We start from the raw sequence: 112139 nt of genomic DNA, 5'->3' as shown, positions 1-112139 counted from the left end.
TAGCCGCGCGCCTGCGTCTCGCGGAGGCGCGTCCGCAGCCGCGCCGGCGCGTGCGCCGCCCCCCAGCGTCCGGCGAGATCGCCCTGCCGCTCGAGATAGGCGTCCACATCCTGGGGCGGCAGGAAGGACAGGATGGCCAGTCCCGCCGAGGCGACCCCGAGCGGGAACCGCACCCCCTCGGACAGCACATGCGACCGGATGGGGAAGCTCCCGTCCTCCCGCAGCAGGCAGACGGTCTCGTCCCCGCGCCGCACCGAGAGGAACGCGCTCTCCTCCGTCCGGACGGCGAGCGAGCGCACGACGTCGCGCGCCACGCTCGTGACGTCGAAGCGCGACGCCGCGACCGACCCCATGAGGTAGAGCTCCGGGCCGGGCAGCCAGCGTCCGGTCGCGTCGTCGCGGTCCACGAGCCCCTCGGCGCGGAGAGCCGACAGCAGGCGGTGCGTCGTCGGGCGGGTGAGGCCGGAGTCGGCGGCGAGATCGCCGACCGGCGCTCCGGAGGTCCCGGCGGCGGTCACGAGGCGCAAAAGGCGGGCGGCCCGGGCGATGGCCTGTGCACCGGGCACCGTCTGTTCCGGGGGAGCGCCGGGCGCCGTCCGCGACGAGGGAGACCTGGATGCCATGTCCACGATGTGGACGCTAAAGGAGGCGGCATCCATATGACAAGCCCCGACGCGACGCGGACCCGGGGGCGCGCACAGGATGAGGGGACGCCGTACAGAGGAGTTCGCGTGATCGACAAGACCTGGGCCTCGGCCGCCGACGCCGTCGCCGACATCCCCGACGGGGCCTCGCTCGCCGTCGGTGGCTTCGGCCTCTCGGGCAACCCCATCGCGCTCATCACGGCGCTGCTCGCGCAGGGGACGCGCGACCTGTCCGTGGTGTCGAACAACTGCGGCGTGGACGACTGGGGCCTGGGCATCCTGCTCGGCGCGGGCAGGATCCGCAAGATGACGTCGTCGTACGTCGGGGAGAACAAGGAGTTCGAGCGGCAGTTCCTCGCCGGCGAGCTCGAGCTGGAGCTCACGCCGCAGGGCACCCTCGCCGAGAAGCTCCGGGCCGGCGGATCCGGCATCGCCGCGTTCTACACGCAGACCGGCGTCGGCACCCAGGTCGCCGAGGGCGGCCTGCCGCAGCGCTACGACGGCGCCGGGGGAGTGGCCGTCGCCTCTCCGCCGAAGGACGTCCGCGTCTTCGAGGTCGGGGGCGAGCAACGCGAGTTCGTGCTCGAGGAGGCCATCACCACCGACTTCGCGCTCGTGCACGCGTGGAAGGGCGACCGGCACGGCAACCTCGTCTTCCGCAAGGCCGCCCGCAGCTTCAACCCGCTCGCCGCGATGGCCGGGCGCGTCTGCATCGCCCAGGTCGAGGAGCTGGTGGAGCCGGGGGAGATCGACCCCGACGACGTGCACCTGCCCGGCGTCTTCGTCCACCGCGTGGTCGCGGTGGGCGCCTGCATCGAGAAGCGCATCGAGAAGCGCACCGTCCGGACGGAGTCCTGAGCCATGGCCCTCACCCGCATCGAGATGGCCGCCCGCGCGGCTCGCGAGCTGCCCGACGGCGCCTACGTCAACCTCGGCATCGGCCTGCCCACGCTCGTGCCGAACCACATGCCGCCGGGGGTCGGCGTCGTCCTGCAGTCCGAGAACGGCATCCTCGGCGTCGGCCCGTACCCGACCGAGGACGCGGTCGACCCCGACCTCATCAACGCCGGCAAGGAGACCGTGACCACGCTGCCCGGGGCGGCGTTCTTCGACTCGGCGCTGAGCTTCGGGATGATCCGCGGCGGCAAGATCGACGCGGCCGTCCTCGGAGCGATGCAGGTGTCGGCGTCCGGGGACCTCGCGAACTGGATGATCCCCGGGAAGATGGTCAAGGGGCCCGGCGGCGCGATGGACCTCGTCCACGGGGCGGCGCGGGTGATCGTGCTGATGGAGCACGTCGCCCGCGACGGCAGCCCCAAGATCGTGGGCGCCTGCTCGCTGCCGCTGACCGGACGCGGGGTCGTGGACCGCATCATCACCGACCTCGCCGTCATCGACGTGACGGAGGATGGACTCGTGCTCGTCGAGGTCGCCCCCGGGGTGACGGTCGACGAGGTGCGGGATGCCACCGAGCCCCCGCTCACCGTGAGACTCACCGAGGAGGTCACCCGATGAACCCGGAAGACGTCGTGATCGTCGCCGCCGCCCGCACCCCGCAGGGTCGTCTGAAGGGGCAGCTCGCCCCGCTGACGGCCGTTCAGCTCGGGGCCGCCGCGATCCGCGGGGCCCTCGAGCGCGGCGGTGTCCCGGCCGAGGTCGTCGACGCCGTGCTCGTCGGTCAGGTCCTGCAGGCCGGCACCGGGCAGAACGCCGCGCGCCAGGCCGCGATCGCGGCGGGAATCGGGTGGGACGTGCACGCGGCGACGGTCAACAAGGTGTGCCTGTCCGGCCTCACCGCGGTCATCGACGCCGCCCGCATGCTGCGCCTCGGCGACGCGACGGTCGTCGTCGCCGCGGGCATGGAGTCGATGACCCGCGCCCCCCACCTCCTGATGAACTCCCGCGAGGGGTACGCGTACGGCTCGGTCGAGGTGCTGGACCACATGGCCTTCGACGGCCTCACCGACGCCTCCGACCGCGAGAGCATGGGCGCCTCGACGGAGCGCGCCAACGGGCGGTACGGGGTCACGCGCGAGGCCCAGGATGCCGTGTCCGCCCGCTCCCACCAGCGTGCGGCGGCCGCGCAGCGAGACGGGGCCTTCGATGCGGAGATCGTCCCGGTCGAGATCCCCCAGCGGAAGGGCGACCCGGTCGTCGTCGCGGCCGACGAGGGCATCCGCGCCGACACCACGGTCGACACGCTCGCCAGGCTGCGGCCGGCCTTCGCGGAGGGCGGTTCGATCACGGCCGGCAACGCGTCCCAGATCTCCGACGGCGCCTCCGCCGTGGTCGTGACGACGCGCGCGGTGGCCGAGCAGCACGGCTGGGACGTCCTCGCCGTCGTCGGCGCGGCCGGGCAGGTCGCCGGTCCGGACAACTCCCTGCACGACCAGCCCGCCCGCGCGATCGCCCGAGCCCTGCAGAAGCAGGGGCTCGCGGCATCCGACCTCGATCTCGTCGAGATCAACGAGGCCTTCGGCGCCGTCGTGGCCCGCTCGCAGGCCGAGCTGGAACTGTCCGACGACGTCGTCAACCCTCACGGCGGGGGCATCGCGATCGGCCATCCCATCGGCGCGTCCGGGAACCGCCTGGTCGTCCACGCCGTGCACGAGCTCGTCCGGCGGGGGAGCGGCACCGCGGCGGTCGCCCTGTGCGGGGGCGGCGGTCAGGGCGATGCGCTGATCCTCACGCGTTAAGACCCGCCTCCCCGCAGACGGAGAAGGGATGCCACCGCCCGAGGCCGTGGCATCCCTTCTGTCTGTCGGGGGCGCTCAGCGCGCCAAACGCTTCTTGAGCAGCTTCTGCTGCTTCTTGGCGACGGGGGAGTCGCCGGAGATGACCTTGCCGCGGCGGGCGCGACGCGTGTCCACGACGGCGCCGACAGCGAGAGCGAGGGTGATGCCCCAGCTCAGCCAGGCCAGGGCGGTGCGCCACGTGAAGGGCTCGTCGTTCCGCAGCGCGCGGAGCAGTGTGATGCCACCGGTGATGGCGCTGAGGAGACCCGTTCCGAAGATGTACTGACGCATGGTCACAACCTATCGAGCGGCGCCGCCGGGTCGCTGCAGCCTTGACAGTGACGGGGCCGTAGCGCATCCCGGCCATCCCCGGGGCCCGCGCGGACCCGCTGTTAGCCTGAGGAGACCGCTACCGAGGAGGACCTGTGACCCGGGCCGAGTTCGTCGTCGTCGCCAACCGTCTGCCCGTCGATCGCACCGACGGCGAGGGGTGGCGGCGGTCCCCCGGAGGGCTCGTGACGGCCCTGGAGCCCGTCATGCGCCGCCTCGACGGGGCGTGGGTGGGATGGGGCGGCAAGCCCGACCTGGAGCTCGAGCCGTTCGACTTCGAGGACACCCACCTCGTGCCGGTGACGCTGTCCGCCGCCGACGTCGAGAACTATTACGAGGGCTTCTCGAACGACACGATCTGGCCGCTGTATCACGACGTCATCGCCGCGCCGACGTACCGTCGAGCCTGGTGGGACGCCTATGTCCGCGTGAACCGCCGCTTCGCCGAAGCGGCCGCCGCCGTCGCATCCGAGAACGCCATCGTCTGGGTGCAGGACTACCAGCTGCAGCTGGTCCCGAAGATGCTGCGCGAGATCCGTCCCGACGTCACCATCGGCTACTTCCACCACATCCCGTTCCCGGCCTACGGCCTCTACGCGCAGCTGCCGTGGCGCAAGCAGGTGCTCGAGGGACTGCTGGGCGCGGACGTCATCGGGTTCCAGCGCGTCGCCGACGCCGGCAACTTCGCCCGTGCGGTGCGCCGCCAGCTCCGCTACGAGACCAAGGCGAGCGGCATCCTGGTCCCCGAGGAGGGCGGGACGCGGACGGCGCTCGCCCGCGCCTTCCCCATCTCGATCGACGCCGACTCCTACATCGAGCTGGCGCAGCGGCCCGAGATCCAGCAGCGCGCCCGCGAGATCCGCGAGGGCCTCGGAAACCCCCGCAAGATCCTCCTCGGCGTCGACCGGCTCGACTACACCAAGGGCATCGGCCACCGCCTTAAGGCGTGGGGGGAGCTGCTGGAGGACGGCCGCGCCTCGGTCGAGGACGCCACCCTCGTCCAGGTCGCGAGCCCCAGCCGCGAGCGGGTCGACGCGTACATGCAGCTGCGCGACGAGATCGAGATGACGGTCGGCCGCATCAACGGCGACTACGACACCACGACGCACACCGCGATCCGGTACCTGCATCAGTCGTACCCGCGCGAGGAGATGGTGGCGCTGTTCCTCGCCGCCGACGTCATGCTCGTCACCGCCCTCCGCGACGGCATGAACCTCGTCGCCAAGGAGTACGTCGCCAGTCGCGTGGACAACCGAGGCGTGCTGGTGCTCAGCGAGTTCGCCGGCGCCGCGGACGAGATGGGGAGTTCACTGCTCATCAACCCGCACGACATCGACGGGCTGAAGGATGCCATCGTGCGCGCCATCGAGATGCCCTCCGCCGAGCAGGGTCGCCGCATGCGGGCCCTGCGGAAGCGCGTCCGCGAGCACGATGTGGAGGACTGGTCCCAGGAGTTCCTCGACGCGCTGACGGCCTTCCACCAGCGCAGCTCGAGCGCCGACGCGGCGGTCGCGGCGGGGGATGCCGCCGACGAGGCGTCCGCGCGGTCCGCCGCCGCCGCCGAGGCCGACCGTGCCGCGGAGGCCGATCGTGCCTCCGAGGACGGCGCGGAGGACGACCGGTGACGGCCGCCGACGCCGCCGTCGAGGCCGTCTCGACCACGGCGGAGCTGCTGGTCGCGCTCGACTTCGACGGCACGCTGTCGCCGCTGGTCGACGACCCCATGACCGCGCGCATGACCCCCGGCGCCCGCGAGGTCGTCGATCGCCTCGCGGCTCTCCCGCGGACGGTGGTCGCGCTCGTCTCGGGACGCTCCCTCGGGCATCTCCGCGAGATCGCCGAGCACGACGACGCCTCCCCGCTGTGGCTGGCGGCGTCGCACGGCGTGCAGTTCTGGGTCCCGGGGCGCGGACCGGAGGAGACCGCGGACGACGCCGCCGACCTCGCGCTGCGCGACCGCCTCCGTGGAGAGCTCGAGACCGGCACGGAGGACCTCACGGGGGTCTGGATCGAGCCGAAGGAGTTCGGGTTCGGCATCCATACCCGGACCGCGGATGCCGCCGACGAACGCGCCGCACGGGAGCTCGCCGACCGCCTGGTCGCAGAGCACGCGCCTCGCTGGCGCCGTCGTACGGGACACAGCATCCTGGAGTTCTCGTTCCGTCACGAGGGCAAGGACAGCGCGATCCGTACGTTGCGCGAGCGCACCGGCGCCACGGCCGTGCTGTTCGCGGGCGACGACGTCACCGACGAGGACGCGCTGCGGAGCCTCGAGCCGGGCGACCTCGGCGTCCGGGTCGGCGGGGGAGAGACGGCGGCCTCGCTGAGCGTGCCCGACATCGACGCCTTCGTCGACCTGCTGGGCGCCGTCGCGCGTCAGCGCGCCGCTCACGCGCAATAGACTTCGAGAATGCCCGCACCGCAGAATCCGAACACCGGCGAGTTCGACATCAAGCCCCGCAGTCGCGTCGTCACCGATGGCATCGAGGCCACCACCTCCCGCGGAATGCTCCGCGCCGTCGGCATGGGCGACGAGGACTGGGACAAGCCCCAGATCGGCATCGCGTCGAGCTGGAACGAGATCACCCCCTGCAACCTCAGCCTCGACCGTCTCGCGCAGGGCGCCAAGGAGGGCGTCCACTCGGGCGGCGGCTACCCGCTGCAGTTCGGCACCATCTCCGTCTCCGACGGCATCTCGATGGGCCACGAGGGCATGCACTTCTCGCTCGTCTCCCGCGAGGTCATCGCCGACAGCGTCGAGACCGTCATGATGGCCGAGCGCCTCGACGGCTCCGTGCTCCTCGCCGGCTGCGACAAGTCGATCCCGGGCATGCTCATGGCATCCGCCCGTCTCGACCTGTCGAGCGTGTTCCTCTACGCCGGATCGATCGCTCCGGGCTGGGTCAAGCTCTCGGACGGCACCGAGAAGGACGTCACGATCATCGACTCGTTCGAGGCCGTGGGCGCGTGCCTCGCCGGCAAGATGAGCGAGGCCGACCTCAAGCGCATCGAGTGCGCCATCGCGCCCGGTGAGGGCGCGTGCGGCGGCATGTACACCGCGAACACGATGGCGTCCGTCGCCGAGGCCCTCGGGCTCAGCCTGCCGGGCTCGGCCGCGCCGCCGTCCGCCGACCGCCGTCGCGACTACTTCGCCCACCGGTCGGGCGAGGCCGTGGTCAACCTCCTGCGCCAGGGCATCACCACGCGCGACATCTTGACGAAGGAGGCGTTCGAGAACGCCATCGCCCTCGCCATGGCGCTCGGCGGCTCGACCAACGTCGTCCTCCACCTGCTCGCGATCGCGAACGAGGCCGAGGTCGAGCTGGACCTCCACGACTTCAACCGCATCGGCGACCGCACGCCCCACGTCGCCGACATGAAGCCGTTCGGCCAGTACGTGATGAACGACGTCGACCGGCACGGCGGCATCCCGGTCATCATGAAGGCCATGCTCGACGAGGGACTGCTGCACGGCGACGCGCTGACCGTCACCGGCAAGACCCTCGCCGAGAACCTCGCCGACCTGAACCCCGACCCGGTCGACGGCAAGGTCATCCACTCGTTCGACAACCCCATCCACGAGACCGGCGGCATCACGATCCTCCACGGGTCGATGGCTCCCGAGGGCGCCGTCGTGAAGTCGGCCGGCTTCGACGGCAACGTCTTCGAGGGTCCCGCGCGCGTCTTCGAGCGCGAGCGCGGCGCGATGGACGCGCTGGAGGCGGGCGAGATCGCCGCCGGCGACGTCGTGGTGATCCGCTACGAAGGTCCCAAGGGCGGCCCCGGCATGCGCGAGATGCTCGCCATCACGGCGGCCATCAAGGGCGCGGGCCTCGGAAAAGATGTACTACTCTTGACGGACGGTCGATTCTCAGGCGGCACAACCGGGCTGTGCATCGGCCACATAGCTCCCGAAGCGGTGGACGCTGGTCCCATCGCCTTCGTGCGCGATGGTGATCTGATACGGGTCGATATCGCTGCTCGCACGCTCGACCTGATCGTCGACGAGGCCGAGCTCGCCTCCCGCCGTGACGGCTGGGAGCCCCTTCCTCCGCGCTATACCCGTGGCGTTCTGGCCAAGTACTCCAAGCTCGTGCGCTCCGCTGCCGAGGGCGCTGTCACGGGCTGACGGCCGCTCCGACTCACCTTCTCCCGGTTCCGAGGTATCACCATGTCCGCCGAATTCGCACCGGCCGTTCCCCGGCCTCCCGCCCGCACCGCTCCTGCGCCCGTGCTCACGGGTGCGCAGGCGGTCGTCCGCTCGCTCGACCTGCTCGGCGTCACCGACGTGTTCGGTCTGCCGGGCGGCGCGATCATGCCGGTCTACGACCCGCTCATGGACGACGAGCACGTCCGCCACATCCTCGTCCGCCACGAGCAGGGCGCCGGTCACGCGGCCGAGGGCTACGCCGCCGCCTCCGGGCGCACCGGTGTCGCGATCGCGACGTCCGGTCCGGGCGCGACGAACCTCGTCACCGCGATCGCCGACGCCTACATGGACTCGGTGCCGCTCGTGTGCATCACCGGCCAGGTGTTCTCGACCCTGATGGGGACGGACGCCTTCCAGGAGGCGGACATCGTCGGCATCACCATGCCGATCACGAAGCACTCGTTCCTGGTCAAGACCGCCGAGGACATCCCCGGCGCGATCGCCGCGGCGTTCGAGATCGCCTCCACCGGTCGTCCCGGCCCCGTGCTCGTGGACATCACCAAGGACGCGCAGCAGGCCGAGGCGCCGTTCGTGTGGCCGCCGAAGATCGACCTGCCCGGCTACCGTCCGGTGACCAAGGCGCACGGCAAGCAGATCCAGGCGGCCGCGCAGCTGCTCGCCACCGCGAAGAAGCCCGTCCTGTACGTCGGCGGCGGGGCCATCCGCTCGAACGCCTCCGCGGAGCTGAAGGTGCTCGCCGAGGCGACCGGTGCGCCGGTCGTGACGACGCTCATGGCCCGCGGCGCGTTCCCCGACTCGCATGAGCAGCACCTGGGCATGCCCGGCATGCACGGCACGGTGCCGGCGGTCCTCGCGCTGCAGGAGAGCGACCTGATCGTCTCGCTCGGCGCCCGCTTCGACGACCGCGTCACGGGCAAGGCGTCGCTGTTCGCTCCGCACGCGCAGGTGGTGCACGTCGACATCGACCCGGCGGAGATTTCCAAGATCCGCACGGCCGACGTCCCGATCGTGGGCGACCTCCGCGAGGTCCTCGTGGACCTGGATGCCGCCTTCCGCACGGCCGCGGCCGAGAACGAGGTCGACTACAGCGAGTGGTGGACCTACCTGAACGGCCTCCGCGAGGAGTTCCCGCTCGGGTACACCCCGACGACGGACGGCCTGCTGTCGCCGCAGCACGTCATTCAGCGCATCGGCGAGCTGACCGGACCGGAGGGCGTCTACGCCGCTGGCGTCGGGCAGCACCAGATGTGGGCCGCGCAGTTCATCAAGTACGAGCGTCCCAACTCGTGGCTCAACTCCGGCGGCGCCGGCACGATGGGATACGCGGTCCCCGCGGCCATGGGGGCGAAGGTCGCTCAGCCCGACCGCGTGGTGTGGGCGATCGACGGCGACGGCTGCTTCCAGATGACCAATCAGGAGCTCGCCACCTGCGTCATCAACGACATCCCGATCAAGGTGGCCGTCATCAACAACTCGTCGCTGGGCATGGTGCGGCAGTGGCAGACCCTGTTCTTCGACGGTCGCCACTCGAACACCGACCTCAACACGGGCCACGGCACCCGTCGCATCCCGGACTTCGTCAAGCTAGGCGAGGCGTACGGCTGCCTCGCCATCCGCGTGGAGCGCGAGGACGAGATCGATGCGGCCATCCAGCTCGCCCTCGACACGAACGACCGCCCCGTCGTCATCGACTTCGTCGTGAGCGCGGATGCCATGGTGTGGCCGATGGTGCCGCAGGGCGTCAGCAACAGCTACGTGCAGTACGCCCGCGACCACTCGCCGTCGTTCGACGGGCAGGAGGACTGACATGTCGAGGCACGTGCTGAGCCTCCTCGTCGAGGACAAGCCGGGTCTGCTGACCCGTGTCGCCGGGCTGTTCGCCCGCCGCGGCTTCAACATCGAGTCGCTCGCCGTCGGCGTGACCGAGGTGCCGGGGCTGTCCCGCATCACGGTCGTCGTGGACGTCGAGGGCCTGCCGCTCGAACAGGTGACCAAGCAGCTGAACAAGCTCATCAACGTCATCAAGATCGTCGAGCTCGATGCGTCGACGTCGGTGCAGCGCGAGCACGTGCTCGTGAAGGTCCGCGCCGACAACGCCACCCGATCGAACGTGCTCGAGGTCGTGAACCTCTTCCGCGCGTCCGTCGTCGACTACACCCCCGACGCCATCGTGATCGAGATCACCGGCGACTCCGGCAAGGTCGGCGCCTTCCTCAAGGCCATCGAGCCGTTCGGCGTGAAGGAGCTCGCCCAGTCGGGCCTCCTCGCCGTCGGCCGCGGCGGCAAGAGCATCACCGAGCGCGTCCTGCGCGGCTGAGCTTCCCCACTTCCCCTCACCAGCGGCCCCGGGACGGGGCCAGAACACAAGGAGAAACATCCTCATGGCAGAGATCTTCTACGACGACGACGCCGACCTCTCGATCATCCAGGGCAAGAAGGTCGCCATCGTCGGCTACGGCTCGCAGGGGCACGCGCACGCGCAGAACCTCCGCGACTCGGGCGTCGAGGTCGCCATCGCGCTGAAGGACGGCTCGAAGTCGGCCGCGAAGGCGCAGGAGGACGGTTTCGAGGTCAAGAGCGTCGCCGACGCCGCCGAGTGGGCCGACCTCATCATGATCCTCGCGCCGGACCAGCACCAGCGATCGATCTTCGCCGAGTCCATCAAGGACAAGCTCACCGCGGGCAAGACCCTCGCCTTCGCGCACGGCTTCAACATCCGCTTCGGCTACATCGACGCGCCCGAGGGCGTCGACGTCATCCTCGTCGCCCCGAAGGCCCCCGGCCACACCGTGCGCCGCGAGTACGTCGCCGGTCGCGGCATCCCCGACATCATCGCCGTCGAGCGCGACGCGTCGGGCTCGGCCTGGGACACCGCCCTCTCGTACGCCAAGGCCATCGGCGGCACGCGCGCCGGCGTCATCAAGACGACCTTCACCGAGGAGACCGAGACCGACCTGTTCGGCGAGCAGGCCGTCCTGTGCGGTGGCATGAGCCACCTCGTCCAGTACGGCTTCGAGACGCTCACCGAGGCCGGCTACCAGCCGCAGATCGCCTACTTCGAGGTGCTGCACGAGCTCAAGCTCATCGTCGACCTCATGTGGGAGGGCGGCATCGCCAAGCAGCGCTGGTCGATCTCCGACACCGCCGAGTACGGCGACTACGTCTCCGGCCCCCGTGTCATCTCGCCCGATGTGAAGAAGAACATGCAGGCCGTCCTCGCGGACATCCAGTCCGGCGCATTCGCGAAGCGCTTCATCGACGACCAGGACAACGGCGCCACCGAGTTCCTCGAGCTCCGCGAGAAGGAGCAGGGTCACCCCATCGAGGCCACCGGCAAGGAGCTCCGCGGCCTGTTCGCCTGGAAGCAGCAGGACAGCGACTACACGGAGGGCAGCGCTGCGCGCTGACCTCCGCCGCAGGCTGCGTCATCCATAGCGATCGCCCAGGCGATCGCGGTGGGCAGCGCCGCGCGCTGACCGCCGCCGGAGGCTGCGTCATCCATAGCGATCGCCCAGGCGATCGCGGTGGGCAGCGCCGCGCGCTGACCCCCGCCCGAACGCCCCGGCGCCGTCACGGCCCGGGGCGTTCGGCGTTCCCGCCGGGGGACCCCGCGGTCCGGGGCCGTCCACGGGGCTTCGCGCAAGACCCGCGCCGATCCCGGCCGAACCGCCCGCGCGCCATTACCGTGGACGGGTGAGCACACCGCGCGATGACGACGCCCTGTCGTGGGACGGCGACGACGACCCGACCCTCGACGTCCGCGGCGAGCAGACGCCGCCGCGCACGCGCCCTCCGGTCGCGGAGGAGCCCGAGCCGCTGGTGCCCTCCCCGGCGTCGACGCGATCCGTTGACGCGGCGCCGGCCCCGGTGGCATCCGATGTCCCGACCGCCCCGCAGGCCCCGGATGCCGCGGATGCCGAGCCCCGCGAGGACGACGACGCGCGTCCGTCCGGGGCGATGGGCAACGGCGGTCTCGTCGGGATCGGCATGGTCGCCGCGACGTTCCTGCTGTTCGCGGTCGGCTGGCTCGTGGCCGGGCTGCGGCTGCTCGACGCCGGGCTGCCGGTCGACGACGTCGCGCTGGTCGCCCTGACCATCGGCGCCGCGCTCGCCCCGCCGGTCTGGTTCGTCGCCACGCTGGCCCTCACGCGCCGGAAGGCGACGTGGCTGCGTTTCGTCATCCTCATCGTCGGCCTCGTGCTGCTGGTGCCGTGGCCGTACCTGTCGACGGGAGCCCTCGTATGAGCGCCGACACCTCCGCCCGGGGCGCCTCGGGCCGCCGGCTGCCCCGCTGGGTCGTCGTCGCCGTCGCGACGCTCTTCGGGCTGTTCTACGCCTACATCGTGTGGAGCGCCGTGGCGCTGCTCGTCGGGCAGGCATCCGGCTCGTTCGGGCTGACGGGGCTCGGCTGGTTCGTCTACATCCTGCCGATCGTCTTCCCGCTGGCCGCATTCGGCGTCGCGTTCGCCCTGGGATGGAAGCGGCGCGTGGGGGAGTTCGCCCTCGTCCTGCTGGCGGGGCTGACGCTCTCGGCGGCGTTCTGGCTCGCGATCGTCGGCTACGGCGCCACCTCGTACTCGCTTTACGGCGCCTGAGGACGCGCGGGGGGGGGACCGGGACCGGCATCCCGCGTCACACGGTCCGGGCATCCGGCGGGGCCGCGCTAGGCTGGCACCGGCCCACCGGGTCGTGCGTCCGGCCCCGGGCCGGTTCGCCGCGAGGTGCGCCGATTCCCCGTGCACCGTTTCGAAGGACGCATCCGTGACGAAGCCCGTCGTGCTCATCGCCGAAGAACTCTCGCCCGCCACGATCGACGCGCTCGGCCCCGACTTCGACGTGCGCAACGTCGACGGGACCGACCGCCCCGCGCTGCTGTCGGCTCTGGCCGACGCGCACGCGGTGCTCGTGCGCTCGGCCACGCAGATCGATGCCGAGGCCCTCGCCGCGGCGCCGTCGCTCAAGGTCGTCGCCCGCGCCGGCGTCGGTCTCGACAACGTCGACATCAAGGCCGCGACGGCCGCGGGAGTCATGGTCGTGAACGCGCCGACCTCGAACATCATCTCCGCCGCCGAGCTCACCGTCGGCCACGTGCTGAGCCTCGCGCGCCGCATCCCCGCCGCGCACGCTTCCCTCGCCGAGGGGCTGTGGAAGCGCAGCTCGTTCACCGGCACCGAGCTCTTCGAGAAGACGATCGGCATCATCGGCCTCGGTCGCATCGGCGCGCTCATCGCCGCGCGCCTGCAGGCGTTCGACATGCGCGTCATCGCCTACGACCCCTACGTCACCGCGACCCGTGCGCAGCAGCTCGGCGTCCAGCTCGTCTCGCTCGACGAGCTGCTCGACCAGAGCGACTTCGTCACGATCCACATGCCCAAGACCCCCGAGACCACGGGGATGATCGGCACGGCGCAGCTGCGCCGCATGAAGAAGACCGCCTACGTCATCAACGTCGCGCGCGGCGGCCTGATCGACGAGGAGGCGCTGCACGAGGCGCTCACCACCGGCGAGATCGCCGGCGCGGGCCTCGACGTCTTCTCCACCGAGCCGCCCGCGCAGGACGGCCCGGCCCGCAAGCTCCTCGACCTGCCGAACGTCGTCGTGACCCCGCACCTCGGCGCCAGCACCGAGGAGGCGCAGGAGAAGGCCGGCGTCTCGGTGGCCCGCTCGGTCAAGCTCGCCCTCGAGGGCGACCTGGTGCCGGATGCCGTGAACGTCGCCGGCGGCGCGATCGACCCGTTCGTGCGGCCGGGCATCGCCCTCGTCGAGATGCTGGGTCAGTTCTTCAGCGGCCTCGCCGACAGCGCGCTGACGAGCCTGGACATCGAGGTGCGCGGCGAGCTGGCCGCCTACGACGTCAGCGTGTACCGTCTCGCCGCCCTGAAGGGCATCTTCAGCCGCATCGTCAGCGAGACCGTGTCGTACGTCAACGCGCCGCTGTTCGCCGAGCAGCGCGGTGTCGAGGCGCGCCTGATCGTCGAGGCCGAGAGCCCGCTCTACCGCAACATCACGATCCTCCGCGGCACGCTCGCCGACGGGTCGACCCTCACCGTCGCGGGCACCCTCGCCGGCACCCGCATGGTCCCCAAGGTCGTCGAGATCAACGGCTACGACATCGAGGTGCCGATCGAGCAGCACCACATCGTCATGCGCTACGCGGACCGTCCCGGCATCGTGGCGATCTACGGTCAGGAGCTCGGCGAGGCGGGCATCAACATCGCGGGTCTGCAGGTCGCCCGACCGGATGCCACGGGCCGCGCGCTCTCGGTCCTCACGGTGGACTCGCCGGTGCCCGACGAGATCCTGTCGTCGATGCGTCAGGCGACCAACGCCGACCTGTTCCGTCAGATCGAGATCGTCGAGAGCTGACCCGCTCCGACGAATCGACGGGCCGTACTCCTCCGGGGGTGCGGCCCGCGGTGTTCCCGCCGTCGCCGTCGGGCCGAGGCGGGACAGCCGGTCCGAGCCGAGCGGGTCAGGTCGTCGCGGCGACCACGGCGGCGATGAGGGCGTCGAGGTCCTTGCCTGCGAGCGCGGGGCCGGCGACGGCGTTCAGGTCCAGCACGGCGTTGAAGTAGAGGCCGTCGCTGACCAGCAGCACCATCTGCAGCGCGGTCTCGTCGCGGGTGTGCGGCCGCAGACTGTCCTCCCAGAGCTCGCGCACCCGGCGGAGCGAGGCGGATGCCGCGTCGTCGCCGTTCTGCGCGAGGCGGGACACGGCCAGGATCGTGCGGTCCAACGGCGACCCGGTGTTCTGCGACGACCGCAGGTGGGCGGCGATCACGCCCTCGGTCGACCGCTCGATCTCGTCCACGTCGTCTTTGGCGAGGGTCTCGAGCCGCGCGATGAGGGCCTCTTCGAGCGCGCTCTTCGAGGCGTAGTGGTACAGCAGCCCGCCCTTGGACACACCGGCCGCTTTCGCCGTGGCATCCATCGTCGCCGCCCTCTCGCCGTCGTCGACGAGGATGCGGGTGAACGCGTCGAGGACGGCGTCGCGGGCGTGAGGCGGTCTGCTCATGGCCTCTCGATCGTACTGGCGGCAAGGGCTGCCGGTTTGATACTATACCGGCTGGACGGTTAAGAAACGGAACGGAACCATGCTCACCTCGTCGTTGCCCACGCAAGAGATCGACGCCCCCCGTGCCGGCTGGCGCGGGTGGTTCGCGCTGGCGGTGCTCATGCTGCCCGTGCTGCTGGTCTCGGTCGACAACACGGTGCTGAGCTTCGCCCTGCCCGAGATCGCCCTGGACCTGCAGCCCTCCAGCATCGAGCAGCTGTGGATCATCGACGTGTACCCGCTCGTGCTCGCGGGCCTGCTCGTCACGATGGGGACGCTCGGCGACCGCTTCGGCCGCCGGCGCATGCTGCTGATCGGCGCCACGGGCTTCGCCGCGGTGTCGGCGCTGGCCGCGTTCGCCCCGACCCCCGCGCTGCTCATCGCCGGCCGCGCGCTGATGGGCGTGTTCGGCGCCATGCTCATGCCGTCGACGCTGTCGCTGCTGCGGAGCATCTTCCGCGATCGCGACCAGCGGCGGATCGCGATCGCCGTGTGGGCCTCGGCCTTCTCGGCGGGCGCCGCGCTCGGACCGATCGTGGGCGGGTTCCTGCTCGAGCACTTCTCGTGGGGCTCGGTCTTCCTCATGGCGGTCCCCGTGCTGGTGCCCCTGCTGGTGCTCGCCCCGTTCTTCGTCCCCGAGAGCCGCGACCCGCATCCCGGCAGGTTCGACGCGGCGAGCGTCGTGCTGTCGCTCGCGACGATGGTCCCGATCGTCTACGGCATCAAGAAGCTCGCCGTCGAGGGTCCGACCTCGCTCGCCCTCGCGCTCTTCGCCGCCGGTGCCGTGTTCGGCTGGCTGTTCGTCCGGCGTCAGCGGAGCCTCACCACCCCGATGCTCGACATGTCGCTGTTCCGCCGCGGCACGTTCTCGGGCGCGATCCTCGTGAACCTGCTGAGCGTCATCGGGCTCGTCGGCTTCCTCTACTTCGTCGCCCAGCACCTCCAGCTGGTCGTCGGTCTGAGCCCCATGGTCGCGGGCTTCGCGCTGCTGCCCGGACTCGCGCTGATGATCGCGTCGGGCCTGCTCGTCGTGCCGGTCGCGAAGCGCTTCGCGCCCCGCGTGGTGGTGCCCGCCGCCCTGGCCTTCTCGGTGGTCGCGTACATCCTGGTCGCGCTCTCCACCGCGGATCTCGTCCAGCTGATCATCGCGTTCGCGCTCCTCGGCATCGGCATCGGTGCCGCCGAGACCGTCTCGAACGAGCTCATCCTGTCGAGCGCCCCTCCGGCGAAGGCGGGAGCCGCGAGCGCGGTGTCCGAGACCGCCTACGAGCTGGGCGCCGTCCTCGGCACGGCCGTGCTCGGCGGCATCCTGGCGGCGTTCTACCGTGCACAGCTGGTGCTGCCCGCGGGCCTGCCCGAACCGATCGCGGACGCCGCGCGGCAGACGCTCGCGGGAGCGGTGGCCGTCTCGCACACGATCGAGGACGCGACGCTGGCCGAGGCCCTCCGCGCCGCGGCTGCCCACGCCTTTGACTCCGGCGTCGTCGTCACGGCGCTCATCGGCGCCGCGCTCATCGTCGTGGCCGGGGTCATCGCTGCCACTACCCTGGGAGGAACCCGCGGCGCGTCGACGAAGTGATGCGCCCTGAGCGTTGAGGAGAGCGATGTCGCGCGTCGTGAAGCTGGCCGTCATCCCCGGTGACGGCATCGGTCCCGAGGTCGTCGCCGAGGCCGTCAAGGTGCTCGACGCGGTCACCGCCGAGGCGGACGTGACGTTCGAGAAGACGCCCTTCTCGCTCGGCGCCGGCCGTTATCTCGACACCGGCGACACCCTCACCGACGACGACCTCGCCGCGATCGCCTCCCACGACGCGATCCTGCTCGGTGCCGTCGGGGGAGTGCCCGGCGACCCGCGGCTGAAGGACGCGAACATCGAGCGCGGGCTCCTGCTGAAGCTCCGCTTCGAGCTCGACCACTACGTCAACCTGCGGCCGTCGAAGCTGTACCCCGGTGCGGCCGGACCGCTGGCGGACCCGGGCGAGATCGACTTCGTCGTCGTCCGCGAGGGGACCGAGGGTCCCTACGTCGGCAACGGCGGCGCGATCCGACGCGGCACCCCGCACGAGGTGGCCAACGAGACCTCCGTCAACACCGCCTACGGCGTCGAGCGCGTCGTCCGCTACGCCTTCGCCCTCGCCGAGCGCCGTCGCCACAAGCTCACGCTCGTGCACAAGACGAACGTGCTCGTGCACGCGGGCGGCATGTGGAAGCGGATCGTGGATGCCGTGGCATCCGAGTTCCCGGGGGTCGCCGTAGACTACCTGCACGTCGATGCGGCCACCATCTTCCTGGTCACGAACCCGGGCCGCTTCGACGTGATCGTCACCGACAACCTCTTCGGCGACATCCTCACCGACCTGGCCGGCGCCGTCACCGGAGGCATCGGCCTCGCCGCTTCGGGCAACATCAACCCCGACGGCGCGTTCCCCTCGATGTTCGAGCCCGTCCACGGATCGGCGCCCGACATCGCGGGCACCCAGAAGGCCGACCCCACGGCCGCGATCCTCTCCGTCGCCCTGCTGCTCGACCACCTCGGGCTCCGCGACGAGGCCGCCCGCGTCACCCGCGCGGTCGAGGACGACATCGCCGGCCGCGACGGCGGCCGCACCACCGCCCAGATCGGCGACGCCATCGCCGATCGCGTCCGGGCGTAACCTGGACCGATCGGCCCGCACCGCCACCGCGCACGAGACTCTTTGGATCACGATGACCACGATCGACACCGACCCCGACACCGGACTCGACCCCCTCGAGTTCGCCGTCACCCGCAACCTCGCCGCGAAGAGCGCCGCGCAGCGTGATGAGATCCTGGCCAGCCCCGGCTTCGGTCAGAGCTTCACCGACCACATGGTCGACATCTGCTGGTCCGTCCGCGGCGGCTGGCACCGCCCGCGCGTCTCGCCCTACGGCCCCATCTCGCTCGATCCCGCCGCGGCGGTCCTGCACTACGGGCAGGAGATCTTCGAGGGCATCAAGGCGTATCGCCACGCGGACGGCTCGGTGCACACCTTCCGTCCGGACCAGAACGGCCGTCGCCTGCAGCGTTCCGCGCGCCGCCTCGCGCTGCCCGAGCTGCCGGTGCCGTACTTCCTGCAGTCGCTGCGCGAGCTCATCGCCGTCGACGGGGCGTGGGTTCCCTCCGGCGAGGATCAGAGCCTGTACCTCCGTCCCTTCATGTTCGCGAAGGAGGCGTTCCTCGGCGTGCGTCCCGCGCACAAGGTGGCCTACTACCTCATCGCCAGCCCCGCCGGCGCCTACTTCAAGGGCGGGGTGAAGCCGGTGTCGATCTGGCTCAGCGAGGACTACTCCCGCGCCGGCAAGGGCGGAACCGGGGCGGCGAAGACCGGCGGCAACTACGCCGCGAGCCTGCTGCCGCAGTCCGAGGCGTACGAGAACGAGTGCGACCAGGTCGTCTTCCTCGACCAGGACCGCAACGTCGAGGAGCTGGGCGGCATGAACGTCGTTTTCGTCTACAAGGACGGCACGATCGTCACGCCGCAGTCCGACTCGATCCTCGAGGGCATCACGCGCGACTCGCTCCTGCAGCTGGCCCGCGACCGCGGACACCACGTCGTCGGGCGGAACGTCTCGCTCACCGAGTGGCGCGAGGGGGTGGCATCCGGTGACATCGTCGAGGTGTTCGCGTGCGGCACCGCCGCCGTCGTCACCCCGATCGGCGTGCTCAAGGGCCGCGACTTCATCGACGAGCAGCCCACCGGCACCCTCGCGCTCGAGCTGCGTCAGCAGCTGACCGACATCCAGTACGGCCGCGCCGAGGACACGCACGGCTGGCTGTACCGTCTGGACGCCTGACCCGCGATCGACACGAAGGGGTCCTCGCCGCGGCGGGGGCCCCTTCGCCGTTCCCCGGCCCCGGCGGCATACTGTGATCGGGTTCCCGCTCGAGGTGGGCGTTCTCCGAGGTGCGGTGTCGCGGATTCGGCTGCGGGCCGCGGATTCGGCTGCGGGCCGCGGATTCGGACGTGAGCCGCGATTCCGTCCGAATCCGCCGCCGGTCTCCGATTCCGCGGCTGGCCGGCGGGATGGATGCCGCTGACGTGGCTCGAATGCACGCGAGAGTGGCCGCGCGGCGTACATCTGCGCCACGTCACCGCCGGAGGGGGATGGCTAGGCTGGACGGGTGAAGATCGCTCGGTTCAGCTACCAGGACGCCATCCGCTACGGCATCGTCGACGACAACGAACTCGTCGTGCTCGACGCCGACCCGATGTTCGCCGGGTTCGACACCACCGGGGAGCGCGTGCCCCTCGCCGACGTGGCGCTGCTCGCTCCGGTCATCCCGCGCTCGAAGGTCGTGTGCATCGGCAAGAACTACCGCGACCACGCCGCCGAGATGGGCGGGGAGGCGCCGGCCGAGCCGCTCATGTTCCTGAAGCCCAACACCTCGGTCGTCGGCCCGAACGACGTCATCGTCCGCCCGACGAGCCTGAGCTCGCGCACCGACTACGAGGGCGAGCTCGCCGTCGTGATCGGGCGGATCGCGAAGAACGTCCCGGCGGAGCGGGCGGGTGACTACATCTTCGGCTACACCGTGGCCAACGACGTCACGGCGCGCGACCTGCAGCGCTCCGACGGCCAGTGGTCCCGCGCGAAGGGCTTCGACACCTTCTGCCCCGTCGGCCCGGTCATCGAGACGGACCTGGACCTGGACGCCGCCGCCATCACCACGCGAGTCAACGGCGAGGTGCGTCAGCAGGGCCCCGTGTCGGACATGATCCACGACATCGGCGCTCTCGTCGCGTACGCCTCCGCGGTGTTCACGCTCCTCCCGGGCGACCTCATCCTCACCGGCACCCCCGCGGGCGTCGGCCCCTTCGTCGCCGGCGACATCGTCGAGGTCGAGATCAGCGGCATCGGAGTCCTGCGCAACAGCGTGCGCGATGCCTGACGCAGCGCTGTCCGTCGAGGGGGAGGTCGACGTCGTCGCCGCCCAACGGCGGACCGTGCGGACCCTCGCGGCGGGGCAGGTGCTCACGGGCGTCGCCTTCGGCTCGACGCTGTCGCTCGGCGCGCTCCTCGCGAAGGACCTGTCCGGCCAGGACGCCCTGTCGGGGTTCGCGACCGCCGCCGTGACCCTCGGCGCCGCCCTCACGGCGATCCCGCTCGCTCGTCTCGCCGGCGTCCGGGGGCGGCGGTTCGCCCTCACGACCGGGAACGTCGCGGCGCTCGTCGGCATCACCCTGGTCGTCACGGCCGCGGCGGTCCGCTCGTTCCCGCTGCTGCTGGTCGGCATCGCCCTCATCGGCGCGGGCAACGCGGGCACGCTGCAGTCGCGTTTCGCCGCGACCGACCTGGCCGAGCCGGGCCGCCGTGGCCGCGATCTCTCCGTGGTCGTCTGGTCGACGACGGTCGGCGGCGTCGTCGGTCCGCTCCTGCTGGCGCCGGGCGAGCTCGTCGGGGCGGGCGTCGGGATGCCACCGCTCACGGGCGCGTACCTGTTCTCGTTCGCGGCGCAGGCCCTGGCGTTCGCGCTCTACGCCCTCACCCTCCGGCCGGACCCGCTGCTGCTCGCGCAGCGGCTCGCGCTCCGTCCGGCCGCCGGCAGCGCGCCCGTCGCGGAGATCGACCGGCCGCTCCTCGCCCGGTACGCGATCTTCGCGGTCGCGGCATCCCATGTGACGATGGCGGCGGTGATGGCCATGACCCCCGTCCACCTCTCGCACGTCGTCGCGCCCGACGCGCTCACTCTCGCCGTCGGCGTGACCATCGCCGTCCACGTGTTCGGCATGTACGGTCTCTCGCCCGTCTTCGGCATCCTGGCGGACCGCATCGGGCGCATCGCGGTCGTGCTCCTGGGACAGGTGCTGCTCGCCGCGTCGCTCGGCACCGCCGCCGCCTTCGCGGACTCGCAGGTCGGCGTGCTTGTCGCCCTCCTGTTGCTCGGTCTCGGCTGGAGCGCCGCGACCGTGGCGGGGTCGGCGCTCCTCACCGAGGCCACCCCGCTCGCGGGGCGCCCGCGCCGCCAGGGTCGCAGCGACACCCTCATGACCGCCTCGGCCGCCGCCGGCTCCGTGCTTGCGGGAGTGATCCTCGGAGCGGTCGGTTACGACGGTCTCGCGTTGTGGGCGCTCGTCCCCGTCGCGGCGGTGTGCGGTGGAGCGCTGCTCGTCCGGGTGTCGTCCCGAGCGGACGAAGGGCGGGGCGCGGCGGTCGCTCCGTGATCAGATCGCGTAGACCAGGCCGTCGAACGGCGACAGGTCGGACGCCCCGCGAACCCCGAGGGCGTGCAGCGCGCGGTCGACGTCGAGCTCGTCGTTGAAGACGTGGAACGCCACGCGCGCACGGCCCGCGCGGCCCGAGGCCGTGATGCCGTGGGCGGTGAGCTGCGCGAGCGCCTCACCGGTGGCATCCGGCCAGGTGACGATCGCCGAGGGACGCTCCGGGTGGGCCAGTCCGAGGCCGTCGCGGAAGCGCGCCGCCAAGGCGGTGACGTGGGCGTAGGTCGCGGTGATGTCGGTGTCGGCGAAGAGCGCGAGGGCCGGGGCGGCGCCGACGAACGCCTGCCACGCGGGCGACACGTCGAAGCGCCGCGCGTCCGGGGCGAGGGGACCGCCCGTCCCGTAGCAGGAGGACCACGGGTCGTCGCCGGCGTACCAGCCCGCCTGGACCGGGCGGATGCCGCGGGCGAACTCGGGCGAGATCGTGAGGAAGGCCACACCGCGCGGGCAGCACAGCCACTTGTAGGCGTGGCAGACGGTCGCGTCGAACATCGTCGCGTCGACCGGGAGCCATCCGGCGGCCTGCGTGAGGTCGCACAGCGTGCGGGCGCCGGCGCGGGCGGCCGCGGCCGCGATGTCGGCGGCATCCGCCACCTCGCCGGTCGCGGACTGCACGAGGGAGAAGGCGACGAGGAAGGTGTCGGGGGAGACGGCGCGGGCGAGCTCGGCCAGGGGAGCGGTGCGGAGGCGGATGCCGCGACCCGCGTGCGCGAAGGGGGCCACGAGCGAGGAGAAGTCGCCCTCGGCGCACAGGACCTCGGCCCCGTCCGGCACGGAGGACGCGATCAGCGACACGAGCACCGACGTCTGCGACCCGATCGCGACGTCGCCCACGGGGGCGCTCACGAGCCGTGCGTACGCGCTGCGCGCCTCCTCGACGGCCTGCGACGCGCCGACGACGTCGGGACGACCGGATGCCGCGGACTCGAGGTCCGCGCGCACGGCGGCCACCGTGGCGCGCGGGGGCAGGCCGAGGGTGCAGGCCGCGAGGTAGTCGCGGCCGCCGGCGAAGTGCGTGGCGAGGCTGCTCATGCCTCCAGGATCGCGAGCGCTTTGTCATTGCACCAGAGCAGGTGTTGCATGAGAACCATCACGTCTGCTTATGTGTCGGCATGGCCGAGATCGACGACTCCCTGGATGCCCATGCGCTGCGCGTGGTGAAGGCGATCGCCGACAGCGGCTCGATCACCGCCGCCGCCCGCGCCCTCGGGTACAGCCAGCCCGCGGTGAGCCAGCAGCTGCGCCGCCTCGAGCGGCGGGCCGGGACGCCGATCGTCGAACGCGTGGGGCGCGGCGTGCGTCTCACCGAGGCGGGGGCCATCCTCGCCCGGCACGCCGCGGCGGTGACGACGGCCCTGGACGCCGCGGCGGCTGACCTCGCCGAGCTGCGGGGCCTCCGCGCCGGTCGCGTGCGCATCGCGGCGTTCCTGTCGGCGTCGTCCACCGTGGTCCCGCGGGTCATCGCGGCCGTGACCGCCCGCCGCCCCGGTGTCTCGATCAGTTTCGTCGAGGCCGAGCCGCCGGAGGCCATCGCCGCGGTGCGGGAGAACCGCGCCGACATCGCCCTCACGTACAGCTACCCCGGGGACCGTCGCGAACACCTGGAGTCCACGGCATCCGGCCTCTCCGTCCGCCGGATCGGCGACGACGACACCGTCGTGGTGGTGCCCACGGACCACCCCGCCGCGGCGCACGACCCCATCGACCTCTCGCAGCTCGCGGGGGAGCGGTGGATCGCCGGATGCCCGCAGTGCCGCGGCCACCTCCTCGAGGCCTGCGGCCGGGCGGGGTTCACCCCCGACATCGCGTTCGAGACGGACAACTTCATCGCCGTCGAGAACCTCGTCGCGCAGGGGGTCGGGATGGCGATCCTGCCGCGGATGGCCGTGGCATCCCTCCCGATGCTCTCGGGCATCGCAGCACCGCGCCTGCCGTCTGCCGAGGCCCGGACGCTCCACGTGGTCACCGCTCGCGGCGCCGAGCAGGTGCCCGCCGTCGGAGCGGCCCTCGACGTCATGGCGGAGGTGCTCGCCGACCACCTGCGTCTCTCGGGGAGCAGCACCGCCCGCCGGTAGGATCGAGGCGATGTCTTCCACGCCCGATCCCCGCACCACGACCGCCACCGGCGCCGACGTCCGCGTCCGCTTCTGCCCCTCTCCCACGGGGCTGCCGCACGTCGGACTCATCCGCACCGTCCTGTTCAACTGGGCCTACGCCCGGCACAACGGCGGCAAGCTCGTCTTCCGCATCGAGGACACCGATGCCGCCCGCGACAGCGAGGAGAGCTACCAGCAGCTGCTCGAAGCGCTCCGCTGGATGAACATCGACTGGGACGAGGGGGTCGAGGTCGGCGGTCCGCACGCGCCCTACCGCCAGTCGCAGCGCCACGACATCTATCGCGGCGTGCTCGACAAGCTCGTCGCCAGCGGTGCCGTGTACGAGAGCTACTCGACCGCCGAGGAGATCGACGCGCGCAACGAGGCGAACGGTCGCGCCAAGCAACTCGGCTACGACAACTTCGACCGCCACCTCACCGACGAGCAGAAGGCCGCCTTCCGGGCCGAGGGTCGCGAGCCCGCGTGGCGTCTGCGCGTGCCCGACGAAGACCTCACCTTCGTCGACCTCATCCGCGGCGAGGTGACGTTCCCGGCCGGGTCGTTCCCCGACTTCGTGATCGTGCGGGCCGGCGGCATCCCGCTGTACACCTTCGTGAACCCCGTCGACGATGCGCTCATGGGGATCACCCACGTGATCCGCGGTGAAGACCTCATGCCCTCCACCGCGCGTCAGCTCGCGCTGTACCGGGCGCTCATCGACGCGGGCGTCACCTCGTTCGTGCCGCGCTTCGGACACATGCCGCTCGTCCTCGGCGAGACCGGCAACAAGAAGCTCTCCAAGCGCGACCCGCAGGCCGACCTCTTCCTGCAGCGCGAGAAGGGCTTCGTCCACGAGGGCCTGCTGAACTATCTCGCCCTTCTCGGCTGGTCGCTCTCGCACGACCGCGACGTCTTCTCGCTCGAAGAGCTCATCGCCGCCTTCGACATCGCCGACGTCAATCCCAACCCCGCGCGCTTCGACCAGAAGAAGGCGGAGGCCATCAACGGCGACCACATCCGGATGCTGGATGCCGCCGACTTCGCCGCCCGCATCGTGCCCTACCTCGCGGGGGCCGGTCTGATCGCCGAGCAGCCCACGGAGGAGCACCGCGCCATCATCGCCGCGGCCGCGCCGCTGGTGCAGGAACGCGTCCAGCTGCTGGGCGAGGCGCCCGGGATGCTCGGCTTCCTGTTCGTCTCGGACGTCGAGTACGCCGAGGACGCGCTGAAGGGCCTGCCCGCGAACGCCGCCGAGGTGCTGACGGCGTCGGCCCACGCGCTCGAGGGCGTGTCCGACTTCACCGCCGCGGCCGTGCAGGACGCCCTCTCCCGGGCGCTCGTCGAGGAGCTGGGGCTGAAGCCGCGCGTCGCCTACGGCCCGCCGCGCGTCGCCCTCACCGGACGTCGGGTGTCGCCGCCGCTCTTCGAGTCGATGGAGCTGCTCGGCAAGGACGAGACGCTCCGCCGCTTGCACGCCCTGGTGGCGCACCTGGGCTGAGCCCTCCGGCGGCCGGGCGTTGCCGCCGCCGAGCGTTCCTCGCAGAACGACGCGAACCTCGCAGCATCCTTCGCGTATTCTGCGAGGTTCGCGCGTTTCTACGTGCTTCGTCATGCGCGGGCGGCGGGAGCGTGCGCGTCTGCGGGACTGGTGGTGCGGCCGCGGGTGCGGCGGGCGCGTTTGCAGGACCGGTGGGACGCGTGCAGACGCGTGGGGCGCGTGTGCCTCTCGCACCGGGGTCGGTCCTGCAGACCGGGCCGCGGTGCCTGCTGGGCGGTCGCGACGCGCGCGGGCGGGCGCCGGTTTGGTGCTGGCGTCCGTCTCGCGTAAGCTTGATCCTCGGCACGAGTTACGGCTCAGCGCCTTGGGGTATGGTGTAATTGGCAACACGGCGGTTTCTGGTTCCGTTGTTCTTGGTTCGAGTCCAGGTACCCCAGCAGAGAGAAAAGCCCGGTGATCGCGAAGATCCCGGGCTTTCTGCGTTGATGGGCGCGGGAGTCGGCGGCATCCGGAGTCGGCTCGTTCCAAGACGGGCGGAGCACAATGGCGTCATGGGACTCTTCGCCTCACGCCCCGAGGAACCGACCGAGTGGGCCGGTCTGCCCGGCGAGCCGCTGCAGCCGCGGTCCGTGGCCGATCTGCTCCCCGACGAGGGGGATCGGGATGCCACCGCCCCCGACGCTCTCGGGCTGCTCGGCGGTGCGACGGTCTCGGTCGGCATCCCCGTGACGATCGACGACGTCGAGCCGGGGGACGAACCGGACGAAGATCCCGGCGAGTAGCAGGACGGATGCCGCCGACCGACGCCGCGTCTCCCGGGGGAGCGCGCGTGCGGCGGGTAGCATCCGGATCGCGGGGCACCCGACGCCCGCCGGAAGAAGGTCACCGTGAAGCGCTCGCCCGCCGCCGCTGCCGTCCTCCTGGCGGCATCCCTTCTGCTGACCGCGTGCACCGCACCCGCCGAGAACGGTGGTCCGATCGTGCAGGGCGGGGCGCCCAACGCGGAGCCCTCGAATTCCGCGGGCGTGATGACCCCCACGATCGTGGCCCCCGACGAGCTGGATGGGACGACCGTCACCGCCGTCGTCGGTGCCGCCGTGGTGCTGACCGTCCCCGAGGGGTCGGAGGGCGAGTGGGCGGGCAGCGAGGACGACCCGACCATCGCGGAGTTCTCCGCGGGCGGGATGTCCGAGGGCGGCAGCTTCCAGCCCAGCTTCATCGCCCGCGGGACGGGGACGACCGGTGCGACGCTCGTCGGACCCGATGGCGGGATCGTGCACTTCACGATCGAGGTCACCGCGCCCTGACCCCGCCGGGCCGTCAGCATCGTCCGCCGGTACGCCCACCGCCGCCGTCCGCCGCCGTCGTGCGGAGTTCGGCGGCGACACGCCGGCCCCGGCGGGTCGGGCCGCGGCGTGGCGGCCGAGACTCCGCACGACGGTTCCGGGGTGGATGCCGCACGCGGCGGCATCCACCCCTCTCACTCGACCGCGGTGTCCGGCGGGTCTGCTGCCGTCGTGCGGAGTCCTGCGGTGACACGCCGGTCTCGGCGGGCGGGGCCGCGGCGTGTCGGGCGAAACTCCGCAGGACGGTTTCGGGGAGGGATGCCGCACCCGGCGACATACCCCCTCACTCGACCGTGGTGGCCGCCTCGCGCGCCTCGCTCCGGCGACGCCCGGCGCGGGCGATGAGGAACAGCACCGAGCCGACCGCGATGTACCCGGCCGCGCCGAGCCACACGACGCCGGTCTGCTGCGCGAGCAGGACGAGGCTGGCGATGATGGCGAGCACGGGCACGGCGCGCCAGACGCGGAAGTGCGGGTGGCCCACCTTGTCCTTCTTGAGGACGAGCACGCTGACGTTCGCCGTGAGGAAGACCAGCAGCAGCAACAGCACCGTGGTGGCGGCGAGCGTGGCGACGTCGCCGACGAACGACAGGGCCATGGTGACCCCCGACACGGCGAGGATCGCCACCCACGGCGTGCGTCGGCCGGGCAGCACCTTCCCGAACGCGCGGGGGAGGAGGCCCGACTCCGCGAGACCGTACGCCACGCGGCTCGCCATGACGAGGAACAGCAGCGCGCCGTTCGCGATGGCGACGAGGGCGATGGCGCCGAACAGCCACGGGGGGAGCGCGACCCCGCTGGCGTCGACGACGTCGAGCAGCGGTCCGGAGGAGGCGGCGAGCTCGGCCGGCGGCAGGACGATGACCGCGCCGATCGCGATGAGCAGGTAGATGACCGCCGCCGTCGCGAGGGCGCCGAAGAGCGCGCGGGGGTAGGTCCGCGAGGGGTTCTTGACCTCCTCGGCCATGTTGGCCGCGGCCTCGAAACCGAGGAACGAGAAGAACGCGATCACTGAGGCGGCGAACGCGCCTTCCAGCGGCGGCACGTCCGCGGCGAACTCGACCAGGCGCGACGGGTCGCCGCCGCCGCCGCCGAACACGATCGCGGCGACGACGATGACGATGACCAGACCCGACACCTCGATGACCGAGGCCACGAGGTTGGCGCCGAGCGACTCGCGCACGCCGCGCAGGTTGATCAGGGTCAGGACGGCGATGAACACCAGCGCGGTGGGGATCGGCGGCAGATCAACGAGAGCCGCCAGGTAGTCGCCCGCGAAGGCGTTGGCGAGGGATGCCGCGCTCGTGATGCCCGCGGCCATCATGAGGAAGCCCACGAGGAACGACAGGTACGGGATGCCGAACGCCCGCTCGACGTACCGGGCCGCGCCGCCGGCGTGGGGGTACTTGGTGATGAGCTCGGCGTAGGTCCCGGCGGTCAGGAGCGCCACGACGAGAGCGATGAGGAGCGGGAGCCAGATGACCCCGCCGACGTCGGTCGCCATGCTCCCGACGAGGGTGTAGATCCCGGCTCCGAGCGTGTCGCCCACGATGAAGGCGAACAGCAGGGGACCGGTGACGACGCGTTTGAGCTTGTGGGTCCCGGGGGGAGGGGCCGCGGTGATGTCCGAGGGCATCCGGACATCACACCCTGTGGATGCCGCCGGCGCAAGCCGCTGGCGGCAACTCAGAGCTCCAGGTGCCCCTCGAAGACGATGGTCGAGCGGCCGTCGTCGCCGGGCCACACCCGCGCCCGCACGCCGTAGACGTCGGCGATGAGCTCGGGGGTGAGGACCTCGCCCGGCGCCCCCGCCGCGACGACCCGCCCGGCCTGCAGCACCAGCAGACTGTCGCAGAACGTCGCCGCCAGGTTGAGGTCATGGAGGGCGATGACGCTCGTGAGCGGCAGCGCGGCGACGAGCGACAGGATCTCCAGCTGATGCCGGATGTCGAGGTGGTTCGTCGGCTCGTCCAGCAGCAGCTCTCGCGGATCCTGCGCGAGCGCACGGGCGATCTGCGCGCGCTGGCGTTCCCCGCCGGAGAGCGTATGCCACGAGCGGTCCGCCTTGTCCCGCAGCCCGACCCGGGCGAGGGCGTCGTCCACCGCGGCGTCGTCGCCGGCGCTCGACCCGCCCCAGAGGGGGCGGTGGGGTGTGCGGCCGAGGCGGACCACGTCCCGGACGACGATGTCGTCCTCGGTGTCGGCGTGCTGGGTGACGACCGCGACGGCCCGGGCGATCTCGCGGCGGCGCAGGGTCGGCAGCGCCACGCCGTCGAGCAGGACCTCGCCGGAGTCCGGGCGGGCGGCGCCCTGCAGCAGGCGGAGGAGCGAGGACTTGCCGGACCCGTTGGGCCCGAGCAGCCCGACCGTGGATCCGGGCTCCGGGTGCAGGGACACCCCGTCGACGACGAGCGCGCCGCCGCGGGTCCAGGAGACCTCCCGCGTCTCGAGGGTCATGCCCGTCCCCTCCGGCGCAGCAGCAGCGCGACGAACACGGGCACGCCGACGAGCGCCGTCCCCACCCCGACCGGCAGGGGCGTGGGGGCGAAGACCGTCCGGGTGACGGCATCCACCCACACCATGAAGACCGCCCCGACGACCGCCGCGAGCGGGAGGACCCGCACGTGCCGCTGGCCCACGAGCAGCCGGACCGCGTGCGGGACGACGAGGCCGACGAAGCCGACAGCGCCGACCACGCTCACGAGCACGGCGGTCATCACGGCGGTGACGACGAGCAGGGCGAGCCGCGTGCGGGCGACCGGGATGCCGAGGGAGGACGCGACGTCGTCGCCGAAGGCGAAGGCATCCAGGGTCCGAGCCGCGAGGAGGCAGACGATGCCGCCCCCGACGACGACGGCGGCGGCGAGGGCCGCGTCGTCCCAGCGCACGCCCTCCAGGGATCCGAGCAGCCAGAACATGACGCCGCGCGTCTCGTCGGAGTCGGCGAACGCGAAGACGACGAGGGACGTGAGCGCGGAGAAGAACTGCGTTCCGGCGACGCCGGCCAGGATGACCCCGGACGTGCCCCCGGAGGTCAACCGGGAGAGGAGCAGCACCACCGCGAAGGCGACGAGGGCGCCGATGAGGGCGCCGCCGGACAGGCCGACGGCCCCGCCGCCGATCCCCATGACGCCGATGACCACGGCGCCGGTGGAGGCTCCCGACGAGACGCCCAGGAGGAACGGCTCGGCGAGCGGGTTGCGCAGCAGCGACTGCATGACGACGCCGCAGAGGGCGAGGCCCGCGCCGGCGCAGGCCGCGACGAGGGCCCGGGGGAGGCGCTCCTGCCAGACGATCGCGTCCTTGGCGACCCGGACGGGGATGTCGGCGAGACCGAGGTGGTTCAGCAGCACGTCCCGCACGTTGACGAGCGAGACGTCGGCGGGGCCGAGCGTCAGGGCGACGCCCACCGAGACCACGAGCACCAGCGCCGCGAGGGCCGTCAGGCCGACCCCGGCGACCGCGGACGCGCGCCCGGGGCTCCGCGCGACGGTGACTGTCGCGCTCAGAGCGCGCCCGCGTTCTCGTCGGCCCAGGCGCGGATCTTCTCGAGCGCGTCGACGAAACGGATCGACGGGTTCAGCTCGGCGCCGTGCAGCGCGATGTACCGGTGCTCCTTCACGGCGCTGAGGGTGCTCGTCAGCGGGTCGCTCTCGAGGAACGCGATCTTGTCGTCGAGACGGTCGCCCGGGAAGCGGTCGCGCTGCAGGTCCCCCAGCACGAGGATGTCGGGGTCCTTCTCGACGACGGTCTCCCAGCCGGTCGCGACCCAGTCGTCGCTCTCGTCCGCGAACACGTTCGTCATCCCGGACAGGGATGCCAGCAGGCCGGCGTTCGAGCGGGAGCTGGCCATGTAGGGGGTCTTGGTGTCGGCGAACCAGAACGCCACGGTCGCGCCGTCGAGGTCGACGCCGTCCAGCGCGGTCGCGGCCCGCTGCTGCAGGTCCCCGACCAGCGCCTCGCCGCGGTCGCCGACGTCGAACACCTCCGCCAGTTCGCGGATCTCGTCGTAGAGCACGTCGATCGTGAGCGGTGTGGTCCGCGTGCCGCCGGCGTTCATCATCACGTCGCCCTCGCAGTCGGTCGGCGACAGGTAGGACGGGATGCCGGTCTCGGCGAAGCGGTCGCGGGTGGCCACGCCGCCCTGCGCGAAGTGCCGGCCGAAGGAGGCCGTCACGAAATCGGGGTCGGCGCCGAGGACGACCTCGTACGTGGGGGCGTTGTCGGCCAGACGCGGGACGTCGGCGTTCGCGGCGGCGAGGGCGTCCAGGACGGGGTCGGTCCAGGACGCCGTTCCCACGACACGGTCCTGCAGTCCGAGCGCGAGCAGGATCTCGGTGGAGTCCTGGTCGAGCGAGACCACCCGCTGCGGTGGGGCGTCGATCGTGACCGACCGGCCGCAGTTCTCGAGCGTCAGCGGATACACCGTGGAGCCGGCGCCGGCCGCGGCCGTGCTCTCGGGGACGGCTTCGGACGCTCCGCACCCCGTCGCGGTGACGGCGACGGTGAGGAGCAGGGGCAGGGTCAGGGCGCGGACGCGGGGCATCGAGTTCTCCGGTGGTGGGGTGGAACGGTCGTGGGGGACTCGTGAAGTGAGGCTAGCCTTACCTGCCCGTCCTGCGCGAATCGGCCGACCTCGTCGCCTCTGCCGGGCGACGTGGTGCACCGTTCTGGCTTTTCTGTTGCTTCGTGTGGGATCGCGTTGTATTGTGTGGGAGTCTTCGAAGGAGAACCGATGTACGCAATGGAGCGCCAAGAGCTCATCGAGCGCCAGCTCCGCGACCAGGGTCGCGTGAGCGTCGTCGATCTCGCCCGGCGCTTCGACGTCACCACGGAGACCGTCCGTCGCGACCTCGATCGCCTGGAGAGCGCCGGCGCCCTGCGTCGCGTGCACGGCGGCGCCGTGGACATCTCCCGGGGCAGCACCGCCGAGGCATCCCTTCCGGAGCGCCGCCTCCGCCACGGAGACGCCAAGCGCGCCATCGGCGCGGCGGCCGCCTCGCTGCTGGGGCCCGACTTCCGCGGCTCGGTCTTCATCGACGCCGGCACCACCGCTGCGGCCGTCGCCGCCGAGCTGCCGGCCGCTCTCGGCGACAGCGCCGGACGCGTCGAGGTCGTCACGCATTCGATCGAGACCGCCCACCTCCTCGGCGGCGACGACCGCGTGTCGCTGACCATCGTGGGCGGGCGCGTGCGCGGTGTGACCGCGGCGGCGGTCGGGGCGCACACCGTGCGCGTCATCGGCGAGATGCGGCCCGACATCGCCTTCGTCGGTACCAACGGCATCAGCGCCGGGTTCGGGCTCAGCACGCCCGACCCGGACGAGGCCGCCGTCAAGACCGCCATCATCCGCTCGGCCCGACGCATCGTCGTCGTCGCCGACGCCGCCAAGTTCGGAGAGGAACTGCTCGTGCGCTTCGCCCGCCTCGACGAGATCGACGCCCTCGTGACCGACGTCCAGCCGCCGCTCGACCTGATGCGCGCCCTCGGCGACGCCGACGCGGAGGTGCGGGTCGCATGATCGTCACCCTCACGGCGAACCCGTCGGCCGATCGCGCCGTCCGGCTGACCGCCCCCCTCGCCCCGGGCGACGTGCAGCGGGCGCAGTCCTCACGCGAGGACGCGGGCGGGAAGGGCGTCAACGTCTCTCGTGCGGTCGCTGCCGCCGGTGCCCCGACGCGCGCCGTCGTCCCGGTCAACGCGCACGACCCCTACCGTCTGCTGCTCGAGGACACCGGCGTCGACCTGTCCGTGGTGCCGGTCGCCGGCCGCGCGCGGGCGAACCTGACGATCACGGATCCGATCGGCGAGACCACGAAGATCAACCTCCCGGGTGCCGAGCTGTCCGCGGACGAGGCGTCCGCGCTGACCGCCGCGGTCGTCGCCGCCAGCGCCGGTGCGACCTGGCTGGTGCTGGCGGGGTCGCTGCCTCCGGGTCTCCCGGTCACCTTCTACGCCGACCTCATCACGGCCGTGCGGTCGCGCTGGGGTGCGGACGCACCGCGCATCGCGGTCGATGCGTCGGGGCCGGCGCTCGTGGCCGCCGTCGCGACCGCGCACCCGGACCTCATCAAGCCCAACGAACACGAGCTCGCCGAGCTGGTGGGGGAGGACACGTCGATCGACGACGACGTGCCCGCCGCCGCGGCCGTGCGTGCCGCCGCCCTCGTGCCGGACCGGGTGGCATCCGCCCTGGTCACCCTGGGCGCCGACGGCGCCCTGCTGTTCACGGCGGACGGCGCCTGGCGCGGACGCGCCCCCAAGATCCAGGTCGCGAGCACCGTGGGGGCGGGCGACAGCTCGCTCGCCGGCTACCTCCTCGCCGACCTCGACGGGGCCGCGGCCCCGGACCGTCTCGCGCGGAGCATCGCCTACGGTGCCGCCGCCGCGACCCTGCCGGGGACGCAGGCTCCGACCCCCGCCGATCTGCCCGCCGGGCTGATCGACGTCACCGCTTTCGCCACTCCCACCGCAACACCCTGACCACGGAGGTCATTGACAATGTCCGACATCATCACACCGGAGCTCGTCACTCTCGACGTGCCCCTGGGGACCGACAAGCAGTCGGTCATCCGTGCCCTGGCCGAGCGCGTCGTCGCGCAGGGTCGCGCACGCAGCGCCCAGGAGCTCTTCGACGACGCGTGGGCGCGCGAGCAGAAGGACGAGACCGGCCTGCCCGGCGGCATCGGCATCCCGCACGCGCGCAGCGCGTCGGTGACCGAGCCGACCCTCGCCTTCGCCCGCCTGACCCCGGGCGTCGACTTCGGCGCACCCGACGGTCCCGCCGACATCGTGTTCCTCATCGCCGCGCCGGAGGGTGCGGACGAGGCCCACCTGTCGGTCCTGTCGCAGCTCGCCCGGAGCCTCATGCGCCCGGACTTCACCGACGGCCTGCGCGCCGCCGGGTCGCCCGCCGACGCCGTGCGCATCATCCGCGAGGCCGTCACCCCGGCCGACACCGCGGCCCCGACGGCTGCGGCCGCCGCTGCCCCGGCCGCGACGCGCGCCGAGGCCCGCACGACCACGCGCACGAAGAAGATCGTCGCCGTCACCGCGTGCGCCACGGGCATCGCCCACACCTTCATGGCCGCCGACGCCCTCACCAACGCCGGCGCCGAGACCGACGGCGTGGAGCTCATCGTCGAGCCGCAGGGCTCGAGCGGCTACAAGGCGCTCCCGCAGAACGTGATCGACGAGGCCGACGCGGTCATCTTCGCCGTCGACGTCGACGTCCGCGACCCCCAGCGGTTCGCCGGCAAGCCCGTCGTCCGTACGGGCGTCAAGCGGGGCATCGAGCAGCCGAAGCAGCTCATCGCCGAGGCCGTCGCCGCCTCCGACAACCCGAACGCGGCTCGCGTGCAGGGCGCGGCCGGCGGCGCCGGTGCGGCCGACGCCCCCGTCGCGCAGCAGTCGGTCGGCCGTCGCATCCAGCGGTGGCTGCTGACCGGTGTCAGCTACATGATCCCGTTCGTCGCCGGTGGCGGTCTGCTGATCGCGTTGGGCTTCCTGCTCGGCGGCTACCAGGTCACCACGAACGCGTCGAACATCATCATCCAGAACTCGCTCTGGGACCTTCCGACGCAGGACATCACGTCCCCGCTCGGCCCGATCGGCCAGTACCTCGGCTCGGTCGCGTTCATGATCGGTGCGACGTCGATGGGCTTCATCGTCGCCGTCCTCGCGGGCTTCATCGCCTACGCGATCGCCGACCGCCCCGGCATCGCCCCCGGATTCGTCGCGGGTGCCGTCGCGGTGCTCATGAACGCCGGCTTCATCGGCGGCATCATCGGCGGTCTGCTCGCCGGTTTCATCGCCTGGTGGCTCGGCCGCTTCGACGCGCCCCGCTGGCTGCGCGGCCTCATGCCGGTCGTCATCGTGCCGTTCCTCGGGTCGATCTTCGCCTCGGGGCTGATGATCCTCTTCCTCGGCCGTCCGATCGCCTCGCTCATGGCGGCGCTGACCGAGGGTCTCACCTCGCTCGCCGGCAGCGGCGCGGGTGCCATCCTGCTCGGCGTCATCCTGGGCCTGATGATGTGCTTCGACCTCGGCGGACCGGTCAACAAGGTCGCCTACGTCTTCGCCACCACGGGCCTGGCCGCCGCGTCGCAGACGAACACCGCGCCCTACCTGATCATGGCCGCCGTCATGGCCGCGGGCATGGTCCCGCCGCTGGCGATGGCCCTGGCATCCACCGTCCTGGCCCGCCCGAAGTTCACCCCGGTCGAGCGTGAGAACGGTGCGGCCGCCTGGCTGCTCGGCGCTTCGTTCATCTCCGAGGGCGCCATCCCGTTCGCCGCGGCCGACCCGCTGCGCGTCATCCCCGCGTCGATGGTCGGCGGTGCGATCACCGGTGGTCTGACCATGGCGATCGGCGTCCAGTCGTTCGCCCCGCACGGCGGCATCTTCGTGTTCTTCGCGATCCAGCCGTTCTGGGGTTTTGCCCTGGCGATCGTCGCGGGTACCGTCGTGACGGCTCTGCTCGTCGTCGCTCTCAAGCGCATCGGCGGCCGCAAGGAGACCCCCGTCGCAGAGGACGCCCCCCGGGCGACCGTGGCGGCGTAACACCCCGATCCGGAAGGAACACCCATGGCAGAACGTCAGGCCACCATCGCGAGCAGCTCCGGCCTCCACGCCCGTCCCGCGAAGCTCTTCGTGCAGGCGGTGCAGGAGAAGAAGATCCCCGTGACCATCGCGGCCGAGGGCGGTGCCGACCTCAACGCCGGCAGCATCCTGTCGCTCATGGGCCTCGGCGCCGGTCAGGGCACGGTCGTGACCCTGAAGGCCGAGGGCGAGGGTGCCGAGCAGGCGCTCGACGAGCTCGTCGCCCTGCTCGAGACGGACCTCGACGCGCAGTAAGCGACACCGAAGAACACCGGATGCCACGGTCCTCAGGGCCGTGGCATCCGGTGTTCCGTCGTTCGGGGCGGGGGTGTGCGTCCCTGCCGCGGATCAGACGTCGGTGGTCTCCCCCGGGGGCAGGTCGACGTAGGAGCCGCCGTTCTGCTCGACGGCCCACGTGAGACGGGACGCGCCCATCTGCTTGCCGGCGACCGACAGGGTCATGTCGTGCGTCGCGAAGACCCGGTCGGGCTTGACGGCCAGGACGAAGTCCATCGCGTCGCCGATCTTCAGCCACGGGGCGCCGACGGGGGCGGCGAGCAGGCGCACGTGCGTGCGCTTGGGGACCGTGTACGAGTCGCCCGGGTAGTAGAGGCCGTCGTTGACGAGGACGCCGACGTTGTCGACGACGGGGATCGATTCGTGGATGACGGCGTGCTGACCACCGAAGAACTCGAGGTGGAACGGGCCGAGGTCGAGGGAGTCGCCGGGCGCCACCGCCGTCACGTCGAAGCCGGCGGCGGCCTTCACCACACCCTCCGGTCCGTAGATCGGCGTCTCCGGGTGGGCGCGCTGGAGGCGGGTCAGGTGCTCGGGCGTCCAGTGGTCGGGGTGCTCGTGGGTGATGACGATGCCCACCAGCCCGACGAGGTCCTCGAGCGGGGAGGTGAAGCTCCCGGGGTCGATGACGAGGGTGTGACCGGATTCGACGACGACGAGGGCGGCGTGCTCGTGCTTGGTGACTCGCATGCGTCGAGTCAACTCGGCGCCCCAGACTGCTGCAAGCGCTGGCGGGACCGTGTCGGTTGTGGCAGTGGCATCCCCTCGTTCACCCGCCGGATGTCCCGTGAGGTCTTCCCGTGGCGGCGTGCGCGCGCTACCGTGGGCGGGACACGCCCGGGGAGCGGGTCTGCCCGGCTCGATTTGGCGTGCGTGCCGATCCTGTTGCATACTTGATGAGTTGCGACGCGGCCCCATCGTATAGCGGCCTAGTACGCCGCCCTCTCACGGCGGTAACGCGGGTTCGAATCCCGCTGGGGTCACCAACACGAGAAGAGCTCCGACCGGAAGGTCGGGGCTCTTCTTGGTTTCCGGGGCGGGCGCCCTGCCTGCGTCCGGCCCGTCCTCCGTCCGCGATCTCGGCGGGGGAGAAGGCGCGCAGGCGAGCGCGCGGGTCAGGCGGCGGGCGGCGGCGGGGCGGCGGGGGAGAAGCCGCGGCGCGCGGGTCAGGCGGCGGGGCGGCGGCGGCGGATCACGCGACGCACGCCCCACACCACGGCCGCGACCACGCCGCCGACGATCAGCCACGGCAGGAGGAATCCGAGCCCGATGACGATCCCGTTCAGGGTCGCCACGAGGCCGTTCCAGCCCGCGACGAGGCCGTCGCCGAACCCGGCGGGGTCTGCGGCCACGGCCTCCGGGGCGGTCTGCACCTGCACCGACAGCGAGGACAGGGCGATCTGGCTCTCGAGCAGCTCCAGCTGCTGACGGTCGGCGTCCAGCTGCGCCTGCCGGTCGGCGAGGGCGCTCTCCGCCGTGATGAGGTCGGCGACCGACGCGGCCTGGGCGACGAGCTCTGTGAGGCGGGCGACGGATGCCTCGGCGGCGGCGACCCGCGCGCGGAGGTCGACCGCCTGGTCGGTCACGTCGCTGCGGGTCACGGTCTCGTCCGTGACGGTGCCGAGCCCGTCGAGGTCGGCCATCACCGTGGACAGGCTCTCCGCCGGGACGCGGACCGTGATGCCGCCGGAGGAGGCGTCCGTGATCTCCGGCTGTGCCTGGTCGATCGGCCGCACGACACCGCCCGCGCCGACCTGCGACGACTCGACGTAGCCGCCGACGGAGGTCGCGGCATCCGCGATCGCCTCGATCGCCGCGGAAACCTCGTCGACCTCGAGCGTCGCCGACGCGCTGGCCACGATCTCACGGCCGGCGGAGGCGGACCCGGCCGCTCCGCCGGAGACGTCGACGAGCCCCGAGCCCGGGTCGACGGGGACGAGGCCCGGGTCCACGCCGCTCTCGGCACCGGGCAGAACCGCGCTGTCGGCCGAGGAGGATCCGGCGCCCTCCATCCGGGTGCCGAGTCCGGGTGCGATGACCGCGGCCACGACGATCACGGCCGCGGCCGCGCCCACGGCGCCGAGCACCCGCGTCCGTCGGGTCTTCCGCGAACGCCGGTCGTCCGCGATGCGGGCGAAGACCCGGCGTTCGAGGGCATCGACGCGCTCGTCGGCGAACGGGGGGAGGGTCGGGGTGGTCATGGCGTCTCCGTCTCGAGCGCTGCGGCGCGCACCCGGGACCGGATGCGGGAGAGGCGGTTGCGGATCGTTCCGTGCGTGACCCCGAGCTCGGCCGCGGCGGCTTCGTAGCCGTAGCCCTCGGCCGCGCACAGCCGGAAGATCTCGCGGTCGAGCTCGCCGAGGCCCGCGACGGTGTCGAGGATCGCGCGCACGGTCGCCGCGTCGACCACCTGCTGCTCGACGTCCACCGTCGACGGCAGTGCATCGTCGAGCGCGTCGTGCTCGCCGTGCCTCCGGCGACTGCGCAGCCGGTTCGCCGCCTGCAGCCGGCAGATGGTGGCGAGCCACGGCAGCAGGGAGGTGCCCTCTAGCCGCAGGTGCGGGATCTTGCGCCACGCCACCACGAAGGTCTCCTGTGCGACGTCTTCCGCGTCGGCGGCGTCGCCGACGAGCCCGTACGCCGTCCAGTACACGGCTCGTGCGTACGCCCGGTAGAGCCTCCGGAACGCGGGCTCCGACCCGCCTCCGGCCTGCGCGACGAGCGTGCGATCGTCGATGACGTCGTCTGTCATGGCATCCCGTCTCCTCGCCCTCTCACGGAAAGGTGTCCGCTCCGCTCGGATCGTCTCACGCGATCCGACGCGCCGCGCGGCGAGATCGCACGATCCGTGCGAGAGCGTCCCGAGCGGGCGCGCCGGAACGGGCGATCTGGCGCCGAACGTGCGATCTCGGCGGGCCGCGGAGACCGCCCGCCGGGTCGCGGGGCCGGACGCCGCGCCGAGCGGCGGATAAGATCGAGCGTTTCCCCCGACGAAAGGCCCTCATGGAGCTGCAGCTCGACCCCGTGTTCCAGACGGTGACTCTCGTCGTCCTGGTCCTGATCCTCGTCGCGGATCTGCTCATCATCCTCAAGCGTCCGCACATCCCCTCGGCGCGCGAGTCCACGCTGTGGGTCGTCTTCTACGTGACCCTGGCGCTCCTGTTCGCGGGCGTGCTGTGGATCGTCGCCGGGGGAGAGATCGCGGGGCAATTCGTCGCCGGCTGGCTCACGGAGTACAGCCTCTCGGTGGACAACCTCTTCGTCTTCGTCCTGATCATGGGCCAGTTCGCCGTCCCGCGCCGTTATCAGCAGGAGGTGCTGATGGTCGGCATCATCATCGCGCTGGTGCTGCGCGGCGCCTTCATCCTCGTCGGCGCGACGGTCATCGAGAACTTCAGCCCGATCTTCTACCTCTTCGGTGCGTTCCTCGTCTACACGGCGATCCGCCAGGCGTTCCCCGGCGACGACGACGACGAGCAGAAGGAGAACCTCATCGTCCGCATGCTCCGCCGCGTCCTGCCGATGAGCGACGCGTACGACGGCAAGAAGGTCGTCACGCGGGTGAACGGCAAGAAGGTCTTCACCCCGATGATCATCGTGTTCGTCGCGATCGGCGTCACCGACCTGCTGTTCGCCATCGACTCGATCCCGGCGATCTTCGGCATCACGCAGAACCCGTTCATCGTGTTCACCGCGAACCTCTTCGCCCTGATGGGCCTGCGCCAGCTGTACTTCCTGCTCGGCGACCTGCTGGACCGCCTGCGCTTCCTGCACTACGGCATCGCCTTCATCCTCGCGTTCATCGGCGTGAAGCTGGTGCTGCACGCCATGCACGTCAACGAGCTGCCGTTCATCAACGGCGGCGAGCCGATCGAGTGGGCGCCGGAGATCTCCACGTGGGTGTCGTTGGCCGTCATCATCCTGTCGATGGCGGTGGCCACGATCGCGAGCCTCGTGGTCTCGTCGCGCGAGGCGCGCGCGGCCGGACCCGTGGATGCCGCGGCCCAGGTCGCCGATGAGAAGGGGACGCCCCGCAGCGTGGAGCACCCGGGCGCCGACTGACGCCGAGGCGGTCCCACGAGGTGCAGGGGAGCGGCCTGATTCCTGCACGAAGTGGGACATCCCTCCCGCCGGACGCTGCACAGGCGAAGGCGTGTCCCACGATGTGCAGGGGAGCGGCCTGATTCCTGCACGAAGTGGGACATCATGCCGGACGACGACGCAGCCGCCGCGGGGAGCGCCCTAGAACGCCTGCAGGTTCGCGCGCAGCCCGCCGTCGACGTACTCCTCGCGCAGGATGCCGCGTCGCCGCAGGATCGGCACGAGGTCGTCGAGCACGCGGTGCACGGTGACGGGGTGCAGGTCGCCCCAGAGCAGCACGCCGTCGTTGCCCCACTCGCCGAGCTCCTCGATGCGGTCGGCGAAATCGTCCGCGGTGCCGACGAACCCGCTGCCGTCGTGCAGGCGGCCGAGACGCGCGTGCGCGGCCAGCAGGGTCCGCAGCGGAGCGTCGTCGTCGTGCTTCCCGACGAGGCGCGCGATGCTGCCCTGCGACACGTGCTCGCCGAAGATGCCGCGGTCGAGCGGGTGGTCCAGGTCCAGCGCCGTGAGGTCGGTCTCCAGGTCGCTGGACTGCTTGCGCGCGATAGCCCGCAGCGCCTCGTCGTCGGGGTGCGCGGATGCGGCGACGAGCCGGTCCGCCTCCTCCGGCGACGACACGAGCACGGGCTGCACGGCGAAGAGGATCTTGACGTCGGCGGGCCGGCGACCGGCGGCCTCGGCGGCGGCGTGGATGCGTCCGCGGTAGGCGCGGATGCTCTGCTCGTCGAGGGGGGCGAGGGCGAGCTGCACGTCGGAGTTGTGCCCGGCGAAGGCGAGGCCGCGTCCCGAGCCGCCGGGGGAGACGATGGCGGGCTCGCCGTCGGTGAACGGCACGGCGTTGAGCGGGCCGTCGAAGGAGAAGTACTCGCCGCGGTGGCGGGTGGCATCCATCCGGGTCCCGTCGGCGTACACGCCCGTCTGCTCGTCCTGGACGAGGGCGCCCGGCTGCCAAGAGCGCCAGAGGTCCCGGATGCCGCCCAGCCACTCCTCCGCACGGTCGTAGGCCGCGTCGTGACCGAGCTGCGGCGCGGCGGAGAAGTGGCGCGCGCTGCCGGTGTCGGTGACGACGTTGAGGCCGAGGCGGTGACCGCTGAGGTGCTGCAGCGTCGCGAACTGGCGCGCGGCCGTGTACGGGAGGGAGGCGGCCGGGTTGACCGTCGGGACCACCCCGAGGTGCCGTGTCGCGGCGAACAGGTACGGCGCGAGGAGGAGCGGGTCGTGCTTGGGTCCGCCGAACGCGTGGCGGACCCGCAGGTCGATCGTGTCCGCGCTGCCGAGGGACGGGGCGTCCTCGATGATCAGGAGGTCGAAGCCGGCCTGTTCGAGCGTGCGGGCGGAGTCCTGGTAGAGGTCGGGCGACGTCCACCGGTGGTTCCAGCGGAGGTACGGGTGCCCCCACCCGTGCGGGCCGAAGCCGCGGGCGAGGAACCAGCCGAAGTGCTGCAGCCGGGTCACAGGACCACCGTCTCGCGCTCCGTCGCCGGGATGCTCTCCAGCGCCTGCGAGAGGTCGGCGAGCAGGTCGTCGATGTCCTCGATGCCGATGGACAGGCGCACGGTGCCGGGGAGCACCCCCGCCCGCTCGCGCTCGGCGACGGTGCGGGCCGCGTGCGAGGTGCTCTGCGGGTGCAGCACGAGCGAGCGGACGTCGCCGAGGTGGGTCATGTGGGTGATCAGCCGGACCGACTCGACGAGGTGGCGCGCCGCCTCGAGCCCGCCGCGGAGGGTGACCGTGAACACCGACCCCGTCCCGCGGGGGAGGTAGTGCCGGCCGCGGTGATGGTGGGGGTGGCTCTCGAGTCCGACGTGGTCGACCCGCTCCACCTCGGGACGGGCCTCCAGCCAGCGTGCGACCGCGAGGGCGTTGGCGGACTGCCGCTCCACGCGCAGGCTCAGCGTCTCGATGCCCTGCCCGATGAGGAAGGCGTTCAGCGGCGACGGCGCCGGACCGAAGCGCGGGGCGACGCTCTCGCGGATGTACGCGCCGCGGGCGCGGGGGCCGTGACGCTCGCTGAAGCTGGCGCCGCCCAGGCGGTCGGTGGAGACGAGATGGGGGAAGAGATGCCCGGACGCCGCGGCGTCGAACCTCCCGTCGTCGACGATGACCCCGCCCAGCACGGCGCCCTGACCGGCGAGGAACTTGCTCGCCGAGTGCACGACGACGGCCGCCCCGTGCTCGATCGGGCGGACCAGGTAGGGCGTGGTGAAGGTGCTGTCCACGACGAGCGGGACGCCGTGCTCGGCCCCGACGGCCGCGACCGCGGCGATGTCGAGCACGTCGTTGCGGGCGTTGGAGAGCGTCTCGGCGAAGAGGGCGCGGGTGCGCGGCGTGATGGCGGCCCGCCAGGCGTCGAGGTCGCCGGTCTCGACGAACGTGGTCTCGATCCCGAGACGGGCGAGGTTGTCCAGGAGCAGGCCGCGCGTGCCCTCGTAGATGTGCTCCGACACGACGACGTGGTCCCCGGCGCCGGCGAGGGCGAGCAGGGCGACCGTCACCGCGGCCTGGCCGCTGGAGACGAGCACCGCCTGGTCGCCGCCCTCCAGCGACGCGAGACGCTCCTCCACGGCGTGGACGGTCGGGTTGCCCGTGCGGCTGTACCCGAAGCCGCTGCCCGTGCCGAAGTGCGCCGCGGACTCGTCGAGGTCGCGGAACGTGAAGCCGGCCGTCAGGTAGATCGGCGTGGCCCGCGGGGAGGCGGGGGCGGAGGTCGATCCGACGTGGACCTGCCGCGTGGCGAATCCGGTCTCGATGCGCTGGTCCATGCGGGCGCGCTCCTTTCTGACGTGTCGGCACAGGTTCGCACGCGGCCGCCCGCGGGGTCACATCCGTGCGGCGCCGTGTTACGGCGGACCCTCCCGGGGCCGGTGGTATCGTGGCCGGATGCGGATCGCTCGCCTCCTCCTTAGCGGCCGCGACGAGACCTCGACTTTCTAGGCCTCTCTCGTCGCGGAGTTCGTCGCGGGCCATTCACCCCCTTCGAGGAGAACGCAGAACATGAGCAGCACCCCGACCGACGGCATCCACGTCCCGGATCGTCCCCGCACCCTGGCAGAGAAGCTCTGGGACGACCACCTCGTCGTCAAGGGCGAGGACGGCCAGCCCGACCTGATCTACATCGACCTGCATCTGGTCCACGAGGTCACGAGCCCGCAGGCGTTCGACGGTCTGCGCGCCGAGGGACGTCCCGTCCGGCGCCTCGACCTGACGATCGCGACCGAGGACCACAACACGCCGACGCTCGACATCGACAAGCCGATCGCCGACCTCACCAGCCGCACCCAGATCGAGACGCTGCGCCGCAACGCCGACGAGTTCGGCGTCCGCATCCACTCGCTGGGCGACAAGGAGCAGGGGATCGTCCACGTCGTCGGTCCGCAGCTGGGTCTGACGATGCCCGGCATCACGGTGGTGTGCGGCGACTCGCACACGTCGACCCACGGCGCGTTCGGCGCGATGGCCTTCGGCATCGGCACGAGCGAGGTCGAGCACGTGCTCGCGACGCAGACGCTTCCGCTGAAGCCCTTCAAGACCATGGCCATCACGGTCGAGGGCGATCTCAAGCCCGGCGTGACGGCCAAGGACATCATCCTCGCCGTCATCGCCCGGATCGGCACGAACGGCGGCCAGGGCTACGTCCTGGAGTACCGCGGCAGCGCGATCCGCTCCCTCTCGATGGAGGGCCGGATGACGATGTGCAACATGTCGATCGAGGCGGGCGCGCGCGCCGGCATGGTGGCGCCCGACGACATCACCTTCGACTACCTCCGGGGCCGCCCGCACGCCCCGCAGGGTCAGGACTGGGACGACGCGGTCGCGTACTGGCGCACGCTCCCGAGCGACGAGGGCGCCGTCTACGACGCCGAGGTGTTCCTGGATGCCGCCGAGCTCGAGCCCTTCGTCACCTGGGGCACCAACCCGGGTCAGGGCGTGTCGCTCTCGGACGTCGTGCCGACCCCGGCCGACATCGCGGACCCGAACGAGCGCGCCGCCGCCGAGCGGGCGCTGGAGTACATGGACCTGCAGGCGGGCACCCCGATGAAGGACATCCCGGTGGATGCCGTCTTCATGGGGTCCTGCACGAACAGCCGCATCGAGGACCTGCGCGCGTTCGCGTCGATCATCCGTGGGCGCAGCAAGGCCGAGAACGTGCGCGTCATGGTCGTGCCCGGCTCGGCGCGCGTCCGCCTGGAGGCGGAGGCCGAGGGCCTGGACAAGGTGTTCACGGAGTTCGGCGCCGAGTGGCGGTTCGCCGGCTGCTCGATGTGCCTGGGCATGAACCCGGACCAGCTGGCCCCGGGGGAGCGCTGCGCGTCGACGTCGAACCGCAACTTCGAGGGTCGTCAGGGCAAGGGTGGTCGCACGCACCTGGTGTCGCCGCTCGTCGCCGCCGCCACCGCGGTGCGCGGGACGCTCTCGAGCCCGTCGGACCTCGACCCCGTGCCGTCGGCGCACGTCTCGACCGGGGCGGAGGCCTGACATGGAGAAGTTCACCACGCACACCGGCGTCGTCGCCCCGCTGAGGCGCTCGGCCGTCGACACCGACCAGATCATCCCCGCGGTGTTCCTCAAGCGCGTCACCAAGACCGGCTTCGAGGACGCCCTCTTCGCGAACCTGCGTGAGGACCCCGGGTTCGTGCTCAACCAGGACCCCTACCGCGCGGCATCCGTCCTCGTGGCCGGCCCCGACTTCGGTACCGGCTCGAGCCGCGAGCACGCCGTCTGGGCGTTGCGCGACTACGGCTTCCGCGTCGTGCTGAGCCCGAAGTTCGCGGACATCTTCCGCGGCAACGCGGGCAAGCAGGGCCTGGTCACCGGCGTGATCACCGAGGACGAGGTGGAGCGCATCTGGGCCGCCGTCGACGCCCGGCCCGGCATCGAGATGACGGTCGACCTCACCGCGCGCACCGCCACGGTGGGCGACCTCACGGTCTCCTTCGAGATCGACGATTACACTAGGTGGCGGCTTCTCGAAGGGCTCGACGACATCGGGCTCACCCTGCGCGACGCAGACAAGATCGCGCAGTTCGAGGCGCGCCGCGAGGCATGGCGGCCGCGGACGATCCCCGTCCGCTGAGCCCGATCGACCCGATCGGGGTCGATCTGCCGCCCCTCGTCCACGAAGTGAGGTCCACCCCCCATGAGCACTCTCGTCACCGATTCCGAAGACCAGACCCCCGGCCAGCCGGACTGGGAGGCGGCGGAGACCCTCTCCATCCGCGGCGGCCGACCCCTCCGCGGGACCGTCGAGGTCAAGGGCGCGAAGAACCTCGTGACGAAGGCCATGGTGGCGGCGCTCCTCGGTGAGACCACCAGCACGCTGCGCGACGTCCCGAACATCAGCGACGTCAAGGTCGTCCGTTCGCTGCTCGAGGTGCACGGCGTCACGGTGACCGAGGGCGACGAGGAGGGCACGCTCCACCTCGACCCCTCGGGCGCCGTCGCCGCGCACTTCGAGGAGATCGACGCCCACGCCGGCGCGTCGCGCATCCCGATCCTCTTCTGCGGTCCGCTGCTGCACCTCCTCGGTGAGGCGCTCATCCCGGATCTCGGCGGCTGCCGCATCGGCGACCGTCCGATCAACTTCCACATGGACGCGCTGCGCGCGTTCGGCGCCGTCGTCGACAAGAGCTACGAGGGCATCCGCATCACGGCCCCCAACGGTCTGCACGGGGCGTCCATCGAGCTGCCGTACCCCAGCGTCGGTGCGACCGAGCAGGTGCTGCTGACCGCGGTGCGCGCCAAGGGCGTCACGGAGCTGCGCAACGCGGCGATCGAGCCCGAGATCATGGATCTCATCGCCGTCCTGCAGAAGATGGGCGCGATCATCTCGTACGAGCCCAACCGCGTCATCTTCATCGAAGGCGTCGACTCGCTCGTCGGCTACGACCACCGCGCGATCTTCGACCGCAACGAGGCCGCGTCCTGGGCGTGCGCCGCTCTCGCGACCGACGGAGAGATCTTCGCCAAGGGCGCCCGTCAGCAGGACATGCTCACGTTCCTCAACGTCTTCCGCAAGGCCGGCGGCTGGTTCGACGTCCGCGAGGACGGCATCCTGTTCCGCCGTGGCGCGTCGCTCAAGCCGGTCATGGTGGAGACCGACGTGCACCCCGGCTTCATGACGGACTGGCAGCAGCCGCTCATCGTCGCGCTCACGCAGGCTCCCGGCACCTCCACCGTGCACGAGACCGTCTACGAGAACCGTCTCGGCTTCACCGAGGCGCTGAACAAGATGGGCGCCGACATCGTCGTGCACCCGAAGGGCATCTCCAGCCCGGACCGTCGCGTCCCGCGCCGCTCGCTCGAGCAGGCCGCGGTCATCAACGGCCCGACCCCGCTCCACGGCGCCGACGTCGAGGTGCCCGACCTGCGCGGCGGCTACAGCTACGTCATCGCCGCGCTGGCCGCCGAGGGCGAGTCGACGGTGCGCAACATCGGCATCATCCGCCGCGGCTACGAGAAGTTCCTCGAGAAGCTCACGGCTCTCGACGCCGACTTCGACGTCGTCGGCTGAGCCGTGGCCGTCTCGCCCGAGAAGAGCCGTCCGAGCGCGTTCTGGCCGCTCGCCGCGATCATCGTGCCCGCGGTGGGCCTGTTCGCGCGCATCGAGATCCACGGCGCGGAGAACCTCCCGCGGGAGGGCGCGTACGTGATCGCGCCCAACCACAACTCGGAGTTCGACCCGCTCATCGTCGCCGTTGCGGTGTGGCGGACCGGGCGCGCTCCGCGGTTCCTCGCCAAGGAGAGCCTCTTCCGCGTGCCGGTGCTCGGCGCCGCGCTGCGGGCCACCGGCATGGTGCCGGTGCCGCGGACGTCCACGAGCGCGAACCAGTCCATGAAGGCCGCTCAGGAGATCGCGGCCGACGGCCGCGGCGTCATCGTCTACGCCGAGGGCACGCTCACCCGCGACCCAGACCTCTGGCCGATGCGCGGCAAGACCGGGGCGGTTCGTCTCGCCCTGGCGGGCGACCTGCCGCTCATCCCCATGGCGCAGTGGGGGGTCCAGCAGATCCTCCCGCGCTACGGCAAGCTGAAGTTCCCCCGTCGCTCCCGCGTCGTGGTGGAGTTCGGGGAGGCGCTCGACCTGTCCGAGTACGCCGATACGCCCACCCAGCCCGCCGCGCTCGCGCGCGCCACCGACGTCATGATGAACCGCGTGGCGGACATGCTCGCCGCCATCCGCGGCATCCCGGCTCCCGCCGAGCGCTGGAACCCCTCCCAGCACGGCCAGAACGAGACGGGGCGCCTTGAGTCGTAAGAACGTCGCGCCCGCCGCGGGTCCGAAGGTCGCCGTGATCGGCGCCGGCAGCTGGGGGACGACGTTCGGCAAGATCCTGGCCGACGGCGGCGCCTCGGTGGTCATGTGGGCGCGCCGTGCCGAGCTCGCGGCCGAGATCACCGAGAGCAAGCGCAACAGCCGGTACCTGTCCGGCATCAACCTGCCGCGCACGATGACGGCGACGACGGACCTGACCGCGGCCCTCGCCGGCGCCGAGCAGATCTACCTGTCGGTGCCCAGCCAGTCGCTGCGCGAGAACCTCGCCGCCTTGAAGCCCCTCGTCGAGCGCACGGACGTCCCGATCGTCTCGCTCATGAAGGGCGTCGAGAAGTCGACCGGGCTGCGCATGAGCCAGGTGATCGAGGAAGTGCTGCAGTGCGATCCCGCGCGGATCGCCGTGGCGTCGGGGCCGAATCTCGCCCTCGAGATCGCCCGGGAGCAGCCCACCGCCGCGGTCATCAGCTCGCTCAGCCCCGAGACGGCCGAGGCCGTCGCCCGCCGGGCGCGCAACAAGTACTTCCGGTCGTTCGTCAACACCGACGTGATCGGCACCGAGTTCGGCGGCGTGCTGAAGAACCTCATCGCCGTCGCGATCGGCATCGTCGACGGCGTCGGGTACGGCGAGAACACGAAGGCCTCCATCATCACGCGCGGTCTGGTCGAGATGACCGACTTCGCCGTGGCGCAGGGCGCGCAGCCCGAGACGCTGCAGGGCCTCGCCGGGCTCGGCGACCTCATCGCGACGTGCCAGTCGCCGTTGAGCCGCAACAACACCGCCGGGCGCCTGCTCGGGCAGGGATACGGCTACAAGGAGGTGGTCGCGCAGATGCAGCAGACCGCCGAGGGCCTGGCATCCGTCGCCCCGGTCCTGCAGCTGGCGAAGCAGGTCGGCGTGGACATGCCGATCGTGCGGCAGGTGAAGATGGTGCTCGACGGCACCATGGACCCGCGCGACATCGCACCGCACCTGACCACCGACGACGATCAGCCGCAGGGCGAGAGGACGCAGAATGACCAGACCGGCGGTGGTGGTGCTCTTCGGCGGGCGCTCCAGCGAGCACTCGATCAGTTCCGCCACGGCGGGCGGGGTCCTGCGGGCGATCGACCGTGACCGTTTCCGGGTGATCCCGGTCGGGATCACCCGCGAGGGCGCGTTCGTCCTCGAGGACGACGACCCCGACAAGTTCACGCTGCGCCCCGAGGCGCTGCCCGAGGTCCGCGACAACGGCAAGCGTGTGCGTCTGCCCGACTCGACGCGTTCGCGCGAATGGACGGTGACGGATGCCGAGGGCACCCGTTCCCTCGGCGAGGTGGATGTCGTGCTGCCGATCCTGCACGGGCGTTTCGGCGAGGACGGCACGGTGCAGGGACTGCTCGAGCTCCTCGACATCCCCTACGCCGGCGGCGGCGTCCTCATGTCGGCGATCGGCATGAACAAGAACGTCACGAAGCGCGTGCTCCGCTCGGCGAACGTGCCCGTGGTGCCGTGGGTGGCCGTCACCCGCACGGACCTCGCGCGCGACCGCGACCTGTGGGAGCGCCGCATCCGCGCGCTCGACCTGCCCGTCTTCGTCAAGCCGAACGAGGCCGGCTCGAGCGTCGGCGTCACCAAGGTGTCGCGCTGGGAGGACCTGGATGCCGCCCTCGACACGGCTTTCGCCGAGGACGGTCTGGTGCTCGTGGAGAAGGCGGTGGTCGGGCGCGAGCTCGAGTGCGGGGTGCTGCCCGGCCGTGACGGCGGTCCCGTGCGCGTGAGCGTGGCGGGCGAGATCGTGGTGACGGGCCGCGAGTTCTACGACTTCGAGGCGAAGTACCTGAACGCGCCCGGCGTGGATCTCGTGTGCCCGGCCGAGCTGGGCGACGGAGAGCTCGCCGAGATGCAGCGCATCGCGGCCCAGGCGTTCGAGGCGCTCGGCGGCCAGGGACTGGCTCGTGTCGACTTCTTCTACACGGGCACCGAGTTCTTCGTGAACGAGGTCAACACCATGCCCGGCTTCACGCCGATCTCGATGTTCCCGACCTGCTGGATCGCCTCCGGCCTGTCCTACCCCGACCTCATCAGCGACCTGCTCGACGCCGCGCTGGCGCCGGCCTGAGTCGCGAGCGGGGTCCTCCGGGGCCCCGCCGCGCACACCGGCGAGCGGTGACGGCGTCGCCCGGCCGGCGAGCGGTGGCGAGGGGCCCGCGCCGGGTCAGGAGCCGGCGTCCGGCGTCGGCGTCGCCTCCTCGCCCGGACGCGCCGTGCAGGAGCGACCGGTGTCGGCGGTGTAGCGCTGCACGAGGGACCCGAGCGCCTGTGCGACGTCGGCGCTGGAGACCGTCTGGTAGTCGAAGAACACCTGGACCGCGGGGGAGCGCCCGAAGGTCGTGATCGTGTACCGGTCGTCCTCGGCCTGGGACTCGTCGACCAGCCAGTCGACGCCCTCGAAGTCCCGGCACGGCAGGGTCGACGGGGCCGGGTCCTCGAGACCGCAGGTCATCAGGACGCTCGTGGGCGACCCCCACGCGCCGGTGCCCTGGGCGTCCGTCCACCGGCGCTCCTGCCCCGACAGCGAGTCGGGCAGTCGCGAGACGATCTCGGCGCACGCCGGGTCGTTCGCCAGGCGCGCGGGCTCCATCGACACCGTCGCGGCGCTGCAGGAGGCCAGTCCGGGGATCAGGACGGCGGCGGAGAGCAGCGCGAGGGCGCGGGAGGAGCGGGACACCGTTCCAGGCTAATAGCGTGGGACGGTGACCGACGCCGAGCCGACCGTGGGAGAGCTGTCCGAGGGGCAGATCCTCCGCGGCATCCTGGACCGCCTTCCTCCGTCGACGGCGCCGGTGGGCCCCGGGGACGACGCCGCGGTGCTCGCCGTGCCCGACGGCCGCGTCGTCGCGACGACCGACACGCTCGTGCACGGCCCCGACTTCCGTCTGGCGTGGTCGTCGCCGTTCGACCTCGGATTCAAGGCGGCCGCGGTCAATCTCTCGGACGTCGCGGCGATGGGCGCCCGTCCTATCGCGCTCCTCGTCGCCCTCGCCCTGCCGGACGACACCCCGCTGTCGTTCGTGCGCCTCTTCGCCGACGGGCTGGCCGCGGCCTGCGCCGAGCTCGCGCCCGGCTGCGCGGTCGAGGGCGGCGACCTCACCGTCTCGGACACGCTGACGATCGCCGTCACCGCCCTGGGGAGCCTCGACGGGCGCGTACCCGTCCTGCGCTCGGGCGCGCGTCCCGGTGACGCCGTGCACGTGGTGGGGGAGCTCGGCGAGGCGGATCGCGGTCTCCGCATGCTCTTCGAGAGGTTCACGGATGCCACCGGCGCGCCGGTCCCGGTGACGCCCGACGCCCGCGCGGAACTGTCGCCCGGGGACGAGCGGGCGTTGGACCGTCAGCTGCGTCCGCGTCCGCCCATCGCGGAGGCTCTCGCCGCGGCCGCCGCCGGCGCGACGGCCATGATGGACATCTCGGACGGTCTCGCCCTGGATGCCACCCGGCTCGCCGAGGCGTCCGGGGTCACCGTCGCGCTGGACGCGGCCGCGCTCGGCGACGACCCTGGACAGGCGCTGCAGGGCGGCGAGGACCACGGGTTCCTCGTCACGTTCCCGCCCGGAGCGGCGGGGGCGGGCCGGCGCATCGGCGTCGTCGAGGAGCGCGGCCGTGCGCCGCTCGTCGTCGACGGCACGCCGTACACCGGGCGCGGGGGATGGGACCCGTACCGGGACTGGGACGCCGGCCGCGGCTAGGCGGGCAGGCCGCCCCACCACATCGTCGTGTCGCCGTAGGCGCGGTCACGCTCGGCGACGAGCCCGGCTGCGGCCCAGTCCGGAGCGCCGGAGCGCGTGGACCGCTCCACGACGACGACCGCGTCGGGGGAGAGGTGCGGGGCGAGTGCGGTGAGGGCCCGGGTGAGGTCCGCGTCGGCGAGGTCGTAGGGCGGATCGAGGAACACGAGGTCCCACTCCGCCTCGACGGAGGTGAGGTAGGCGGTGACGTTCGCGCGGTGAACGGACGCGCGGGCGGACACCCCCGCGGCGCCGACGCGGGCGGCGTTGCGCCGGATGAGTCCCGCGGCCGGCCCCGACAGCTCGACGAGGTCCGCCGAGGCGGCGCCGCGACTCAGGCTCTCCAGCCCCAGCGCGCCCGATCCCGCGTACAGGTCCGCGACCCGGGCGCCGTCGAGGAGGCCGGCCGACTCCAACGCGCCGAAGAGGGACTCGCGGACGCGGTCGCTCGTGGGGCGCGTGCCCTTGGCCGGGACGTCGAGGACCGTGCCGCCGGCGCGGCCGGAGATGATGCGGGTCACCGTCCCAGCCTACAAACGGCGTGTCCGACCCGGTGCCTAGACTCGAGGGCATGCCGGGCCTCTCCCTCTCCTCGCGCCTCGACGGCGCGGTCGGCGGCAAGACCGCCACGGCGTTCGACAAGGCCTTCGGCACGAAGACCGTCGGCGAGCTGCTCGAGCACTATCCGCGCCGGTACGCGCGGCGGGGGGAGCTCACGCCCATCGCCTCGTTGCCGCTGGGCGAGCCGGTGACGATCGTCGCCGAGGTGGTCAGCGCGACCGAGCGCCGCATGCAGAACCGCCGCGGCTCCCTGCTCGAGGTCGTCATCAGCGACGGCGACGGACGCATGTCGCTGACCTTCTTCAACCAGTCCTGGCGTCTGAAGGACCTCACGCCCGGGCGCCGGGGCATCTTCTCGGGGAAGGTCGGCGAGTACCGGCGCCAGACGCAGCTGACGCATCCCGACTACGAGCTGTTCGACGACCTGGCCGAGGCGCGGGCCGAGGCGGAGGTCAACGCCAAGCGCCCGATCCCCATCTACCCCGCGACCAGCAGCATCCCCAGCACCCTCGTGCAGAAGACGATCTCGCTCGTCCTCGACGGGCTCGGCGAGATCGACGACCCGCTGCCCGAGGCCCTGCGCCGCCGTCACGGTCTGCTGTCCGCACGCACCGCGCTCGAGCACATTCACCGCCCGGAGCACGACGACGAGATCGGCCCGGCCGTCGACACCCTCCGCTGGCAGGAGGCCTTCGTCCTGCAGACCGCGCTGCTGCAGCAGCGGCAGTTCGTCCGCGCCCTGTCGGCGGCGAAGCGTCCCGCGGCGCCGGGCGGTCTGCGCGAGCGCTTCGACGCGGCGCTGCCGTTCGCGCTCACGCCCGACCAGGCCGACGTGGGCGAGCGCATCGCCCGCGACCTCGTCGGGGAGTGGCCGATGAACCGGCTGGTGCAGGGCGAGGTCGGCTCGGGCAAGACGCTGGTGGCGCTGCGGGCGATGCTGCAGGTCGCCGAGTCCGGCGGGCAGTCCGCGCTCATCGCCCCGACCGAGGTGCTGGCGGCCCAGCACGTGCGCTCGATCGCCCGCTCCCTGGGCCCGCAGCTGGCGCCGGAGCTCATGCCCACGCTCCTCACGGGTCAGCTCCCCGCCGCCGAGCGGCGGAAGGCCGCCCTGCGCGTGGCCTCGGGGCAGGCCCGCATCGTCGTCGGCACGCACGCGCTGCTGAGCTCCACGACGACGTTCGCCGACCTCGGGCTCGTCGTCGTGGACGAGCAGCACCGCTTCGGGGTGGACCAGCGCGAGGCGCTGCGCTCGAAGGGCGACTCGCCGCACACGCTCGTGCTCACGGCGACCCCCATCCCGCGCACGGTCGCCATGACGATGTTCGGCGACCTCGACGTCTCGACGATCCGCACGATGCCGGCGGGCCGCGCGGGCATCTCGACGTTCGTCGCCCCGCTCGCAGAGAAGCCGGGGTGGTTCGCGCGGGTGTGGGACCGCGTGGCGGAGGAGGTCGCGCAGTCGCGCCAGGCGTTCGTCGTGTGCGCGGCCATCGACGCCGAGCAGCTGACCTCGGACGAGGTGGGCGATGAGCCGGTGGCATCCCCTCCCGCGTCCGCGGGATCCGCCGAGCCCGCGCGGACGCGCTGGGGGGTCGTGCAGGTGGCCGAGCTGCTGTCGCGCCTGTCGCAGTTCGCCGACATCCGCGTCGAGGTCCTGCACGGCAAGATGCCCGCCGATCAGAAGGACGCGGTCATGCAGGCGTTCGCTCGCGGCGACATCGACGTGCTCGTCGCCACGACGGTGATCGAGGTCGGCGTCGACGTGCCCAACGCCTCGACCATGGTCATCCTCGAGGCGGACCGGTTCGGGGTCTCGCAGCTCCACCAGCTGCGCGGTCGCGTCGGCCGTGGCGGCCTCCCGGGGCTCTGCCTCCTCGTGACCGAGGCCTCGCCCGGGTCCTCGTCCCGCGCCCGCGTCGATGCCGTCGCACGCACGCTGGACGGCTTCGAGCTCGCCGAGGTCGATCTCGAGCTGCGCGGCGAGGGCGACGTGCTGGGAGACCGGCAGTCGGGCGCCCGGTCCTCGCTCCGCATGCTGCGCGTCGTCACGGACGCCGCCCTCATCACGGAGGCCCGGGCGGAGGCCGAGCGGGTGCTCGACGACGACCCCGCCCTGCAGCGGCATGCGGGTCTGGCGGCGGCGCTGGAGCGCCGTGTCGGCGTGGAAGAACGTGCGGCCCTCGCCAAGTCGTGACCGCCGCGGCCCTCGGTAGGCTGAATCCATGAATCCGCGGATCGCTGTGGTGCCCGGCTCGTTCGACCCGCCCACCCTCGGCCACCTCGACGTCATCCGTCGTGCCGCGTCCCTCTTCGACCAGCTGCACGTCCTCGTCGTGCACAACCCCGGCAAAGAGGCGATGCTGCCGATCGCGCAGCGTCAGGCGCTGCTGGAGCAGTCCATCGCCGAGGCGGGCGTCGAGGGCGACGTCGTCGTCGCGTCATGGAGCGTGGGGCTGCTCGTCGACTACGCCACCGACGTCGGGGCGCAGGTGCTCGTGAAGGGCATCCGGTCGCAGGTCGACGTGGCGTACGAGACGCCGATGGCGATCGTCAACCGCGACCTCGCGCACGTCGAGACGGTGTTCCTGCTGCCCGACCCCGCGCACGCGCTGGTCTCCAGCTCGCTGGTGCGGCAGGTGGCGGGGCTCGGCGGCGACGTGTCGCCGTACGTGCCGCCGGCGGTCTCGCGCTTCCTCGACACGGGGTCGCGCGGCCTCTGACCCGGCCCGCGTGCCGGAGGGCGCGGGTAGCATGGACGACCGTGAGAACCCACCGACCCGGCCCTTTCCAGCTCCCCGTGCGCGACATCGTCCGCAAGCCGGGTGAGATGCGCGAGCACGAGCTCGAGATCCCCGCCCCCGAGAAGTGGGGCGAGGGTCTGGTGTCCGTCCCCGAGGCCGAACCGCTCGAGATCGACGTGCGGCTCGAGTCCGTGCACGAGGGCATCCTCGTCTCCGGCACCGTCGACACGACCGCCGTGGGCGTGTGCGGGCGCTGTCTGACCGACATCGAAGAGCCTGTCGAAGTCGAGTTCCAGGAACTTTTCACGTATCCTGGGGACGAAGCGAACGACTTCGACGTTCAAGACGACCACGTGGATCTTGAAAATCTGGTCCGGGACGCCATCGTCCTCTCGCTTCCGTTCCAGCCGGTGTGTCAGCCGAATTGCCCCGGGCTCGACCCGAACACGGGTGAGAGGCTGACGGAGAGCGCCGGCGACACGGAGCAGACGCCCGTCGATCCTCGGTGGGCAGCGCTCCAGCAGTTCACCCCAGACGACGGCGATGCGCTCCGCGCCGCCCCCAAGACAGAGAAGAGCTAGTCATGGCAGGTAACCCCCCGAAGCGGAAGGTCTCCCGCTCGAACACCCGCTCGCGCCGCGCGCAGTGGAAGGCCGAGGCGCCTGCGCTGGTCAAGACCATCGAGAACGGCAAGGTCGTCTACAGCCGCCCGCACCAGGCCAAGGTCGTCACCGACTCGCAGGGCACCGAGCTGTTCCTCGAGTACAAGGGCCGCAAGGTCGCCGACGTCTGATCCGCGTTCCGTGACGCGAAACTCCGTCGGGCGGCGAACGCTCACCGAGAAGCTCGGGGTCGATATCGACCCCGAGCTTCTTTCTCTTGCCCTGACGCACCGGTCCTACGCCTACGAGCACGGAGCGATCCCGCACAACGAGCGCCTCGAGTTCCTCGGCGACTCGGTGCTCGGCCAGGCGGTGACGGTGCGCCTCTTCACGCGGCATCCCGAGCTCGACGAGGGCAGCCTCGCCAAGCGCCGGGCGAGCGTCGTCTCGACCGTGGCCCTCGCCGAGGTCGCCCGTGGCATCGGTCTCGGGGCGCACGTGCGCCTGGGGCGTGGCGAGGACCTGACCGGGGGCCGCGACAAGGACTCGATCCTCGCGGACACCATGGAGGCCGTCTTCGGCGCGACCTATCTCTCGGCGGGGCCGGAGGCGGCGACCGCGCTCGTGCTGCGACTCGTCGAGCCCCTGCTCGAGGACCCCGACCGCTACGGCGCCGCGATGGACCCGAAGACGAGCCTGCAGGAGATCGCGGCCCGACACGGACTCGCGGCCCCGGGCTATGCGGTCGAGGCAACCGGTCCCGACCACGACCGGCGCTTCACCGCGACGGTGACCGTCGGCGACGTCCGCACCCAGGGGATCGGCTCGAGCAAGAAGCAGGCGGAGATGGCGGCCGCCCTGGCGGCGTGGCGCGAGCTCGACGCCCGTGCCTGAGCTGCCCGAGGTCGAGGTCGTCCGCGCCGGTCTCGAGCCCGCGGTCACGGGCGCCCTCATCACCTCCGTCGACGTGCGCGACGCCCGCGCGCTCACCCGCCACAGCGGCACGCCCGAGCACTTCGAGACCGAGCTGACCGGACGGCGGATCGTCGCGGCCGTGCGGCGGGGCAAGTTCCTGTGGATGCCGCTCGCGGCGGATGCGGCTGACCCGTCGACTCCCGACGAGGCGATCGTGACGCATCTGGGGATGAGCGGGCAGATGCTGCTGCGCGTCCCCGGCGCCCCGCCGGAGCGCCACGAGCGGATCCGCCTCGATGTGGAGCACCCGGAGCACGGCCCGCTCTCGGTCGTCTTCGCGGACCAGCGCACGTTCGGCTCCCTCGCGGTCGACGACCTCGTCGCCACCCCCGACCGCGCCGCGGGCGGTCGCGGGTCGGCGCTGCCCGTCGTGCCGACACAGGTCGCGCACATCGGCCGCGATCCGCTCGACCCCGCGTTCGACGCCGCGGCGTTCCGCCGCCGCCTCGCCCGCACCTCGTCCGGAATCAAGCGAGTGCTGCTCGACCAGACGGCCGCGAGCGGCATCGGCAACATCTACGCCGACGAATCGTTGTGGGCCGCGCGCATCCACCCCGAGACGGCGGCATCCACTCTCCCGACCCGCGCGGTGAACCGTCTGCTCGCCGAGGTGCAGGCCGTGCTCGAGAAGGCCCTCGCCGAGGGAGGGACGAGCTTCGACGCGCAGTACGTGAACGTCAACGGCCAGGCCGGGTACTTCGCGCACTCGCTCAACGCCTACGGGCGGACCGGTCAGCCCTGCCCGCGATGCGGGCGGCCCATCGTCCGCGTCTCGTTCATGAACCGGTCGTCGCACTTCTGCCCGCGCTGCCAGCGCGTCCGCTGACCCGTCGGGACCCGCGCGCGTGCCCGCGGCGGGTCCCGGCGCTCAGCTGAGGACCTTCTTCCACGCGCCCTCGTAGGACACCGGGCGGAAGCCGATCTCCTCGTTGATCGAGAGCATGGGGCGGTTCTCCTCCGCGTTGTAGGTCATCACCCGGGTGGAGTCCGGCGCGACGTCCCGCCAGGCGAGCAGGCCGGCGCACTTGACGAGCATGCCGAGGCGGTGACCGCGGTGGGCGGCGACGACGAGCGTGTCCTCCTGGTGGGTGATGCCCGTACGGTCCTTGCCGACGACCAGCTCGTTGAACGCGGCGAGCTCGCCGCTGTCCACGTGCTGGGCGGCCGTCACGAGGAGGTGGCGTCCGGCGTCGAGGTACGTCCGCTCGAAGCGGCGCAGCCGGGCGGCATCCCAGACCTCCTCGTCGTATTCGAGGTCGGCACTGGGGGCGTCCGTCACCATGCGCGCCTTCATCGCGGCGTACCCGTCGACGAACTCGTCCGGCGTCGGCAGCGTCCACTGCACGACCCGGTACCCGGCGGCGGCCTCCTCGGCCGCGGCGAGCAGCCGCCGCAGGTGCGGCTCGCACCCGCCGAGGTCGAGCACGCTCACGCGCACGATCTGCTCGAGGGTGTTGCCGGACGCCTCGAAGAACCGGGCCGCGTGATCGCGCGGCACCGCGCCGAAGCCGGTCGGCGCGGTCAGTTGCGGCCCGTCCGCGGCCGGGTGCTCCGCCCACGAGGAGAGCACGGTGCGCCCCTGGTCGCGCGCGGTGCGTTCGATGAGGGCGAGGGCGGCGCGTCCGATGCCACGACCCCAGACGGAGCGGCGCAGTTCGACGAGCCAGTGGCCGGACCGGGCGCCCTCCTCCAGCGGCAGGTCGAGCCCGGCACGGCCGACGACCTCCCCATCCAGGACGACCATCCAGCTGAAACGCCGTGCGGACGGGTCGGGCTGATACGCGGGCAGGAGCTCGTCCGCCGGCATCCGGTGGTCGTCGTGCCCGGAGACCTCGGCGTACACGAGGTTGCGGATGCGCGTCATCTCGCGGAAGTCGGCGGCATCCGGATCGTCGATGGATGCCGGGATGCGGAGGGGCCGCAGCTCGAGGCCGGGCGGGGTGTGGTGGGTGCTCATGATGCGTCTTTCGATCTCGAGGGGAGTGGGCGATGCCGTGTCCGTCGGAGGGAGGGGACTCGACGGGCCGTGGCGTCGCCGTCGAGGGAGGGGGCGGGGCGGGGGAGACGTCCCCCGCCCCGCGGGTCAGCTGCGCGGACGGGTCAGCAGCGCCGCCCGTTCCCAGGCAAGACGCCGCTGCTCCTCGGCGACGGCGTTCCGCCGCGCGCGGAGGAGGGCCTCGCTGGCGGCGACCGACCGCACGCGGCGGACGGTGCGCAGCAGCAGCCAGACGCTGACGCGCAGCGCGAGGCGGTGCGCCACCGACAGGCTCCGCATCGGGGGCAGGTCGGCGACAGGGGGTTCGGCCAGGACGGCCTGGACACGCGAGAGCGTGGTGTTCATGGTGTTCTCCGGAAGGTCGGCGAGAGGAGGTCGCTCGACGGCGACGCCGAGGGACGAGAAAGGAGGGCCGCTGCGTCCGTCCTCCGCGGAGGGCGGGGCGCCGCGAGGATGCGGCGGGACGACCGGTCACCGCGCGGAGCGGTGGCGGGATGACGGGCGGAGACGACGGGGTCGTCTCGACGCGGCGGTCAGCCGGCTCGGCGAGCGGACAGCCCGACGGTGAGGGTCACTCCCGCACGCGTGGCAACGGCGAGCATGCCGACGGCGGCGAACTCTGGGGTGAAGCGAATCATGGGGTGACCTCCTTCCGAGGCTGTTGCGACCCCCGACGCTAGCGAAGGCTCACAGCGAAAGTCAAGCATTCATTCAGAAACAAGGATCTCCCGGGCGCGCCGCGGCCCGGAGCCGGCACCGCCGAGCGGGGTGGCGAACCGGCCGGAAGCGCCCGTTCGGGTACCGTGAGGCGGTAATCCACCCGTCCGGAAGGCGCGTGCACATGCACCTGAAGAGCGTGACGCTCAAGGGCTTCAAGTCCTTCGCGCAGTCGACCACGTTCGCGCTCGAACCGGGTGTCACCTGCATTGTGGGGCCCAACGGCTCCGGCAAGTCCAACGTCGTCGACGCGCTGGCGTGGGTGATGGGCGAGCAGGGGGCCAAGACCCTGCGCGGCGGCAAGATGGAGGACGTCATCTTCGCCGGGACGTCCACCCGCGGTCCCCTCGGCCGGGCCGAGGTGCAGCTGACGATCGACAACGCTGACGGCGCCCTTCCGATCGACTACTCCGAGGTGACGATCAGCCGCACGCTGTTCCGCACCGGCGCCAGCGAATACGCCATCAACGGGCAGACGTGCCGGCTGCTCGACGTGCAGGAGCTGCTCAGCGACAGCGGGCTCGGCCGCGAGATGCACGTCATCATCGGCCAGGGGCGTCTCGACACGGTGCTGCAGGCCACCGCGGAGGACCGACGCGGCTTCATCGAAGAGGCCGCCGGCATCCTGAAGCACCGTCGTCGCAAGGAGAAGACGCTCCGCAAGCTCGAGGCGATGGAGACCAACCTCACCCGCCTGAGCGATCTCGCCGGGGAGCTGCGGCGACAGCTGAAGCCGCTGGGCAAGCAGGCCGAGATCGCCCGCGAGGCCGCGACGATCGCCGCCGTCGTCCGCGACGCCAAGGCCCGGCTGTTCGCCGACGACCTCGTGCGCCTGCGGCGGGAGCTCGCGGACGCCGCCGGCGCGGAGCACGAGCGCCACGCCGAACGCCTCGTGCTGCAGGATCAGGCGGACGCGCTCCGTCAGCGGGTCGAACGGCTGGAGGACGAGCAGCGGTCCGAGGCCGTCGACGAGGCCCGCCGCGTGACGTTCGCCCTCGAGCAGGTGCAGGAGCGCCTGCGCGGTCTCTACAGCCTCGCCGGGCAGCGGCTGGCCCTGCTCGCGGACGATGGCGGTGAGCGGGCATACGCGCCGACCGTCTCCACCGCCACGATCGACGACGCGCGCGCGGAGGTCGACGCCGTCGCGGGCGTGATCGGACAGGCCCAGGATGCCGCGGCCGACGCCGCCCGCCGGGTCGCGCGCGCACGGGTCGATCTCGACGCGCTCGACACGGAGATCGCCGCGCAGAGCGCACTCGTCTCGGCGCACGACATGGCCGTGCAGACGCTGCGCGGTCGAGCCGAGGCGGCGCAATCCACCCTCGCCGCTCTGCGCGCCGGCGTGGACCGTCAGCAGCGCGCGCTGGACGCGGCGCTGGCCCGGCGCGACGAAGCGGAGCAGGCGCGCGCCGACCTCGACCCGGAGCTGTCCGCGGAGGGGGAGTCGGCGACCCACGCCGCCGCCTACGACCGCGCCCAGCGCGACACGGCGGAGGCGGAGACCGAGGTCGCCGCGCTGCGGGAACGGCTGCACGCGGCGGAACGCGAACGCGACGCCCTCACGGCCCAGACGACGGCCCTCGGCCGCGCCCTCGACGTCCGCAACGCCGCCGCCGACCTCGTCGCAGCGGGTGGCACCGGCGTCCGCGGACTCGTGTCCGACGCCATCAAGGTCACCGCGGGCTACGAGGCGGCCGTGGCCGCCGCCCTCGGCTCGCTCGCAGAGGGGCTGCTGGTGGACGACGCGCCCGCCGCGTTCACGGCGGCCCGCACGGCCCGCGGCGGCGACCTCGGTCTCGTCGAGATCGCCGTCGCCGACGCGACGGTTCCCGGTGCGGAGGTCTCGCTGCCGGGCGCCGTGCCCGCGACCGAGGTGGTGTCCGCGCCGCCCGGGGTGCGCGGCATCCTGTCCCTCGTCCTCATCGTGGAGGACCTGGATGCCGCCGAGGCCGCGCTGCCGTCCCTGATCGGCGCCCCCGCCGGCACGACCCTGGTCACGCGCGACGGCGAGGTGCTGACGGCGCACACGGTGCGCGCCGGGTCGGGCTCGGGGCGTTCCCGGCTCGAGCTCGCGGCCGAACGCGACGGCGCGGCGGAGCGCCTCGCCGAGATCGTCGTGGTCGCGGACTCCCTGCGGGAGGCGCTCGCGGAGCGGACGCGCGCGCTCGGGGACGCCCGCCAGCAGGCCAAGGAGGCGCTGGCCACGCTGCGCGCGCACGACGCCGCCATCGCCGCCCAGGCCGAGACGGTCAATCGCGTCACGGTCCGTCACGAGGCCGCCGTGGCGGAGTGCGACCGTCTGGCGACAGGGCTCGCTCAGGCTGCGGCGGCCGTCGCCGAAGCGGAGGACGCCGCCCGCGTCGCCGATGACGACCTCGTCCGGGCGCAGGAGAAGCCGCGTCCGCTCCTGGACGTGTCCGCTCGGGACGGCCTGCTCGCCGAGCTCGAGACCGCGCGGGAGCTCGAGGTGCGGGCGCGACTGGAGGTCGAGACGCTGCGGGAGCGCGTCCGTGCGGGCGGCGATCAAATCCGTCAGCTCGAAGCGCAGCGCGAGCGCGAGGAGGCCGCCGCACAGGAGGCCGCCCGCCGCGCCGTGATCCGCCGGGCGCAGCGCGACGTCGCCGCGGAGGTGGCCGGCGCCCTGCCGATGCTGCTCGACTCCGTCGACCGCTCCGTCAGCCGGGCCCGTGTCGAGCTGGCCGCCGCCGAGTCGGCCCGCTCCGCGGTGACCGCCGACCTCGCCCGCGCGCGGACGGACGAGACGGCGGTGCGCACGCGCCTCGCGCAGCTGACCGAGAGCGTGCACGGACTCGAGCTGGAGATGCACGAGAAGCGCCTGCACGTCACGAGCCTGCTGGAACGGGTGCAGTCCGAGCTGGCTCTCGACGAGGACGTCCTCGTCTCCGAGTACGCGCCCGACCAGCCGGTCCCCAGCTGCGTCGAGGGCGAGGAGCCCGTCGCGTACGACCGCGCCGGGCAGCGGCGCCGGCTCCAGGACGCGGAGCGCACGCTCGCGCAGCTCGGCCGCGTGAACCCGCTCGCGCTCGAGGAGTTCGCCGCGCTGGAGCAGCGGCACGCGTTCCTCACCGAACAGCTCGCGGACCTGCAGCAGACGCGCACCGACCTCCTGACGATCATCGAGGACCTCGACGAGCGCATGCAGACGATCTTCCTCGCCGCGTTCGAGGACACCCGCGCCGCCTTCACCGAGATCTTCCCGATCCTCTTCCCCGGCGGCACCGGCAGCATCGCCCTCACCGACCCGGCGTCGCCGCTGACCACGGGCATCGACGTGTCGGTGCGCCCCGTCGGCAAGAAGATCGAGCGTCTGTCTCTCCTCTCCGGCGGGGAGCGGTCGCTCGCGGCCGTGGCGTTCCTGACCGCCATCTTCACGGCGCGGCCCAGCCCGTTCTACATCCTCGACGAGGTCGAGGCGGCCCTCGACGACGCGAACCTCGGCCGCCTGCTCGGGGTGTTCGAGAAGCTCCGCGAGAGCAGCCAACTGCTCGTCATCACGCACCAGAAGCGCACGATGGAGATCGCGGACGCGCTCTACGGCGTCTCGATGCGGCAGGACGGGGTGTCGGCGGTCGTAGGGCAGCGGGTCGGCGACCGCGCCGCCCGCGAACCGGCGAGGGAGCCCGCCCCCGTAAACTGACGGGATGGCGGAGAACTCCTGGTCGCTCGGCCGCGCCCTGCGCGGACTGTTCGTCAAGCCCACGATCGACGAGAACACCTGGGACGATCTCGAGACGGCGCTCATCACCGCCGACTTCGGTCCCGACGTCACCGAGCGCATCGTGGACGAGCTGCGCGAGAAGGTCGACCGCTACCGTACGACCGACCCCCGTGATCTCCAACGCATGCTGCGCGAGACGCTCGAGGAGCACTTCGCCAAGTTCGACACGACGCTCCGCCTCACCGACCGCCCGGCGGTCGTGCTCGTGGTCGGCGTCAACGGCGTCGGCAAGACCACGACGATCGGCAAGTTCGCCAAGTTCCTGCAGCGCTACGGCCGCACCGTCGTCGTCGGCGCGGCGGACACCTTCCGCGCCGCCGCCGTCGACCAGCTCGCCACGTGGGCCGAGCGCGGGGGAGCGACCATCGTCCGCCCGCAGCAGGAGGGCCAGGACCCGGCCTCCGTGGCGTTCCAGACCGTCGCCTACGCCAAGGAGACGAACACCGAGATCGTGCTCATCGACACCGCCGGGCGCCTCCACACCAAGGGCGGCCTGATGGACGAGCTGGGCAAGATCAAGCGCGTCATCGAGAAGCAGTCGCCCATCGCCGAGGTGCTCCTCGTCCTCGACGCCACCACCGGGCAGAACGGCCTCATGCAGGCCCAGGCCTTCCTCGACAGCGCGGGGGTCACCGGACTGGTGCTCACGAAGCTGGACGGATCGGCCCGCGGCGGCTTCGTCCTGGCGGTGCAGGAGCGCACCGGCATCCCGGTCAAGCTCCTCGGACAGGGCGAGGGCATCAACGACCTCACGGGTTTCACCCCGCACGTGTTCGCCGCCTCGCTCGTCGACTGAGCCTCTTATCGCACGGGCGGCCGCGCGCGCGTCGCCTACCGCCGAGCCGCCGGGACTGGTTCTATAGGGCCATGGCGATCGAGCACGACTTCTTCGGACTCCTCGAGTCGGGCCCGGACGGATCCATCTTCTGGTCCGAGAACGTGGAGTTCGGCGACCAGAGCGTGACCGTCGATCTGACCGCCCCCGATCAGGACGACGTCTCCATCGACGCGCTCGACGTGGCCGCCGCCATGGTGTCCTCGCTGGAGGCCATCGACCTCACGGCCCGCAACGCCATGGTCAACGAGCTCGACGACCGCACGAGCGAGGTGACCGAGTACATCCTGCAGCAGCAGGCGAGCCTCGGCGACGAGCTCGAGGACCTCCTCGTGGATGCCTCGGGCGACACCCACATCGACGTGATCAAGGCCCTGCAGCTCGTGAGCATGACGATCCTCGCCGACGAGCACGGGGGCGCGGACCCGTTCGCCGTCCTGGAGTACGCGCTGGACCCCGATGCGACCGACGAGGTGCTGCTCGTCAACCTGGCGTCCGACGGACGGGTGCAGTCGGTCACGAGCGCCGACTGACGTGCAGACCTTCCTGCCGTACCCGTCGTTCGTCGAGTCCGCCCGGGCGCTGGACTCCCGACGTCTCGGCAAGCAGCGCGTGGAGACGTTTCAGCTGCTGCGGGCCCTCACGGTCCCCGGGCACGGGTGGCGTCACCACCCCGCCGCGAAGATGTGGGACGGCCACCTTCCGGCGCTGGTCTCCTACGGTCTCGTCATGACCGATGCCTGGATCGCCGAGGGGCGGGCCGACACGGTGCGGGACAAGATCCTCCCCTTCGCACCGGAGGTCGACGGCATCCCTCAGGACGACCTCGACCTGCCGCCGTGGCTCGGCGACCCGGCCCTGCATCTCTCGCACCGGTCGAACCTCATCCGGAAGGATGCCGCGTTCTACCGTCCGAAGTTCGGCGACGTCCCGGACGACCTGCCCTACGTCTGGCCCGTGTGACTCAGACGGCCTGGGCGAAGCCCGCGTCGGCGGAGGCGATGTCCTTCGCGAGGTGACCGAGGTGCGGCGGGATCTCCCGCCCCTTCGACACCATCGACTGCGCCCACAGGCGTCCGGCACGGTACGACGAGCGCACCAGGGGCCCGGCCAGCACGCCGAGGAAGCCGATCCGCTCCGCCTCCGCCTTGAACTCGACGAACTCGTCGGGCTTGACCCAGCGCTGCACCGGGAGGTGGCGCGGCGTGGGGCGCAGGTACTGCGTGATCGTGATGATGTCGGTGCCCGCCTCGTGCAGGTCGTTCAGCGCCTGGACGACCTCTTCGGGCTCCTCGCCCATGCCGAGGATGAGATTCGACTTGGTGATCAGACCCGCCTCGCGGGCCGCGGTCAGGACGCCGAGGGAGCGCTCGTACCGGAAGGCCGGACGGATGCGCTTGAAGATGCGCGGCACCGTCTCGACGTTGTGCGCGAAGACCTCGGGGCGCGACGAGAAGACCTCCTCGAGGTGCGCGGGGTTGCCGGAGAAGTCGGTCGCGAGGATCTCGACACCCGTGCCGGGGTTCTCGGCGTGGATGCGACGGACCGTCTCGGCGTGCAGCCACGCGCCCTCGTCGGGGAGATCGTCGCGGGCGACGCCGGTGACGGTGGCGTACCGCAGCTGCATCCGGGTGACGCTCTCGGCGACACGGCGGGGCTCGTCGGTGTCGTAGTCGGCGGGCTTGCCCGTGTCGATCTGGCAGAAGTCGCAGCGGCGGGTGCACTGCGAGCCGCCGATGAGGAACGTCGCCTCGCGGTCCTCCCAGCATTCGAAGATGTTGGGGCAGCCGGCCTCCTGGCACACCGTGTGCAGCTCCTCGCTCTTCACGAGCTTCTGGAGCGCGGTGTACTCGGGTCCGAGCCTGGCCTTCGTCTTGATCCACTCGGGCTTGCGCTCGATGGGGGTCTGCGCGTTGCGGACCTCGAGGCGCAGCATCTTCCGGCCATTGGGGGCGGTGGACGGCTCGGCCCCGGCGCCGCGGGTGCCGCAGGCGCTCATGCGGACACCGCCGCGTACTCGGCGGTGAAGAGGCCCTCGATCGACGACGAGACGTCGACGGGGGACACGTCGGCGCCGACGACCTCGCTGATCGTCGTGACCCCGGCATCCGTGATCCCGCAGGGGACGATGCGCCGGAACCCGGCGAGGGAGTTGTCGCAGTTGACGGCGAAGCCGTGCATGGTCACACCTCTTTCGACGCGGACGCCGATCGCCGCGATCTTGTCGACGCCGAGGGGGCGTCGGACCCATACTCCGCTGCGGCCGTCGACCCGGAACCCGTCGACCCCGTGCACGGCCAGGGCGGCGATGAGCAGCCCCTCCAGCCGGCGGACGTGGGCGACGACGTCGATGGGCTCGGGCAGGCGCACGACCGGGTAGCCGACCAGCTGGCCCGGTCCGTGCCACGTGATCTTGCCGCCGCGGTCCACGTCGACGACGGGCGTGCCGTCGGTCGGTCGCTCGTGCGCCTCGGTGCGCTTGCCGGCCGTGTAGACCGCCTCGTGCTCGAGGAGCAGGAGCGTGTCGGGGCGATCACCGGACACGACGTCCGCGTGCACCGCGCGCTGCAGCGCCCAGCCGTCGAGATACGGCACGTAGTCGGGGGCGAACCCCACGTGTTCGATGTCCAGCATGGACGCTCCCACCGCTTCTTGGATTGCGTCCAAGATTACACGCCGGACCGCGTCCTAGGCTGAGGCCATGGCCACCCAGTCCCGGAGCGGGCGTCCCCGCGCGTCGTCGCGCGAGGTGCTGTCCGAAGCGGCCTGCGAGCTCTTCCTGGAGCGCGGCTACCACGCGACCTCCGTCTCCGACATCACGCGTCGCGCCGGCGTCAGCCGCTCCAGCTTCTTCAACTACTTCGACGGCAAGGCCGACGTGCTGTGGGGCGGTCTGGATCAGCGCATCCTCGCGCTGACGACGCGCCTGCGCGACGACGAGGAGGACGACGAGGATCCGGATGCCGCCGTCCGCGCGGCCGTCCAGGCGCTGGCCGAGGACTTCCGGCCGGACAGCCTCGCTCTGGCCTTCGGTCAGGCGGAGGCCATGGGCGTCGTCGAGGAGCTCCTCCGGGAAGGCGCCCTGCGTCAGGCCCGCCTCGCCGCCGTCGTCGCCGAGCGGCTCCGCGCCGCCGGCGTGGACGGGCTCCGCGCCGACGTCGTCGGCGCCGCCTACGGGGGCGCGGTCCTGGCCGCCATCCAGCGGTGGGCGGTGGCCGGCGCCGGGCGCACGATGCTCGAGTCCCTGCTGTCCCGGGCGCTCGAGGCGGTCCCCGCCGCAATGCCGGCGCGCGAGCGCGGGGCGCGGGTCCCGGGGGACGAGCCCGGCCATCGGCCGTCGTCACGGTCGGACGGCGGCGAGCCGACGGGGGAGCGGGCGACGGGGGACGACGCGCCCGCGTAAACTCGTCTCATCATGGCGACTTTCGGCACCCTCTCCGACCGGCTCACAGAGACCTTCCGCAATCTCCGGAAGAAGGGCCAGCTCACGCCCGCCGACGTCGACGGGACGGTACGCGAGATCCGCCGTGCCCTGCTCGACGCCGACGTCGCCCTGCCGGTGGTCAAGGAGTTCACGGCCGCGGTCCGCGAGCGCGCCCTCGGCGACGAGGTCAACCGCGCCCTGAACCCCGCGCAGCAGGTCGTGCAGATCGTCAACGACGAGCTGATCGGCATCCTGGGCGGCCAGCAGCGCCGTCTGCAGTTCGCGAAGAACCCGCCGACCGTCATCTTGCTCGCCGGTCTCCAGGGCTCGGGCAAGACGACGTTCGCGGGCAAGCTCGCCAAGATGCTCGAGAAGGACGGCCACACGCCGCTCCTCGTCGCCTGCGACCTGCAGCGCCCGAACGCCGTCAACCAGCTCCAGGTCGTCGCCGAGCGCGCCGGTGCCGCGATCTACGCGCCCGAGCCCGGCAACGGCGTCGGCGACCCGGTGAAGGTCGCCCGCGACGGCGTCGCCCACGCGACCCGCCAGCAGCACGACATCGTCATCATCGACACCGCCGGCCGCCTCGGCGTCGACGCCGAGCTCATGAAGCAGGCCTCCGACATCCGCAAGGCGACCCATCCCGATGAGGTGCTCTTCGTCATCGACGCGATGATCGGTCAGGACGCCGTGAACACGGCGAAGGCCTTCCAGGACGGCGTGGACTTCACCGGAGTGGTGCTGTCGAAGCTCGATGGCGACGCGCGCGGTGGTGCCGCGCTCTCGGTCGCCTCCGTCACGGGCCGGCCCATCATCTTCGCGTCCACCGGAGAAGGTCTCGACGACGTCGAGCCCTTCCACCCCGACCGCATGGCATCCCGCATCCTCGACCTCGGTGACATCCTCACCCTGATCGAGCAGGCGCAGAACGCGTTCGACGAGGCCGAGGCGATGAAGGTCGCCGAGAAGCTCGCGACCGAGACGTTCACGCTCGAGGACTTCCTCGAGCAGATGCAGCAGATGAAGAAGATGGGCTCCATGAAGAAGATGCTCGGGATGCTCCCGGGCATGGGGAGCATGAAGCAGCAGCTCGAGGACTTCGACGAGCGCGAGATCGACCGCACCGAGGCCATCATCCGCTCGATGACGCTCGCCGAGCGCCGCAACCCGAAGATCCTCAACGGCTCGCGCCGTCTGCGCATCGCCCGCGGTTCGGGCATGACCGTCACCGACGTCAACCAGCTCGTCCAGCGCTTCGACCAGGCCGCCAAGATGATGAAGACCGTCGCGCGCGGCGGGGTGCCCAACATCCCCGGCATGGGTCCCGTCGGGGGCAAGCCCGGCGCCTCGTCCAAGCGCGGCAAGCAGCAGAAGGCGAAGGGTTCGCGCTCGGGCAACCCCGCCAAGCGCGCGGCCGAGAACGCCGGGGTCGCCGCGTCGGCGCCCACCGGCTCGGGCTTCGGACTCGGCGGTCAGGCGGCGCCCAGCGAGGCGGACCTCGCCGAGCTGCAGAAGCTCCTCGGCCGCGGCTGAGCGCCGGCGGCATCCCTTCGGTGAACCGCTGAGGCTGGCGGCGATCTCCCGGGGTGCCGGTGAGGGCCCGGCGGCATCCCTTCCGGGAGACCCGTCAGGGGAGCACGCCGGCCGCCTGCAGCCGCGACATGACCGTCTGCTCGATCGCCTTCTGGCCGCGCGCGGTCGGGTGCACGTCGTCGGGCTGCATCCAGTCCGGGTGACCCGCCAGCGGCTGCCCGACGTCGATGTAGGTGCCGTCGACGAGGTCCAGCGCGTCAGCGAGGGCGTCCGAGGTCAGGTGCACCTCCTCGGGCATGTCGTCCTCGTCGTTCCAGATCGTGCTGAGGCCGACCAGCCGCGCGTTCGGGGCCGCCTCCTGCATCTCCTCGACGGTCGTGAGGGTCTCCGCGGCGATGTCGTCGGGGTCCTCGCCGAAGTCGTTGCTGGAGGACTCGATGATGACGAGGTCCGGCTGCAGCGCGGCCAGGGCGGGGGCGAAGCCGACGTAGGGCGTGCCGCAGTCGCCGGAGACGACGAAGCCCATGCCGCTGCACGCGAGGTTGGTGAGCGAGAGATGGGCGCGACCGGCCAGGAGCACGGGCCACGCCTGGCCGAGGTCGAGACCGAAGCCGGACATGAGCGAGTCGCCGACGGTGACCACGCGCAGGCGGGGCGGCGTGGTGGCGCTCGCGTTCGGGGCGGGGGAGGCGGCGGAGAACGTGAGGGTCGGTGCGGGTGCGGGGGCGGGCTGCGGCGCGCAGGCGGCCAGGGCTGCGACGAGTACCGCGGAGAGGGCGACGAGGGGACGCCGGACGGTCATGGCGCGATCCTAGGGGCGCGCGGCTATGAGTCGGCAGCGAGTCCGTCAGACGCGGAGGGCGGCGAGGTGCTCGCGCAGCGTCGGTCCGGCGCGGAACTCCCGGATCAGGTGCTGGACGACCGCGTGGAGGTCGCCGTCCGCGGCCTCGGCGACGGCGATCTGCCGGGCGGAGCTGCCGCCGGTGGCGAGGATCGTCTCGAGGCTGGCGAACTCGCGGGCGCACTTCAGCTCCACCGCGACGTCGGCCAGCTCCTCCATGGTCTCGCGCAGGTGGTCCACGACCGGGACCTGCGTCCCCTGCCGGTCGACGATGACGCGGGCGTCGAGCCCGTACCGCGCCGCGCGCCACTTGTTCTCGCGGGCGTACCACGGCGGGATGCCGGGGAGCTCGCGCCCCTCGTCCAGCAGCCGGGAGAAGTGCTCGACGAGCGTCTGCGCCAGGGCGGCCACGGCGGCGAGCTCGGGGAGGGTCGACATGCCGTCGCACGCCCGGATCTCGACGGTTCCCCACTTCGGCGCGGGGCGGATGTCCCATCGCACCTCGGAGGCGTCCGCCATGACCCCCGTGCGGACCATGTCGTCGAGGTAGGACTCGAACTCGCTCCAGTCGTTCAGCTGCCACGGCAGACCCGCCGTGGGCAGCTGCTGGAAGACGAGGGCGCGGTTCGAGACGTACCCGGTGCGCTCGCCCGCCCAGAAAGGACTGGATGCCGACAGCGCCTGCAGGTGGGGGAGGTAGACGGTCAGCGCGTTGACGATCGGGAGGACCTTCGTGACGTCGTCGACGCCGACGTGCACGTGCACACCCCAGATCATCATGTTGCGTCCCCACCACTGGGTGCGCTCGATGAGCGTGTGGTAGCGCGTCTTGTCGGTGACCTCCTGGTCGTACCACTGCGCGAAGGGGTGGCTGCCGGCGCAGAGGATCTCCACGCCGCGGGGCTCGGTCTCCGCACGCAGCGCGCCGATGGCATCGGCGATGTCGTCGACGGCGGCGGCGACCGTCGTGCCCACACCGCTGGTGACCTCGACCGTGTTCGTCAGCAGCTCGCCCGTGACGGTGAACCGCTCGAGGGTCGTAGCCTCCTCCACCTCGGCGAGGATCTCGGGGGCTCGGGGGACCAGGTCGCCCGTCTCGCGGTCGGCGAGCATCAGCTCCCACTCCAGACCCACGGAGGAACGCGTGGACGCGGCGAACGGCAGCACCATGCGGTCAGTCTGACACGGCGGCGCGGATGTCACGCGGCATGCCGGGTGATCTGGCAGAATAGAGGGTCGGACCCGCTACTCGACCCTCTATCCAGTGTCGGGCCCCCTCTTTGAGCTTCCGCCGGGTGTGCACCCCACGCTCCAGGCGACCGGTTCGTTCATTTCCACCACAGGAGAAATCGTGGCTGTCAAGATCCGTCTCAAGCGTCTCGGCAAGATCCGTGCGCCCTACTACCGCATCGTCGTCGCCGACTCGCGCACCAAGCGCGATGGTCGTGTGATCGAGGAGATCGGCAAGTACCACCCCACCGAGGAGCCCTCGTTCATCGAGGTCGACTCGGAGCGCGCCCAGTACTGGCTCGGCGTCGGCGCTCAGCCGACCGAGCAGGTGCGCGCCATCCTCAAGCTGACCGGCGACTGGGGCACCCACAAGGGTGAGAAGGACGCCAAGTCCACCGTCAAGGTCCGCGAGCCGAAGGCCGCGTTCGAGGCCGACTCCGCCAAGAAGTCGGTCGTCAAGCCCAAGGCCGAGAAGAAGGCCGACGAGACGCCCGCCGCCGACGCGCCCGCCGAGGACGCCGCCGAGACCTCGGCCGAGTAATTCCCGTGCTGTCTGCCGCGCTCGAACACGTCGTCAAGGGGATCGTCGATCACCCCGAGGATGTGGACATCCGAACCAGCTCGTCGCCGCGCGGCGACGTCCTGGTCGTCCGCGTGCACCCCGATGACCGGGGTCGCGTGATCGGGCGCGGCGGACGCACCGCCAAGGCGCTGCGCACGCTCATCACCGCTCTCGCCGACGGTCGCCGCGTGCGCGTCGACGTCGCGGACGACTGATGGCGGCCGGCGACACCGGCGGGGGCGGCCCCGCCAAGACCCAGCTCCGCGTCGGACGCCTCGTGAAGGCCCACGGCCTGAAGGGCGCCTTCAAGCTGGAGCTGTACACCGACGACCCCGAGGGCCGCTTCGTGCCCGGGGCGACGTTCACCCTGCAGGTCCCCGAGTCCTCCCCGTGGCACGGGCGCCCGCTGACCGTCCGCGAGTTCCGGTGGATGAACTCGCACCCCGTCGCCTTCTTCGAGGGCGTCGACGACCGCACCGCGGCGGAGGAGCTCGTCAAGGCGATCCTCTGGATCGACCAGGACACCGAGACCGCGCCCGCGGAGGACGACGCCTGGTACGACCACCAGCTGGTCGGCCTCGACGTCGTCCGCGATGGCCAGGTCGTGGGACGCGTCGTGCGCGTCGACCACTTCCCCGCTCAGGACCTTCTCATCGTGCGTCCGACCGGTGAGGGCGAGGACCGCGAGGTGCTCGTCCCCTTCGTCAGCGCCATCGTCCCCGAGGTCGACGTCCCCGGCGGACGCGTCGTCGTGACGCCCCCCACGGGTCTGTTCGAGGACATCCCGTCCGACGACGACGACGAGCCCGCCCCGGACGCCGTCGACGACGAGACCCCGTCCTCCGACGATCGTCCGGACGCGGCTGCGGCCGCGGACTCCACGGACGACGCGGCGGGACGCGCCTGACGTGCGCATCGACGTCGTCTCGATCTTCCCCACCATCTTCGACGCGCTCGAGGTCTCCCTCCTCGGCAAGGCCCGTCAGAGCGGGCTCCTCGACGTCCGCGTGCACGACCTGCGCGCCTACACGCACGACCGTCACCGGACCGTGGACGACACCCCGTACGGCGGGGGCGCCGGCATGGTGATGAAGCCGGAGCCCTGGGGCGAGGCGCTGGACGACGTGACGCGGGATGCCGCCGAGCCGCCCGTCGTCATCTTCCCGTCGCCCGCGGGGGAGCGTTTCACGCAGGCCACGGCGCGGGAGCTGTCGACGGCGTCGCATCTGGTCTTCGGGTGCGGGCGCTACGAGGGCATCGACGAGCGCGTGTTCGACTACGCCGCCACGATCGGCCCGGTCCGGCTCATCAGCCTCGGCGACTACGTGCTGAACGGCGGCGAGGTGGCCGTGATGGCCATGGTCGAGGCCATCGGCCGCCTCATCCCCGGTGTCGTCGGCAACCCGGAGAGCCTCGTCGAGGAGTCGCACGAGGACGGCCTCCTCGAGTACCCGTCGTACACCAAGCCCGCCGTGTGGCGGGACCGCGAGGTGCCGCCGGTGCTCCTCAGCGGCAACCACGGCGCGGTCGCGACCTGGCGCCGCGAGCAGCAGATCGAGCGCACGCGCACGCGTCGGCCGGACCTGCTGCCGGACTGATGTCGCACGGCGTGCCCGGACGATCGTCTCGTTCCGGGCGCGCGTCCGCTTCCCGCGGCGCGTGCCGCGTCGACGGCTTCGCGCCACGAGGCAGCGGGGATGCCGCGACCCCGGGGCCGTGGCATCCTTCCTCCTCCGTCAGTCGACGCCGAGGAACGACCGGTCCGTGAGCACGAGCGGCCCGTCCGCGGTGATCGCGACGGTGTGCTCCGAGTGCGCGCCGCGCGAGCCGTCTGCGCTGCGCAGGGTCCAGCCGTCGGCGTCCGTGACGAGCTTGTCGGTGGTCTGCAGGAACCACGGCTCGAGCGCGACGACGAGCCCCGCGCGCAGCGGGTAGCCGCGGCCGGCCTTGCCGTCGTTGGCCACGTGCGGGTCGCCGTGCATCGTGCGCCCGACGCCGTGCCCGCCGAAGTCGAGGTTGACGGAGAGGCCGTCCGCGTGGGCGACGTCGCCGATCGCCGCGGAGATGTCGCCGATCTTGCGGCCGACGGTGGCCGTGTCGATCGCTGCGGCGAGGGCGCGCCGGGTCGTGTCGATGAGGGCGAGGTCCTCGTCCCGCGGGGTGCCGACCACGAAGGAGACCGCCGAGTCGGCGACCCACCCGTCGACGGACGCCGCGAAGTCGAGAGACACCAGGTCGCCGTCCCGCAGCACGTAGTCGTGCGGGAGGCCGTGGAGCACCGCGTCGTTGACCGAGGTGCAGAGCACCTTGCCGAACGGGCTCGCCCCGAAGGACGGGTGGTAGTCGATGTAGCAGGACTCCGCCCCGGCGGCGCGGATCATCTCGTGTGCGCGACGGTCCAGGTGCAGCAGGTTCGTCCCCACCTTGGTCTCGTCGCGCAGGGTCGCCAGCACCTCGGCGACGAAGCGGCCCGCGGGGCGCATCGCGTCGATCTCGGCGGGGGTGCGCAGTTCGATCATGGGGGAGTTCCTTCCGTCGACCTCCCATTGTCCCCGACTTCGGCCCGTCACGAGGCAGGGGCCGCCCGCCGGGCCTTCTCACGGCTGCCTCCGGGGTGCGCCGCGTACGCTGAGCCCATGGTGCTGCGTCGTCTCTTCACCCGCTGGATGTTCCCCGCCGCGTTCGTGCTGCCGCTCTGGCTCTTCGTGGGCTGGATCGCGTTCAGCGGCGGCAGCGCGTGGGCGCTGCTGTGGGTGTTCATCGCCGTCCCGTCGGTGTTCTTGACGCAGCTCGTCCTCGCCCTGCTGACGCGGGCCCGGGCGAGCGTGCGGACGCTCGGGGTGATGTCCGGGAAGGACGTCGCCCTCTTCGGCGCCTGGCACCTCGTGATCGTCGCCCTCGGCCTCTTCGACGGCCGTGCCTTCGTCCCCCTCCTGCTGCTGTCCGTCGCCGGCGCCCTCGGACTGTTCTGGTGGACGTTGACGGCGCTCTGGCGGGAGGCGCGCGACGGCACGGTGGCCGTGCTCCGGACGACGGACGGCACGGGGTACATCCCGCCGACCCGGGAGCAGCCGCGGTCCCGCCCGCGCATCGACGGCGAGGTCATCGTCGTTCCCGAGGGGCGTCGCGACGTCTGACCCCGGGAGCGCGGGGCCCTCTGCGAACGGGCGCGCTCGGCGCGCGGTTTGGCCCCCGTGCCCGGCCATGGCAGAATAGGCATTTGTGCCCTGACCGGCTCTGCCTCAGGGGAGTCCGCCGCTTCCGCGGCTCGGGCACGCATCCATCTTTTTCCCAATCATCGTGCGATCGACCTGTGGCGGTCGCAGGAAGTGACGATCATGCAGATCCTCGACGCCGTCGACGCGGCTTCGCTCCGCTCCGACATCCCCGCCTTCTCGCCCGGTGACACCGTCAAGGTGCACGTCAACATCACCGAGGGCAACCGCTCGCGCATCCAGGTCTTCCAGGGTGTCGTCATCGGTCGCTCGGGCGATGGCGTCCGCGAGACCTTCTGCGTCCGCAAGGTCAGCTTCCAGGTCGGCGTGGAGCGCACGTTCCCCGTCCACAGCCCCGTCATCGACCACATCGAGGTCGTGACCCGCGGTGACGTCCGTCGCGCGAAGCTGTACTACCTGCGTTCGCTGCGCGGCAAGAAGGCCAAGATCAAGGAGAAGCGCGACCGCTGAGTCCCGCCTCTCGAACGCCCCGTGGCTCCGGCCGCGGGGCGTTCGTCGTTCCCGGGCGCGTCGGGCCGATGGATGCCGCCTCCCCGGCGCCCGAGAGGTGGTGGCATCCGGGGATCTTCCGAGGTGATTTCCCGGCTCGGTGGTCGGGGCGCGGGGCGTCGATGTGCGACCCTGGATCATGCGGTCGCGCCGACGTTCGGCGCGCCGATGAAGGAACCACATGAGCGATCAGACCGCGTCGGCTTCGGATGCCGAGATGCTGGCCCCCGAACCGCGGCGTCGCCGTGGATGGGCGGTGTTCCTGCGGGACGTGCTCGTCATCGTCGTCATCGCGCTGCTCGTGTCGTTCCTGGTCAAGACGTTCGTCGTGCGGTCGTTCTACATCCCGTCCGCGTCGATGGAGAACACCCTGATGATCAAGGACCGCATCCTCGTCGACGAGCTGACGCCGCGCTTCGGCGAATACGGGCGCGGCGACGTGGTCGTGTTCCGCGACCCGGGCGGATGGCTGCCGTCGAACTCCGGTCAGCCGCCGCGCCCGCCGCTGGTGGAGGGCGTCGACTGGGTCCTCTCGCTCGTCGGCCTCTCGGCGCCGGACAGCGACGACCACCTCATCAAGCGTGTCATCGGCACCCCCGGCGACCACGTCGTCTGCTGCAACGCGCTCGGGCAGACCGAGGTGAACGGCGTCCCGATCGACGAGACGCCTTACGTCAAGCTCGCCCCGGGCAGCACCGCTCCCGACCCCGTCCCGTACGACGTGACGGTCCCCGAGGGATCGCTCTGGGTGCTCGGCGACAACCGCAACAGCTCCCGCGACTCGCGGTACAACCAGGATCAGCCCGGGCAGGGCTTCGTGCCGATCGACAACGTCGTGGGTCGCGCGTTCGTCATCACCTGGCCGTTCTCTCGGCTCGGTCTCATCGACTTCCATCACGAGGTCTTCGCGGGGGTGCCCGCGCCGGAGGCGGCGCCGTGATCGAGCCGACCCTGACGCTCGAACGCAAGCTGTTGAAGGAGCACGCGCTCGTCATCGCCCTCGACGAGGTGGGCCGTGGGGCGCTGGCGGGACCGGTCGCGGTCGGTGCCGCCGTCATCGACCCGACACGGTCGCGCAAACGGGTGCCGGCGGGGCTGCGGGACTCCAAGCTCGTGCCCGAGGCGCGGCGGCCCGAGGTGGCGGCACGCGCGGCGGCCTTCGTCCAGGCCAGCGCGGTGGGGTTCGCGAGCTCCGAGGAGATCGACGAGATCGGCATCATCCGGGCGCTGGGACTGGCTGCGGTCCGTGCCATCGCCGACCTCCGCGCGCACGGCATCGTCCCCGAGGACGCCCTGGTCATCCTCGACGGCAACCACGACTACATCACCCCGCACGGGGAGCCCGGGCTGCGGGTGCGGCCGATCATCAAGGCCGACCGGGACTGCGCGAGCGCGGCCGCGGCATCCGTCATCGCCAAGGTCGCCCGCGATGACATCATGACGGGCCTGCACGACGATCTGCCCGCGTACGGGTGGTGCCGGAACAAGGGCTACGCGAGTCTCGATCACCGCGAGGCGATCCGCGACCACGGCATGAGCGTGCACCACCGGCATTCGTGGGCGATCGCCGCAGCGCCGACGCTGTTCTGACGTCCGACCGGGCGTGCCGGTGCGGACGCGCGACGCGCCCGGGCGGTCGGTGCAGCGGCCCGAACGGCATCCGTCCGGGCGTGCCGCGCCTAGGATGGGAGCACCATGGATGACGACGTCTTCGAGGATTACGACCGCGAACTCGAACTGGCCCTGTACCGCGAGTATCGCGACGTCGTTCAGCAGTTCCAGTACGTGATCGAGACCGAGCGCCGGTTCTATCTCGCGAACGACGTCAACGTCGTGCGTCGCGACACCGAGCACGACTTCTACTTCGAGATCTCGATGTCCGACGTGTGGGTGTGGGACATCTACCGCGCCGACCGCTTCGTGAAGTCGGTGCGCGTGCTGACGTTCAAGGACGTCAACGTCGAGGAGCTGTCGCGCCGCGACTTCCAGCTCCCGGAAGAGCTGTCGCTGGACAACTGATCTCTCCTCCCCAGACGGGGAGTTGCAGGATCCGTCCCCATTTGCGGGGTCGGCGCCCCACGGCGGGTGCGTGCGGCTGACACGCTCCACGGCATGGCAGCGAAAGACGACCTCGGCCGAGCCGGGGAGGACCGTGCCGTCGCCCACCTCGAGGCGTGCGGCTACCGGATCATCGAGCGCAACTGGCGGTGCAGCCAGGGCGAGATCGACATCGTCGCGGAGACCCCCGGGGTCCTCGCGGTGGTGGAGGTCAAGACGCGCACGAGCGAGGACTACGGCCATCCCTTCGAGGCGATCGACCGGCGCAAGGCGGATCGTCTCTGGCGGCTCGCTCTCGCCTGGATCGCCGCGCATCCCGAGGCCGCGCGCGGTCACCGTCTGCGGCTGGATGCCATCGCGGTGACGGGCGCCGATCCGGCGACGGGTCGCCTCGAACACCTCGAGGACGCACTGTGACCGTGGCGCGGACGTGGGCGGTGGCGCTGTCCGGCCTGCGCGGCGACATGGTAGAGGTGGAGGCGGACCTATCTCCGCAGACACCGGAGTTCACGATCATCGGACTCCCGGACAAGGCGCTGGGCGAGGCGGGGCGCCGCGTGCGCAACGCGTGCGGCAACCGCGGCCTCGAGCTGCCCAAGCGCCGGCTGACGGTGAATCTGTCGCCCGCGAGCCTGCCGAAACGGGGCTCCGGCTTCGACGTGGCGATCGCCGTCGCGGCCCTCGCCACGACCGGAGGGATGGATGCCGCCCGCGTCGCGGACACCGTCCACGTCGGCGAGCTCGGGCTCGACGGACGACTGCGGCCCGTGCCGGGCGTCCTCCCGTCGGTCGTCGCCGCCGTGCGCGCGGGACGGCGGCGTGTCGTCGTCCCCGCCGCGAACGCGGCGGAGGCGGCGCTGGTCGACGGTGTGGAGCTGCTGGCGGCGACCTGCCTCGCCGACGTCGTCCGCTGGCACGGCGGCCGCAGCGACGCGCCGGAGCTGCCCGCGGTCCCGTCCTCGGCGCTGCCGACCGACAGCGACGAGCCCCTCGAGCTGGCGGACGTGGTGGGGCAGTCCGAGGCGGTCGACGCGTTGATCGTCGCCGCGGCCGGAGGGCACCATCTGCTGATGAGCGGACCGCCCGGCGCGGGCAAGACCATGCTCGCCCGCCGGCTCCCCGGCATCCTCCCCGAGCTGGACGACGAGGCCGCGCTCTCGGTCGCCTCCGTACGATCGCTCGCGGGGGAGAGCGTCACCCGGCTGTCGCGGACGCCTCCCTTCGAAAGCCCCCATCACGGTGCCAGCGCGGCGGCGCTGATCGGCGGCGGGTCGGGGGTGATACGTCCGGGGGCGATCGCGCGCGCCAGCGAGGGGGTGCTCTTCCTCGACGAGGGTGGCGAGTTCCCGGCGCATGTCCTCGACGCGCTGCGCCAGCCGCTCGAGAACGGCGTCATCCAGGTGCACCGGTCGGGGTCGAGTGCGACGTATCCCGCGCGCTTCCAACTCGTGATCGCGACGAACCCGTGCCCGTGCGGCCAGTACGACGTCCCCGGCGGGCGGTGCGAGTGCGCGCCGAGTGCGATCCGGCGGTACACGCGGCGGCTGTCCGGCCCTCTGCTGGACCGGATCGACATCGACCTCCGCCTGCGCCGGGTGTCCGCGGCGCGGCGCGACCTCGAGGACCGGGTGGTCTCGACCGCCGCCGCGCGCACGGCGGTCGTCGACGCGCGGTTCCGCGCCGCCCAGCGGTGGCGGGCGACACCGTGGCGACGCAACGCCGACGTGCCGGGCACGTGGCTGCGGGGGCCGGCGGCCCCGCGGGCCGAGGTGCTCGCGCCGCTGGACACCGCGCTCCGGCGCGGGGCGATCACCCTCCGCGGGTACGACCGCATCCTCCGCGCGGCGTGGACCGTCGCCGACCTCGCGGGTCACGATGCGATCGACATGGACGACATGGGCCGCGCGCTCCTCCTGCGGCGGGGGACGGCCGCATGAGCGCCCCCGGTCAGGCCGACGGTGTCGCCGTGGCGCGGCTGGTCGAGAGCGTCCGCGCGGGGGAGCCGACCGCGGACGTGCGGGCGCGAGTGGTCTGGAGCGTGCTGGTGGAGCCCGGTGACGGGGTCGCGGGCGCCCTGATCGCCGCGTACGGCCCCGCCGAAGCGCTCCGCCGGGCGGTGACCGGCGAAGACGAAGAGCTCGCCGTCGCCCGTCGACGCTGGCTGCCGCGACTGCGGCACGACACCGCCGAGGCGGCGCTCGACTCCGCACGGAGGGCGGGGGTGCGGCTGGTGCTGCCGGGCGACCCGGACTGGCCGGCCCGGTTCGACGACCTCGGGGCGCACGCCCCCGTCGCGTTGTGGACGCGCGGCAGGGCGCGGTGGACCGACCCGCCCGCCGTCGCGCTCGTGGGCGCGCGAGCGGCGACCGCGTACGGCGAAGGTGTGGCGGCGGATCTCGCCGCCGAGCTCGCCGCCGACGGCGTGGTGATCGTGTCGGGGGCGGCCTACGGCATCGACGGGGCCGCGCACCGCGCGGCGCTGTCCGCCGGTGGGACCACGATCGCGCTGCTGGCCGGCGGGGTGGATCGCGCCTACCCGCGCGGCCACGAGGGGCTGCTGGCGCGGGTGGCGGCGTCGGGCGCGGTGTGGAGCGAGATCCCCTGCGGCGCGGCGCCCACCAAATGGCGGTTCCTCGCGCGCAACCGGCTCATCGCGGCGTTAGCGGACGCGGTCGTCGTCGTGGAGGCGGGCTGGCGGAGCGGGTCTCTGAACACCGCCGCGCACGCGGCCGAGCTCGGGCGGTCGCTCGGGGCCGTTCCCGGACCCGTGACGAGCGCGGCCTCGGCCGGATGCCATCGCATCCTCCGGGAGTTCTCCGGTGTCTGCGTGACGTCGTCCGAGGACGTGCGGGAGATGATCGGCCTGTCGGACCCGGCCACCCACGCTGCGGTGTCGCCCACGGCGGACACCGGTCGCACCGACGACAGGACCCGGGTGCTCGACGCGCTCTCGTCGCGCACCGGGCGCTCCACAGCAGAGGTCGCGCGGCGGTGCGGAATCGATCCGGACCGGACCCTCGCGCTGCTCGGTCTCGCCGAGCTGCGCGAAGAGGCGCAGCGAGACGAGGACGGGACCTGGCGCCGGAGCGGCGGACGCTGACGTGGACCGGCGGCGCGCTTCCCGCGCGCCGCGGTGCCCGGCGTCGGGACCGGGGGCAAGCTGGAGGCATGCGGACCACTGAGGCGATCGAGGCGTACCTCGAGCAGCTGCGATCGGTTCGGCGGCTGTCCTCCGCGACGGTCCGCGCCTACCGCTCCGATCTGGCGTCGCTCGTCGCCCAGGTCGGCGACCTGCCGCTGGCGGACGTCGATCTCGAGCACCTGCGGTCCTGGCAGTGGGACGCGACCCGCAGCGGCCTGGCGAAGAGTACGGCCGCCCGCCGCACCGCCGCCATCCGCGGCTTCTTCGCCTGGGCGTCGGAGGCGGGCGTCATCGGCACCGACCCGTCGCACCGACTCGTCTCGCCCAAACGCGGGCGCACCCTCCCGGTCGTCGCCACCGCCGATGCGCTCGACGAGGTGCTGCGCGCCGCGCGCGCGGCCGCGGCGGACGGGGACGCCGTCGCGCTTCGCGATCATGCGCTCCTCGAGCTCATCTACGGGTCGGGCACACGCGTGTCCGAGGTGGTCGGACTCGACCTCGACGACATCGACGACGAGCGCCGCACCCTCCGGGTCCGCGGCAAGGGCGACAAGGAGCGGGTCGTGCCGTTCGGCGGCCCGGCCGCCGACGCGCTCGACGCCTACCTCGTGCGCGGCCGGCCCGTGCTCGTCGCTCGCGGCGACGGCGGGGCGGGGCGTGCCGTCTTCCTCGGCAGCCGCGGTGGGCGCCTCGGGCCGCGGGCCGTCCATGTGCTCGTCTCGCGGACCGTCGGCCCTACCGTGGGGGCGGAGAACCTCGGGCCGCACGCCCTGCGTCACTCGGCGGCGACGCACCTCCTCGACGGCGGCGCCGACCTCCGGACGGTGCAGGAGATCCTCGGGCACGCCAGTCTCGGCACGACGCAGATCTACACGCACGTGTCGGGGGAGCGCCTGCGCGAGGCGTACCGTCTCGCCCACCCGCGCGCCTGACCCGCGTGAGCGATGCGACGCCCCTGGCGGTGCCCGGTCGGGCGCTCTACCGTGGGTCCGTGAACGGATCACGGCGGAGCCTCTCCTCACTGACGACGGTTGCGGCCGTCGCCATCGTGCTGTGCGGGTGCGTCGCGCTCCCGCAGCCCGTGGAGACGCGGCTACCCCCGGCCGCCCCCGACGCCACTCCCACGGCCGCATCCCCGGCGACGCCTTTCCCCGCGGCATCCCCGTCCCCGTTCGTCAGCCCTTCGGCATCCGCCTCGTCCTCGGCTCCCGTCGGGGACGTGATCGCCTGCGGCGACGGCCCGGTCGCTCTCAACGGCGAGGAGTCGACGGTGCGGCTGGAGGGCACGTGCGACAGCGTGACCGTCTCCGGCAGCGCCTTCACCGTCGACGCGACGGCGGCGACGATCCGCACCCTCGACATCCAGGGCGATCGCATCCGCCTGGACGCGGCCGCCGCCGACACGATCACGCTGCAGGGCAACGACGGCGTGGTGTCGGTCGCGCAATCGGTCACGTCGGTGACCCTCCGCGGCGACCGGTCGACGGTCTCCTCGACCGGCGACATCGCCGCCGTCGAGATCCACGGGCAGGACAACACCATCCGGGCCGACGGCTCCGTGCAGAACGTGACGCTGGAGGGTCGCGGCAACACGGTGTCCTGACACCCCCGGCGCTGACGTGCCCCATATGCACGCGAAAGGCGCCGCGGCACGTACGTCTGCGACAAGTCACGGCGAGAACCCGCAGCGCTGACGTGCCCCATATGCACGCGAAGGGGCCCGCAGCGCGTACATCTGCGACAAGTCACGGCCAAGACAGGGGCTGCGCGGGAGGGCGGGTCAGGGAGCGGGGGAGAGCGCGGCGCAGCAGGGGAGGAGCACCGCCCGCGGGACGCCGCCGAGGAGCCGCAGCGGATTCACGTACTCGCCGTGCAGCCGCACCCCGACGTGCACGGTTCCCGACCCGGTGTGACCCCCGGCGGCGACCGTGCCGACGACATCGCCGCGCCGGACATCCGTCCCCACCGCGAGATCCGACGTCACGGGCTCGAAGCTCGACACCAGCCCGTCCCCGTGGTCGATCGTCAGCACGGGCCGACCGGCCACCGGGCCGGCGAAGGCGACCGTTCCCGCCGCCGGGGCCCGGACGGTCGCGGCGCCGCCGAGGTCCACGCCGCGATGGCCCGGTCCGTAGGCGTGCGCCGGAGCGATGAAGGGGCGCTCGAGCCGGACTTCCTCCACCGGCCAGATCCACCCGCGGGCGGCGAGATCGTCCGCGGGAGGAGGACTGCCGCCGACCAGCACGAGCGCGGCGAGCACGAGTCCGGGGACGGAGGCGAGAGACGGCATGCCGGGAGTCTGCCGGGGCGTCCGCGGGTCCCGCAGGGGCGGACCCGACGCTCGGGGACACCCCGGCGAACACGCCGTGTGGGGAGGAGCCGTCCTGTATGCTGGAGGTCGCATCCCGTCCATCGGGATGACTCCGCGTGCCCCTGACGCACCGCGAGTCCCTCATCGGGTCCCGCATCGCGTGGCATCCACACCCCACGGTCCTCCGCTCCGGCGGAAGGCGGGTGTGCGCCGGGCACCAGGCTCGCCGGTCACCATTGTCCGGCGCGAACAACCGCAACAACGGCGCGCACGCGCCCAGAACAGGAGTACGACCATGGCCGTCGTCACCATCCGCCAGCTGCTCGACAGCGGCGTGCACTTCGGACACCAGACCCGCCGGTGGAACCCGAAGGTGAAGCGCTTCATCCTCACCGAGCGCTCCGGCATCCACATCATCGACCTCCAGCAGTCGCTGTCGTACATCGACAAGGCCTACGAGTTCGTCAAGGAGACCGTCGCGCACGGCGGCACCATCCTCTTCGTCGGCACCAAGAAGCAGGCGCAGGAAGTCCTCGCCGAGCAGGCGACGCGCGTGGGCCAGCCCTACGTCAACCAGCGCTGGCTCGGTGGCCTCCTCACCAACTTCTCGACGGTGTCGAAGCGCCTCGCCCGCATGAAGGAGCTCGAGGAGCTCGACTACGAGAACCCGGCCGAGAGCGGCTTCACCAAGAAGGAGCTCCTGCTCAAGAAGCGCGAGCTCGACAAGCTGCACAAGTCGCTCGGTGGTATCCGCAACCTGCAGAAGACCCCCTCGGCGATCTGGGTCGTCGACGCCAAGCGCGAGCACCTCGCGGTCGACGAGGCCAAGAAGCTCGGCATCCCCGTCATCGGCATCCTGGACACCAACGCTGACCCGGACGAGTTCCAGTACCCGATCCCCGGCAACGACGACGCGATCCGCTCGGTGAGCCTGCTCACGCGCATCATCGCCGACGCCGCCGCCGAGGGCCTGATCCAGCGTCACCAGCCCGCCGGTGAGGCCGAGGCCGCCGAGCCGCTGGCCGAGTGGGAGCGCGAGCTGCTCGAGCAGGGCACCCCGGAGCAGTCCTCCGCCGGCACCGAGAAGGTCGCCGACGAGAACGAGGCCCAGGCCGAGGCCGCCGAGGTCGTCGCCGACGAGCAGGCCGCCGAGGCCGGCGCCGAGTCGACCGACGAGACCGCCGCCACCGAGAAGTAAGACGCCGGGTCGTCGCGCCACCGCGACGTCACCCGCACCAGCTACGATCCGGCGGGGTCGTGACGGCCCTCCCTCGCGGAGGGGCCCACGGCCCCGCCGGCTCACTGAACGCACCACGACAAGGAGACGCCACACCATGGCAAACTTCACGATCGCCGACATCAAGGCGCTGCGCGAGCAGCTCGGCACCGGCATGGTCGACACCAAGAAGGCGCTCGAGGAGGCCGACGGCGACGTCGAGAAGGCCGTCGAGATCCTGCGCCTCAAGGGCGCCAAGGGCAACGCCAAGCGCGCCGACCGCTCCACGAGCGAGGGCCTGGTCGTCGCCAAGGGGACCGAGGGTGCCGTCACGCTCCTCGAGCTCGCCTGCGAGACCGACTTCGTCGCCAAGAACGAGCGCTTCATCGCGCTGGCCGACAAGGTCGTCGCCGCGGCCGCCGCCGCCGGCGCCGACTCGACCGAGGCCGCCCTCGCCGCGGACGCCGACGGCCAGACCGTCGAGCAGCTCATCTCGGACGAGGCCGCCATCATCGGCGAGAAGGTCGAGCTCCGTCGCGTGCGCACCCTGCGCGGCGACAAGTTCGAGACCTACCTCCACAAGACCAGCAAGGACCTGCCCCCGCAGGTCGGCGTGGTCCTCGTGTACCAGGGCGACGACGCCGAGACCGCTCGCAGCATCGCGCAGCACATCTCGTTCGCCAACCCCTCGTACCTCACCCGCGACGAGGTCCCCGAGGCCGAGGTCGAGAAGGAGCGCGAGATCGTCACCGAGATCTCCCGCAACGAGGGCAAGCCCGAGGCCGCTCTGCCGAAGATCGTCGAGGGCCGCGTGAACGCCTTCTTCAAGCAGGTGTCGCTCCTCGACCAGGACTACGCGAAGGACAACAAGCTGTCCGTCGCCAAGGTCGCGTCCGACGCCGGTCTCACCCTGACCGACTTCGCCCGCTTCAAGGTCGGCGCGTAAGACGATGACGAAGGCCCGGGATGCCATGGCATCCCGGGCCTTTTCCCTGCCCTGCCGCGGATGGTCCCCGTCCGCCGCGGGCCGATGTCCGCGCACGAGGCGGACCGCTAGTTTGGACCCGACGAGAGGACAAGATCCGTGACCCAAGAATCGAACAAGCGCCGCCGTGTGCTCCTGAAGCTCTCCGGTGAGGCGTTCGGCGGTGGGCAGCTCGGCGTGAATCCCGACGTCGTCTCGCAGATCGCCCGCGAGATCGCCGAGGCGGTCGAGCACGTCGAGATCGCCATCGTCGTGGGCGGCGGCAACTTCTTCCGCGGAGCCGAGCTCAGCCAGCGCGGCATGGACCGCGGACGCGCCGACTACATGGGCATGCTGGGCACGGTCATGAACTCGCTCGCCCTGCAGGACTTCCTCGAGCAGGCGGGTGCCGCCACCCGCGTGCAGTCCGCCATCTCGATGACGCAGGTCGCCGAGCCCTACATCCCGCGTCGCGCCGTGCGCCACATGGAGAAGGGCCGCGTCGTCATCTTCGGCGCCGGCGCCGGCCTGCCGTACTTCTCGACCGACACCGTCGCCGCGCAGCGAGCGCTGGAGATCGGCGCGACCGAGGTGCTCATGGCCAAGAACGGCGTCGACGGCGTCTACACCGCCGACCCGCGCACCGACCAGGACGCGGTCAAGCTCGACCGACTGACCTACATGGACGCCCTGCAGCAGGGTCTGAAGGTCGTCGACTCGACCGCGTTCAGCCTCTGCATGGACAACGGCGTGACCATGCGCGTGTTCGGTATGGAGCCGGAGGGCAACGTGACCCGTGCCCTCCTCGGCGACACGATCGGCACGCTCGTCACCGCATGACGCGCCGCGCCCGGCCCGGTCGCCCGGGCCGGGCGCGACTAGACTGAATCGTCAGTCCCAACGAATGGAGTCACCGTGATCGCCGATGTCCTCGCCGATGCCGGAGCGCGCATGGACCGCGCCGTGGAGGCCGCCAAGGAGGACTTCGCGACCGTCCGCACCGGGCGCGCGAACCCCCAGATGTTCCAGAAGGTCCTCGTGGACTACTACGGATCGCCCACCCCGCTGGCTCAGCTCGCCTCGCTGAACAACCCCGAGGCCCGCACGCTCGTCATCAACCCGTATGACAAGTCCGCTCTGAAGGCCATCGAGCAGGCCGTGCGCGACATGCCGAACCTCGGCGTGAACCCCACCAACGACGGCACCATCGTCCGCGTGACGATGCCCGAGCTCACCGAGGAGCGCCGCAAGGAGTACGTCAAGCTCGTCCGCGGCAAGGGCGAGGACGCCAAGGTGCAGGTGCGCAACCTCCGCCGCAAGGCGAAGGACGACCTGGACGCGCTGAAGAGCGACGTCGGCGAGGACGAGCTGGTCCGCGCCGAGAAGGAGCTGGACGGCATCACGCGCACGCACGTCGACCAGATCGACGACGCGCTCAAGCGCAAAGAGGCCGAACTGCTCGAGGTCTGACCGATGGCCCAGGCCCCCGGCACCGACGACGCGGAGCCGAACGACTCCTCCCCGCGCCGCCGCGCCGACGCGCTCCGGCGCGGTCCGGTGACGGGGGAGGGCGTCACCGCCTTCGAGTCGCAGTTGCGGTCGATGCGCTCCGACGCGGAGCAGCACCTCGCGCAGGCGCGCGCCGAGTTCGATCAGCGGAACGAGCGGCTCAAGGAGCGCACCGGCCGCGACCTCATCGTGGCGACCCTCATCGGCCTCGCGATCGGCGTCGTCGTCGTCGCCTCGCTCATCTTCGTCAAGTGGCTCTTCGTGCTCTTCGCCGCCGCGGCGGTGGGGCTCGCGATGTTCGAGTTCGCCCGGGCGCTCCAGGTCGCCGGGCGCCGCGTGGACGTCGTCCCGCAGCTCGTCGTCGGGCTGGGGCTCCTGCTGAGCGGCTTCCTGGTCGGGTTGTGGCTGCACTGGGTCTTCGCGATCGTCGCCGTCGCCGTCGTCATCATCTGGCGCCTCGTCGCGCAGATGCACGTCGCCGACGGCCGCTCGTACGCCGACGTGATGGGCGACGTGCTGGTCGCGGGCTTCATCCAGCTGTACCTGCCGTTCCTCGGCAGCATGGCCACGATCCTCCTGGCCCAGGACCGAGGGGAATGGTGGGTCCTGGCGTTCCTCGTCCTCGCCGTCGTCGCCGACACCGGCGCCTACGTCTCCGGCCTCACCTTCGGACGCGGCGGACGCCACCCGATGGCGCCCCGGATCAGCCCGAAGAAGACGTGGGAGGGGTTCGCGGGTGCCTGCGTCGCCGCCCTCGTCGCAGGCGTCGTACTGGCGATCTTCATGCTGCAGGTGCCGTGGTGGGCGGGACTCGTCTTCGGGGCCGTCGTGCTCGCGACCGCCACCGTGGGCGACCTCGGCGAGTCGATGGTCAAGCGCGACCTCGGCATCAAGGACATGAGCTCCTGGCTGCCCGGACACGGCGGCGTCCTCGACCGTCTCGACTCGATCCTGCCGTCGGCCACGGCGGCACTGGCGCTGTACTACCTGCTGTCCCCGCTGGGAGGCTCGTGATCATGGTGGAGACCGCTGCGAGCCCGTCCGCTGCGCCGATGTTCGTCGAGGCCCCGGCGCGGGCGCGGGGGTACGAGAAGCGCGCGGTCGACGTGTTCTTCGCGAAGGCCCGCGCCGCGTTCGAGGCGGACGAGCCGGGGACCCTCCGCGCGGCGGAGGTGCGCGGCATCGCCTTCCCCCTCGTCCGCGGCGGGTACGCCGTCGGCCCCGTCGACGCGGCGCTCGGTCGCATCGAGGACGCCTTCGCCGCCCGGGAGCGCGAGCACGCCCTCTCGCGTCTCGGCGCACGCGCGTGGGTGGCGGAGACGCGGGACACGGCGCAGATCGTGCTCGACCGCCTGACCCGCCCGCGTGGGCACCGGTTCGACCGCGTCGGCATCCTGCACTACGGCTATCGCGTCGACGAGGTCGACGTCGTGGCCGACCGCCTCTCCGCCTATCTCGCGACCGGTGACCCCGTGACGCCCGAGCAGGTGCGGGCCGTGGCCTTCCGGATGCAGCGCGGCGGCTACCGCGAGACCCAGGTGGACGCGGTGCTCGACGCCGTCATCGAGGTCATGCTGGCGGTCGGGTGAGGTCGGACCGCGGCGCACGCCGTGCGTCGGTAGAATCGGCGGCACTGTGACTTCCGGAATCGAGCCCACCCCCGCGTCCTCGGGCCGCGTGGCGCGGCGCGCGGACACGATCGACGTGGTCCCGCCGCCCGCTCCGCACCGTCCCGGTCCGCGGTGGTCGCGGCGCCGCGGCGTCGTCGGCGTCTTCGGTGCGACGGCGGCCCTGCTGTTCGCCGCGGCGTACGTCGGCCCGATGGGCGGGGCCATCCTCAGCGCCCAGGCCGACGAGCCCGAGACCGTCACGCTGTACGCCGAAGGGCTCGGCGACACGCAGGCCGTGTCGACCGGGGGAGAGCGCGCGGCGCCGGTGCTGGACCGCTCCGCCTACAACGTCTTCGTCAAGCCGAAGCCCACTCCGACGCCGACTCCGACCCCGTCGAGCCGCACCGGGTCGTCCTCGTCGTCGGACTCCGAGGGGTCCTCGCGCGCAGCCGGCCCCGTGCTCTACTCGGGCGGCGGGTCCTCGGCCGAGTGGATGGCGGCCGCCGGCATCGCCGAGTCGGACTGGGGCTACGTCGACTACATCGTCAGCCGCGAGAGCGGGTGGAACCCCAACGCCACGAACCGCTCGTCCGGAGCGTGCGGCCTCGTTCAGGCGCTGCCGTGCAGCAAGGTCCCCGGCAACGGCTACGACCCCGTCGACAACCTGCGCTGGGCGACCGGGTACGCCGTGGGCCGTTACGGCAGCTGGGCGGCCGCGTACGGCTTCTGGACCAGCAACCACTGGTGGTGAGCGGCATCCATGCCCCGGTCCCGTAAGCGCCGGCCTTCGCCCGATCGGGGGGACGACTCGCTGGACCGTCTGATCGCCGGCTGGAAGCGCACCGAGACGCGGCGCGGTGGCGAGTGGACGGTGCAGCCGATCTCGGCCCCGCAGGCGCAGAAGGAGTACATCTGCCCCGGGTGCGGACGTACCGTCGGCATCGGCGTCGCCCACGTGGTGGTGTGGCGCGCGGACGGGGTCCTGGGGGATGCCGCCGACCTGGCGGCGCGCAGACATTGGCACACGCACTGCTGGAGGATCGCCTGATGGAGATACGCGGACCCGTCCTGCTGCCCGCGCGGCGGGAGGACATCGAGCTGGAGACCCTCGACGGCCTCACCCTCGTCGGTGAGCTCGCCCTGCCCGCCGAGCGTCCGCCGGTCGCCACGCTGGTGACCCTGCACCCGCTGCCCACCGCGGGCGGGTTCATGGACTCGCACATCCTGCGCAAGGCCGCGGGGCGCCTGCCGGCCCTCGCCGACCTGGCGGTGCTCCGCTTCAACACCCGGGGGACGACCTCTCCCCGGGGGACGAGCGAGGGCGCGTTTGACGGCGGGGCGTCCGAGGCGTTCGACGTCGCCGCGGCGGTGGACTTCGCGCGCGAGCGCGGCCTGCCCCGCCCGTGGCTGGTCGGCTGGTCCTTCGGCACCGAGCTCGCGCTGAAGTACGGCCGCGACCACGACGTCGACGGCGTCATCCTGCTCTCGCCGCCGCTGCACCGCGCCACGGCCGAGGAGGTCGCAGCCTGGGCCGGCGACCCGCGCCGCATGGTGATCCTCGTCCCCGAGTTCGACGACTACCTGCGTCCGGCCGAGGCGCGCGAGCGTTTCGCGTCGGTTCCGGATGCCACCCTGATCGCCGTCGACGGCGGCAAGCACCTGTGGGTCGGCGAGACGCAGACCCGCCGCGTGCTCACCGAGATCGTCGCGGCCGTCGCCCCGGAGGCGCTTCCGCTGCCGACCGAGTGGGATGGACCCGTCGCCGGCTGAGCCCGGCGTCAGCGCTCGTTCTGCCGCGGGATGACGACCTCGCGGTAGATGATGAGGATGCTCGCGGCCACCGGGATGGCGATGAGCGCGCCGAGCAGGTTCAGCAGCGCGCCGCCCGCGAGCGCGGAGATCACGACGACCGATCCCGGCACGGACACCGCCCGGTTCATGATGCGCGGCGCCAGCACGTACGCCTCGACCTGCATGTAGACGAGGTAGTAGATCGCCGCGGCGAGGATCGCCCACGTGGGTGTCCCGAGCCCGGGGATGAGGCACGTCAGCACGATGATCGTCGATCCCGTGAGCGTCCCCACGAGGGGGATGAGCGAGAAGAAGAAGGCGATGACGGCCAGCACCGCGGGGAACGGGGCGCCGATGATGCTGAGGAAGATGGCGCTCAGGATGCCGTTGATCACGCCGAGGCTCACCTGGCCCATGACGTAGTAGCCGACGGAGTCGGTGATCTTCTCGGCCAGCTCGATGAAGCGCGCGCGCTTGGACGCCGGCACCAACTGGTAGACCGCCGACTTGAGCGACGGCGTCGACGCGGTGAAGTAGATGGTCAGGATCAGGACGATGAACGCCCCGCCGAGGCCGGCGGCCACGGCCCCGCCGAAGGTCAGCAGGCTGTTGCCCACCATGGTCGACACGGAGCCGAGGTCCAGGGAGCGGAACCACTCCTGGATCCCGTTCCACACCTCGTCGATCTGGAGCCAGGGGAACGTCGCCGAGGCCCACGCCTCCACGTCCGCGACCGTCTGATTCCACCGTTCGGGCTGCAGGAGCTGCTCCACCTCGACGACGAGCTGGCTGATCTGGCTGACGATGATCGGCACGATCATGAGGATGATGCCGGCGAAGATGCCGAGCACGGCGACGATGGTGAGCAGGACCGCCGCCCAGCGGGGGAGCCCGCGGCGCTCGAGGAAGGACACCACCGGGTCCAGGCCGAGGGAGAGGAACAGGGCCGTGCCGACGTAGAGGAGGATCGTCGACAGGCTCTGGACGCTGCCGATCAGCAGGAGGCCGACGCCGACGCCGAGCGTGGCCAACAGGGCGACCCGGAACGGGTTGTGGATCTTCATGCTGTGCACTCCGCTTCGTCCGGGTGCGCACGCGCCCGTCCGGTCAGGATACTGACGCCAGGCGGCGCGAGAGGACAGCGACGGGCCTCGGTGGGAACTTTCAGACACCCTCGGATAGTCTGAAACGTCGATTCTTCGGTGGCCGCCCGAGCCGCCGGTGGGGATGGTGTGTAGCGTGCGATTCGTCTGGGCCGTGGTGGCGTTCGTCATCGCCGCCGTCATGATCGGTGCGGGCATCGCCCAGCGCACCGTCTTCCAGGGCCCGTCGGAGGCCGCGCAGACCGTGCAGACGGATGCCACGACCGCCTACACCCTCGTGGACGGAACGGTCCTCGGCGCCCTGCCCGGTGCGCAGACGCTCCGCATCGAGGGCGACGGCCAGGTCTTCGCCGCCTACGGCCGCACGGACGACGTCCGCGCCTGGCTCTCCGACACGGAGTACACCGCCGTCACGCTCGACGCGGAGGGACGCGCGCAGACCTCGACCGTCGAGCCGACGGCCGACGCGTCCGCGGCATCCGGCTCCGAGGAGTCCGCGACGCCCCGGACCCCCGTGGGCTCGGACCTGTGGCTGGACGAGTTCCAGCAGGACGGCTCGCTCGCCACGACGCTCCAGCTCCCCGCGAACATGAGCGTCCTCATCGCCTCCGACGGCGTCGCGCCCGCGCCGTCCACGATCTCGGTCACGTGGCCGGTCGACGACTCCACCCCGTGGGCGGGACCGCTCATCGTGGGCGGCTCGATCGCGCTGCTGATCGGCATCGTCCTGTACTTCCTCGGCATCCGGCACGTGCGCCGGCAGCGTCGTCCGCGCCGCAAGGGGCTGCCGCTCCCGGTGACCGAGCCGATCTCGACCGTCGACCTGGATGCCGCCGACAAGGGCGTGGTCAGCTCCACACCCGGCCGTCGTGCGTCCGGCCGCGGCCGCGGGGTGCTCGGCGCCGGGCGCCGTGCCCTCGTCGCGGTCCCCGCACTGGGCCTGTCCGCGGTGCTGTTCGCCGGCTGCTCGGCGGATGCGTGGCCCCAGCTGGCCGCGAGCGAGACGCCCAGCCCGACCCCGACCGTCATCGTCCCGGAGGGGCAGTTCCCGCCGGCGGTGACCGAGGAGCAGGCCAAGCGCATCGTCGCCCGGATCTCGCAGGCGGTGTCCGAGGCCGACGCGTCGCTCGACCCCGCCGTGGCGGAGACCCGTCTGACTGGGTCGGCCCTCGCCGAGCGCGAGACCAACTACACCCTGCGGGCGGCCCTGCCCGATCGCCCCGCCCTCGCGTCGATCCCGGCGGAGCCGGTGCAGATCGTCCTGCCGCAGACGATCGGCGGCTGGCCCCGGTCCGTCATGGCGGTGGTGGAATCTCAGGATGCCGCGGCTCCCGCGACCACGATCATGATGATGACCCAGGAGGACCCCTGGGCCGACTACAAGGCCTCCTACGTGGGCAACCTCGAGGCGTCCACGAACCTCCCCGAGCTCGCCGCGGCCTACGTGGGGGCGACGCAGGTGCCGCCGGACTCGTCGTTCCTGGTGCTGCGTCCCGATCAGGTGGCTGCCGCCTACGCCGATCTCATCAACAACGGCGAGAACAGCGCCTACTGGTCGCAGTTCGACACCGCGAACGACCTGCTCCTCCCGGCCATCGCGGAGAACAAGCGGACGCGCACCGAGGAGTTCGCACAGACCGCCTCCGGGACCGGTGAGCTGACGTTCACCGCGAGCGCGGGCACGGCGGCGCCGATCGCCCTCGCGACCCTCGACACGGGCGCCATCGTCGCGGTGAACGTCCTCGAGAGCGATACTGCGCGGTCGACCAACTCCGACGCGGTCATCAAGCTGGACAACAACCCGGCGGTCAAGGCCCTCACGGGGGTCGACCAGTCCGCGACAGGATTCACCACGACCTACTCCGACCAGATCTTCTTCTACGTCCCCAGTCAGGGGTCGGATGAGAAGATCCGTCTCCTCGGATACCGTTCCAGCCTCCTCGAAGCGAAGGTGACTCCGTGAGCAACCCCGCCGCCCCCGGTTCCGTCATGCGCGGCGCCGTCGACCTGTCGTCGCTCCGCAACCGGCCGCAGACGCCTGCCGCCCCCGCCGAGGCCGCGGCCGCGGGTGCGGCCTCCTCCCTCGTGTTCGACGCCACGGACGCCTCCTTCGGCCAGGTGCTCGAGCTCTCGCGCACCGTGCCGGTGGTCGTGGACCTCTGGGCCGAATGGTGCGAGCCCTGCAAGCAGCTGAGCCCCGTGCTCGAGAAGGTCGTCGTCGAGCTCGGCGGGCGCCTCGTCCTCGCCAAGGTGGACGTGGATGCCAATCCGCAGCTCGCCCAGGGCTTCCGCGCGCAGTCGATCCCCATGGTCGTCGCGCTCGTGGGCGGTCAGCCGGTGCCGCTGTTCACCGGCGTCGTCCCGGAGCAGCAGGTGCGCGACGTCTTCGCCCAGCTGCTCCAGGTCGCCGCGCAGAACGGCGTCACGGGCGTCGTCCCGGTCGAGGGTGCGCCCGTGGACGAGGACGCCGCCGAGGCTCCGCTGCCGCCGCTGCACGCCGAGGCGTTCGCGGCCATCGAGGAGGGCGACTACGCCCGCGCGGCCGACGCCTACGAGCGCGCCCTCGCGGAGAACCCCCGTGACGCCGACGCCCGCGCCGGCCTCGGACAGGTCCGGCTGCTCGCGCGCGTCCAGGGCGCGGACCTCACCGCCGCACGGGCGGCCGCGGCCGCCGCCCCCCTCGACCCGGAGGCGCAGTTCCTCGTCGCCGACCTCGACCTCAGCGGCGGCCACGTCGACGACGCCTTCGGCCGTCTGCTGGAGCTGTTCGCCGCGCTGCCCGCCGACGAGCGCGCGCCGGTGCGCGAGCGCCTGCTGGAGCTGTTCGGCCTCGTCGGAGACGAGGACGCCCGCGTCATCCGCGCCCGGTCGCGACTGGCCTCGCTGCTGTTCTGAGAACGCAGGACGAAGGCCCCGACCGGATGGTCGGGGCCTTCGTCATGCTCGGCGCGTCAGGCGCCGGCGCCGTGCTGCAGCCAGAGCACGCCCAGCGGCGGCAGGGTGAGGACCGCGCTGCCGCGGGCGTCGGTGGTGATGGACCCCAGGTTGCCCTGGCCCGAGCCGCCGAAGGCCTCGGCGTCGCTGTTGAGGACCTCGGTCCATGTCCCCGCCTCGGGCAGGTCGAGCGGGAAGTCGTTCAGCGGCGTGCCGGAGAAGTTGCAGACGGCCGCGACGGTGTTGCCGTGGTGGTCGCGTCGGGCGAAGGCCAGGACGTTGGGGTTCCAGGCCGGCGCGCCCAGTCGCGAGAACGCGGCGCCGTCGTGGTCGCGCGACCACAGCGGGGCCTGGGCCCGGTAGACGCGGTTGAGCTCGGCGACGAACGCCTGCAGCTGCGCGTGCGAGGGCTGCTCCAGCATCCACCAGTCGAGGCCGCGAGCCTCGGACCACTCGGACATCTGGCCGAACTCCTGGCCCATGAACAGCAGCTGCTTGCCCGGGTGCGCCCACATGTAGGCCAGGAACGCGCGCATGTTCGCGAGCTTCTGCCAGTGGTCGCCCGGCATGCGGCCGAACAGGGAGCCCTTGCCGTGCACGACCTCGTCGTGACTGATCGGCAGGATGAAGTTCTCGCTGAACGCGTAGACGAACGAGAACGCCAGCTCGCCCTCGTGGTGCGAGCGGTACATCGGGTCGCGCCCGATGTACTGCAGCGAGTCGTTCATCCAGCCCATGTTCCACTTGAACCCGAAGCCGAGGCCGGCGTGCGAGGTGGGCGCGGTCACGCCGGGGAAGCTCGTGGACTCCTCGGCGATCATCGCGATGCCGGGGTAGCGCTTGTAGGCGGTCGCGTTGACCTCCTGCAGGAACCGGATCGCCTCCAGGTTCTCCCGTCCGCCGAACTGGTTCGGCGCCCACTCCCCGTCGTTGCGGGAGTAATCGAGATAGAGCATGGATGCCACGGCATCCACTCTCAGTCCGTCGACGTGGAACTCCTCGAACCAGTACAGGGCGTTCGCGACGAGGAAGTTGCGCACCTCGTTGCGGCCGTAGTCGAAGATGAGCGTGCCCCAGTCCTTGTGCTCGCCGCGCCGCGGGTCCGGGTGCTCGTACAGCGCCTCACCGTCGAAACGGGCGAGGGCGAACTCGTCCTTGGGGAAGTGGCCGGGGACCCAGTCCATGATCACGCCGATGTCGGCCTGGTGCAGACGGTCGATGAGGTAGCGCAGCTCGTCGGGGGAGCCGAAGCGGCTGGTGGGCGCGTAGTAGCCGGAGACCTGGTAGCCCCAGGAGCCGCCGAACGGGTGCTCCGCGAGCGGCAGGAACTCGACGTGCGTGAAGCCCTGCGCGCCGACGTACTCGATGATCTCGTCCGCCGCGTCGCGGTAGGAGAGCCCCGGGCGCCACGAGCCCAGGTGCAGCTCGTAGATGGACATCGGGCGGTCCAGCGGCGCGGTCTGCGAGCGTCGCTGCACCCAGGCGTCGTCATCCCAGCGGTAGTCGGACGCGGTGACCACGGACGCGGTCGCCGGCGGCACCTCGGCCAGGCGCGCCATCGGGTCGGCCTTCTGGATCCAGGCACCTGCGCGGGTGAGGATCTCGAACTTGTACCGCGTTCCGACGCCGATGTCCGGGACGAACACCTCCCAGACGCCGCTGCCTCCCATGGAGCGCATCGCGGTGCCGGTGCCGTCCCAGCCGTTGAAGTCGCCGATCACGCGGACGGCGCGCGCGTTGGGCGCCCAGACCGTGAACGCGGTGCCGGTCGACCCGTCGAGCTCGCGCACGTGCGCGCCGAGGACGCGCCAAAGCTCCTCGTGGCGTCCCTCGACGATGAGGTGGAGGTCCAGCTCCCCGAGCGAGGGCGTGTGGCGGTAGGCGTCGTCGGCGGTGTGCTCCGCGCCGTCGTCGTACGCGGCGCGGACGACGTAGGCACCGGGAGCCTCGGCGGAGAGTCCCTCCCAGATCCCGGCACGAACGTGCTCCAGGGCGAGCGTCTCGCCGGATGCCGTCTCGACGACGACCGTGCGGGCGAGCGGACGGCGGGTGCGCACGACCCAGCCGTTCGCGGTCGGGTGGGCGCCCAGGACGCTGTGGGGGTCGTGGTGGGACCCGTGGGCGACGGCGTCGAGCAGGTCGGGGGAGAGGGTGGTCATCGGGCCTCCTTCACGTGCAGGATGTGCACGGGCTCGCTGTACGCGTCGAGGCGCACGAAGTTGTGGTCCGCCCAGGTCCAGACCTGTCCGGTGACGAGGTCCTCGACGTCGTACGGGGTGCCGGGCTCGACGCCCCACACCGTGGTGTCCAGGTGGACGGTCGTCTGCCGCGCGGAGTGCGGGTCGACGTTGACGACCACCAGGATGGTGTCGCTCTCACCGGTCGGCGAGAGGGCGGCATCCAGGTGCTTGGAGAAGACGAGGACCGCGTCGTCGTCGCTCCAGTGCACAGACAGGTTGCGCAGCTGACGCAGCGCCGGGTAATCGCGGCGGATGCGGTTGAGCAGGCGGAGGTACGGGGCGAGGGAGTCGCCGGCGGCCTCGGCGCCCTCCCAGTCGCGGAACTTGTACTCGTACTTCTCGTTGTCGATGTTCTCCTCGGACCCCGGCCGCGCGACGTTCTCGTACAGCTCGTAACCGGCGTAGACGCCGTAGGTCGGGGCCGCCGTCGCCGCGAGGGCCGCGCGGATCTTGTAGGCCGGGCGACCGCCGAACTGCAGGTACTCCGTGAGGATGTCCGGGGTGTTGACGAAGAGGTTCGGACGCAGGAAGTCGGCGGTGTCGTGGGCCAGGCCGGAGAGGAACTCCTCGAGCTCCTCCTTGGTGTTCCGCCACGTGAAGTACGTGTAGCTCTGCTGGAAGCCGGCCATCGCGAGCCCCTGCAGCGGCGCGGGGCGCGTGAACGCCTCGGCGAGGAACACGACGTCGGGGTCCTCGGCGCTGACGGTCGCGATCAGCCACTCCCAGAACTGCAGCGGCTTGGTGTGCGGGTTGTCGACGCGGAAGATGCGCACGCCCTGGGCGATCCAGTGGCGCACGATGCGCAGCACCTCGGCGCGGATGCCCTCGGGGTCGTTGTCGAAGTTGACCGGGTAGATGTCCTGGTACTTCTTCGGCGGGTTCTCGGCGTAGGCGATGGAACCGTCGGGCAGGGTCGTGAACCACTCGGGGTGCTCCGTGACCCAGGGGTGGTCGGGGGAGGCCTGCAGCGCCAGGTCGAGGGCGACCTCGATGTCGTTGTCCCGCGCCGCCGCCACGAACGCGCGGAAGTCCTCGAGCGTCCCGAGATCCGGGTGGACGGTGTCGTGGCCGCCGGCCGGACCGCCGATCGCCCACGGGGAGCCGGGGTCGCCGGGCTCGACGACCAGCGTGTTGTTCGGGCCCTTGCGGTTGCTCTCGCCGATGGGGTGGATCGGCGGGAGGTACAGCACGTCGAAGCCCATGTCGGCGACGGCGGGCAGGCGGTCCACGGCCGTGCGGAACGACCCGCTCACCACGGAGCCGTCCTCGGCGCGGGTCGCACCCTCGGAGCGCGGGAAGAACTCGTACCAGGCTCCGACGCCGGCGCGCTCGCGCTCGACGAGCATCTCGGCGTCGCGTCCGACCGTGACGAGCGTCGCGACCGGCCGTGCGGCGAAGAGGGCGGCGATCGCGTCGTCCTCGACGATGTGCAGAGCCTCGTCGTCGTGCACCTCCGGGTCCCGCAGGCGGCGTGCCGCGGCCTCGAGGATCTGCTTGTCCTCCGCCGGCCGGCGCCGGTCGGCCCGGGCGCGGTCGAAGAGCTGGGCGCCCATCTCGCGCATGAGCGGCGCGTCGACGCCCGCCGCGATCTTGACCTCGGCGGCGTGCTGCCAGGTGGCGAAGTCGTCGGCGAACGCCTCGAAGCGGAAGCGCCACACGCCCTGCTCGAGCGGGGCCACGAGGACCGACCAGCGGTCGAACCCGTCGTTCAGGGGCGACAGGCGGTGCAGCGACTCGTCGCCGGAGGGCGAGAAGAGCCGGACGTGCACGCCGATGCGGTCGTGTCCCTCCCGAAACGCGGTGACGGTGAACGGCACCGCCTCCCCGACGAACGCCGACGGCCGGAAGCGACCGCCGGGGACGCTCGGGTGCGGCTCCGCGATGGGGATCCGCGGTGTCGCGACGCCCTTCGCTGTCGGCGTCGCCCGCGCCGGACGGACGGGGATCGCGGCGGCGCTGCGCCAGGGACGGTCGGGCGTGGGTGTCGTCGTCGTGAGGGCCACGGTCCGAACCTACCGGCGCGGCCGGGGCCGGGAACGGACCTTGACACACGACGCGCGGAGACCGAAGCGACCGGCCGCGACGGACGGAGTCGCGAACGATCGACCCCGGCCGGCGCACCGGGGCGCGCCGCCGTCCCGCCTACTCGACGCGGAACAACCGCATGGAGGTGCCGGGCACCGCGACGACGTCGCCGGGCGCGAACCGCGGCGTGCGGTCGTCCGGGCGCTCGTCGGCGCTGGACCACAGGGACACGTACGCGGTGGCATCCGGGATCCCGGGGAGGGTGACCTCCGTGGGGTTCTCGTCGCCGTGGACGATGAGAAGGATGCGGTTGGCCTCCTCGACCTCCGGCGTGGAGCTCGCCACCCACTGCACGGTGCGGTGGGAGGGGTCGGTCCAGCCGTCGCTCGACATGGTCGCACCGTTCTCGTCGAACCACTCCATGACGGTGGCCGACGGGATGCGCTCGCCCTGCCGCGCGAAGCGCACGGGACGCAGGGCCGGGTTCTCGCGGCGCAGCCGCAGGAGCCGCTGCGTGTGCGCGAAGAGGTCCTGCTGCCACGGGGCGTGCTCCCACGACAGCCAGGTGAGCGCCGAGTCGTGGCAGTAGGCGTTGTTGTTGCCGCGCTGGGTCCGTCCGGACTCGTCGCCCGCGGTGATCATCGGCACGCCCGCGGACAGCAGCAGGGTCCCCATCAGGTTGCGCATCGCCTTGCGACGGGCGGCGAGGACGCGCTCGTCGTCCGTCGCGCCCTCCGCGCCGTGGTTGAAGGACCGGTTCGTGTCGGCGCCGTCGCGGTTCTGCTCGCCGTTGCCGAGGTTGTGCTTGACGTCGTAGGACACGAGGTCGCGGAGGGTGAACCCGTCGTGCGCGGTGACGAAGTTGACGCTGGCGAGCGGGCCGCGCTCGTCGGAGAAGGTGTTCGACGAGCCCGCCAGCCTCGTGGCGAAGCCGCCGACGCCGACGGGGGCGTGCTCGGCGCGGCGGGCGTAGTCGATGTCGCTCAGCCAGAAATTGCGCACCCGGTCGCGGTAGCGATCGTTCCACTCCAGCCAGCCGTCGCCGAAGTTCCCGGTCTGCCACCCGCCCATGCCGACGTCCCAGGGCTCGGCGATCTTCTTGACCCGGGCCAGCGCGGGATCCTCGCGGATCGCGGTCAGCAGCGGGTGATCGGGCTGGAACGAGTGCCGCTCGTCCCGGCCGAGCGTGACGGCCAGGTCGAAGCGGAAGCCGTCGATCTGCACCTCCTCGGACCAGTAGCGCAGGGAGTCGAGCACGAGACGGGCGGCGGCGTCCGTCGAGGTGTTCACCGCGTTGCCGCAGCCGGTCTCGTCGATGTAGGCGCCCTCGGCGGTCTGCCGGTAGTAGGAACGGTTGTCGATGCCCCGCAGGCTCGTGCGCGGACCGCCGATGCCCTCCTCCGCCGTGTGGTTGTACACGACGTCGAGGATCACCTCGAGTCCGGCCTCGTGCAGCAGCTTCACCATGCCCTTGAACTCCCGCAGCACGGCCTCGGGTCCCTCGGCGCGGCTCGCGGCCGTGGCGTACGGCGCGTGCGGCGTGAAGAAGTTCAGCGAGTTGTAGCCCCAGTAATTGCTCAGGCCCAGGTGCAGCAGCCGCGGCTCGGTGGCGAAGGCGTGCACGGGGAGGAGCTCGATGCTGGTGACCCCGAGCGAGAGGAAGTGCTCGATCATCGCGGGGTGCGCGAGGCCGGCGTAGGTGCCGTGGAGCGCCGGCGGCACGTGCGGGTGACGCTTCGTCATCCCCTTGACGTGCCCCTCGTAGAGTATGGTGCGGTCCAGCGGCACGGCCGGCTTCGTCGAGCCGCCCCAGTCGAACCCGCCGTCGACGACGACGGAGCGCCAGTCGCCGAACCCGCCGACGACGAGCCCGCGCGAGTAGGGCTCGATGAGCAGGGACTGCGGGTTGAAGGTGTTGCCCGGCCCGTGCGGCCCGGCGACGCGGACGGCGTAGCGCGCGCCGGGACGGAGGAGGGGACTGGATGCCGCGAACACCCCGCCGCCGACCGCGTCCATCGGCACGGTCTCGATCGCCCAGTCGAGGTCGACGTCGTCGAAGATCAGCAGCTGCATCGCCTCCGCGTGCGCCGACCAGACGCGCAGCGTGCCGCCGTCGGGACCGGGCCGGACGCCGAGGTCGTCGAACGCGGCGGAGAGCAGGCCGGAGCGCGGCGGGGACAGGAGCTCGGGGCGGACCATGCGCCTAGGGTAGTGAAGGCAGATGAGCGCGACGCACGGGAGGCCGGAGATGCGGGTCTACCTCGATCACGCCGCGACGACGCCTCTGCGGCCCGAGGCGCGGGACGCCTGGCTCGCCGCTCACGACGTGATCGGCAACCCGTCCTCCATCCACGGCGCCGGTCAGGAGGCGCGTCGCCTCCTCGAGGACGCCCGGGAACAGCTCGCCGGCGTGCTCGGCTGCCAGCCTATCGAGGTGGTGCTGACCTCCGGAGGCACGGAGGCGGCGAATCTGGGCCTGAAGGGGCTGTGGTGGGCGAGGGATGCCGCCGACGACGCGATCGTCCTCCCCGACGGCGAGCATCACGCGACGCTGGACGTCGTGTCGTGGCTCGCGGCGACGCAGGGCGCGCGGGTCCGCGACGTCCCCCTCGACGCCCGCGGGCGCATCGATGCCGCCGCGTTCGGCGCGGCGCTGCCCGGCGCGGCGATGGCGACGGCGCTGGTGGCGAACAACGAGGTCGGGACGCTGCAGGACGCCCCCGCCCTCTCGGCTGCGGCCGCCGCGGCCGGCGTGCCGCTCCACCTCGACGCGGTGTCGGCGCTCGGGCAGGTCCCCGTCGACTTCTCCGCCTGGCGCGGCCCGGGGTCGGATGCCGGCGGTCTCGCGGTGATGTCGGTGTCCGCCCACAAGGTCGGCGGCCCGGTCGGCGTGGGCGCGGCCGTCGTCTCCCGCCACGCGCGGGTCACGGCGCTCGTGCACGGCGGCGGTCAGCAGCGCGCGCTGCGCGCCGGCACCCAGGACGTCGCCGGCGCGGCCGCCTTCGCCGCCGCCGCCGTCGCGACGGAACGCGAACGCGACACCGAGACGCAGCGGGTGCGGGCACTGCGGGACCGCCTGGTGAGCGGCATCCATTCGTCCGTGCCGGCCGCCCGTCTGCTCGGCGACCCGGACGACCGGCTGCCCGGAAACGCGCATCTGCTGTTCCCGGATGCCGCCGGCGAGACGCTGCTGTTCCTGCTCGACATGGAGCGCATCGCGGTGTCCACCGGCTCGGCCTGCCAGGCGGGCGTGGCGGAGCCCTCGCTCGTCGTGCTCGCGCTCGGCCTGGACGAGCGCGCCGCGCGGTCGGTGCTGCGGTTCAGCCTCGGACGGACCACGACCGCGGCGGATGTCGACCGGCTCCTGGAGCGGCTGCCGTCGGCGTACGCGCGCGCGGTCGCCTCCGGCGCCCGGGCCTGACCCGCCGGGGCCCGGGCTGTTCCGGTGCGGGGCCCGACCCGCCGGGGACCGTGCCGTCCCGGTGCCGGGCCCGACCCGGCGCGCCGGTCCCGGCGCCCGGTCAGGGGAGGGTTCGTAGACTGGGACGATGCGAGTTCTGGCGGCGATGAGCGGAGGCGTGGACTCCGCGGTGGCGGCGGCGCGCGCGGTCGAGGCCGGGCACGACGTCGTCGGCGTGCACCTGGCCCTGTCGCGCGCGGGCGGGACGCTGCGCGCCGGCAGTCGCGGGTGCTGCACGATCGAGGACTCGATGGACGCCCGCCGGGCCGCCGATCGCCTCGGCATCCCCTTCTACGTGTGGGACTTCTCGGAGCGGTTCCGCGACGACGTCATCGAGGACTTCGTCGCCGAGTACCGTGCCGGACGCACCCCGAACCCCTGCATGCGGTGCAACGAGAAGATCAAGTTCGCCGCGCTGCTGGAGCGGGCGATCGAGCTCGGCTTCGACGCCGTGTGCACCGGCCACTACGCCACCCTCGTGGACGGTCCGGACGGGCGCGAGCTGCATCGCGCGTCCGACAACGCGAAGGACCAGTCCTACGTCCTCGGCGTGCTGACCGCCGACCAGCTGGCCCACACCTACTTCCCCCTGGGCATCACCCCGTCGAAGGCGCTGGTTCGCCAGGAGGCCGCCGCACGCGGTCTCACCGTCGCGCAGAAGCCCGACAGTCACGACATCTGCTTCATCCCGGACGGCGACACCCGCGGCTGGCTCGCCGACAAGGTGGGCGCGGAGCGCGGCGAGATCCTCGACCGCACCGGCGCCGTGATCGGCAGTCACGAGGGCGCGCACGCCTTCACGGTCGGTCAGCGGCGCGGACTGCAGCTGGGCGTCCCGGCCGCGGACGGCAAGCCGCGCTTCGTCCTGGAGGTGCGACCGGTCAGCAACACCGTGGTCGTCGGCCCGAAAGAGGCGCTCGCGTGCGCCGAGATCGCGGGGGAGCGGTTCACCTGGGCCGGGCGGGCGCCCGCTGCCGCGCGGTTCGCGTGCGACGTGCAGATCCGTGCGCACGCCGACCCCGTGCCGGCCGTCGCCGAGATCGCCGACGGCATCCTGACCGTCCGGCCGGAGACGCCGTTCGACGGCGTCGCCCCGGGACAGACCGCGGTGCTCTACGCGGGCACGCGCGTGCTCGGGCAGTTCACGATCGACCGGACCGTCTCGGCCGTGCCGGTCGACGCCTGAGACGGCGTTCCGCCTCGCGCCCCGCACGCCCCCGCGCGACAGCGGACGTCCGGCAACCCCCGCGGGCATGTCGGGACCCCTCCCTAAGCTTGACCCGTGAGTGAGCACGACCAGCTTCCCGACCTGACCCTCGACCAGGCGCGCGACGAGGCGCGAGACCTGACCCGGCGGATCACCGACGCCCGCGAGGCGTACTACGGGCGCGACGCCGAGGTCGTCGACGACGCGACGTACGACGGCTGGATGCACCGGCTCGAGGCCATCGAGCGTCTCTACCCGGAGCTGCAGGGCCAGGACAGCCCGACCCAGTCCGTGGGCGCCGCCGAGACCACGGACCTCGCGACCATCGAGCACGCCGAGCGCATGCTCAGCCTCGACAACGTGTTCTCGCCCGACGAGCTGAGGGACTGGGCGGTCAAGGCGCAGAACGCGGCGGGCCGCCCGGTGTCGTGGCTGAGCGAGCTGAAGATCGACGGACTGGCCATCAGCCTGCGCTACGAGAACGGCGTGCTCACGTCGGCGGCGACCCGCGGCGACGGGCGCGTGGGCGAGATCGTGACCGAGAACGCGCTGCGCGTCGCCGGGATCCCGCGCGAGCTCGCCGGCGAGGGGCACCCCGCGCTCGTGGAGGTGCGCGGCGAGGTGTTCATCCCCGTCGCGGCGTTTGAGAACCTCAACCGCCTGCAGGGCGAGTACCGCGAGCGCGCGGTCGCCGAGGCGCGGGAGCGCGCGTCCGGGCGCCGCGGCGGCCGGGGGTTCGACGAGGAGAAGGCGGAGCTGGCGGCGGCGCGGCGCTTCCCCGCGTTCGCCAACCCGCGCAACGCGGCCAGCGGCGGGCTGCGGCAGCAGATCGAGAAGAAGTCGGGGCTCGAGCTCGAGGCCGGCCGCGCGCGCATCGCCGCCCTCGCGCTGTACGTGCACGGCATCGGCGCCTGGCCCGACCCGCCGGTCGCCGCACAGAGCGAGGTGTACGAGCTGCTGGCATCCTGGGGACTGCCTACCTCGCCGTACTACAAGGTCGAGCCGTCCGTCGACGGCGTGCTCGCCTTCGTCGCCCATTACGGCGAGCATCGCCACGACGTCGAGCACGAGATCGACGGGGTCGTCGTCAAGATCGACGAGCTCGCGCTCCACGACGAGCTCGGCGCGACCAGCCGGGCGCCCCGCTGGGCCATCGCCTACAAGTACCCGCCCGAGCAGGTCAACACGCGGCTGCTCGACATCGTCGTGTCGGTCGGCCGGACCGGCCGCGCCACCCCGTTCGCCGTGATGGAGCCCGCCCGCGTGGCCGGCAGCGTCGTGCGTCAGGCGACCCTGCACAATCAGGACGTCGTGAAGGTCAAGGGCGTCCTCATCGGCGACACGGTCGTGCTCCGCAAGGCCGGCGACGTCATCCCCGAGGTACTGGGGCCCGTGGTGGAGCTGCGCGACGGCACGGAGCGGGCGTTCGTCATGCCCGCGGACTGCCCCGAGTGCGGCACCCCCCTCCGGCCCGCGAAGGAGGGCGACATCGACCTGCGCTGCCCGAATGCGCGGTCCTGCCCCGCGCAGGTGCGGGGCCGCGTCGAGCACATCGGCTCGCGCGGAGCGCTCGACGTCGAGGCGCTCGGCGAGGTCACCGCAGCCGCCCTCACGCAGCCCGAGGTCCCGGAGCGCCCGCCGCTGGACACCGAGGCGGGCCTGTTCGACCTCACCGTCGAGCAGCTCGTCCCGATCGAGGTCGTCGTCCGCGACGCCGAGACGGGGGAGCGCAAGGTCGACCCCGACACCGGCGAGCTCGTGCGCCGCACCCCCTTCCAGAAGCTCGGCCCGGCGACGTACCCGCCCGGCACCGAGGACCTCGACGCGGCGGAGCGCCGTCGCCGCGGCATCCGCAAGGACTTCCGCGAGGTGCGGCCGTCCGAGCAGGCGACCAAGCTCGTCGCCGAGCTCGAGAAGGCGAAGACGAAGGACCTCTGGCGTCTGCTGGTGTCCCTGAACATCCGCCACGTCGGCCCCGTCGCCGCACGCGCGCTGGCGCAGTGGTTCGGATCCCTCGATGCCATCCGGGCGGCCTCGCGCGACGAGCTCGCGTCCGTCGAGGGTGTGGGCGGGATCATCGCCGACGCGGTCATCGACTGGTTCGAGGTCGATTGGCACCGCGAGATCGTGGACCGGTGGCAGGCCGCGGGAGTGCGCTTCGCCATCCCGGGCCACCCCGGTCCCGGGGCGGCGGCCGCAGCGGGCGGCGTGCTCGCAGGTCTGACGGTCGTGGCGACCGGGTCGCTCGACGGCTACACCCGTGAGGGCGCGCAGGAGGCCATCATCGCCGCCGGCGGCAAGGCGGCCTCGAGCGTGTCCAAGAAGACGGACTTCGTCGCGGCCGGTCCCGGCGCCGGGTCGAAGCTCGCGAAGGCCGAGGAGCTGGGCCTGCGGATCCTGGATGCCGCCCAGTTCCGTGTCCTCGTCGAGAAGGGCCCCGCGGCGCTCGACGACGGCGCGGACGCGGACGCATCCGAGGCGATCACGCCCGCGGACGACAGCGATAGCTGAGCGCACGAGAAAGGGCGGGGCATCGCCCCGCCCTTTCGTGGTCGTCCGGCTCAGCCCTCGCAGGCGGTCCCGGCCTGGGTGAAGCTGTCCTGCAGTGCGGTGATCTGGTCGCCCAGGCCGCTCGCGGTGTTCGGGTCGGCGAGGACGCCGTCGAGGAAGGTCACGTACTCCTGGAGCTGGGTGCTGGCCTCCTGGGCCAGCGGTGCGACCTCGGCGTTGGTGATCTGCGCGAAGTCGGTCTCGACCTTGTCGGCGAGCGTCTTGAACGTCGCGATCGCCGTCTCCGGGTCCGACGTGGCGATGTCGCTGCTGGCCTGCGAGACGTCGGTGAACGACGTGATGATGATCTGGCAGGCGTCGTCCTTGGACTGCCCGCCTTCCGGCGCGGTCGTCTCCGCGCTCTCGGTCTCGGCGACCGCGGTGGGCGTCGAGGAGGGTGCGTCGCTCGTCTCCGAGGCGGTCGACGGCGACCCGCCGCCGGTGCACCCGGTGAGCAGAAGCAGGGCCGAGGCGGCGATGAGAGCGAGCGGCGTGCGCATGGTGGTCATGTGAGTCCCCACTGGTGATGGCCGGGTCCCGAGGCGGCCCGGTGCCTCCACCGTAGCGAGAATGCGCCCGCCGGCCGTGCACCGCGCTCAGCTGCGCGCGAGGCTCTCCCGCACCTGGCGGCGCTGCACCTTGCCGATGAGCGACCGCGGCAGCTCGTCGACGAGCACGATGCGCCGCGGCACCTTGTACGGGGTCAGGATGCCGCGCGCGAACGTCCGCACCGCCTCGACGTCCAGCTCGCCCGGGGTCGAGGGCACGACCGCCGCGACGACCTCCTCGCCGGAGTGCTCGCTGGGGAGTCCGACGACCGCGACGTCCGCGACGCCGGGGTGCTGCCGCAGGACGTTCTCGACCTCGGTCGGGGCGACGTTGAAACCGCCCGTGATGATCAGCTCCTTGATGCGATCGACGACGCGGACGAACCCGCCGTCGTCGATCGTCACGATGTCACCGGTCCGGAACCATCCGTCGACGAAGACGGCCTCGGTCTCGTCGGGCTTGCCGTAGTAACCCGAGAACACCTGCGGCCCGCGTACGAGCAGCTCGCCGCGGGCGCCGGGCTCGACGTCGATGCGCGGGTCCTCCGGGTCCACGACGCGGCATTCGGTGCCCGGCAGAGGCAGTCCGACCGTGCCCGGGACGCGGTTGTCGGCGACGGGGTTGGCCATGAGGACGGGCGAGCACTCGCTCAGGCCGTACCCCTCGACCAGGTACCCGCCGGTCGCGGCCTCGAACGGCACGACGACCTCGTGGGGCAGGGCCATGGCTCCCGAGATCGCCACCTGCGTGCCCTCGAGCGAGACGCCCTTCTCGCGCGCGGCGGCCAGGAGGCGTTCGGCGATGGGCGGGACCAGCGGCAGGAGGGTGGCCGGATGCCGCTTGGTCACGGCCAGCACGAGGTCCGGGTCGAACTTGGGGAAGAGCACGAGGCGCGCGCCCATCGACATCGCGAAGGTGAGGCACAGCGTCAGTCCGTACGCGTGGAACATCGGCAGCACGGCGTACACGACGCATCCCTGGCCGCGCACGATCGACGGCGTCCACGCGCGCGCCTGCGCGGCGTTCGCCAGCAGGTTCGCGTGCGTCAGCATCGCCCCCTTCGGCGCGCCCGTCGTCCCGCTCGTGTACTGGATGATCGCGAGGTCGGACGCGACGGGACGGGGGTGCGTCGCCGGGAGAGGATCGTGGCCCACCAGGTCCTCCCAGGCGACGGCTCCCGACGTCGGCTCCGTGAGTGCGGCGCGGGCCTCGCGCGCCTTCGCGACGGGCAGGCGGAGCGCCAGCCGCGTGCGCAGCGGCATGGCCCGGGTCACGTCGACGGAGACGAGCGTGCGCAGCCGGAGGTCGGCGGGGAAGTCCTGCACCGTCGCGACGACCTTGCTCCACACGACGGCGTGCTTCGCGCCGTGGTCCTCGAACTGCTTCCGCAGCTCGCGCGCGGTGTAGAGCGGGTTGTGCTCGACGACGACGGCGCCCAGGCGCAGGATCGCGTAGAAGGCGACGATGTGCTGCGGGCAGTTCGGCAGGACGAGGGCCACCGGGTCGCCGGCGCGGACGCCGTGCGCCGCGAGAGCCGCCGCGGCGCGCGCGATCTGCTCCGACAGGGCGGTGTAGCTGGTCTCCCGGCCGAAGAACTCCAGCGCGGGAGCGTCCGGGTAGTCCCGGGCGGAGGCGTCGACGATGTCGAGGAGCGAACCGGTCTGCTCGTCGAGGTCGACGGGGACGCCGTCGGCGTAGCTGCTGGTCCAGGGGCGCGGCGGATCGAAGCTCGTCACTCCGTCAGCCTAGGGCGGACCCTCCGCGGCCCGGCCGGGCCCCGCGCGTGTCGTCCGCACCTGTTCGCCGTCCGTTCGCCCGACCGCACGCCGACGGCCGGCGGCGTGCGCCGTCGCGTCCCGGGGCGCGTCCCGGCGCGCTGCCGCGCGCGAACTAGACTTGCCGGGTGTCTGAAATCACCCCTGATCTCGTGCGCCATCTCGGTGTGCTCGCCCGGATCCAGTTGAGCGACGAGGAGGTCCAGAGCCTCACCGGCCAGCTGGATGCCATCGTCGACAACATCGCCAAGGTGTCGGAGGTGGCCACCCCCGACGTCGTCGCGACGAGCCACCCGATCCCGCTCGAGAACGTCTTCCGCCCCGATGTCGTGGGCGACACGCTCACGCGCGAGCAGGCGCTGCAGAACGCGCCGGATCAGGCCGACGGCCGGTTCCGCGTGACCGCGATCCTGGGAGAAGAGCAGTGACCGACCTCACCCGCCTCACCGCCGCCGAACTCGCGGCCGCCCTGACCGCGTCCGACGTGTCGAGCGTGGAGGCCACGCAGGCCCACCTCGACCGCATCGCCGCGGTCGACGGCGACGTCCACGCGTTCCTGCACGTCAGCGACCACGCCCTCGAGGTCGCCGCCGACATCGACCGTCGCCGTGCGGCGGGGGAGCAGCTCGGCGAGCTCGCCGGCGTGCCCCTCGCGGTCAAGGACGTGCTCGTCACCACCGACATGCCCTCGACCAGCGGATCCAAGATCCTCGAGGGTTACATGTCGCCGTACGACGCGACCGTGGTGGCGCGCTCCCGCGCCGCCGGTCTCGTCCCGCTCGGCAAGACCAACATGGACGAGTTCGCCATGGGATCGTCGACCGAGTTCTCGGCGTACGGTCCCACCCGCAACCCGTGGGACCTCGACCGCATCCCGGGCGGCTCCGGCGGAGGCTCGGCCGCCGCCGTCGCCGCGTTCGAGGCGCCGCTGGCGCTCGGCTCGGACACGGGCGGGTCGATCCGTCAGCCGGCCCATGTCACCGGCACGGTCGGCGTCAAGCCCACCTACGGCGGCGTGAGCCGATACGGGGCGATCGCCCTGGCATCCAGCCTCGATCAGGTCGGACCGGTCACGCGCACCGTCCTCGACGCCGGGCTCCTCCACGACGTCATCGGCGGGCACGACCCGCACGACTCCACGTCGCTGTCGGACTCTTGGCCGTCGTTCGCCGCCGCCGCGCGCGAGGGCGCGACCGGCGCGGTGCTGAAGGGGCTGAAGGTCGGCGTCATCCGCGAGCTCGATGACCGCGGCTTCCAGAAGGGCGTCTCCGACTCGTTCCGCGCGTCGCTCGCGGCCATGGAGGCGCAGGGCGCGGAGATCGTCGACATCAGCGCTCCGCACTTCGAGTACGGCGTCGCCGCCTACTACCTGATCCTGCCGGCCGAGGCCTCGAGCAACCTGGCGAAGTTCGACTCCGTCCGCTTCGGCCTCCGTGTGACGCCGCAGGGCGCCCCGACGGTCGAGAACGTCATGGCCGCCACGCGCGACGCCGGTTTCGGTCCCGAGGTCAAGCGCCGCATCATCCTCGGCACCTATGCGCTGTCGGCCGGGTACTACGACGCCTACTACGGCAGCGCGCAGAAGGTCCGGACGCTCATCCAGCAGGACTTCGACGCGGCCTTCGCGGAGGTCGACGTCATCGCGACGCCCTCCGCGCCGACCACGGCCTTCCGTCTCGGCGAGAAGATCGACGATCCGCTGCAGATGTACCTCAACGACGTCACCACCATCCCGGCGAACCTCGCCGGGGTGCCGGGCATCTCCATCCCCAGCGGCCTCGCCGAGGAGGACGGCCTGCCCGTCGGCATCCAGTTCCTCGCTCCCGCCCGGGAGGACGCGCGTCTCTACCGGGTCGGCGCGGCGCTCGAGGCCCTGCTGGTGGACCAGTGGGGCGGGCCCCTGCTGGACAAGGCCCCCTCTCTCACGAACGGAGCGACGCGCTGATGGCGAAAGACGCCCTGATGGACTTCGACGAGGCGCTCGAGATGTTCGAGCCCGTCCTCGGCTTCGAGGTGCACGTCGAGCTGAACACCGCGACCAAGATGTTCTCGGCCGCGCCCAATCCCGCGAACGAGGCGCACCACGGCGCCGAGCCGAACACCCTCGTCGCGCCGGTCGACATGGGACTCCCGGGCGCCCTGCCGGTCGTGAACCAGGAGGCGATCCGCTCCTCGATCAGCCTGGGCCTCGCGCTCGGTTGCTCGATCGCGCCGTCGAGCCGGTTCGCGCGGAAGAACTACTTCTACCCCGACCTCGGCAAGAACTACCAGATCTCGCAGTACGACGAGCCGATCGCCTTCGAGGGCTCCGTCGAGGTCGAGCTCGAGGACGGCACCATCGTCACCGTGCCGATCGAGCGCGCCCACATGGAGGAGGACGCCGGCAAGCTCACCCACATGGGGGGTTCGACGGGTCGCATCCAGGGCGCGGAGTACTCGCTCGTCGACTACAACCGCGCGGGCGTCCCGCTGGTCGAGATCGTCACCAAGCCGATCTTCGGCGCGGAGCACTCCGCACCGGCGCTGGCGAAGGCGTACGTCGCGACGATCCGCGACATCGTGCGCGCCCTCGGCATCTCGGAGGCCCGCCTGGAGCGCGGCAACCTGCGCTGCGACGCCAATGTCTCGCTCCGCCCCCGCGGCCAGGAGAAGCTGGGCACGCGCACCGAGACGAAGAACGTCAACTCGATGCGGTCGGTCGAGCGGGCGGTCCGGTACGAGATCCAGCGTCAGGCCGCCATCCTCGCCAAGGGCGGCACCATCACGCAGGAGACGCGCCACTGGCACGAGGACACCGGTCGCACCTCCCCGGGGCGCCCGAAGTCGGATGCCGACGACTACCGCTACTTCCCCGAGCCCGACCTGCTGCCGGTCGTCCCGGCGCCTTCGCTGATCGAGGAGCTGCGCGCCGCGCTCCCCGAGCCGCCGGCCGCGCGTCGTCGCCGTCTGAAGGGCGAGTGGGGCTTCACCGACCTGGAGTTCCAGGACGTCGCCAACGGCGGCCTGCTCGACGCGGTCGCCGACACCATCGCGGCCGGGGCCGCCCCCGCCGCCGCCCGGAAGTGGTGGACGGGCGAGATCACCCGCGTCGCGAACGCGCAGGAACGGGATGCCGCCGGCCTCGTCTCGCCCGAGAACGTCGCCGCGCTGCAGAAGCTCGTCGACGCGGGCACGCTGACCGACAAGCTCGCGCGCCAGGTGCTCGAGGGCGTCATCGCCGGCGAGGGCACCCCGCAGGAGGTCGTCGACGCGCGCGGTCTCGCCGTCGTGTCCGACGACGGGGCGCTCATCGCGGCCATCGACGAGGCCCTCGCGGCCCAGCCGGACGTCCTCGCGAAGATTCGCGACGGCAAGGTGCAGGCCGCCGGTGCCGTCATCGGCGCGGTCATGAAGGCCATGAAGGGCCAGGCCGACGCCGCGCGCGTGCGCGAGCTCGTGCTGGAGCGCGCCGCCGCCCAGTAGCCGACCCCGGATGCCACGACCCCCGCCGTTACGCGGCCGGGGGCCGTGGCATCCGTCGTTCCCGCCCCTCTCGCCGGTGTCCGGGCCGATGTCGGAGGCCCGGGGGAGAATGGATGCCATGGGTCGGGGTGACGGGACAGGGCGGCTCGTGTCGCCGCCCGGCGCCGACGACACCGGCACCGGCATCCTGCACGTCGATATGGACGCCTTCTTCGCGTCCGTGGCCGTGCTGGACGATCCCTCCCTCGCGGGCAAGCCGCTCATCATCGGCGGGTCCGAGGGGCGCGGCGTCGTGTCGAGCGCGTCTTACGAGGCGCGGCGGTACGGGGTGAAGTCGGCGATGCCGGTGGCGATCGCGCTGCGGCTGTGCCCCACGGCGATCGTCGTGAACCCGCCGTACTCCCGCTACACGGAGATGTCGCGGCAGGTGATGGCGATCTTCGAGTCGGTGACCCCCCTGGTCGAGCCGCTCTCGATCGACGAGGCATTCCTGGACGTGCGCGGCGCCCGTCGTCTCTGGGGCAGCCCGGGGACCATCGCGCGCGACCTCCGCGCGCGCGTCCAGGCCGAGACCGGGCTGACGTGCAGCATCGGCGTGGCCGCGACCAAGCACGTCGCCAAGATGGCCTCGACCATCTCCAAGCCCGACGGTCTGCTCATCGTCTCGGCGGCGAACACCGACCGGTTCCTCCGCCCCCGCTCCGTGCGCGCCCTCTGGGGCGTCGGGCCGAAGGCGGCCGAGGCGCTGGAGTCCCGTGGCATCCGGCTCATCTCCGACGTCATCGACACTCCGCGGCATGCGCTCGATCAGGTGCTGGGATCGGCGATGGGGGAGCGCATCTGGCACCTGGCGCGGGGGATCGACGCCCGCGAGGTCCACACGGGGCGGTCGGAGAAGAGCGTCGGACACGAGGAGACGTTCCACGCCGACATCTCCGACACGAGCACCCTCCACGTCGAGCTGCGCCGTCTCGCCGATCGCGTGGGAGCCCGCCTGCGTAAGCAGGACTACGAGGCCTCGACGATCTCCATCAAGGTCCGGTTCTCGGATTTCACGACGATCAGCCGGTCGCGGACGCTCCGCGAGCCGACGTCGGTGGGGCAGCGCATCGGCGATGCGGCGATCGAGCTGTTCGACGGCATCGACCGCCGGCAGGCGGTGCGCCTGGTCGGCGTGCGGGGCGAGAAGCTGCGGCCGGTGTCGGTGGCGGCGACCCTCTGGGACGACGACGCGGAATGGCGGCGGGTCGAGGGAGCGCTCGATGGCGCGACCGAGCGGTTCGGCCGCGGAGCCGTGACGCGGGGCTCGCTTCTCGGGCCGTCCCGGGGCGGCGGAGCCCTGCCGACCAACCCGCGACCGTCGTACGACCACTGACCGGCGCCGTCCGGCGGCGTACGGTGACCGGCGCGGAACCGCCTGGCGCGGCTCAGGGGTCGCCGGTGCGGGCGACGGAACCCCCTGTGCCGGGCGGGGACCGGCCGGTACGGTGAGTCCATGCCCAACATCGCATTGGAACTCGGCAAGCAGTCCACCAGCTTCGGCGTCACCGCCGCCTACGGCGAGCAGCAGGACGTCGACGGTGTGCGCATCGTCCCGGTCGCGCTGACCTGGGCGGGCTTCGGCGGCGGGTCCGACGAGCAGGGCAACGGCGGCGGCGGGGGCGGCGGCTACACCCTGCCGCTCGGCGCGTACGTCCGCCGCGGCGACGACCTGCGCTTCGAGCCCAACATCGTGTCGCTCCTGGCCGTCGGCGTCCCGTTCGTGTGGGTCGCCGGTCGCGCGCTCAGCCGTGTCATCCGCGCCCTCAAGAAGTAACGCCGCAGACCCCGTCGACACCGCGTTGACGCAGGCCGTCGGCGCGGTGCTCGCGCGTGTGCGGGCGGTGGGGGCCGCCAATCCCGTCGTCCTGGTCGACGGTCGGAGCGGGGCGGGCAAGTCCTCGCTGGCCCGCCGGATCGTCGCGGCCTGGCCGCGGCCGGGTCGTGTGCAGCTCGTCGCCCTCGACGACCTCTACCCCGGATGGGACGGCCTCGTCGACGGCGCCGAGTACGCGCGCGCCCAGGTCCTCGTCCCGCACGCGAAGGGGCTCATCGGGATCTGGGAGCGCTGGGACTGGGAGGCCGACGCGCGCGCCGAGGCCCACGCGGTCGATCCGGCGCTGCCGCTCATCGTCGAGGGGGCGGGGGTTCTCACCTCAGCCTCGGCGCCGCTGGGCGACGTCACCGTCTGGGTGGACGCGCCGACCGCCGTCCGCCGGCGACGGGGGCTGGACCGCGACGGGGACACGTACCGTCCGCACTGGGACCGCTGGGCCGCGCAGGAGGACGCCCACATCGCGGCGCACGCGCCGGCATCCCTCGCCTCCCTCGTCATCGAGGTGCCCTGACCACGGCGCTCGTGAGGTCGGCGTCAGCCGGGGGAGGAGATATCGCGGCGGGAGGATCCCGGGGCCTGGATGCCACCTCCTCAGGCCGCATCCCCTCCCTCCCCCGACGCGGGTCGGCGTCGGCCGAGGGAGGAGATGTCGCGGCGGGAGGATCCCGGGGCCTGGATGCCACCTCCTCAGGCCGCATCCCCTCCCTCCCCCGACGCGGGTCGGCG

At 72.1% G+C, this 112139-nt stretch carries 108 protein-coding genes and 2 tRNA genes (1 of these 110 running past the window's edge); 81 read left to right on the top strand and 29 right to left on the bottom strand.

Translation table 11 applies throughout. The features are described 5' to 3' along the window. On the bottom strand, nucleotides 1-623 hold the 5' portion of the coding sequence (locus ACO03V_RS04330; RefSeq protein ID WP_367726546.1) for an IclR family transcriptional regulator. 196 nt of this gene lie to the left of the window's left edge; only the first 623 of its 819 coding nucleotides appear in the window; the start codon lies at nucleotides 621-623; its stop codon lies off the left edge, out of view. Between the two features lie 108 nt (nucleotides 624-731). Here ACO03V_RS04330 and ACO03V_RS04325 point away from each other — a divergent pair, with 108 nt between their 5' ends. Genes ACO03V_RS04325 through ACO03V_RS04315 form a run of 3 tightly spaced genes read left to right on the top strand, consistent with a single transcriptional unit; the run spans nucleotide 732 to nucleotide 3340 of the window. Next, nucleotides 732-1502: a CoA transferase subunit A gene (locus ACO03V_RS04325; protein ID WP_423136735.1), complete on the top strand. Its 771-nt coding sequence runs from the start codon at nucleotides 732-734 to the stop codon at nucleotides 1500-1502. A gap of 3 nt (nucleotides 1503-1505) precedes the next feature. Further along, nucleotides 1506-2159: a CoA transferase subunit B gene (locus tag ACO03V_RS04320; protein ID WP_423136734.1), complete on the top strand. Its 654-nt coding sequence runs from the start codon at nucleotides 1506-1508 to the stop codon at nucleotides 2157-2159. After that, nucleotides 2156-3340 (top strand): acetyl-CoA C-acetyltransferase, encoded by a 1185-nt coding sequence (locus tag ACO03V_RS04315; RefSeq protein WP_423136733.1) that lies wholly within the window; start codon nucleotides 2156-2158, stop codon nucleotides 3338-3340. Before ACO03V_RS04320 ends, ACO03V_RS04315 begins: the two co-directional genes overlap by 4 nt. A gap of 75 nt (nucleotides 3341-3415) precedes the next feature. On the opposite strand, the gene ACO03V_RS04310 is transcribed toward ACO03V_RS04315, so the two are convergent. Beyond that, entirely contained in the window at nucleotides 3416-3670 is a 255-nt protein-coding gene (locus ACO03V_RS04310; RefSeq protein WP_367726550.1) for a hypothetical protein, read from the bottom strand. A 134-nt stretch (nucleotides 3671-3804) separates the two neighbouring features. On the opposite strand from ACO03V_RS04310, the gene otsA reads away from it, so the two are divergent. The 9 genes from otsA (at nucleotide 3805) to serA (ending at nucleotide 14246) form a co-directional block, all read left to right on the top strand. Continuing rightward, complete coding sequence (otsA, locus tag ACO03V_RS04305; protein ID WP_367726551.1) at nucleotides 3805-5334, top strand: alpha,alpha-trehalose-phosphate synthase (UDP-forming); 1530 nt, start codon at nucleotides 3805-3807, stop codon at nucleotides 5332-5334. Continuing rightward, nucleotides 5331-6110: a trehalose-phosphatase gene (gene otsB / locus ACO03V_RS04300; RefSeq protein WP_423136732.1), complete on the top strand. Its 780-nt coding sequence runs from the start codon at nucleotides 5331-5333 to the stop codon at nucleotides 6108-6110. Before otsA ends, otsB begins: the two co-directional genes overlap by 4 nt. Nucleotides 6111-6119: 9 nt before the next feature. After that, nucleotides 6120-7838 carry a dihydroxy-acid dehydratase gene (gene ilvD, locus ACO03V_RS04295; protein ID WP_387054285.1) on the top strand — a complete coding sequence of 573 codons (1719 nt, stop codon included), beginning with the start codon at nucleotides 6120-6122 and terminating at the stop codon, nucleotides 7836-7838. Between the two features lie 42 nt (nucleotides 7839-7880). Then, entirely contained in the window at nucleotides 7881-9686 is a 1806-nt protein-coding gene (locus ACO03V_RS04290; protein WP_367726554.1) for an acetolactate synthase large subunit, read from the top strand. 1 nt (nucleotide 9687) lies between these two features. Then, the gene (ilvN, locus tag ACO03V_RS04285; protein ID WP_423136731.1) at nucleotides 9688-10197 is read left to right on the top strand and encodes an acetolactate synthase small subunit; all 510 of its coding nucleotides are present in this window, start codon (nucleotides 9688-9690) and stop codon (nucleotides 10195-10197) included. Nucleotides 10198-10261: 64 nt separating this feature from the next. Further along, nucleotides 10262-11287 (top strand): ketol-acid reductoisomerase, encoded by a 1026-nt coding sequence (gene ilvC / locus ACO03V_RS04280; RefSeq protein WP_367726556.1) that lies wholly within the window; start codon nucleotides 10262-10264, stop codon nucleotides 11285-11287. A 286-nt stretch (nucleotides 11288-11573) separates the two neighbouring features. Beyond that, nucleotides 11574-12125 (top strand): DNA polymerase III subunit gamma/tau, encoded by a 552-nt coding sequence (locus ACO03V_RS04275; RefSeq protein ID WP_423136730.1) that lies wholly within the window; start codon nucleotides 11574-11576, stop codon nucleotides 12123-12125. Beyond that, the gene (locus ACO03V_RS04270) at nucleotides 12122-12475 is read left to right on the top strand and encodes a bacitracin resistance protein (protein ID WP_387054276.1); all 354 of its coding nucleotides are present in this window, start codon (nucleotides 12122-12124) and stop codon (nucleotides 12473-12475) included. Before ACO03V_RS04275 ends, ACO03V_RS04270 begins: the two co-directional genes overlap by 4 nt. 166 nt (nucleotides 12476-12641) lie before the next feature. Beyond that, the gene (gene serA / locus ACO03V_RS04265; RefSeq protein ID WP_367726559.1) at nucleotides 12642-14246 is read left to right on the top strand and encodes a phosphoglycerate dehydrogenase; all 1605 of its coding nucleotides are present in this window, start codon (nucleotides 12642-12644) and stop codon (nucleotides 14244-14246) included. A 106-nt stretch (nucleotides 14247-14352) separates the two neighbouring features. Here serA and ACO03V_RS04260 read toward each other — a convergent pair whose 3' ends face one another. Further along, nucleotides 14353-14895, bottom strand: a complete 543-nt coding sequence (locus ACO03V_RS04260; RefSeq protein ID WP_367726560.1) for a TetR/AcrR family transcriptional regulator — start codon at nucleotides 14893-14895, stop codon at nucleotides 14353-14355. A gap of 79 nt (nucleotides 14896-14974) precedes the next feature. Here ACO03V_RS04260 and ACO03V_RS04255 point away from each other — a divergent pair, with 79 nt between their 5' ends. The 5 genes from ACO03V_RS04255 (at nucleotide 14975) to ACO03V_RS04235 (ending at nucleotide 21116) form a co-directional block, all read left to right on the top strand. After that, nucleotides 14975-16513: an MFS transporter gene (locus ACO03V_RS04255; protein WP_423136729.1), complete on the top strand. Its 1539-nt coding sequence runs from the start codon at nucleotides 14975-14977 to the stop codon at nucleotides 16511-16513. Nucleotides 16514-16538: 25 nt separating this feature from the next. Next, nucleotides 16539-17588 carry a 3-isopropylmalate dehydrogenase gene (locus ACO03V_RS04250; RefSeq protein ID WP_367726562.1) on the top strand — a complete coding sequence of 350 codons (1050 nt, stop codon included), beginning with the start codon at nucleotides 16539-16541 and terminating at the stop codon, nucleotides 17586-17588. A gap of 52 nt (nucleotides 17589-17640) precedes the next feature. Further along, entirely contained in the window at nucleotides 17641-18747 is a 1107-nt protein-coding gene (locus tag ACO03V_RS04245; protein ID WP_367726563.1) for a branched-chain amino acid aminotransferase, read from the top strand. A gap of 328 nt (nucleotides 18748-19075) precedes the next feature. Next, the gene (locus ACO03V_RS04240; RefSeq protein ID WP_423136728.1) at nucleotides 19076-19843 is read left to right on the top strand and encodes a fumarylacetoacetate hydrolase family protein; all 768 of its coding nucleotides are present in this window, start codon (nucleotides 19076-19078) and stop codon (nucleotides 19841-19843) included. Beyond that, entirely contained in the window at nucleotides 19836-21116 is a 1281-nt protein-coding gene (locus tag ACO03V_RS04235) for an MFS transporter (RefSeq protein WP_423136727.1), read from the top strand. Before ACO03V_RS04240 ends, ACO03V_RS04235 begins: the two co-directional genes overlap by 8 nt. On the opposite strand, the gene ACO03V_RS04230 is transcribed toward ACO03V_RS04235, so the two are convergent. Further along, the gene (locus ACO03V_RS04230; RefSeq protein WP_423136726.1) at nucleotides 21117-22205 is read right to left on the bottom strand and encodes an aminotransferase class V-fold PLP-dependent enzyme; all 1089 of its coding nucleotides are present in this window, start codon (nucleotides 22203-22205) and stop codon (nucleotides 21117-21119) included. Nucleotides 22206-22285: 80 nt separating this feature from the next. Between ACO03V_RS04230 and ACO03V_RS04225 the strand changes: the two genes are divergently transcribed. From ACO03V_RS04225 to ACO03V_RS04205, 5 genes are all read left to right on the top strand, one after another. Continuing rightward, the gene (locus ACO03V_RS04225) at nucleotides 22286-23248 is read left to right on the top strand and encodes a LysR family transcriptional regulator (RefSeq protein ID WP_423136725.1); all 963 of its coding nucleotides are present in this window, start codon (nucleotides 22286-22288) and stop codon (nucleotides 23246-23248) included. A gap of 10 nt (nucleotides 23249-23258) precedes the next feature. Beyond that, the gene (gltX, locus tag ACO03V_RS04220; RefSeq protein ID WP_423136724.1) at nucleotides 23259-24767 is read left to right on the top strand and encodes a glutamate--tRNA ligase; all 1509 of its coding nucleotides are present in this window, start codon (nucleotides 23259-23261) and stop codon (nucleotides 24765-24767) included. 365 nt (nucleotides 24768-25132) lie between these two features. Beyond that, nucleotides 25133-25204 (top strand) — tRNA-Gln (locus ACO03V_RS04215). 114 nt (nucleotides 25205-25318) lie between these two features. After that, nucleotides 25319-25549 (top strand): hypothetical protein, encoded by a 231-nt coding sequence (locus tag ACO03V_RS04210; RefSeq protein WP_423136723.1) that lies wholly within the window; start codon nucleotides 25319-25321, stop codon nucleotides 25547-25549. 105 nt (nucleotides 25550-25654) lie between these two features. Further along, a complete protein-coding gene (locus ACO03V_RS04205) occupies nucleotides 25655-26074 on the top strand; it encodes a hypothetical protein (RefSeq protein WP_367726569.1) in 420 nt (139 codons plus the stop codon). Nucleotides 26075-26396: 322 nt separating this feature from the next. On the opposite strand, the gene ACO03V_RS04200 is transcribed toward ACO03V_RS04205, so the two are convergent. The 4 genes from ACO03V_RS04200 to ACO03V_RS04185 are packed head-to-tail and all read right to left on the bottom strand — an operon-like array spanning nucleotide 26397 to nucleotide 30659. Then, nucleotides 26397-27749, bottom strand: coding sequence for an APC family permease (locus ACO03V_RS04200; RefSeq protein WP_423136722.1), 1353 nt, complete (start codon nucleotides 27747-27749; stop codon nucleotides 26397-26399). Nucleotides 27750-27799: 50 nt separating this feature from the next. Continuing rightward, nucleotides 27800-28570: an ABC transporter ATP-binding protein gene (locus ACO03V_RS04195; protein WP_423136721.1), complete on the bottom strand. Its 771-nt coding sequence runs from the start codon at nucleotides 28568-28570 to the stop codon at nucleotides 27800-27802. Beyond that, entirely contained in the window at nucleotides 28567-29649 is a 1083-nt protein-coding gene (locus ACO03V_RS04190) for a FecCD family ABC transporter permease (protein WP_423137119.1), read from the bottom strand. Before ACO03V_RS04190 ends, ACO03V_RS04195 begins: the two co-directional genes overlap by 4 nt. Then, nucleotides 29619-30659, bottom strand: a complete 1041-nt coding sequence (locus ACO03V_RS04185; protein ID WP_367726572.1) for an ABC transporter substrate-binding protein — start codon at nucleotides 30657-30659, stop codon at nucleotides 29619-29621. The genes ACO03V_RS04190 and ACO03V_RS04185 overlap by 31 nt, the downstream gene beginning before the upstream one ends. Before the next feature lie 189 nt (nucleotides 30660-30848). Between ACO03V_RS04185 and ACO03V_RS04180 the strand changes: the two genes are divergently transcribed. From ACO03V_RS04180 to ACO03V_RS04165, 4 genes are read left to right on the top strand one after another with little or no spacing between them, the layout of a single operon-like run. Then, the gene (locus tag ACO03V_RS04180) at nucleotides 30849-31634 is read left to right on the top strand and encodes a DeoR/GlpR family DNA-binding transcription regulator (protein WP_367726573.1); all 786 of its coding nucleotides are present in this window, start codon (nucleotides 30849-30851) and stop codon (nucleotides 31632-31634) included. Then, on the top strand, nucleotides 31631-32596 hold the full coding sequence (locus ACO03V_RS04175; RefSeq protein ID WP_423136720.1) for a 1-phosphofructokinase family hexose kinase: 966 nt from the start codon (nucleotides 31631-31633) through the stop codon (nucleotides 32594-32596). Before ACO03V_RS04180 ends, ACO03V_RS04175 begins: the two co-directional genes overlap by 4 nt. A gap of 18 nt (nucleotides 32597-32614) precedes the next feature. Further along, nucleotides 32615-34675, top strand: coding sequence for a PTS fructose transporter subunit IIABC (locus ACO03V_RS04170; RefSeq protein WP_423136719.1), 2061 nt, complete (start codon nucleotides 32615-32617; stop codon nucleotides 34673-34675). A gap of 24 nt (nucleotides 34676-34699) precedes the next feature. After that, nucleotides 34700-34969, top strand: coding sequence for an HPr family phosphocarrier protein (locus ACO03V_RS04165; RefSeq protein WP_367726576.1), 270 nt, complete (start codon nucleotides 34700-34702; stop codon nucleotides 34967-34969). A gap of 93 nt (nucleotides 34970-35062) precedes the next feature. Here ACO03V_RS04165 and ACO03V_RS04160 read toward each other — a convergent pair whose 3' ends face one another. Next, a complete protein-coding gene (locus tag ACO03V_RS04160; protein WP_423136718.1) occupies nucleotides 35063-35701 on the bottom strand; it encodes an MBL fold metallo-hydrolase in 639 nt (212 codons plus the stop codon). A 220-nt stretch (nucleotides 35702-35921) separates the two neighbouring features. Between ACO03V_RS04160 and ACO03V_RS04155 the strand changes: the two genes are divergently transcribed. Further along, nucleotides 35922-35997, top strand: a tRNA-Glu gene (locus tag ACO03V_RS04155). Between the two features lie 180 nt (nucleotides 35998-36177). On the opposite strand, the gene ACO03V_RS04150 is transcribed toward ACO03V_RS04155, so the two are convergent. Next, on the bottom strand, nucleotides 36178-37212 hold the full coding sequence (locus tag ACO03V_RS04150; protein WP_423136717.1) for a DUF4349 domain-containing protein: 1035 nt from the start codon (nucleotides 37210-37212) through the stop codon (nucleotides 36178-36180). Then, the gene (locus tag ACO03V_RS04145; RefSeq protein WP_367726579.1) at nucleotides 37209-37763 is read right to left on the bottom strand and encodes an RNA polymerase sigma factor; all 555 of its coding nucleotides are present in this window, start codon (nucleotides 37761-37763) and stop codon (nucleotides 37209-37211) included. The genes ACO03V_RS04150 and ACO03V_RS04145 overlap by 4 nt, the downstream gene beginning before the upstream one ends. Before the next feature lie 251 nt (nucleotides 37764-38014). On the opposite strand from ACO03V_RS04145, the gene ACO03V_RS04140 reads away from it, so the two are divergent. Next, the gene (locus ACO03V_RS04140; RefSeq protein ID WP_423136716.1) at nucleotides 38015-39073 is read left to right on the top strand and encodes a TerC family protein; all 1059 of its coding nucleotides are present in this window, start codon (nucleotides 38015-38017) and stop codon (nucleotides 39071-39073) included. A 180-nt stretch (nucleotides 39074-39253) separates the two neighbouring features. Here ACO03V_RS04140 and ACO03V_RS04135 read toward each other — a convergent pair whose 3' ends face one another. Together ACO03V_RS04135 and ACO03V_RS04130 are read right to left on the bottom strand one after the other, a co-directional pair. After that, complete coding sequence (locus tag ACO03V_RS04135) at nucleotides 39254-40567, bottom strand: LLM class flavin-dependent oxidoreductase (protein WP_423136715.1); 1314 nt, start codon at nucleotides 40565-40567, stop codon at nucleotides 39254-39256. After that, nucleotides 40564-41874, bottom strand: a complete 1311-nt coding sequence (locus ACO03V_RS04130; RefSeq protein WP_423136714.1) for an O-acetylhomoserine aminocarboxypropyltransferase/cysteine synthase family protein — start codon at nucleotides 41872-41874, stop codon at nucleotides 40564-40566. The genes ACO03V_RS04135 and ACO03V_RS04130 overlap by 4 nt, the downstream gene beginning before the upstream one ends. A gap of 232 nt (nucleotides 41875-42106) precedes the next feature. Here ACO03V_RS04130 and leuC point away from each other — a divergent pair, with 232 nt between their 5' ends. From leuC to ACO03V_RS04100, 6 genes are all read left to right on the top strand, one after another. Next, nucleotides 42107-43588: a 3-isopropylmalate dehydratase large subunit gene (leuC, locus tag ACO03V_RS04125; protein WP_367726583.1), complete on the top strand. Its 1482-nt coding sequence runs from the start codon at nucleotides 42107-42109 to the stop codon at nucleotides 43586-43588. 1 nt (nucleotide 43589) lies between these two features. After that, nucleotides 43590-44186, top strand: coding sequence for a 3-isopropylmalate dehydratase small subunit (gene leuD / locus ACO03V_RS04120; RefSeq protein ID WP_423136713.1), 597 nt, complete (start codon nucleotides 43590-43592; stop codon nucleotides 44184-44186). A gap of 63 nt (nucleotides 44187-44249) precedes the next feature. Then, nucleotides 44250-45623: a UDP-N-acetylglucosamine 1-carboxyvinyltransferase gene (murA, locus tag ACO03V_RS04115; RefSeq protein WP_367726586.1), complete on the top strand. Its 1374-nt coding sequence runs from the start codon at nucleotides 44250-44252 to the stop codon at nucleotides 45621-45623. 3 nt (nucleotides 45624-45626) lie between these two features. Further along, entirely contained in the window at nucleotides 45627-46367 is a 741-nt protein-coding gene (locus ACO03V_RS04110; RefSeq protein WP_423136712.1) for a lysophospholipid acyltransferase family protein, read from the top strand. After that, entirely contained in the window at nucleotides 46357-47499 is a 1143-nt protein-coding gene (locus tag ACO03V_RS04105) for an NAD(P)H-dependent glycerol-3-phosphate dehydrogenase (protein WP_423136711.1), read from the top strand. The genes ACO03V_RS04110 and ACO03V_RS04105 overlap by 11 nt, the downstream gene beginning before the upstream one ends. Then, nucleotides 47399-48484, top strand: a complete 1086-nt coding sequence (locus ACO03V_RS04100; protein ID WP_423136710.1) for a D-alanine--D-alanine ligase family protein — start codon at nucleotides 47399-47401, stop codon at nucleotides 48482-48484. Before ACO03V_RS04105 ends, ACO03V_RS04100 begins: the two co-directional genes overlap by 101 nt. A gap of 96 nt (nucleotides 48485-48580) precedes the next feature. On the opposite strand, the gene ACO03V_RS04095 is transcribed toward ACO03V_RS04100, so the two are convergent. Beyond that, nucleotides 48581-49093 (bottom strand): DUF3515 family protein, encoded by a 513-nt coding sequence (locus tag ACO03V_RS04095; RefSeq protein ID WP_423136709.1) that lies wholly within the window; start codon nucleotides 49091-49093, stop codon nucleotides 48581-48583. A 25-nt stretch (nucleotides 49094-49118) separates the two neighbouring features. Between ACO03V_RS04095 and thiL the strand changes: the two genes are divergently transcribed. Beyond that, nucleotides 49119-50111: a thiamine-phosphate kinase gene (gene thiL / locus ACO03V_RS04090; RefSeq protein ID WP_423136708.1), complete on the top strand. Its 993-nt coding sequence runs from the start codon at nucleotides 49119-49121 to the stop codon at nucleotides 50109-50111. Here the strand turns inward: thiL and ACO03V_RS04085 are convergent. Further along, the gene (locus ACO03V_RS04085; protein WP_423136707.1) at nucleotides 50108-50671 is read right to left on the bottom strand and encodes an RsmD family RNA methyltransferase; all 564 of its coding nucleotides are present in this window, start codon (nucleotides 50669-50671) and stop codon (nucleotides 50108-50110) included. The two genes, thiL and ACO03V_RS04085, sit on opposite strands and share 4 nt — an antisense overlap. Nucleotides 50672-50721: 50 nt before the next feature. On the opposite strand from ACO03V_RS04085, the gene ACO03V_RS04080 reads away from it, so the two are divergent. From ACO03V_RS04080 to mutM, 6 genes are all read left to right on the top strand, one after another. Continuing rightward, complete coding sequence (locus tag ACO03V_RS04080; RefSeq protein ID WP_423136706.1) at nucleotides 50722-52905, top strand: ATP-dependent DNA helicase RecG; 2184 nt, start codon at nucleotides 50722-50724, stop codon at nucleotides 52903-52905. Between the two features lie 28 nt (nucleotides 52906-52933). After that, nucleotides 52934-53431, top strand: a complete 498-nt coding sequence (gene coaD / locus ACO03V_RS04075; RefSeq protein WP_367726596.1) for a pantetheine-phosphate adenylyltransferase — start codon at nucleotides 52934-52936, stop codon at nucleotides 53429-53431. A 107-nt stretch (nucleotides 53432-53538) separates the two neighbouring features. After that, on the top strand, nucleotides 53539-54033 hold the full coding sequence (locus ACO03V_RS04070; RefSeq protein ID WP_423137118.1) for a YceD family protein: 495 nt from the start codon (nucleotides 53539-53541) through the stop codon (nucleotides 54031-54033). A 2-nt stretch (nucleotides 54034-54035) separates the two neighbouring features. Further along, nucleotides 54036-54245, top strand: a complete 210-nt coding sequence (gene rpmF / locus ACO03V_RS04065) for a 50S ribosomal protein L32 (protein ID WP_013586329.1) — start codon at nucleotides 54036-54038, stop codon at nucleotides 54243-54245. 10 nt (nucleotides 54246-54255) lie between these two features. Beyond that, nucleotides 54256-54948 (top strand): ribonuclease III, encoded by a 693-nt coding sequence (gene rnc / locus ACO03V_RS04060; protein WP_367726601.1) that lies wholly within the window; start codon nucleotides 54256-54258, stop codon nucleotides 54946-54948. Next, complete coding sequence (gene mutM, locus ACO03V_RS04055) at nucleotides 54941-55855, top strand: bifunctional DNA-formamidopyrimidine glycosylase/DNA-(apurinic or apyrimidinic site) lyase (RefSeq protein ID WP_423136705.1); 915 nt, start codon at nucleotides 54941-54943, stop codon at nucleotides 55853-55855. Before rnc ends, mutM begins: the two co-directional genes overlap by 8 nt. Before the next feature lie 42 nt (nucleotides 55856-55897). On the opposite strand, the gene ACO03V_RS04050 is transcribed toward mutM, so the two are convergent. Next, nucleotides 55898-56986 carry a GNAT family N-acetyltransferase gene (locus ACO03V_RS04050; RefSeq protein ID WP_423136704.1) on the bottom strand — a complete coding sequence of 363 codons (1089 nt, stop codon included), beginning with the start codon at nucleotides 56984-56986 and terminating at the stop codon, nucleotides 55898-55900. 126 nt (nucleotides 56987-57112) lie between these two features. Beyond that, nucleotides 57113-57370: a hypothetical protein gene (locus tag ACO03V_RS04045; RefSeq protein ID WP_423136703.1), complete on the bottom strand. Its 258-nt coding sequence runs from the start codon at nucleotides 57368-57370 to the stop codon at nucleotides 57113-57115. A 496-nt stretch (nucleotides 57371-57866) separates the two neighbouring features. Between ACO03V_RS04045 and smc the strand changes: the two genes are divergently transcribed. The 4 genes from smc (at nucleotide 57867) to ACO03V_RS04025 (ending at nucleotide 63279) form a co-directional block, all read left to right on the top strand. Next, nucleotides 57867-61400, top strand: coding sequence for a chromosome segregation protein SMC (gene smc / locus ACO03V_RS04040; RefSeq protein ID WP_423136702.1), 3534 nt, complete (start codon nucleotides 57867-57869; stop codon nucleotides 61398-61400). A gap of 4 nt (nucleotides 61401-61404) precedes the next feature. After that, nucleotides 61405-62277, top strand: coding sequence for a signal recognition particle-docking protein FtsY (gene ftsY, locus ACO03V_RS04035; RefSeq protein WP_367726607.1), 873 nt, complete (start codon nucleotides 61405-61407; stop codon nucleotides 62275-62277). 71 nt (nucleotides 62278-62348) lie between these two features. Further along, nucleotides 62349-62849 (top strand): DUF2004 domain-containing protein, encoded by a 501-nt coding sequence (locus ACO03V_RS04030; protein ID WP_367726609.1) that lies wholly within the window; start codon nucleotides 62349-62351, stop codon nucleotides 62847-62849. 1 nt (nucleotide 62850) lies between these two features. Continuing rightward, nucleotides 62851-63279, top strand: a complete 429-nt coding sequence (locus tag ACO03V_RS04025) for an MSMEG_6728 family protein (protein WP_367726610.1) — start codon at nucleotides 62851-62853, stop codon at nucleotides 63277-63279. Nucleotide 63280: 1 nt separating this feature from the next. Here ACO03V_RS04025 and lipA read toward each other — a convergent pair whose 3' ends face one another. Together lipA and lipB are read right to left on the bottom strand one after the other, a co-directional pair. After that, on the bottom strand, nucleotides 63281-64315 hold the full coding sequence (gene lipA / locus ACO03V_RS04020; protein WP_423136701.1) for a lipoyl synthase: 1035 nt from the start codon (nucleotides 64313-64315) through the stop codon (nucleotides 63281-63283). Continuing rightward, a complete protein-coding gene (lipB, locus tag ACO03V_RS04015; RefSeq protein ID WP_423136700.1) occupies nucleotides 64312-64950 on the bottom strand; it encodes a lipoyl(octanoyl) transferase LipB in 639 nt (212 codons plus the stop codon). Before lipB ends, lipA begins: the two co-directional genes overlap by 4 nt. 67 nt (nucleotides 64951-65017) lie before the next feature. Between lipB and ACO03V_RS04010 the strand changes: the two genes are divergently transcribed. Together ACO03V_RS04010 and ffh are read left to right on the top strand one after the other, a co-directional pair. Beyond that, complete coding sequence (locus ACO03V_RS04010) at nucleotides 65018-65719, top strand: TetR/AcrR family transcriptional regulator (RefSeq protein WP_423136699.1); 702 nt, start codon at nucleotides 65018-65020, stop codon at nucleotides 65717-65719. A 12-nt stretch (nucleotides 65720-65731) separates the two neighbouring features. Continuing rightward, nucleotides 65732-67273, top strand: a complete 1542-nt coding sequence (gene ffh / locus ACO03V_RS04005) for a signal recognition particle protein (protein ID WP_423136698.1) — start codon at nucleotides 65732-65734, stop codon at nucleotides 67271-67273. Between the two features lie 94 nt (nucleotides 67274-67367). On the opposite strand, the gene ACO03V_RS04000 is transcribed toward ffh, so the two are convergent. Together ACO03V_RS04000 and ACO03V_RS03995 are read right to left on the bottom strand one after the other, a co-directional pair. Continuing rightward, nucleotides 67368-68075: an SGNH/GDSL hydrolase family protein gene (locus tag ACO03V_RS04000; RefSeq protein WP_423136697.1), complete on the bottom strand. Its 708-nt coding sequence runs from the start codon at nucleotides 68073-68075 to the stop codon at nucleotides 67368-67370. Nucleotides 68076-68120: 45 nt separating this feature from the next. Further along, nucleotides 68121-69284, bottom strand: a complete 1164-nt coding sequence (locus tag ACO03V_RS03995) for a glutamate--cysteine ligase (RefSeq protein ID WP_423136696.1) — start codon at nucleotides 69282-69284, stop codon at nucleotides 68121-68123. 181 nt (nucleotides 69285-69465) lie between these two features. Here ACO03V_RS03995 and rpsP point away from each other — a divergent pair, with 181 nt between their 5' ends. Genes rpsP through trmD form a run of 4 tightly spaced genes read left to right on the top strand, consistent with a single transcriptional unit; the run spans nucleotide 69466 to nucleotide 71504 of the window. After that, on the top strand, nucleotides 69466-69885 hold the full coding sequence (gene rpsP, locus ACO03V_RS03990; RefSeq protein ID WP_367726619.1) for a 30S ribosomal protein S16: 420 nt from the start codon (nucleotides 69466-69468) through the stop codon (nucleotides 69883-69885). Nucleotides 69886-69890: 5 nt separating this feature from the next. Further along, the gene (locus tag ACO03V_RS03985; protein WP_367726620.1) at nucleotides 69891-70121 is read left to right on the top strand and encodes an RNA-binding protein; all 231 of its coding nucleotides are present in this window, start codon (nucleotides 69891-69893) and stop codon (nucleotides 70119-70121) included. Beyond that, nucleotides 70121-70813 carry a ribosome maturation factor RimM gene (rimM, locus tag ACO03V_RS03980; protein WP_367726622.1) on the top strand — a complete coding sequence of 231 codons (693 nt, stop codon included), beginning with the start codon at nucleotides 70121-70123 and terminating at the stop codon, nucleotides 70811-70813. Before ACO03V_RS03985 ends, rimM begins: the two co-directional genes overlap by 1 nt. Nucleotide 70814: 1 nt before the next feature. Further along, on the top strand, nucleotides 70815-71504 hold the full coding sequence (gene trmD / locus ACO03V_RS03975; protein ID WP_423136695.1) for a tRNA (guanosine(37)-N1)-methyltransferase TrmD: 690 nt from the start codon (nucleotides 70815-70817) through the stop codon (nucleotides 71502-71504). A gap of 138 nt (nucleotides 71505-71642) precedes the next feature. Here trmD and map read toward each other — a convergent pair whose 3' ends face one another. Beyond that, nucleotides 71643-72425 (bottom strand): type I methionyl aminopeptidase, encoded by a 783-nt coding sequence (map, locus tag ACO03V_RS03970; protein ID WP_367726624.1) that lies wholly within the window; start codon nucleotides 72423-72425, stop codon nucleotides 71643-71645. Between the two features lie 117 nt (nucleotides 72426-72542). Between map and ACO03V_RS03965 the strand changes: the two genes are divergently transcribed. The 10 genes from ACO03V_RS03965 (at nucleotide 72543) to ACO03V_RS03920 (ending at nucleotide 80434) form a co-directional block, all read left to right on the top strand. Beyond that, nucleotides 72543-73043, top strand: coding sequence for an MFS transporter permease (locus tag ACO03V_RS03965; RefSeq protein ID WP_423136694.1), 501 nt, complete (start codon nucleotides 72543-72545; stop codon nucleotides 73041-73043). Nucleotides 73044-73244: 201 nt separating this feature from the next. Further along, a complete protein-coding gene (rplS, locus tag ACO03V_RS03960) occupies nucleotides 73245-73592 on the top strand; it encodes a 50S ribosomal protein L19 (RefSeq protein ID WP_367726627.1) in 348 nt (115 codons plus the stop codon). Nucleotides 73593-73812: 220 nt separating this feature from the next. Further along, on the top strand, nucleotides 73813-74571 hold the full coding sequence (gene lepB / locus ACO03V_RS03955; protein ID WP_387054174.1) for a signal peptidase I: 759 nt from the start codon (nucleotides 73813-73815) through the stop codon (nucleotides 74569-74571). Then, on the top strand, nucleotides 74568-75221 hold the full coding sequence (locus tag ACO03V_RS03950; protein ID WP_423136693.1) for a ribonuclease HII: 654 nt from the start codon (nucleotides 74568-74570) through the stop codon (nucleotides 75219-75221). The genes lepB and ACO03V_RS03950 overlap by 4 nt, the downstream gene beginning before the upstream one ends. Nucleotides 75222-75326: 105 nt before the next feature. Further along, nucleotides 75327-75650, top strand: a complete 324-nt coding sequence (locus ACO03V_RS03945; protein WP_013586353.1) for a DUF2469 family protein — start codon at nucleotides 75327-75329, stop codon at nucleotides 75648-75650. A gap of 93 nt (nucleotides 75651-75743) precedes the next feature. Beyond that, nucleotides 75744-76106 (top strand): YraN family protein, encoded by a 363-nt coding sequence (locus ACO03V_RS03940; protein ID WP_387054169.1) that lies wholly within the window; start codon nucleotides 75744-75746, stop codon nucleotides 76104-76106. After that, complete coding sequence (locus ACO03V_RS03935) at nucleotides 76103-77626, top strand: YifB family Mg chelatase-like AAA ATPase (protein WP_387054168.1); 1524 nt, start codon at nucleotides 76103-76105, stop codon at nucleotides 77624-77626. Before ACO03V_RS03940 ends, ACO03V_RS03935 begins: the two co-directional genes overlap by 4 nt. Continuing rightward, nucleotides 77623-78789 carry a DNA-processing protein DprA gene (gene dprA / locus ACO03V_RS03930; RefSeq protein WP_423136692.1) on the top strand — a complete coding sequence of 389 codons (1167 nt, stop codon included), beginning with the start codon at nucleotides 77623-77625 and terminating at the stop codon, nucleotides 78787-78789. Before ACO03V_RS03935 ends, dprA begins: the two co-directional genes overlap by 4 nt. 68 nt (nucleotides 78790-78857) lie before the next feature. Beyond that, a complete protein-coding gene (locus ACO03V_RS03925) occupies nucleotides 78858-79763 on the top strand; it encodes a tyrosine recombinase XerC (protein WP_423136691.1) in 906 nt (301 codons plus the stop codon). 59 nt (nucleotides 79764-79822) lie between these two features. Continuing rightward, complete coding sequence (locus ACO03V_RS03920) at nucleotides 79823-80434, top strand: DUF3060 domain-containing protein (RefSeq protein WP_423136690.1); 612 nt, start codon at nucleotides 79823-79825, stop codon at nucleotides 80432-80434. Nucleotides 80435-80611: 177 nt separating this feature from the next. Here ACO03V_RS03920 and ACO03V_RS03915 read toward each other — a convergent pair whose 3' ends face one another. Then, entirely contained in the window at nucleotides 80612-81121 is a 510-nt protein-coding gene (locus ACO03V_RS03915) for a murein hydrolase activator EnvC family protein (RefSeq protein WP_423136688.1), read from the bottom strand. Nucleotides 81122-81437: 316 nt separating this feature from the next. On the opposite strand from ACO03V_RS03915, the gene rpsB reads away from it, so the two are divergent. The 9 genes from rpsB to ACO03V_RS03870 all read left to right on the top strand — a co-directional run bounded on the left by rpsB (nucleotide 81438) and on the right by ACO03V_RS03870 (nucleotide 88211). Next, nucleotides 81438-82340 (top strand): 30S ribosomal protein S2, encoded by a 903-nt coding sequence (gene rpsB / locus ACO03V_RS03910; protein ID WP_387054157.1) that lies wholly within the window; start codon nucleotides 81438-81440, stop codon nucleotides 82338-82340. A gap of 136 nt (nucleotides 82341-82476) precedes the next feature. Then, the gene (gene tsf / locus ACO03V_RS03905; protein WP_423136687.1) at nucleotides 82477-83304 is read left to right on the top strand and encodes a translation elongation factor Ts; all 828 of its coding nucleotides are present in this window, start codon (nucleotides 82477-82479) and stop codon (nucleotides 83302-83304) included. Between the two features lie 138 nt (nucleotides 83305-83442). Next, complete coding sequence (pyrH, locus tag ACO03V_RS03900) at nucleotides 83443-84162, top strand: UMP kinase (protein ID WP_367726638.1); 720 nt, start codon at nucleotides 83443-83445, stop codon at nucleotides 84160-84162. Between the two features lie 75 nt (nucleotides 84163-84237). Beyond that, the gene (frr, locus tag ACO03V_RS03895) at nucleotides 84238-84792 is read left to right on the top strand and encodes a ribosome recycling factor (protein ID WP_367726639.1); all 555 of its coding nucleotides are present in this window, start codon (nucleotides 84238-84240) and stop codon (nucleotides 84790-84792) included. A 3-nt stretch (nucleotides 84793-84795) separates the two neighbouring features. Next, complete coding sequence (locus ACO03V_RS03890) at nucleotides 84796-85845, top strand: phosphatidate cytidylyltransferase (RefSeq protein WP_367726640.1); 1050 nt, start codon at nucleotides 84796-84798, stop codon at nucleotides 85843-85845. 2 nt (nucleotides 85846-85847) lie between these two features. Beyond that, nucleotides 85848-86420: a DivIVA domain-containing protein gene (locus ACO03V_RS03885; protein ID WP_423136686.1), complete on the top strand. Its 573-nt coding sequence runs from the start codon at nucleotides 85848-85850 to the stop codon at nucleotides 86418-86420. A 46-nt stretch (nucleotides 86421-86466) separates the two neighbouring features. Next, complete coding sequence (locus ACO03V_RS03880; protein WP_367726642.1) at nucleotides 86467-87192, top strand: transglycosylase SLT domain-containing protein; 726 nt, start codon at nucleotides 86467-86469, stop codon at nucleotides 87190-87192. Nucleotides 87193-87201: 9 nt separating this feature from the next. Next, nucleotides 87202-87489 carry a hypothetical protein gene (locus ACO03V_RS03875; protein ID WP_423136685.1) on the top strand — a complete coding sequence of 96 codons (288 nt, stop codon included), beginning with the start codon at nucleotides 87202-87204 and terminating at the stop codon, nucleotides 87487-87489. After that, nucleotides 87489-88211, top strand: coding sequence for an alpha/beta hydrolase (locus ACO03V_RS03870; RefSeq protein ID WP_423136684.1), 723 nt, complete (start codon nucleotides 87489-87491; stop codon nucleotides 88209-88211). The genes ACO03V_RS03875 and ACO03V_RS03870 overlap by 1 nt, the downstream gene beginning before the upstream one ends. A gap of 8 nt (nucleotides 88212-88219) precedes the next feature. On the opposite strand, the gene ACO03V_RS03865 is transcribed toward ACO03V_RS03870, so the two are convergent. Then, entirely contained in the window at nucleotides 88220-89296 is a 1077-nt protein-coding gene (locus ACO03V_RS03865) for an AI-2E family transporter (RefSeq protein WP_367726645.1), read from the bottom strand. Between the two features lie 175 nt (nucleotides 89297-89471). Between ACO03V_RS03865 and ACO03V_RS03860 the strand changes: the two genes are divergently transcribed. Further along, on the top strand, nucleotides 89472-91298 hold the full coding sequence (locus ACO03V_RS03860; RefSeq protein ID WP_423136683.1) for a glycosyl transferase: 1827 nt from the start codon (nucleotides 89472-89474) through the stop codon (nucleotides 91296-91298). Continuing rightward, nucleotides 91295-92230 (top strand): tetratricopeptide repeat protein, encoded by a 936-nt coding sequence (locus ACO03V_RS03855; RefSeq protein WP_423136682.1) that lies wholly within the window; start codon nucleotides 91295-91297, stop codon nucleotides 92228-92230. The genes ACO03V_RS03860 and ACO03V_RS03855 overlap by 4 nt, the downstream gene beginning before the upstream one ends. A gap of 56 nt (nucleotides 92231-92286) precedes the next feature. Here the strand turns inward: ACO03V_RS03855 and glgB are convergent, their stop codons facing one another. From glgB to glgX, 3 genes are all read right to left on the bottom strand, one after another. Continuing rightward, nucleotides 92287-94428: a 1,4-alpha-glucan branching protein GlgB gene (gene glgB / locus ACO03V_RS03850; RefSeq protein WP_423136681.1), complete on the bottom strand. Its 2142-nt coding sequence runs from the start codon at nucleotides 94426-94428 to the stop codon at nucleotides 92287-92289. Continuing rightward, a complete protein-coding gene (locus ACO03V_RS03845) occupies nucleotides 94425-96392 on the bottom strand; it encodes a maltotransferase domain-containing protein (protein ID WP_423137117.1) in 1968 nt (655 codons plus the stop codon). The genes glgB and ACO03V_RS03845 overlap by 4 nt, the downstream gene beginning before the upstream one ends. A gap of 259 nt (nucleotides 96393-96651) precedes the next feature. Further along, nucleotides 96652-98733, bottom strand: coding sequence for a glycogen debranching protein GlgX (gene glgX / locus ACO03V_RS03840; RefSeq protein ID WP_423136680.1), 2082 nt, complete (start codon nucleotides 98731-98733; stop codon nucleotides 96652-96654). Nucleotides 98734-98782: 49 nt separating this feature from the next. Between glgX and ACO03V_RS03835 the strand changes: the two genes are divergently transcribed. The 3 genes from ACO03V_RS03835 (at nucleotide 98783) to ligA (ending at nucleotide 103712) form a co-directional block, all read left to right on the top strand. Beyond that, a complete protein-coding gene (locus tag ACO03V_RS03835) occupies nucleotides 98783-99955 on the top strand; it encodes a cysteine desulfurase family protein (protein ID WP_423137116.1) in 1173 nt (390 codons plus the stop codon). A gap of 127 nt (nucleotides 99956-100082) precedes the next feature. Next, nucleotides 100083-101180 carry a tRNA 2-thiouridine(34) synthase MnmA gene (gene mnmA, locus ACO03V_RS03830; RefSeq protein ID WP_423136679.1) on the top strand — a complete coding sequence of 366 codons (1098 nt, stop codon included), beginning with the start codon at nucleotides 100083-100085 and terminating at the stop codon, nucleotides 101178-101180. Nucleotides 101181-101276: 96 nt separating this feature from the next. After that, nucleotides 101277-103712 (top strand): NAD-dependent DNA ligase LigA, encoded by a 2436-nt coding sequence (ligA, locus tag ACO03V_RS03825; RefSeq protein ID WP_423136678.1) that lies wholly within the window; start codon nucleotides 101277-101279, stop codon nucleotides 103710-103712. Between the two features lie 50 nt (nucleotides 103713-103762). On the opposite strand, the gene ACO03V_RS03820 is transcribed toward ligA, so the two are convergent. Both ACO03V_RS03820 and ACO03V_RS03815 read right to left on the bottom strand, forming a co-directional pair. Continuing rightward, nucleotides 103763-104260: a hypothetical protein gene (locus ACO03V_RS03820; protein WP_367726652.1), complete on the bottom strand. Its 498-nt coding sequence runs from the start codon at nucleotides 104258-104260 to the stop codon at nucleotides 103763-103765. Nucleotides 104261-104347: 87 nt separating this feature from the next. Then, on the bottom strand, nucleotides 104348-106036 hold the full coding sequence (locus tag ACO03V_RS03815; RefSeq protein ID WP_423136677.1) for a long-chain-fatty-acid--CoA ligase: 1689 nt from the start codon (nucleotides 106034-106036) through the stop codon (nucleotides 104348-104350). A gap of 167 nt (nucleotides 106037-106203) precedes the next feature. On the opposite strand from ACO03V_RS03815, the gene gatC reads away from it, so the two are divergent. From gatC to ACO03V_RS03785, 6 genes are all read left to right on the top strand, one after another. Continuing rightward, nucleotides 106204-106503: an Asp-tRNA(Asn)/Glu-tRNA(Gln) amidotransferase subunit GatC gene (gatC, locus tag ACO03V_RS03810; RefSeq protein ID WP_367726654.1), complete on the top strand. Its 300-nt coding sequence runs from the start codon at nucleotides 106204-106206 to the stop codon at nucleotides 106501-106503. Further along, complete coding sequence (gatA, locus tag ACO03V_RS03805) at nucleotides 106500-108020, top strand: Asp-tRNA(Asn)/Glu-tRNA(Gln) amidotransferase subunit GatA (protein ID WP_367726655.1); 1521 nt, start codon at nucleotides 106500-106502, stop codon at nucleotides 108018-108020. The genes gatC and gatA overlap by 4 nt, the downstream gene beginning before the upstream one ends. After that, the gene (gene gatB, locus ACO03V_RS03800) at nucleotides 108020-109537 is read left to right on the top strand and encodes an Asp-tRNA(Asn)/Glu-tRNA(Gln) amidotransferase subunit GatB (protein WP_367726656.1); all 1518 of its coding nucleotides are present in this window, start codon (nucleotides 108020-108022) and stop codon (nucleotides 109535-109537) included. Before gatA ends, gatB begins: the two co-directional genes overlap by 1 nt. A gap of 118 nt (nucleotides 109538-109655) precedes the next feature. Further along, nucleotides 109656-110912, top strand: coding sequence for a DNA polymerase IV (locus ACO03V_RS03795; RefSeq protein ID WP_387054125.1), 1257 nt, complete (start codon nucleotides 109656-109658; stop codon nucleotides 110910-110912). 120 nt (nucleotides 110913-111032) lie between these two features. Further along, complete coding sequence (locus tag ACO03V_RS03790; RefSeq protein ID WP_367726658.1) at nucleotides 111033-111353, top strand: hypothetical protein; 321 nt, start codon at nucleotides 111033-111035, stop codon at nucleotides 111351-111353. Continuing rightward, nucleotides 111328-111924, top strand: coding sequence for a hypothetical protein (locus ACO03V_RS03785; RefSeq protein ID WP_367726659.1), 597 nt, complete (start codon nucleotides 111328-111330; stop codon nucleotides 111922-111924). Before ACO03V_RS03790 ends, ACO03V_RS03785 begins: the two co-directional genes overlap by 26 nt. Nucleotides 111925-112139: the final 215 nt, after the last annotated feature.

Origin of the sequence: Microbacterium sp. HMH0099, from assembly GCF_049384025.1 — a bacterium.
In the GTDB taxonomy this organism is placed as follows: domain Bacteria; phylum Actinomycetota; class Actinomycetes; order Actinomycetales; family Microbacteriaceae; genus Microbacterium.
The sequence above is the reverse complement of the archived record's forward strand: the minus strand, read 5'-3'. Positions and strand labels throughout refer to the sequence as shown.

What these genes read in the sequence shown, in the direction of transcription:
- ftsY (WP_367726607.1), top strand. Translation starts at nt 61,405, where the DNA reads ATGGCGGAGAACTCCTGGTCGCTCGGCCGCGCCCTGCGCGGACTGTTC.
- ACO03V_RS03940 (WP_387054169.1), top strand. Translation starts at nt 75,744, where the DNA reads ATGGCAGCGAAAGACGACCTCGGCCGAGCCGGGGAGGACCGTGCCGTC.
- lepB (WP_387054174.1), top strand. Translation starts at nt 73,813, where the DNA reads ATGAGCGATCAGACCGCGTCGGCTTCGGATGCCGAGATGCTGGCCCCC.
- ilvN (WP_423136731.1), top strand. Translation starts at nt 9,688, where the DNA reads ATGTCGAGGCACGTGCTGAGCCTCCTCGTCGAGGACAAGCCGGGTCTG.
- ACO03V_RS04230 (WP_423136726.1), bottom strand. Translation starts at nt 22,205, where the DNA reads ATGAGCAGCCTCGCCACGCACTTCGCCGGCGGCCGCGACTACCTCGCG.
- ACO03V_RS04270 (WP_387054276.1), top strand. Translation starts at nt 12,122, where the DNA reads ATGAGCGCCGACACCTCCGCCCGGGGCGCCTCGGGCCGCCGGCTGCCC.
- ACO03V_RS03875 (WP_423136685.1), top strand. Translation starts at nt 87,202, where the DNA reads ATGCCCCGGTCCCGTAAGCGCCGGCCTTCGCCCGATCGGGGGGACGAC.
- ACO03V_RS04010 (WP_423136699.1), top strand. Translation starts at nt 65,018, where the DNA reads ATGGCCACCCAGTCCCGGAGCGGGCGTCCCCGCGCGTCGTCGCGCGAG.
- leuD (WP_423136713.1), top strand. Translation starts at nt 43,590, where the DNA reads ATGGAGAAGTTCACCACGCACACCGGCGTCGTCGCCCCGCTGAGGCGC.
- ACO03V_RS04030 (WP_367726609.1), top strand. Translation starts at nt 62,349, where the DNA reads ATGGCGATCGAGCACGACTTCTTCGGACTCCTCGAGTCGGGCCCGGAC.
- ACO03V_RS04235 (WP_423136727.1), top strand. Translation starts at nt 19,836, where the DNA reads ATGCCTGACGCAGCGCTGTCCGTCGAGGGGGAGGTCGACGTCGTCGCC.
- ACO03V_RS04255 (WP_423136729.1), top strand. Translation starts at nt 14,975, where the DNA reads ATGCTCACCTCGTCGTTGCCCACGCAAGAGATCGACGCCCCCCGTGCC.
- ACO03V_RS04320 (WP_423136734.1), top strand. Translation starts at nt 1,506, where the DNA reads ATGGCCCTCACCCGCATCGAGATGGCCGCCCGCGCGGCTCGCGAGCTG.
- ACO03V_RS04175 (WP_423136720.1), top strand. Translation starts at nt 31,631, where the DNA reads ATGATCGTCACCCTCACGGCGAACCCGTCGGCCGATCGCGCCGTCCGG.
- rpsB (WP_387054157.1), top strand. Translation starts at nt 81,438, where the DNA reads ATGGCCGTCGTCACCATCCGCCAGCTGCTCGACAGCGGCGTGCACTTC.
- rplS (WP_367726627.1), top strand. Translation starts at nt 73,245, where the DNA reads ATGCAGATCCTCGACGCCGTCGACGCGGCTTCGCTCCGCTCCGACATC.
- ACO03V_RS04160 (WP_423136718.1), bottom strand. Translation starts at nt 35,701, where the DNA reads ATGCGAGTCACCAAGCACGAGCACGCCGCCCTCGTCGTCGTCGAATCC.
- lipB (WP_423136700.1), bottom strand. Translation starts at nt 64,950, where the DNA reads ATGCTGGACATCGAACACGTGGGGTTCGCCCCCGACTACGTGCCGTAT.
- tsf (WP_423136687.1), top strand. Translation starts at nt 82,477, where the DNA reads ATGGCAAACTTCACGATCGCCGACATCAAGGCGCTGCGCGAGCAGCTC.
- ACO03V_RS04310 (WP_367726550.1), bottom strand. Translation starts at nt 3,670, where the DNA reads ATGCGTCAGTACATCTTCGGAACGGGTCTCCTCAGCGCCATCACCGGT.
- gltX (WP_423136724.1), top strand. Translation starts at nt 23,259, where the DNA reads ATGTCTTCCACGCCCGATCCCCGCACCACGACCGCCACCGGCGCCGAC.
- ACO03V_RS04070 (WP_423137118.1), top strand. Translation starts at nt 53,539, where the DNA reads ATGCGCGAGCACGAGCTCGAGATCCCCGCCCCCGAGAAGTGGGGCGAG.
- glgX (WP_423136680.1), bottom strand. Translation starts at nt 98,733, where the DNA reads ATGGTCCGCCCCGAGCTCCTGTCCCCGCCGCGCTCCGGCCTGCTCTCC.
- ACO03V_RS04225 (WP_423136725.1), top strand. Translation starts at nt 22,286, where the DNA reads ATGGCCGAGATCGACGACTCCCTGGATGCCCATGCGCTGCGCGTGGTG.
- ilvD (WP_387054285.1), top strand. Translation starts at nt 6,120, where the DNA reads ATGCCCGCACCGCAGAATCCGAACACCGGCGAGTTCGACATCAAGCCC.
- glgB (WP_423136681.1), bottom strand. Translation starts at nt 94,428, where the DNA reads ATGACCACCCTCTCCCCCGACCTGCTCGACGCCGTCGCCCACGGGTCC.
- ffh (WP_423136698.1), top strand. Translation starts at nt 65,732, where the DNA reads ATGGCGACTTTCGGCACCCTCTCCGACCGGCTCACAGAGACCTTCCGC.
- ACO03V_RS04045 (WP_423136703.1), bottom strand. Translation starts at nt 57,370, where the DNA reads ATGAACACCACGCTCTCGCGTGTCCAGGCCGTCCTGGCCGAACCCCCT.
- ACO03V_RS04245 (WP_367726563.1), top strand. Translation starts at nt 17,641, where the DNA reads ATGACCACGATCGACACCGACCCCGACACCGGACTCGACCCCCTCGAG.
- ACO03V_RS03885 (WP_423136686.1), top strand. Translation starts at nt 85,848, where the DNA reads ATGGTGGAGACCGCTGCGAGCCCGTCCGCTGCGCCGATGTTCGTCGAG.
- ACO03V_RS04180 (WP_367726573.1), top strand. Translation starts at nt 30,849, where the DNA reads ATGTACGCAATGGAGCGCCAAGAGCTCATCGAGCGCCAGCTCCGCGAC.
- ACO03V_RS03925 (WP_423136691.1), top strand. Translation starts at nt 78,858, where the DNA reads ATGCGGACCACTGAGGCGATCGAGGCGTACCTCGAGCAGCTGCGATCG.
- coaD (WP_367726596.1), top strand. Translation starts at nt 52,934, where the DNA reads ATGAATCCGCGGATCGCTGTGGTGCCCGGCTCGTTCGACCCGCCCACC.
- ACO03V_RS04145 (WP_367726579.1), bottom strand. Translation starts at nt 37,763, where the DNA reads ATGACAGACGACGTCATCGACGATCGCACGCTCGTCGCGCAGGCCGGA.
- ACO03V_RS04140 (WP_423136716.1), top strand. Translation starts at nt 38,015, where the DNA reads ATGGAGCTGCAGCTCGACCCCGTGTTCCAGACGGTGACTCTCGTCGTC.
- ACO03V_RS04260 (WP_367726560.1), bottom strand. Translation starts at nt 14,895, where the DNA reads ATGAGCAGACCGCCTCACGCCCGCGACGCCGTCCTCGACGCGTTCACC.
- ACO03V_RS03795 (WP_387054125.1), top strand. Translation starts at nt 109,656, where the DNA reads ATGGGTCGGGGTGACGGGACAGGGCGGCTCGTGTCGCCGCCCGGCGCC.
- ACO03V_RS04130 (WP_423136714.1), bottom strand. Translation starts at nt 41,874, where the DNA reads ATGGACCAGCGCATCGAGACCGGATTCGCCACGCGGCAGGTCCACGTC.
- murA (WP_367726586.1), top strand. Translation starts at nt 44,250, where the DNA reads ATGAGCACTCTCGTCACCGATTCCGAAGACCAGACCCCCGGCCAGCCG.
- ACO03V_RS04170 (WP_423136719.1), top strand. Translation starts at nt 32,615, where the DNA reads ATGTCCGACATCATCACACCGGAGCTCGTCACTCTCGACGTGCCCCTG.
- dprA (WP_423136692.1), top strand. Translation starts at nt 77,623, where the DNA reads ATGAGCGCCCCCGGTCAGGCCGACGGTGTCGCCGTGGCGCGGCTGGTC.
- rpmF (WP_013586329.1), top strand. Translation starts at nt 54,036, where the DNA reads ATGGCAGGTAACCCCCCGAAGCGGAAGGTCTCCCGCTCGAACACCCGC.
- ACO03V_RS04080 (WP_423136706.1), top strand. Translation starts at nt 50,722, where the DNA reads ATGCCGGGCCTCTCCCTCTCCTCGCGCCTCGACGGCGCGGTCGGCGGC.
- ACO03V_RS04100 (WP_423136710.1), top strand. Translation starts at nt 47,399, where the DNA reads ATGACCAGACCGGCGGTGGTGGTGCTCTTCGGCGGGCGCTCCAGCGAG.
- ACO03V_RS03870 (WP_423136684.1), top strand. Translation starts at nt 87,489, where the DNA reads ATGGAGATACGCGGACCCGTCCTGCTGCCCGCGCGGCGGGAGGACATC.
- ACO03V_RS04050 (WP_423136704.1), bottom strand. Translation starts at nt 56,986, where the DNA reads ATGAGCACCCACCACACCCCGCCCGGCCTCGAGCTGCGGCCCCTCCGC.
- leuC (WP_367726583.1), top strand. Translation starts at nt 42,107, where the DNA reads ATGAGCAGCACCCCGACCGACGGCATCCACGTCCCGGATCGTCCCCGC.
- ACO03V_RS03890 (WP_367726640.1), top strand. Translation starts at nt 84,796, where the DNA reads ATGGCCCAGGCCCCCGGCACCGACGACGCGGAGCCGAACGACTCCTCC.
- gatB (WP_367726656.1), top strand. Translation starts at nt 108,020, where the DNA reads ATGGCGAAAGACGCCCTGATGGACTTCGACGAGGCGCTCGAGATGTTC.
- ACO03V_RS04165 (WP_367726576.1), top strand. Translation starts at nt 34,700, where the DNA reads ATGGCAGAACGTCAGGCCACCATCGCGAGCAGCTCCGGCCTCCACGCC.
- ACO03V_RS03790 (WP_367726658.1), top strand. Translation starts at nt 111,033, where the DNA reads ATGCCCAACATCGCATTGGAACTCGGCAAGCAGTCCACCAGCTTCGGC.
- ilvC (WP_367726556.1), top strand. Translation starts at nt 10,262, where the DNA reads ATGGCAGAGATCTTCTACGACGACGACGCCGACCTCTCGATCATCCAG.
- ACO03V_RS03995 (WP_423136696.1), bottom strand. Translation starts at nt 69,284, where the DNA reads ATGGTGCTGCCGTTCGCCGCGTCCACGCGTTCCTCCGTGGGTCTGGAG.
- map (WP_367726624.1), bottom strand. Translation starts at nt 72,425, where the DNA reads ATGATCGAACTGCGCACCCCCGCCGAGATCGACGCGATGCGCCCCGCG.
- rimM (WP_367726622.1), top strand. Translation starts at nt 70,121, where the DNA reads ATGGCGGCCGGCGACACCGGCGGGGGCGGCCCCGCCAAGACCCAGCTC.
- ACO03V_RS04150 (WP_423136717.1), bottom strand. Translation starts at nt 37,212, where the DNA reads ATGACCACCCCGACCCTCCCCCCGTTCGCCGACGAGCGCGTCGATGCC.
- ACO03V_RS04185 (WP_367726572.1), bottom strand. Translation starts at nt 30,659, where the DNA reads ATGCCCCGCGTCCGCGCCCTGACCCTGCCCCTGCTCCTCACCGTCGCC.
- smc (WP_423136702.1), top strand. Translation starts at nt 57,867, where the DNA reads ATGCACCTGAAGAGCGTGACGCTCAAGGGCTTCAAGTCCTTCGCGCAG.
- ACO03V_RS04000 (WP_423136697.1), bottom strand. Translation starts at nt 68,075, where the DNA reads ATGACCGTCCGGCGTCCCCTCGTCGCCCTCTCCGCGGTACTCGTCGCA.
- ACO03V_RS04250 (WP_367726562.1), top strand. Translation starts at nt 16,539, where the DNA reads ATGTCGCGCGTCGTGAAGCTGGCCGTCATCCCCGGTGACGGCATCGGT.
- ACO03V_RS03915 (WP_423136688.1), bottom strand. Translation starts at nt 81,121, where the DNA reads ATGCCGTCTCTCGCCTCCGTCCCCGGACTCGTGCTCGCCGCGCTCGTG.
- ACO03V_RS04315 (WP_423136733.1), top strand. Translation starts at nt 2,156, where the DNA reads ATGAACCCGGAAGACGTCGTGATCGTCGCCGCCGCCCGCACCCCGCAG.
- ACO03V_RS04290 (WP_367726554.1), top strand. Translation starts at nt 7,881, where the DNA reads ATGTCCGCCGAATTCGCACCGGCCGTTCCCCGGCCTCCCGCCCGCACC.
- ACO03V_RS03835 (WP_423137116.1), top strand. Translation starts at nt 98,783, where the DNA reads ATGCGGGTCTACCTCGATCACGCCGCGACGACGCCTCTGCGGCCCGAG.
- ACO03V_RS04195 (WP_423136721.1), bottom strand. Translation starts at nt 28,570, where the DNA reads ATGACCCTCGAGACGCGGGAGGTCTCCTGGACCCGCGGCGGCGCGCTC.
- ACO03V_RS03820 (WP_367726652.1), bottom strand. Translation starts at nt 104,260, where the DNA reads ATGACCACCATGCGCACGCCGCTCGCTCTCATCGCCGCCTCGGCCCTG.
- ACO03V_RS03945 (WP_013586353.1), top strand. Translation starts at nt 75,327, where the DNA reads ATGGATGACGACGTCTTCGAGGATTACGACCGCGAACTCGAACTGGCC.
- ACO03V_RS04200 (WP_423136722.1), bottom strand. Translation starts at nt 27,749, where the DNA reads ATGCCCTCGGACATCACCGCGGCCCCTCCCCCCGGGACCCACAAGCTC.
- ACO03V_RS03865 (WP_367726645.1), bottom strand. Translation starts at nt 89,296, where the DNA reads ATGAAGATCCACAACCCGTTCCGGGTCGCCCTGTTGGCCACGCTCGGC.
- ACO03V_RS04210 (WP_423136723.1), top strand. Translation starts at nt 25,319, where the DNA reads ATGGGACTCTTCGCCTCACGCCCCGAGGAACCGACCGAGTGGGCCGGT.
- mnmA (WP_423136679.1), top strand. Translation starts at nt 100,083, where the DNA reads ATGCGAGTTCTGGCGGCGATGAGCGGAGGCGTGGACTCCGCGGTGGCG.
- ACO03V_RS03965 (WP_423136694.1), top strand. Translation starts at nt 72,543, where the DNA reads ATGGTGCTGCGTCGTCTCTTCACCCGCTGGATGTTCCCCGCCGCGTTC.
- lipA (WP_423136701.1), bottom strand. Translation starts at nt 64,315, where the DNA reads ATGAGCGCCTGCGGCACCCGCGGCGCCGGGGCCGAGCCGTCCACCGCC.